This is a genomic window from Proteiniclasticum aestuarii (genome assembly GCF_017368455.1).
Taxonomy (GTDB): Bacteria; Bacillota; Clostridia; order Clostridiales; family Clostridiaceae; genus Proteiniclasticum; species Proteiniclasticum aestuarii.
Map to the genome: position 1 here is coordinate 56,869 of NZ_JAFNJU010000007.1, position 115,343 is coordinate 172,211.

At 44.3% G+C, this 115,343-nt stretch carries 112 protein-coding genes, 1 pseudogene and 2 riboswitches (2 of these 115 only partly in view); of the genes and pseudogenes, 103 read left to right on the forward strand and 10 right to left on the reverse strand.

Annotation, left to right across the window (positions count from 1 at the left end):
• The 55 genes from J3A84_RS09855 to J3A84_RS10125 all read left to right on the forward strand — a co-directional run.
• On the forward strand, nucleotides 1-1,728 hold the 3' portion of the coding sequence (locus J3A84_RS09855) for a methyl-accepting chemotaxis protein (RefSeq protein ID WP_207599857.1). It extends 255 nt beyond the left edge of the window; only the last 1,728 of its 1,983 coding nucleotides appear in the window; its start codon lies off the left edge, out of view; the stop codon is at nucleotides 1,726-1,728.
• 242 nt (nucleotides 1,729-1,970) lie between these two features.
• A riboswitch (cyclic di-GMP riboswitch) is annotated at nucleotides 1,971-2,057 on the forward strand.
• Between the two features lie 55 nt (nucleotides 2,058-2,112).
• Nucleotides 2,113-3,945, forward strand: coding sequence for a FapA family protein (locus J3A84_RS09860; protein ID WP_207599858.1), 1,833 nt, complete (start codon nucleotides 2,113-2,115; stop codon nucleotides 3,943-3,945).
• A gap of 18 nt (nucleotides 3,946-3,963) precedes the next feature.
• On the forward strand, nucleotides 3,964-5,853 hold the full coding sequence (gene phnD / locus J3A84_RS09865) for a phosphate/phosphite/phosphonate ABC transporter substrate-binding protein (protein WP_207599859.1): 1,890 nt from the start codon (nucleotides 3,964-3,966) through the stop codon (nucleotides 5,851-5,853).
• Between the two features lie 258 nt (nucleotides 5,854-6,111).
• Entirely contained in the window at nucleotides 6,112-6,582 is a 471-nt protein-coding gene (locus tag J3A84_RS09870; protein ID WP_207599860.1) for a chemotaxis protein CheW, read from the forward strand.
• Nucleotides 6,583-6,605: 23 nt separating this feature from the next.
• Complete coding sequence (locus J3A84_RS09875; protein ID WP_207599861.1) at nucleotides 6,606-7,091, forward strand: chemotaxis protein CheD; 486 nt, start codon at nucleotides 6,606-6,608, stop codon at nucleotides 7,089-7,091.
• Between the two features lie 13 nt (nucleotides 7,092-7,104).
• The gene (locus J3A84_RS09880; RefSeq protein WP_207599862.1) at nucleotides 7,105-8,154 is read left to right on the forward strand and encodes a protein-glutamate methylesterase/protein-glutamine glutaminase; all 1,050 of its coding nucleotides are present in this window, start codon (nucleotides 7,105-7,107) and stop codon (nucleotides 8,152-8,154) included.
• Entirely contained in the window at nucleotides 8,145-8,915 is a 771-nt protein-coding gene (locus J3A84_RS09885) for a CheR family methyltransferase (RefSeq protein ID WP_207599863.1), read from the forward strand. The genes J3A84_RS09880 and J3A84_RS09885 overlap by 10 nt, the downstream gene beginning before the upstream one ends.
• Nucleotides 8,916-8,929: 14 nt before the next feature.
• Entirely contained in the window at nucleotides 8,930-10,957 is a 2,028-nt protein-coding gene (locus J3A84_RS09890) for a chemotaxis protein CheA (protein WP_207599864.1), read from the forward strand.
• Complete coding sequence (locus J3A84_RS09895) at nucleotides 10,954-11,553, forward strand: chemotaxis protein CheC (RefSeq protein WP_207599865.1); 600 nt, start codon at nucleotides 10,954-10,956, stop codon at nucleotides 11,551-11,553. The genes J3A84_RS09890 and J3A84_RS09895 overlap by 4 nt, the downstream gene beginning before the upstream one ends.
• An 18-nt stretch (nucleotides 11,554-11,571) precedes the next feature.
• Complete coding sequence (locus J3A84_RS09900; protein ID WP_207599866.1) at nucleotides 11,572-11,934, forward strand: response regulator; 363 nt, start codon at nucleotides 11,572-11,574, stop codon at nucleotides 11,932-11,934.
• 2 nt (nucleotides 11,935-11,936) lie between these two features.
• Nucleotides 11,937-12,335, forward strand: coding sequence for a chemotaxis protein CheW (locus tag J3A84_RS09905; RefSeq protein ID WP_207599867.1), 399 nt, complete (start codon nucleotides 11,937-11,939; stop codon nucleotides 12,333-12,335).
• A gap of 13 nt (nucleotides 12,336-12,348) precedes the next feature.
• On the forward strand, nucleotides 12,349-13,347 hold the full coding sequence (fliM, locus tag J3A84_RS09910) for a flagellar motor switch protein FliM (RefSeq protein WP_207599868.1): 999 nt from the start codon (nucleotides 12,349-12,351) through the stop codon (nucleotides 13,345-13,347).
• Entirely contained in the window at nucleotides 13,344-14,444 is a 1,101-nt protein-coding gene (gene fliY / locus J3A84_RS09915; RefSeq protein WP_207599869.1) for a flagellar motor switch phosphatase FliY, read from the forward strand. Before fliM ends, fliY begins: the two co-directional genes overlap by 4 nt.
• Before the next feature lie 127 nt (nucleotides 14,445-14,571).
• Nucleotides 14,572-14,853 (forward strand): flagellar biosynthesis anti-sigma factor FlgM, encoded by a 282-nt coding sequence (flgM, locus tag J3A84_RS09920; RefSeq protein ID WP_207599870.1) that lies wholly within the window; start codon nucleotides 14,572-14,574, stop codon nucleotides 14,851-14,853.
• A 6-nt stretch (nucleotides 14,854-14,859) separates the two neighbouring features.
• Nucleotides 14,860-15,231: a hypothetical protein gene (locus J3A84_RS09925; protein WP_207599871.1), complete on the forward strand. Its 372-nt coding sequence runs from the start codon at nucleotides 14,860-14,862 to the stop codon at nucleotides 15,229-15,231.
• An 11-nt stretch (nucleotides 15,232-15,242) separates the two neighbouring features.
• A complete protein-coding gene (gene flgK, locus J3A84_RS09930; RefSeq protein ID WP_207599872.1) occupies nucleotides 15,243-16,820 on the forward strand; it encodes a flagellar hook-associated protein FlgK in 1,578 nt (525 codons plus the stop codon).
• A gap of 13 nt (nucleotides 16,821-16,833) precedes the next feature.
• Nucleotides 16,834-17,766 (forward strand): flagellar hook-associated protein FlgL, encoded by a 933-nt coding sequence (gene flgL, locus J3A84_RS09935; protein WP_207599873.1) that lies wholly within the window; start codon nucleotides 16,834-16,836, stop codon nucleotides 17,764-17,766.
• An 11-nt stretch (nucleotides 17,767-17,777) separates the two neighbouring features.
• Nucleotides 17,778-18,230: a flagellar assembly protein FliW gene (gene fliW, locus J3A84_RS09940; RefSeq protein WP_207599874.1), complete on the forward strand. Its 453-nt coding sequence runs from the start codon at nucleotides 17,778-17,780 to the stop codon at nucleotides 18,228-18,230.
• Nucleotides 18,217-18,441 (forward strand): carbon storage regulator CsrA, encoded by a 225-nt coding sequence (gene csrA, locus J3A84_RS09945; protein WP_207599875.1) that lies wholly within the window; start codon nucleotides 18,217-18,219, stop codon nucleotides 18,439-18,441. The genes fliW and csrA overlap by 14 nt, the downstream gene beginning before the upstream one ends.
• Nucleotides 18,442-18,606: 165 nt before the next feature.
• Nucleotides 18,607-19,083: a hypothetical protein gene (locus J3A84_RS09950; protein ID WP_207599876.1), complete on the forward strand. Its 477-nt coding sequence runs from the start codon at nucleotides 18,607-18,609 to the stop codon at nucleotides 19,081-19,083.
• Between the two features lie 112 nt (nucleotides 19,084-19,195).
• A complete protein-coding gene (locus tag J3A84_RS09955; protein ID WP_207599877.1) occupies nucleotides 19,196-19,573 on the forward strand; it encodes a flagellar protein FlaG in 378 nt (125 codons plus the stop codon).
• A 2-nt stretch (nucleotides 19,574-19,575) separates the two neighbouring features.
• Complete coding sequence (fliD, locus tag J3A84_RS09960; protein ID WP_207599878.1) at nucleotides 19,576-20,973, forward strand: flagellar filament capping protein FliD; 1,398 nt, start codon at nucleotides 19,576-19,578, stop codon at nucleotides 20,971-20,973.
• 13 nt (nucleotides 20,974-20,986) lie between these two features.
• The gene (gene fliS / locus J3A84_RS09965; RefSeq protein WP_207599879.1) at nucleotides 20,987-21,361 is read left to right on the forward strand and encodes a flagellar export chaperone FliS; all 375 of its coding nucleotides are present in this window, start codon (nucleotides 20,987-20,989) and stop codon (nucleotides 21,359-21,361) included.
• Entirely contained in the window at nucleotides 21,358-21,741 is a 384-nt protein-coding gene (locus tag J3A84_RS09970) for a hypothetical protein (RefSeq protein WP_207599880.1), read from the forward strand. The genes fliS and J3A84_RS09970 overlap by 4 nt, the downstream gene beginning before the upstream one ends.
• A 115-nt stretch (nucleotides 21,742-21,856) precedes the next feature.
• A complete protein-coding gene (locus tag J3A84_RS09975) occupies nucleotides 21,857-24,148 on the forward strand; it encodes a methyl-accepting chemotaxis protein (protein WP_207599881.1) in 2,292 nt (763 codons plus the stop codon).
• Between the two features lie 552 nt (nucleotides 24,149-24,700).
• Complete coding sequence (gene flgB / locus J3A84_RS09980) at nucleotides 24,701-25,087, forward strand: flagellar basal body rod protein FlgB (RefSeq protein ID WP_207599882.1); 387 nt, start codon at nucleotides 24,701-24,703, stop codon at nucleotides 25,085-25,087.
• A gap of 142 nt (nucleotides 25,088-25,229) precedes the next feature.
• Nucleotides 25,230-25,664 carry a flagellar basal body rod protein FlgC gene (flgC, locus tag J3A84_RS09985; RefSeq protein ID WP_242694144.1) on the forward strand — a complete coding sequence of 145 codons (435 nt, stop codon included), beginning with the start codon at nucleotides 25,230-25,232 and terminating at the stop codon, nucleotides 25,662-25,664.
• Nucleotides 25,665-25,674: 10 nt separating this feature from the next.
• Nucleotides 25,675-26,013 carry a flagellar hook-basal body complex protein FliE gene (gene fliE, locus J3A84_RS09990; RefSeq protein WP_207599883.1) on the forward strand — a complete coding sequence of 113 codons (339 nt, stop codon included), beginning with the start codon at nucleotides 25,675-25,677 and terminating at the stop codon, nucleotides 26,011-26,013.
• Between the two features lie 254 nt (nucleotides 26,014-26,267).
• Nucleotides 26,268-27,836 carry a flagellar basal-body MS-ring/collar protein FliF gene (gene fliF / locus J3A84_RS09995; protein ID WP_207599884.1) on the forward strand — a complete coding sequence of 523 codons (1,569 nt, stop codon included), beginning with the start codon at nucleotides 26,268-26,270 and terminating at the stop codon, nucleotides 27,834-27,836.
• 10 nt (nucleotides 27,837-27,846) lie between these two features.
• Nucleotides 27,847-28,854, forward strand: a complete 1,008-nt coding sequence (fliG, locus tag J3A84_RS10000) for a flagellar motor switch protein FliG (RefSeq protein WP_207599885.1) — start codon at nucleotides 27,847-27,849, stop codon at nucleotides 28,852-28,854.
• Nucleotides 28,829-29,578, forward strand: coding sequence for a FliH/SctL family protein (locus J3A84_RS15475; RefSeq protein WP_207599886.1), 750 nt, complete (start codon nucleotides 28,829-28,831; stop codon nucleotides 29,576-29,578). The genes fliG and J3A84_RS15475 overlap by 26 nt, the downstream gene beginning before the upstream one ends.
• A gap of 10 nt (nucleotides 29,579-29,588) precedes the next feature.
• Nucleotides 29,589-30,905 (forward strand): flagellar protein export ATPase FliI, encoded by a 1,317-nt coding sequence (fliI, locus tag J3A84_RS10010; protein WP_281069629.1) that lies wholly within the window; start codon nucleotides 29,589-29,591, stop codon nucleotides 30,903-30,905.
• A 32-nt stretch (nucleotides 30,906-30,937) separates the two neighbouring features.
• Complete coding sequence (fliJ, locus tag J3A84_RS10015) at nucleotides 30,938-31,354, forward strand: flagellar export protein FliJ (RefSeq protein ID WP_207599888.1); 417 nt, start codon at nucleotides 30,938-30,940, stop codon at nucleotides 31,352-31,354.
• Nucleotides 31,355-31,432: 78 nt separating this feature from the next.
• Nucleotides 31,433-32,725 carry a flagellar hook-length control protein FliK gene (locus J3A84_RS10020; protein WP_207599889.1) on the forward strand — a complete coding sequence of 431 codons (1,293 nt, stop codon included), beginning with the start codon at nucleotides 31,433-31,435 and terminating at the stop codon, nucleotides 32,723-32,725.
• A gap of 19 nt (nucleotides 32,726-32,744) precedes the next feature.
• A complete protein-coding gene (locus J3A84_RS10025) occupies nucleotides 32,745-33,158 on the forward strand; it encodes a flagellar hook assembly protein FlgD (RefSeq protein WP_207599890.1) in 414 nt (137 codons plus the stop codon).
• Nucleotides 33,159-33,160: 2 nt separating this feature from the next.
• Entirely contained in the window at nucleotides 33,161-33,532 is a 372-nt protein-coding gene (locus J3A84_RS10030; protein WP_207599891.1) for a TIGR02530 family flagellar biosynthesis protein, read from the forward strand.
• A gap of 105 nt (nucleotides 33,533-33,637) precedes the next feature.
• The gene (locus tag J3A84_RS10035) at nucleotides 33,638-34,561 is read left to right on the forward strand and encodes a flagellar hook-basal body complex protein (protein WP_207599892.1); all 924 of its coding nucleotides are present in this window, start codon (nucleotides 33,638-33,640) and stop codon (nucleotides 34,559-34,561) included.
• A 93-nt stretch (nucleotides 34,562-34,654) separates the two neighbouring features.
• The gene (locus tag J3A84_RS10040; RefSeq protein ID WP_207599893.1) at nucleotides 34,655-34,852 is read left to right on the forward strand and encodes a flagellar FlbD family protein; all 198 of its coding nucleotides are present in this window, start codon (nucleotides 34,655-34,657) and stop codon (nucleotides 34,850-34,852) included.
• 7 nt (nucleotides 34,853-34,859) lie between these two features.
• Nucleotides 34,860-35,666, forward strand: coding sequence for a motility protein A (locus J3A84_RS10045; RefSeq protein WP_207599894.1), 807 nt, complete (start codon nucleotides 34,860-34,862; stop codon nucleotides 35,664-35,666).
• Nucleotides 35,659-36,411, forward strand: a complete 753-nt coding sequence (locus tag J3A84_RS10050; protein WP_207599895.1) for a flagellar motor protein MotB — start codon at nucleotides 35,659-35,661, stop codon at nucleotides 36,409-36,411. Before J3A84_RS10045 ends, J3A84_RS10050 begins: the two co-directional genes overlap by 8 nt.
• Nucleotides 36,412-36,413: 2 nt before the next feature.
• Complete coding sequence (locus J3A84_RS10055) at nucleotides 36,414-36,881, forward strand: flagellar basal body-associated FliL family protein (RefSeq protein WP_207599896.1); 468 nt, start codon at nucleotides 36,414-36,416, stop codon at nucleotides 36,879-36,881.
• A gap of 10 nt (nucleotides 36,882-36,891) precedes the next feature.
• A complete protein-coding gene (locus tag J3A84_RS10060) occupies nucleotides 36,892-37,230 on the forward strand; it encodes a flagellar biosynthetic protein FliO (RefSeq protein WP_207599897.1) in 339 nt (112 codons plus the stop codon).
• The gene (gene fliP, locus J3A84_RS10065) at nucleotides 37,223-37,987 is read left to right on the forward strand and encodes a flagellar type III secretion system pore protein FliP (RefSeq protein WP_342590961.1); all 765 of its coding nucleotides are present in this window, start codon (nucleotides 37,223-37,225) and stop codon (nucleotides 37,985-37,987) included. Before J3A84_RS10060 ends, fliP begins: the two co-directional genes overlap by 8 nt.
• Before the next feature lie 14 nt (nucleotides 37,988-38,001).
• On the forward strand, nucleotides 38,002-38,265 hold the full coding sequence (fliQ, locus tag J3A84_RS10070; RefSeq protein WP_207599898.1) for a flagellar biosynthesis protein FliQ: 264 nt from the start codon (nucleotides 38,002-38,004) through the stop codon (nucleotides 38,263-38,265).
• Between the two features lie 9 nt (nucleotides 38,266-38,274).
• Entirely contained in the window at nucleotides 38,275-39,033 is a 759-nt protein-coding gene (gene fliR / locus J3A84_RS10075; RefSeq protein ID WP_207599899.1) for a flagellar biosynthetic protein FliR, read from the forward strand.
• A 10-nt stretch (nucleotides 39,034-39,043) separates the two neighbouring features.
• A complete protein-coding gene (flhB, locus tag J3A84_RS10080) occupies nucleotides 39,044-40,114 on the forward strand; it encodes a flagellar biosynthesis protein FlhB (protein WP_207599900.1) in 1,071 nt (356 codons plus the stop codon).
• A gap of 15 nt (nucleotides 40,115-40,129) precedes the next feature.
• Complete coding sequence (gene flhA, locus J3A84_RS10085; RefSeq protein ID WP_207599901.1) at nucleotides 40,130-42,199, forward strand: flagellar biosynthesis protein FlhA; 2,070 nt, start codon at nucleotides 40,130-40,132, stop codon at nucleotides 42,197-42,199.
• Entirely contained in the window at nucleotides 42,196-43,230 is a 1,035-nt protein-coding gene (locus tag J3A84_RS10090; protein WP_207599902.1) for a flagellar biosynthesis protein FlhF, read from the forward strand. The genes flhA and J3A84_RS10090 overlap by 4 nt, the downstream gene beginning before the upstream one ends.
• On the forward strand, nucleotides 43,223-44,266 hold the full coding sequence (locus tag J3A84_RS10095; RefSeq protein ID WP_207599903.1) for a MinD/ParA family protein: 1,044 nt from the start codon (nucleotides 43,223-43,225) through the stop codon (nucleotides 44,264-44,266). The genes J3A84_RS10090 and J3A84_RS10095 overlap by 8 nt, the downstream gene beginning before the upstream one ends.
• Before the next feature lie 13 nt (nucleotides 44,267-44,279).
• A complete protein-coding gene (locus J3A84_RS10100) occupies nucleotides 44,280-44,951 on the forward strand; it encodes a flagellar brake protein (protein ID WP_207599904.1) in 672 nt (223 codons plus the stop codon).
• A gap of 15 nt (nucleotides 44,952-44,966) precedes the next feature.
• Nucleotides 44,967-45,677, forward strand: a complete 711-nt coding sequence (locus J3A84_RS10105) for a sigma-70 family RNA polymerase sigma factor (RefSeq protein ID WP_207599905.1) — start codon at nucleotides 44,967-44,969, stop codon at nucleotides 45,675-45,677.
• Between the two features lie 20 nt (nucleotides 45,678-45,697).
• Nucleotides 45,698-46,234, forward strand: coding sequence for a hypothetical protein (locus J3A84_RS10110; protein WP_207599906.1), 537 nt, complete (start codon nucleotides 45,698-45,700; stop codon nucleotides 46,232-46,234).
• 167 nt (nucleotides 46,235-46,401) lie between these two features.
• Nucleotides 46,402-47,163 carry a flagellar hook-basal body complex protein gene (locus J3A84_RS10115; protein ID WP_207599907.1) on the forward strand — a complete coding sequence of 254 codons (762 nt, stop codon included), beginning with the start codon at nucleotides 46,402-46,404 and terminating at the stop codon, nucleotides 47,161-47,163.
• 13 nt (nucleotides 47,164-47,176) lie between these two features.
• Nucleotides 47,177-47,962, forward strand: coding sequence for a flagellar hook-basal body protein (locus J3A84_RS10120; protein WP_207599908.1), 786 nt, complete (start codon nucleotides 47,177-47,179; stop codon nucleotides 47,960-47,962).
• Nucleotides 47,963-47,988: 26 nt separating this feature from the next.
• Nucleotides 47,989-48,546 (forward strand): GNAT family N-acetyltransferase, encoded by a 558-nt coding sequence (locus tag J3A84_RS10125; RefSeq protein ID WP_207599909.1) that lies wholly within the window; start codon nucleotides 47,989-47,991, stop codon nucleotides 48,544-48,546.
• Nucleotides 48,547-48,786: 240 nt separating this feature from the next.
• Here J3A84_RS10125 and J3A84_RS10130 read toward each other — a convergent pair whose 3' ends face one another.
• The 4 genes from J3A84_RS10130 to J3A84_RS10145 all read right to left on the reverse strand — a co-directional run bounded on the left by J3A84_RS10130 (nucleotide 48,787) and on the right by J3A84_RS10145 (nucleotide 52,443).
• Nucleotides 48,787-49,242 (reverse strand): MarR family winged helix-turn-helix transcriptional regulator, encoded by a 456-nt coding sequence (locus tag J3A84_RS10130; RefSeq protein ID WP_207599910.1) that lies wholly within the window; start codon nucleotides 49,240-49,242, stop codon nucleotides 48,787-48,789.
• Nucleotides 49,243-49,421: 179 nt separating this feature from the next.
• Entirely contained in the window at nucleotides 49,422-50,336 is a 915-nt protein-coding gene (locus J3A84_RS10135; protein ID WP_207599911.1) for a VOC family protein, read from the reverse strand.
• A complete protein-coding gene (locus J3A84_RS10140; RefSeq protein ID WP_242694145.1) occupies nucleotides 50,337-50,891 on the reverse strand; it encodes an NADPH-dependent FMN reductase in 555 nt (184 codons plus the stop codon).
• 250 nt (nucleotides 50,892-51,141) lie between these two features.
• Complete coding sequence (locus J3A84_RS10145) at nucleotides 51,142-52,443, reverse strand: methyl-accepting chemotaxis protein (RefSeq protein WP_207599912.1); 1,302 nt, start codon at nucleotides 52,441-52,443, stop codon at nucleotides 51,142-51,144.
• 609 nt (nucleotides 52,444-53,052) lie between these two features.
• On the opposite strand from J3A84_RS10145, the gene J3A84_RS10150 reads away from it, so the two are divergent.
• The 4 genes from J3A84_RS10150 to J3A84_RS10165 all read left to right on the forward strand — a co-directional run bounded on the left by J3A84_RS10150 (nucleotide 53,053) and on the right by J3A84_RS10165 (nucleotide 59,203).
• Entirely contained in the window at nucleotides 53,053-54,747 is a 1,695-nt protein-coding gene (locus J3A84_RS10150) for a methyl-accepting chemotaxis protein (protein WP_207599913.1), read from the forward strand.
• Nucleotides 54,748-55,058: 311 nt separating this feature from the next.
• On the forward strand, nucleotides 55,059-57,020 hold the full coding sequence (locus tag J3A84_RS10155; protein WP_207599914.1) for a sensor histidine kinase: 1,962 nt from the start codon (nucleotides 55,059-55,061) through the stop codon (nucleotides 57,018-57,020).
• A complete protein-coding gene (locus J3A84_RS10160) occupies nucleotides 57,017-58,132 on the forward strand; it encodes a response regulator (protein ID WP_207599915.1) in 1,116 nt (371 codons plus the stop codon). Before J3A84_RS10155 ends, J3A84_RS10160 begins: the two co-directional genes overlap by 4 nt.
• A 132-nt stretch (nucleotides 58,133-58,264) precedes the next feature.
• Nucleotides 58,265-59,203, forward strand: a complete 939-nt coding sequence (locus J3A84_RS10165) for an FMN-binding protein (RefSeq protein WP_242694146.1) — start codon at nucleotides 58,265-58,267, stop codon at nucleotides 59,201-59,203.
• 157 nt (nucleotides 59,204-59,360) lie between these two features.
• Here J3A84_RS10165 and J3A84_RS10170 read toward each other — a convergent pair whose 3' ends face one another.
• Nucleotides 59,361-60,227, reverse strand: a complete 867-nt coding sequence (locus J3A84_RS10170; RefSeq protein ID WP_207599916.1) for an ROK family protein — start codon at nucleotides 60,225-60,227, stop codon at nucleotides 59,361-59,363.
• Between the two features lie 224 nt (nucleotides 60,228-60,451).
• Between J3A84_RS10170 and J3A84_RS10175 the strand changes: the two are divergent.
• The 13 genes and pseudogenes from J3A84_RS10175 to J3A84_RS10235 all read left to right on the forward strand — a co-directional run bounded on the left by J3A84_RS10175 (nucleotide 60,452) and on the right by J3A84_RS10235 (nucleotide 73,673).
• Nucleotides 60,452-60,935 (forward strand): annotated as a pseudogene (locus tag J3A84_RS10175) (MerR family transcriptional regulator).
• A complete protein-coding gene (locus tag J3A84_RS10180; RefSeq protein ID WP_207599917.1) occupies nucleotides 60,913-62,037 on the forward strand; it encodes an RNA-guided endonuclease InsQ/TnpB family protein in 1,125 nt (374 codons plus the stop codon). Before J3A84_RS10175 ends, J3A84_RS10180 begins: the two are co-directional and overlap by 23 nt.
• A 222-nt stretch (nucleotides 62,038-62,259) precedes the next feature.
• Nucleotides 62,260-63,243, forward strand: a complete 984-nt coding sequence (locus J3A84_RS10185) for a LacI family DNA-binding transcriptional regulator (RefSeq protein ID WP_207599918.1) — start codon at nucleotides 62,260-62,262, stop codon at nucleotides 63,241-63,243.
• Between the two features lie 458 nt (nucleotides 63,244-63,701).
• Nucleotides 63,702-65,084: a PTS transporter subunit EIIC gene (locus J3A84_RS10190; RefSeq protein ID WP_207599919.1), complete on the forward strand. Its 1,383-nt coding sequence runs from the start codon at nucleotides 63,702-63,704 to the stop codon at nucleotides 65,082-65,084.
• 49 nt (nucleotides 65,085-65,133) lie between these two features.
• Nucleotides 65,134-66,489, forward strand: coding sequence for a glycoside hydrolase family 32 protein (locus J3A84_RS10195; protein ID WP_207599920.1), 1,356 nt, complete (start codon nucleotides 65,134-65,136; stop codon nucleotides 66,487-66,489).
• 189 nt (nucleotides 66,490-66,678) lie between these two features.
• Nucleotides 66,679-67,170 carry a very short patch repair endonuclease gene (locus J3A84_RS10200; protein ID WP_242694147.1) on the forward strand — a complete coding sequence of 164 codons (492 nt, stop codon included), beginning with the start codon at nucleotides 66,679-66,681 and terminating at the stop codon, nucleotides 67,168-67,170.
• A gap of 176 nt (nucleotides 67,171-67,346) precedes the next feature.
• The gene (locus J3A84_RS10205; RefSeq protein ID WP_207599921.1) at nucleotides 67,347-68,402 is read left to right on the forward strand and encodes an SIS domain-containing protein; all 1,056 of its coding nucleotides are present in this window, start codon (nucleotides 67,347-67,349) and stop codon (nucleotides 68,400-68,402) included.
• 14 nt (nucleotides 68,403-68,416) lie between these two features.
• On the forward strand, nucleotides 68,417-68,836 hold the full coding sequence (locus tag J3A84_RS10210; RefSeq protein ID WP_207599922.1) for a PTS sugar transporter subunit IIA: 420 nt from the start codon (nucleotides 68,417-68,419) through the stop codon (nucleotides 68,834-68,836).
• Between the two features lie 11 nt (nucleotides 68,837-68,847).
• Nucleotides 68,848-69,333: a PTS sugar transporter subunit IIB gene (locus tag J3A84_RS10215; RefSeq protein ID WP_207599923.1), complete on the forward strand. Its 486-nt coding sequence runs from the start codon at nucleotides 68,848-68,850 to the stop codon at nucleotides 69,331-69,333.
• Between the two features lie 12 nt (nucleotides 69,334-69,345).
• Nucleotides 69,346-70,128 carry a PTS mannose/fructose/sorbose/N-acetylgalactosamine transporter subunit IIC gene (locus J3A84_RS10220; RefSeq protein ID WP_207599924.1) on the forward strand — a complete coding sequence of 261 codons (783 nt, stop codon included), beginning with the start codon at nucleotides 69,346-69,348 and terminating at the stop codon, nucleotides 70,126-70,128.
• A complete protein-coding gene (locus J3A84_RS10225) occupies nucleotides 70,121-70,939 on the forward strand; it encodes a PTS system mannose/fructose/sorbose family transporter subunit IID (RefSeq protein ID WP_207599925.1) in 819 nt (272 codons plus the stop codon). Before J3A84_RS10220 ends, J3A84_RS10225 begins: the two co-directional genes overlap by 8 nt.
• A 326-nt stretch (nucleotides 70,940-71,265) precedes the next feature.
• The gene (locus J3A84_RS10230) at nucleotides 71,266-72,918 is read left to right on the forward strand and encodes a BglG family transcription antiterminator (protein ID WP_207599926.1); all 1,653 of its coding nucleotides are present in this window, start codon (nucleotides 71,266-71,268) and stop codon (nucleotides 72,916-72,918) included.
• Nucleotides 72,919-72,938: 20 nt separating this feature from the next.
• A complete protein-coding gene (locus J3A84_RS10235; protein WP_207599927.1) occupies nucleotides 72,939-73,673 on the forward strand; it encodes a sulfite exporter TauE/SafE family protein in 735 nt (244 codons plus the stop codon).
• A gap of 118 nt (nucleotides 73,674-73,791) precedes the next feature.
• On the opposite strand, the gene J3A84_RS10240 is transcribed toward J3A84_RS10235, so the two are convergent.
• Nucleotides 73,792-74,229: a VOC family protein gene (locus J3A84_RS10240; protein ID WP_207599928.1), complete on the reverse strand. Its 438-nt coding sequence runs from the start codon at nucleotides 74,227-74,229 to the stop codon at nucleotides 73,792-73,794.
• A gap of 174 nt (nucleotides 74,230-74,403) precedes the next feature.
• Entirely contained in the window at nucleotides 74,404-76,035 is a 1,632-nt protein-coding gene (locus J3A84_RS10245) for an ADP-ribosylglycohydrolase family protein (RefSeq protein WP_207599929.1), read from the reverse strand.
• A 597-nt stretch (nucleotides 76,036-76,632) separates the two neighbouring features.
• Here J3A84_RS10245 and J3A84_RS10250 point away from each other — a divergent pair.
• The 14 genes from J3A84_RS10250 to J3A84_RS10315 all read left to right on the forward strand — a co-directional run bounded on the left by J3A84_RS10250 (nucleotide 76,633) and on the right by J3A84_RS10315 (nucleotide 92,944).
• Nucleotides 76,633-77,748: a helix-turn-helix domain-containing protein gene (locus J3A84_RS10250; RefSeq protein ID WP_207599930.1), complete on the forward strand. Its 1,116-nt coding sequence runs from the start codon at nucleotides 76,633-76,635 to the stop codon at nucleotides 77,746-77,748.
• A 1-nt stretch (nucleotide 77,749) separates the two neighbouring features.
• Nucleotides 77,750-77,953 carry a PLD nuclease N-terminal domain-containing protein gene (locus tag J3A84_RS10255; protein WP_242694148.1) on the forward strand — a complete coding sequence of 68 codons (204 nt, stop codon included), beginning with the start codon at nucleotides 77,750-77,752 and terminating at the stop codon, nucleotides 77,951-77,953.
• Nucleotides 77,953-78,870 carry an ABC transporter ATP-binding protein gene (locus tag J3A84_RS10260; RefSeq protein ID WP_207599931.1) on the forward strand — a complete coding sequence of 306 codons (918 nt, stop codon included), beginning with the start codon at nucleotides 77,953-77,955 and terminating at the stop codon, nucleotides 78,868-78,870. Before J3A84_RS10255 ends, J3A84_RS10260 begins: the two co-directional genes overlap by 1 nt.
• Nucleotides 78,867-79,628, forward strand: a complete 762-nt coding sequence (locus J3A84_RS10265; RefSeq protein WP_207599932.1) for an ABC transporter permease — start codon at nucleotides 78,867-78,869, stop codon at nucleotides 79,626-79,628. Before J3A84_RS10260 ends, J3A84_RS10265 begins: the two co-directional genes overlap by 4 nt.
• 590 nt (nucleotides 79,629-80,218) lie before the next feature.
• On the forward strand, nucleotides 80,219-81,520 hold the full coding sequence (gene ltrA / locus J3A84_RS10270) for a group II intron reverse transcriptase/maturase (RefSeq protein WP_207599933.1): 1,302 nt from the start codon (nucleotides 80,219-80,221) through the stop codon (nucleotides 81,518-81,520).
• A gap of 253 nt (nucleotides 81,521-81,773) precedes the next feature.
• Complete coding sequence (locus tag J3A84_RS10275; protein ID WP_425350749.1) at nucleotides 81,774-82,547, forward strand: SDR family oxidoreductase; 774 nt, start codon at nucleotides 81,774-81,776, stop codon at nucleotides 82,545-82,547.
• 23 nt (nucleotides 82,548-82,570) lie between these two features.
• Nucleotides 82,571-82,972, forward strand: a complete 402-nt coding sequence (locus tag J3A84_RS10280; protein WP_207599935.1) for a (deoxy)nucleoside triphosphate pyrophosphohydrolase — start codon at nucleotides 82,571-82,573, stop codon at nucleotides 82,970-82,972.
• Entirely contained in the window at nucleotides 82,973-85,894 is a 2,922-nt protein-coding gene (locus J3A84_RS10285; protein ID WP_207599936.1) for a DEAD/DEAH box helicase, read from the forward strand.
• A gap of 123 nt (nucleotides 85,895-86,017) precedes the next feature.
• Entirely contained in the window at nucleotides 86,018-86,323 is a 306-nt protein-coding gene (locus tag J3A84_RS10290) for a DUF960 family protein (RefSeq protein ID WP_207599937.1), read from the forward strand.
• A 461-nt stretch (nucleotides 86,324-86,784) separates the two neighbouring features.
• Nucleotides 86,785-87,810 (forward strand): Fe(3+) ABC transporter substrate-binding protein, encoded by a 1,026-nt coding sequence (locus J3A84_RS10295; RefSeq protein ID WP_207599938.1) that lies wholly within the window; start codon nucleotides 86,785-86,787, stop codon nucleotides 87,808-87,810.
• 198 nt (nucleotides 87,811-88,008) lie between these two features.
• Nucleotides 88,009-89,436 (forward strand): ABC transporter permease subunit, encoded by a 1,428-nt coding sequence (locus J3A84_RS10300; RefSeq protein ID WP_207599939.1) that lies wholly within the window; start codon nucleotides 88,009-88,011, stop codon nucleotides 89,434-89,436.
• The gene (locus J3A84_RS10305; RefSeq protein WP_207599940.1) at nucleotides 89,433-90,098 is read left to right on the forward strand and encodes an ABC transporter ATP-binding protein; all 666 of its coding nucleotides are present in this window, start codon (nucleotides 89,433-89,435) and stop codon (nucleotides 90,096-90,098) included. Before J3A84_RS10300 ends, J3A84_RS10305 begins: the two co-directional genes overlap by 4 nt.
• A 402-nt stretch (nucleotides 90,099-90,500) precedes the next feature.
• The gene (locus J3A84_RS10310; RefSeq protein WP_207599941.1) at nucleotides 90,501-92,189 is read left to right on the forward strand and encodes an IS1634 family transposase; all 1,689 of its coding nucleotides are present in this window, start codon (nucleotides 90,501-90,503) and stop codon (nucleotides 92,187-92,189) included.
• Between the two features lie 329 nt (nucleotides 92,190-92,518).
• The gene (locus J3A84_RS10315; RefSeq protein ID WP_207599942.1) at nucleotides 92,519-92,944 is read left to right on the forward strand and encodes a YkvA family protein; all 426 of its coding nucleotides are present in this window, start codon (nucleotides 92,519-92,521) and stop codon (nucleotides 92,942-92,944) included.
• Nucleotides 92,945-93,132: 188 nt separating this feature from the next.
• On the opposite strand, the gene J3A84_RS10320 is transcribed toward J3A84_RS10315, so the two are convergent.
• Both J3A84_RS10320 and J3A84_RS10325 read right to left on the reverse strand, forming a co-directional pair.
• The gene (locus tag J3A84_RS10320) at nucleotides 93,133-94,299 is read right to left on the reverse strand and encodes an iron-containing alcohol dehydrogenase (RefSeq protein WP_207599943.1); all 1,167 of its coding nucleotides are present in this window, start codon (nucleotides 94,297-94,299) and stop codon (nucleotides 93,133-93,135) included.
• Nucleotides 94,292-95,083 carry a DeoR family transcriptional regulator gene (locus J3A84_RS10325; RefSeq protein WP_207599944.1) on the reverse strand — a complete coding sequence of 264 codons (792 nt, stop codon included), beginning with the start codon at nucleotides 95,081-95,083 and terminating at the stop codon, nucleotides 94,292-94,294. Before J3A84_RS10325 ends, J3A84_RS10320 begins: the two co-directional genes overlap by 8 nt.
• 261 nt (nucleotides 95,084-95,344) lie before the next feature.
• Between J3A84_RS10325 and J3A84_RS10330 the strand changes: the two genes are divergently transcribed.
• From J3A84_RS10330 to J3A84_RS10355, 6 genes are all read left to right on the forward strand, one after another.
• Complete coding sequence (locus J3A84_RS10330; RefSeq protein WP_207599945.1) at nucleotides 95,345-96,679, forward strand: Na+/H+ antiporter NhaC family protein; 1,335 nt, start codon at nucleotides 95,345-95,347, stop codon at nucleotides 96,677-96,679.
• Nucleotides 96,680-96,760: 81 nt separating this feature from the next.
• Nucleotides 96,761-97,960 carry an S-methyl-5-thioribose kinase gene (gene mtnK, locus J3A84_RS10335; RefSeq protein ID WP_207599946.1) on the forward strand — a complete coding sequence of 400 codons (1,200 nt, stop codon included), beginning with the start codon at nucleotides 96,761-96,763 and terminating at the stop codon, nucleotides 97,958-97,960.
• Nucleotides 97,961-97,981: 21 nt separating this feature from the next.
• Entirely contained in the window at nucleotides 97,982-99,034 is a 1,053-nt protein-coding gene (locus J3A84_RS10340) for an S-methyl-5-thioribose-1-phosphate isomerase (protein ID WP_207599947.1), read from the forward strand.
• Nucleotides 99,035-99,045: 11 nt separating this feature from the next.
• Nucleotides 99,046-100,044: a 2-hydroxyacid dehydrogenase gene (locus tag J3A84_RS10345; protein ID WP_207599948.1), complete on the forward strand. Its 999-nt coding sequence runs from the start codon at nucleotides 99,046-99,048 to the stop codon at nucleotides 100,042-100,044.
• Complete coding sequence (locus tag J3A84_RS10350) at nucleotides 100,037-101,482, forward strand: FGGY-family carbohydrate kinase (RefSeq protein ID WP_207599949.1); 1,446 nt, start codon at nucleotides 100,037-100,039, stop codon at nucleotides 101,480-101,482. The genes J3A84_RS10345 and J3A84_RS10350 overlap by 8 nt, the downstream gene beginning before the upstream one ends.
• Nucleotides 101,483-101,500: 18 nt before the next feature.
• Entirely contained in the window at nucleotides 101,501-102,160 is a 660-nt protein-coding gene (locus J3A84_RS10355; RefSeq protein ID WP_207599950.1) for an L-fuculose-phosphate aldolase, read from the forward strand.
• Between the two features lie 179 nt (nucleotides 102,161-102,339).
• On the opposite strand, the gene J3A84_RS10360 is transcribed toward J3A84_RS10355, so the two are convergent.
• Nucleotides 102,340-103,230, reverse strand: a complete 891-nt coding sequence (locus J3A84_RS10360) for a DMT family transporter (protein WP_207599951.1) — start codon at nucleotides 103,228-103,230, stop codon at nucleotides 102,340-102,342.
• A 307-nt stretch (nucleotides 103,231-103,537) separates the two neighbouring features.
• Between J3A84_RS10360 and J3A84_RS10365 the strand changes: the two genes are divergently transcribed.
• The 11 genes from J3A84_RS10365 to J3A84_RS10415 form a co-directional block, all read left to right on the forward strand.
• Nucleotides 103,538-104,878, forward strand: a complete 1,341-nt coding sequence (locus J3A84_RS10365; protein ID WP_207599952.1) for an MATE family efflux transporter — start codon at nucleotides 103,538-103,540, stop codon at nucleotides 104,876-104,878.
• An 84-nt stretch (nucleotides 104,879-104,962) separates the two neighbouring features.
• Nucleotides 104,963-105,967 carry a 3-dehydro-L-gulonate 2-dehydrogenase gene (yiaK, locus tag J3A84_RS10370; RefSeq protein WP_207599953.1) on the forward strand — a complete coding sequence of 335 codons (1,005 nt, stop codon included), beginning with the start codon at nucleotides 104,963-104,965 and terminating at the stop codon, nucleotides 105,965-105,967.
• Nucleotides 105,968-106,405: 438 nt separating this feature from the next.
• On the forward strand, nucleotides 106,406-107,359 hold the full coding sequence (locus tag J3A84_RS10375; protein ID WP_207599954.1) for a sugar-binding transcriptional regulator: 954 nt from the start codon (nucleotides 106,406-106,408) through the stop codon (nucleotides 107,357-107,359).
• A 14-nt stretch (nucleotides 107,360-107,373) separates the two neighbouring features.
• Nucleotides 107,374-108,894, forward strand: coding sequence for an FGGY-family carbohydrate kinase (locus J3A84_RS10380; protein WP_207599955.1), 1,521 nt, complete (start codon nucleotides 107,374-107,376; stop codon nucleotides 108,892-108,894).
• Complete coding sequence (locus tag J3A84_RS10385; protein WP_207599956.1) at nucleotides 108,894-109,925, forward strand: 2-hydroxyacid dehydrogenase; 1,032 nt, start codon at nucleotides 108,894-108,896, stop codon at nucleotides 109,923-109,925. Before J3A84_RS10380 ends, J3A84_RS10385 begins: the two co-directional genes overlap by 1 nt.
• Before the next feature lie 12 nt (nucleotides 109,926-109,937).
• Nucleotides 109,938-110,792: a DUF7973 family transport facilitator gene (locus J3A84_RS10390; RefSeq protein WP_207599957.1), complete on the forward strand. Its 855-nt coding sequence runs from the start codon at nucleotides 109,938-109,940 to the stop codon at nucleotides 110,790-110,792.
• A 13-nt stretch (nucleotides 110,793-110,805) separates the two neighbouring features.
• Entirely contained in the window at nucleotides 110,806-111,453 is a 648-nt protein-coding gene (locus J3A84_RS10395) for an L-fuculose-phosphate aldolase (RefSeq protein WP_207599958.1), read from the forward strand.
• Nucleotides 111,454-111,682: 229 nt separating this feature from the next.
• Nucleotides 111,683-111,829, forward strand: a riboswitch (Lysine riboswitch).
• 82 nt (nucleotides 111,830-111,911) lie between these two features.
• Nucleotides 111,912-113,213, forward strand: a complete 1,302-nt coding sequence (lysA, locus tag J3A84_RS10400; RefSeq protein ID WP_207599959.1) for a diaminopimelate decarboxylase — start codon at nucleotides 111,912-111,914, stop codon at nucleotides 113,211-113,213.
• Nucleotides 113,214-113,216: 3 nt separating this feature from the next.
• Complete coding sequence (locus J3A84_RS10405; protein WP_207599960.1) at nucleotides 113,217-114,419, forward strand: aspartate kinase; 1,203 nt, start codon at nucleotides 113,217-113,219, stop codon at nucleotides 114,417-114,419.
• A 14-nt stretch (nucleotides 114,420-114,433) separates the two neighbouring features.
• A complete protein-coding gene (gene dapF / locus J3A84_RS10410) occupies nucleotides 114,434-115,243 on the forward strand; it encodes a diaminopimelate epimerase (RefSeq protein ID WP_207599961.1) in 810 nt (269 codons plus the stop codon).
• Nucleotides 115,236-115,343: the 5' end (the start) of an aspartate-semialdehyde dehydrogenase gene (locus J3A84_RS10415; RefSeq protein ID WP_207599962.1), read on the forward strand. Its footprint extends 876 nt past the window's final position; only the first 108 of its 984 coding nucleotides appear in the window; the start codon lies at nucleotides 115,236-115,238; its stop codon lies off the right edge, out of view. The genes dapF and J3A84_RS10415 overlap by 8 nt, the downstream gene beginning before the upstream one ends.

Genomic DNA, 115,343 nt, shown 5'->3' on the forward strand with positions numbered 1-115,343 from the left:
AGAAGACAGCTTCCGAAACTGGAATTTGACGATATTGCGGTCATCAGACCTGACAAGACACTGAACTATACCTCAGGAAATGTGGTGAAGCTTCCATCGGATGATCAGGTGCTGGAAATCTTCTCAGGTGAACAGGTGAGCTACTTTGGTATCAGTCCAGCTACAGGAGAGACGGTTCTTGTCTATGCCACGCCGATCTACATGAATACACGTGTGGTGGGCGGACTTCTTGGAAGATACAAGGGTGAAACTTTGAGTGCCCTGACCAAGGGGATTCGGTATGGAGAGACAGGATATGCTTATATCATCGATGCTGAAGGTACAGTCATTGCTCATAAGGATCTCGAAAAGGTAACCAGTCAGGCGAATCCGATTAAGCTTCAGGAAACAGATCCCGGTCAGAAATCAGCTGCGGAGCTGTTTGAAAAGATCCTGAAAACAAAAGTGGGTGCTTCAGAGTACGAGATCAATGGAGATCATTATTTTGCGGCCTATTCACCCATCGAAGGAACCCAGTGGACCCTTGTTGTGACAGCATCAGAGATGGAAGTTCTTAGTACAGCCAATACGCTGAGAAACAATATTACGTGGATATCGCTTCTGGCTCTGTTTATCGGAATCATTGTAACCTATGTTCTAGGAACAAGAATCGTAAAGCCGATTCTACCGGTGGTGGAGAAGGCTAAAGGTCTGGCGAAACTGGATCTCAGAGAGGACCTTCCGAATAAAGCTTTGTCAGGAAAAGATGAAATGGGGGATATCTCAAGAGCTCTTCAGTCCATTATTGACAGTTTCAGGGACATCATTTCAAAAGTGAGTCTTTCCTCTGATGAAGTGGCTGCTTCTTCCAGACAGCTCATGGCAAGTTCTGAGCAGTCCGCCATCACTTCTGAAGAAGTGTCACGTACCGTGGAGGAGATTGCGAGGGGGGCATCTGAGCAGGCGTCTTCCACAGAAGATGGTTCTGCCAAGGCAACCGCTCTGGGCGAAAGTATTGAAATCAACAATGAATATATGGTTCAGCTGAACGAATCGTCCCTGCAGGTTGCAGAAATCGTAGGGATGGGCATGAGCGAGATGGAGAAACTCATGGCCATCACAGGGGAAAGCACAGCTTCCGTGAAAGAGATCGCTGAGATCATTGATCTCACCAACAAGAGTGCAAAGAACATTGGACAGGCTAGTGCCATGATTTCAAGAATTGCCGACCAGACCAATCTTCTGGCACTGAATGCGGCCATCGAAGCGGCAAGAGCCGGAGAAGCAGGCAGAGGGTTTGCCGTGGTAGCCGAAGAAATCAGGAAGCTTGCAGAGCAGTCCGCCAGCTCAACCAAGGCCATCGACCAGACCGTATCAGAGCTACAGAAAAATGCTTCCAATGCGGTGAGGACAATGGAGAGAGTGCTCAGTATCAGCAGCGAACAGGCTGAAACAGTGAATAACAGCAAAGAGATGTATAGCGCCATTGAGTCCGCCACTACCTTCTCTATCGAGTACACGAAGAAACTCAATGAGTCCGGTAAGATCATGATGGAGATGAAGGAAGCCATTATGGACGCCCTACAGAATCTGACAGCCATATCGGAAGAAAACTCTGCATCCACCCAAGAAGCATCCGCTTCCATGGAGGAGCAGTCCGCTTCCATCGCTCAGATTGCAGGTTCTTCTGAAAATCTTGCGAAGCTCTCGGACGAATTAAGAACGGTCATCGGGCAATTCAGTATCTGATCATATATGAAACACTTCCCGGAAAAAGAAAAAGTTCTTTTTTCAGGGGAGTGTTTCTTGCAATCCGTTGAGAACATCAGAAAGTAAAAAAGTATCCAAGTGAAGAAAAGATAATATTCTGAGTATGATACCTTAAATGTTGAATATTACAACCGATATCATTACTAAACTGTTATATAGAGATGGATAATCAGGCAAAGGGTGTAGAAGTAGTCTGGTAATCCAGGTTAAGGAGTCTGAATTGAATGGAAAGGCAAAGCCATCTGAAAAGTGGTGACGCAAAGCCAAGAGTCTAAGTCCATACTGGATAAGATCGTCTGGCTGCCAAAAATCATGTTGGCCTTGAAGTGTCCTGAGGATACTTTCAAAGGGGAGGGAGAAACGATGATATTTGAAGCATCAACAAGAGAAGCAGCGGTTGTTATGGCAGAATCTTATTTCGGATGTTCTGCAGAAAGCCTGACGGTGAAAGTTATTGAAAAACCGCACAAGAAAATGCTGGGGCTGCGGAAAACACCTGGTCGCTATGAAATTGAAGTCAGAGTCGAAAATCAGATGTTGAAAGAAAAAGAAAATGAAAACGGAACGGTGGAAGTGAAAAATAGAAAAATTCTGGTGAGCAATCCCAGGAGCCGAGGCAGTGAGGCTTCTCTTTTCTTCAATCATCCTCAGATGACACTACTCGTCAATGGAGAGGAGAAATCAGGGAATGTGACTCTGAGGGAAGAAGACGAGATTCGTTATACCCTTACAGACATTGACCCCAAGATGCACATAGGGGTGGAACTGTCTGAAGATAATCTCGTGGCCTATGTCAAAATCGATCGCGTCAAAGGCAAACACTTTTTTCTGGAAAATCAGGAGAAGACCCATAGAGCCTCTCTAACCATAGGGGAAGAAAATCGGGACTGTGAGCCTGTTTCTGTGGAAGAAGTCCGAGGGATTCTTCTGGACACGGGAATACTGCCTGAGTTTATCATGGAGGAACCACTCAGGAAGGCATGCAAGGAGAAGAGAAGTGTGCACATTGTGGTTGCCAGGGGAAAAGCACCCATCAGAAGTGAGGCTTCGAAGATTACTTACTGCAAGGAAATCTTCGTGAAGGATATCCTGAGAGGTCTTGAGCCTGTCATCGAAAAAGGGACGCTCCTGGCGGAAAAAGAGGCTGATGCTATACAGGGCACACCTGGTCTGGATGTACGGGGCAACGAGATTCCGGTGCTGGAAGTGAAGGACAGAGACATCGAAGCCACAGAGGGTGCAGAACAGGACGGAAACAGAATCTATGCATCCAGAGACGGGAGACCCTATCTTAAGAACGGAAAGGTCGGAGTTGTGCCTCTACTCACTGTTGTGGGAGATCTGGATAAAGATACGGAGAACATCGACTTTGATGGAGATGTGGTGGTCAAAGGCAATGTCCAGGACAATATGGTCATAAAGGCTACAGGAAACATCTCCATCATAGGATCTGTCTACCACTCGGAGCTTCTGTCGGATCAGAATGTGGAAGTGCAGGGAAAAATCATTGGGGGAAGAATTCAGGCCGGGGATGAGAACAGCGCATTTCATGTGCTTCTTCCACTGGTGGAGAAGGCCATCAACATCACCAGGGAGATTTTCTCAGGTCTTCAGGGGGGTAGCAGCCAAGGGGTACACGAGATCATGGACAGCATACATCAGGGGAAAGAGAAGATGGACGGCGTGTTTCATGAGATAGACAAGGTCCGTTCACTTTTCAATGAAACGCAGATGAAGACTGTGAATGAACTCAGAAGATCCTATGTGCACTGCTTCAAGGAAATCAAGCTTCTCCATAAGGAAGGATTCATTGAGCTCAATGAGATCTATGAAAGGCTACTGGAACTGGTAGTTAAAATAAAAGAGGAGATTTCGGATGAAAGAGTGGTCAAGGTGGTTTATGCACAGAGTGCCACCATCACTTCCAGTGGAGACATCATCATCACTGGGGAAGGAAGTTACCAGGCGAAACTGAGCGCCGGAAACGAAATCCGCTTTGAAAGACCTGGTAATGTGGTCAAGGGGGGCACCCTGGTGGCTGGGAAATTCATCAGAGCCGGCATCATCGGAACACCCGGTGAAATTGAAACCTTCTGCAAGGTAATGGATGAAGAAGGAGACATTACAGGCAGGTATTATAAAGGAACCACACTGATGATTCGGGACCGGATACGGGAATATAGAGCAATAGAATAGAATATGGGAGGGTAAATCATGACCAGAAAAAAGGGGCTATACTATATCATCATCGGAGGGGTACTGATTCTGCTGCAGGGGATAAACCATATTCTTGATGCAGGATGGGCAGGTGCCATCTTAACAGCACTTCTATCTCTTCTCGCAGTTTTCGCAGCAGAGTATCTGCATAGAAAGAATGAAGAAGCAAGCGTAGAGCATCATGCAGGGCATAAGGATGGGGAGAAGGGTGCGCTGGATGAGGCGCTTTTCGGGATCGCGGAAGATATGGGGTTTGATTCCCAGCAGCTTCTGTGGCTGTCCAAGGACAATCTCAGCACATTCAGGACGCTGGCGAAAATTTCCTATGACATCGACACATTCAGCGAGCAGAATGCGGCAAGCTCGGAAGAGATCAACGCCAGCATCAATGAACTGGTGGGTACAACCACAAGTCTCAATGAAAGTGTTCTGGAGATAGAAATGCACTCGCAAAAATCCATTGAGATGTTGCACAAGAATCAGGAGACCATCAGCAGCATCAGCGTATTCATCGGTCATCTGGGGAATCTCATAAAGGATGCGGAAGAAAATAATGTAGAGCTTCAGGAATCTTCCAACAAGATCAATGAGATCGTGGACTACATCCGTAAGATTTCCAGTCAGACTAATCTATTAGCGCTGAATGCAGCCATAGAAGCTGCTCGAGCAGGAGAAGCAGGTCGTGGATTTGCTGTGGTCGCCAGTGAAATCAGAAAGCTGGCAGAGCAGACTGATGAAGCCATCACCGTCATTGAAGAAGTGATCCGTGGTATCCTTGAGAAAATTAACAGGTCCAATAATGCCATGGGAGAAATCGGAGAGAAGATGGAAGAGGCAGACCATGTGGTGAAAGAATCCTCCGCTGCCATCAAGGAAATCGGGCAGGTCCTAAGAGACGTGAAAGACAATGTGGAAGAGCTGACCAAGGTGTCGCTTACTCAGAAGAATACCACGGTGGAAATCGAAAAGGCCATCGAGGATGTGACCACAGCCGTGGAAGAGACCCATACCATCACAGCCCGATCCATTTCTCTTGTGGAGACTCAGAACAGAAAAAATGAGGAAATGCTCAGCTACTCTCAGAAGATCAGCGAGGTGGCGGAGAAGCTTCAGAAAGAAGCCGCAAGTCTCAAGAAGGAGGATGAAATCATCTTCGGCGTGAATCCTTTTATTTCTCCTCTTCAGATCAGAAAGATGTATGTGCCCATTCTGGAAAGGGTAGCCTCGTCCATGAACAGGAAAGCGAGAACCATCATCGTGAAAAACTATGAATCGTTAAGTGATGGAGTAGGAGAGGGCATGATCGATGTAGGCTGGTTCTCTCCATTTGCCTATGTCAACGCCCATGACGCCCATGATGTGGTACCTGTGGTGACCCCTAAGGTCAGCGGAAAAGCATCCTACAACGGATACATCATTGCAAGAAGAGACGGAGCAGTAAGAACCATGAATGATCTCAAAGGTAAAACCTTCGGTTATGTGGACGAAAACAGTGCATCAGGTTATCTCTATGCAAGGGACAGCATACGGCAGCATAAGATGGACCCGGACAGGATTTTCAGTCAGGTAAACTTCCTCGGTAACCATGATAATGTCATTGAAGCGGTGCTGGCAGGAGAAATCGATGCTGGGGCCACCTATAACGAGGCTATGGATACAGCGAGAATGAAAGGTCTTGACATCAGCCAGATTGACATCATCTCAAAAACGGAAGATATTCCCAAGGATGTGCTGGCTGCTAGAAAAGATCTGGACGTGGAAATCATCCGAAGGCTGAAGGATGCCTTTGTGGAGTTCGACAGTTATGAAGGTATTGAGACCAAGGTCCAGGGATTCATCGAGAGTCATGATCATCAGTATGATGTGATCCGAAGACTGAACAAATAGCTGAGTATTGCTTGCTTCATTAAGAGATCGAATAGAATGGATATGGAAAATCGATCATCTGTTTGATTAAGAAGCTCCAGAGAATTCAAGGGATTCTCTGGAGCTTCTATGCATTCATGCAGAAGAAGCAGAGCAGAAAGGATATGCATTGATGACACCTTCTGATTTATATACGGCAATTTTATTTCCCTGAAACATTAAATCATGGATAAAGTAGTCGATATAGAACATAACGAATATTTTATGGGAGTAATTAAGATGAAACAGGTAATCATATTCAGCAACAGCAATCAGAATTTTGCCCTTGAACTTGATCGGATCGAGCGGATCATAGAATACAGCGGACCAAAGAAACTACCGGAGACAGCGGATTATATTCAAGGTGTCATCAAATACAACGAGAAAGTCCTGCCGGTCATCGACCTGAAGATGAGGCTCTACGGAGTCGAAGGGGAGAAGAAGGAAAGCAGCAAGATCATTGTGGTTTTGTGGAAAAGTGCTCATCTGGGGCTTGTGGTAGATGATATTCTGGGCATCCGAACCATTGAGGACGAGGCCTTTGAAGAGTCAAGAATCGGAGAAGAAAGCATCTCCAGTGAATACATCAGAGGATTCATCAAGCTGGAGGAAGACATCATCATCCTCATGGATACGGACAAGCTGTTCAGTTTTGTCCAGGCGAAGGAAATACTGGAACTCGAAGAGTCACTAGAGGTCATGGAAGCGTAATAAAGAAGTTTGGTGGTAAATAAATGGGAGAACAGAGGAAAGTCGGTATAGCTGACTACAAGATCGGAAAAGAAGACGATACGCTGATTACGCTGGGACTGGGTTCCTGTGTGGGCATCGCTCTTTATGATAAGGTTAGGAGAATCGGCGGACTCAGCCATATCATGCTGCCGGACAGCACCGCATTCAACAGGGACATCAAGGAAGAGAAATTTGCAGACCTGGCGGTGGCGAAGATGGTGAGAGAGCTTTATGGAGGAACGCTGCAGACAAGAAATCTTGTAGCGAAAATCGCCGGTGGAGCAAGTATGTTCAAGTTTCCCGATAAGAAAATCACTTCCGACATCGGAAAAAGAAATGTGGAAGCGGTGGAAAAGGTCCTTTCTGAACTGGGCATTCCTATTATGGGAAGCCATACAGGTGGGGGCATGGGAAGAACCATGGTGGTTCATCTCGCGGATTTTTCTGTGGAAATCAAGACCGCCAGCAAGACAATAATCGTATTATAACGGAGGAAGAAGGATGCAAGTAAGACTGATGGTTGTAGATGATTCCGCATTCATGCGGAAGATCATATCGGATGCTGCATCAGAGATTGAAGGGGTCACCGTGGTGGGGACCGCCAGAAATGGACAGGATGCCATCGATAGTATAGATAGATACAGACCTACAGTGATCACCATGGACATTGAAATGCCTAAGATGAACGGCATCGATGCCTTGAAGATCATCAAGAGAAATCATCCGGACATCCAGGTGATCATGCTTAGTTCCCATTCTGTAGAGGGAAGTGCGGTGACCATGGAGGCTCTGGAAGAAGGAGCCTTTGATTTCATTGAGAAATCATCGGATAGAGGTGATATAGGTTTCATCACCAGTCAGCTGGAATCAAAGCTTCAGACAGTGAACCAGATCGACGGGAAAACAGAAAAGAAGGATAGAAACTTAGAAGTCAGAGCTGAGAAAAGCGAAGGGGCATTAAATGTCTTTGACTACCGAAAGACAAAGGCTGTAGTCATGGGAGCTTCGACAGGTGGACCCAAAGTGCTATTTCAGATTGTAAGAGCCCTCCCAAAGGAGCTTGAGATTCCTGTTTTCATTGTTCAGCATATGCCCAAGGGGTTTACGAAATCCTTTGCGGACAGGCTGGATAGTGAATGCCCCCTCAGAGTGGTTGAAGCGGAAGATGGTATGCTGATTGAAGGTAGAACAGTGTATGTGGCCCCTGGAGATTACCATATGACCATCCATGGAGCGAGAATCACTTTGGACCAGAAACCTAAGCTCCATGGCGTAAGACCTGCGGTGGACTTCCTGTTTGAATCCGCTTCGGAAAAGTACGGGAAAGATCTTCTAGCCGTTCTCTTCACGGGGATGGGCAAAGATGGAGCCGACGGTATGGAGAAAATCAAGACCCTTGGAGGCTACACCCTGGCACAGAGCAAAGACACCTGTGTGGTTTACGGTATGCCGGGATATGCTGTTACCAAGGGCGTTGTGGATGAAGTGCTGAAACCGGAAGAAATTTCCGAAGAAATCCGAAAGATTGTGAAGGTGAAGAAATGGAGCTAGATTTTGATTTTTTCAAACATTGGGTCAAAGAAAAACTGAAGATGGATTTGAGCGCTTATAAGGAGAAGCAGCTGCATAGAAGAATCACGACGGTGATGAATTCTTCCGGGTGCAGAGATCTCAGAGAATATGCAGCGCTCATAGAGAAAGACAGCCATGTGAGAAAGATCTTTCTCGATTACATCACCATCAATGTGACGGAGTTCTATCGGAATAAGGAGATCTTTGATGAGTTCGAGGAAGTGATTCAGAAAGTTCTGGTGCCAAGGTTTCAGAACCTAAAGGTCTGGAGCGCAGCCTGCTCCATTGGTGCAGAACCCTATTCCATCGCCATGATCATGGAGAAGAACAGAATCAGGAACGCTAGAATCTTAGCTACGGATATCGATGACACCATACTCTTGAGAGCGAAAGAAGGAAAGTATAAGGAAAGTGAACTGAAAAATGTCGCACCTTCGGAACTGAGTCATTATTTTAAGCAGTCAGGCAATGAGTATCAGATTCTGGATACCATAAAATCGAGAGTGCAGTTCAAGAAACATGATCTGCTACTGGACCGTTATGAGAAGAACTTCCATGCGGTGATCTGCAGAAATGTGACCATCTATTTCAAGAATGAAGCCAAAAATGAAGTATACAGAAAAATCAATGAATCACTGGAAAAGGGAGGCATCTTCTTCACAGGTGCCACGGAAGCTATCTACAATCCGGCCAGCTTCGGATTCAGAAAGCTTTCCACTTTTCTATATGAGAAAGTCTAAGGGGGATATTTTTCATGGACGATACACAAAAATACAGGGATCTGTTTTTCGAGGAAACAGATGAGTACCTGCAGAGTCTCAATGACAATCTTCTGGTTCTGGAAAAGGATACAGAGAGTCCAGGCATCATAGATGAGATTTTCCGCTCAGCCCATACGCTGAAGGGCATGGCGGCCACCATGGGGTATACCACCATGACGGAGCTGACCCATAATATGGAGAATGTGCTGGAGCAGTTCAGACAGGGGTCGCTGAAAGTCACAAGCGATGTGGTCAGTGTCATCTTCAAGTGTCTGGATAAGCTTTCAGAGATTGTGGAAGATTTGAGAGACGACCATTATCCAGACTATGACATCACAGATCTTTTGGAAGAGCTGAAAAATCTTTCGGGAAAGAAGGAAGATGGATCAAAGACAGATGAAGAGACAGGAAAGACAGAATCGGAAACCTTTGATGCAGTAAGCGATATTGACGCTTCCATCATCAGGCAGGCCATGGATAAGGGATACAGAGCCTACAGCATTATGGTGAAAGTGACAAAGAGCTGTATGCTCAAAGGAGCAAGAGCCTATCTGGTGGTGAACAAACTAGAACAGTCCGGTGAGATCCTGGAAACAAGTCCCGGGGTGGAAGACCTTGAAGAAGGGAACTATGAGGAGATCTTCAAGCTTCTTTATCTTTCCCAGAAGGGACCGGAAGCGGTGCGGGAAACCATTGAGAATGTAGCTGAAATCGAGGAAGTGGAAATGAAGGAAATCTCAGAGGAAGACCTTCAGCATGCCTATTTGATTTCCACGGAGAAAACGGAAGAAAAGAATACAGAGACCAGAGTTTCCGGAGAGCAGAAAGAGAACAGCAAAAACAGAGCAGAAGAGAAACATGGCACAGCAGCCCATGCCAGCCAGTCCATCCGAGTGGATCTTTCCAGGCTGGATAACTTCATGAATCTCGTGTCGGAGCTGGTCATCTACAGAACAAGACTGGAGGAGCTCAGCACCCAGTATAAAGCCACAGAAATCAATGAACCTCTGGAGCAGGTGGCAAGAATCACCTCTGATCTTCAGGATCTGGTCCTGAAAATCAGAATGCAGCCGGTGAATGTGGTATTCAACCGTTTCCCGAGAATGATCAGGGATCTGACCCAGGAACTGGGAAAAGACATGGATCTTGTCATCGAAGGAGAAGAAACGGAGCTGGACCGTACCGTGGTCTCCGAGCTTGGAGAACCACTGGTTCATCTCATCAGAAATGCGGCGGATCATGGCATTGAGTCCAGAGAAGAAAGAATCGCATCCGGTAAGAACCCGAAGGGGATCATCGAGCTCATTGCTTATCAGGAAGGAAACAAGGTGGTCATCAAGGTCAGTGATGACGGGAAAGGAATAGATCCTGAAAAGATCAGAGAAAGTGCGGAGAGAAAAGGCATTCCTACAGAAGGATTGGACAAGAATGAACTGATTCAGCTGATCTTCAACCAGGGCTTCTCCACCAATACGGAAGTGACAAATATATCCGGAAGAGGAGTGGGAATGGATGTGGTCCGTTCAAAGATCACATCGCTCGGTGGAAACATCGAAGTGGACAGCGTTATCGGCAAAGGCACAAGCTTTGTCATCAAGCTGCCGTTGACCCTCTCCATCATCCAGGCGCTGATGGTTCATGTGAGCCAAGAAACCTTTGCTCTTCCACTGGGGCTCATCGAAAAAGTGGTGAAGGTCAATGAAGGGGATGTCAAAGACTCTCATAACGGAGAAGTCTATATCTACAGAGAAAAAGTGATCCCGGTGATTCGGATCAATGAAAAACTGTCTCTTCCAATGGATACTTCCAATCAGCACATCATCATGGTGAACATAGGCGGAAAGCAGTATGGACTTCTGGTGGATGAGCTGATCGGTCAGCAGGAGATTGTCATCAAGAAGCTCTCAGGAAGTGTCGGTAAGATGAATGAGTATCTTGGTGCAGCCATTCTAGGAAACGGAGACATCACTTTGATTCTGGATGTGGGTAATCTCGTTTCTGGAAAGGGGGAGACGGCTTGAATAAAGAGGAATTCTCTCCCATGCAACTGGATGTCTTAAAGGAACTGGCGAACATCGGAGGAGGAAACGCCGCCACAGCCATTTCCCAGATGGTGGGGAAATTCATCAACATGAGCGTGCCCACCATCGAAATTCTGGAATATGATGAAATCTATGAGAAAATCATGGGGGAAGAGATTGAAGTGATCGCTGTATCCCTGAGAATGATGGGTGAAGCCCACGGGAATTTCCTCTTTGTATGCACCGAGGAGAATGCGAAGAAGCTTGTGAAAATGATGCTTCCTCCAGACTTTGAGATGAATGAGGAGATGGAGTATTCTGCTGTGAGCGAGCTTGTAAATATCGTGGTCACCTCTTACCTAAATGCTTTGTCCAGACTGCTGGATATTTCTCTGTTCTCCTCTGTGCCTGCCATAACGGCAGATATGTTCGGCGCCATTTTAAGTTACGCCTACATAGAGAATGAACAGTATGACGATCAGGTGATGATCATAAAGAATGAATTCATGTATGATGGAGCCAAGGTGGATTCCTCCTTGTACTTCATCCCTAGACCAGGGGTTCTAGAAAACCTCTTTCAGAAAATCGGAGTGTAAATTGAAGGGAGAATAACCATGTCAAAGAGAATTATGATTGTAGATGATGCCATATTCATGAGGATGAAACTCAAGGATATACTGGAGAAGAACGGATATGAAGTAGTGGCGGAAGCGCAGAACGGTGCCGATGCCATTGAAAAGTACAAGGCAGAAAGACCTGATATCGTGACGATGGACATCACCATGCCGGAAATGGACGGAATTGAAGCACTCAAGGGCATCAAGAAGATCGATGCTTCTGCCAGGGTCATCATGTGCAGCGCCATGGGACAGCAGGCCATGGTCATGGAGGCTATTCAGTCGGGCGCACTGGATTTCATCGTAAAGCCTTTTGAAACCGACAGAGTCATCGACTCCATCGTGAAAGCCTGTAAGTAGCCATGGAAAGACAGATCATCGTTTTTACTTTAGGTGAAAAATATTACGCAGTGAATTCCGATCAGGTGGAGGAAATCAGCAAGCTGATTCCATCCACGATTGTGCCCAATGCGCCAAGGCACATAGAAGGATTGATCAATCTACGGGGAAATGTGATTTCACTTGTAAATCTGGCAAAGCTTTTGCGCCTAGGGGAAGACCAGTGCTATAATAATATCGTTATACTTGACCGCCAGGACGAAAAACTTGGTATACTGGTTACTGAAGTGAAGGAAGTTCTGAAAATCGAGGAAAAGGATATTGAAAAAGTGTCCGCAGAGACGAAAAGCGGTGTAGTGGGTATACTGCAGCTGGAACAGGATCTTGTAAACTACATCGATTTGGATCGCATTATTTCGTAAATGAGGGGATAACTTGAAACAGGTACTATCACAACAGGAAATCGATTCGCTGCTTAATGCACTGAATACCGGAGAGATCAATCCGGAGGAGATTAAAGAGGAAGAGGAAAAGAATAAAGTCAGAGCCTATGATTTCAGAAGACCCATAAAGCTTTCCAAAGAGTATGTGAACACGCTCTATATGATCTTTGAAAGCTTTGCTAAAAGCGCCTCCAATGTTCTTTCCACCATGGTCAGGAACAATGTGAATATGACTCTTGGTGCAGTGGAACAGATCAGCTTTGATGAATTTGTTCATTCTATTCCCAATCCGACCATCATGGGTGTATTCCACAGTGAACCACTGAGTGGAAATCAGATTATGGAAATCAATCCGCAGTTTGGCACCCAGGTTGTCGAGCTTCTGTGTGGTGGGGCCAAAGCCAAGGAAAAGAAAGGACCCAAGAAGGAGAAGTTCACAGACATCGAGCTGGGCATAGTAGATGATGTCATTCGAAATCTGTTGAAGGTGTTCAAGAGCGCCTGGGGCGAAATCATGGAGCTGGAACCGATGCTTGATAATCTGGAGACCAATCCTCAGCTGGTCCAGTCCATGTCACCTAATGAACCGGTAATACTCATCAGTTTCGTGGTGGAGATTTTCGAAACCAAAAGTTTCATCAATATATGCATTCCCTATGTGTCCTTCGAGAACATCACGGACAAGCTCAGCATCAGAAGCTGGTTTGATATGGGGAAGACTTTTGAAGACAACAGATTCAGGGATCAGATCGCAGAGCGTCTGGTGACCACTGATGTGGAACTGAAGGTGGAGATGGGCAAGACCATTCTCACCGTGGATGATTTTCTGCATCTTGAGACAGGGGACATTGTTCAGCTGGATATGAAGACAGACCATCCCATGAAGCTCTATGTGGAAGATAAGGTCCACTACCTGGTGCAGCCAGGTCTACACAAGGACAAGATGGCAGTACAGGTATTGCAATACGTGGAAGAGGATGTTGAGATATGAAAGAAAACTTTTTATCACAGGCAGAAGTAGACGCGCTGCTGAAGAAAAAAGCGTCTGCCGAGGAAACCGGCCTGAAAGATACGGATAAGGATGTCATAGGGGAAGTAGGAAACATCACCATGTCCACTGCTGCCACCACTTTGTCATCCATCATAAGCAGGAGAGTATCCATCACCACACCAAGGGTGAGTTATATAAGATTCGAAGAGATCATTGACGAATGTGAGGTTCCAAAGATCGTTTCCAGAATCGCATTCAAGGAAGGACTCAAAGGCAATAACCTTCTCATGATGAATGTGGAGGATTCGGCCATCATTGCGGATCTGATGATGGGCGGAGACGGAACCAATGCCAACAAGGAACTTACAGAACTTGAGCTGTCTGCGGTTTCCGAAGCCATGAACCAGATGATCGGGTCGGCTTCCACATCCATGGCCCAGATGCTGGGGAAGGGCATAGACATAAATCCGCCTATCGTGGAAGTGTGGGATCATAAGGATTCTATCGATTACAGAAAGTTTGTCAATGAAGAATACATCTGCAAGATTTCTTTCCACCTTTCAGTGGAAGGACTCATTGAAAGTGACATCATGCAGCTCTATACGCTGGATACTGTGAAGGAGATTGTAGGCATTATGATGGGGGAACCTGTGGCTGAAAAGAAAGAACCCGGCAGGAATGAACCAGCAAGAAAAGCGTCTGTGGAAGAAACCTATACTGCTCAAAGACAAGAGAAAAGTGAAGAATCTGTAAAAGAGAGAGAGACTTTTGAGGAGGAAGTGGAAGTGCAGAAACCTGTTTTCGCACCGTTAAAAGATACCTCAGAACCTTCTCAGAAGAGAAATCTGGATCTCATCATGGATGTACCTCTGGAGTTCTCCGTGGTGCTGGGTAAGACCAAGAAGTCCATTCAGGATGTACTGGCACTGGGTGCGGGAAGCGTTGTGGAGCTCAATAAACTGGCGGATGAGCCGCTTGAAGTATACGTGAACGGAAAGCTTATTGCCCATGGTGAAGTAGTGGTCATCAATGAAAACTTCGGTATCAGAATCACTCATATCATGAGCAAGGAAGCCAGAGTCAAAGGGCTGAAGTAGTTTCGTCCCAATAGAATACTGATTCACAGGAAAAAGAGGAGTTTCGCCTCTTTTTTTCTTTTGGGGTTAACAAAACGAATGAATCTACGATACTATAGAATAAGAGTAATAAAGGCAGGTGAATTCCATGAAAATAGATCAGTTTCATACAGGTTACGTGAAAAGCACATACAAGACCAGTGATGAGAGAAAAAATGGTCATGTGGATGGGAAGACAATAGGGAAAAGCACTGTTGAAATCTCCACTCAGGCAAAAGCCCTGGTGAAGAAGATCAATGAGTCCGAGGATAGTCATTTCAGTGAAAAGGTGGAAAGCATCCGAAGAAGTATCCAGGAAGGAAGCTACAAAGTGGATACTGAAAAGATAGCAGATAAGATACTTGAAAAGATAGACGAGCAGAGAGGATAAAAACAGATGAACGATACTAGAAGGCTTCAGGATGCACTCAGAGAGCTGATCAAGGTTCTTAACGAGGAAAAGAGTGTGCTTCTTCGAAACGATGCGGTTTCACTTGAAATGATTGTAGAAAAAAAGAATGCGATTATACCGGTGATTCTTGAAGAACAGAAGAAAGGCGTTGTCGCGGATGAATCTGTAAAAGTTTATGCACTTGAAATCGAGAAGCTCCAGGAAGTGAATCAACTGCTCACAAGGCAGGCTTTGAGTTTCCAGGAGGAAATTTATAAAGCGCTTTCAAAAAACACTTCAGCTAAATACAAGACCTATTCTAAAGCCGGTGGCATGAATAATGCCAAAGAAGTCAGTATCATTGATCAGTCAGTATAGAGGAGTAGATTATGTCAGGATTATTTGGAAGTTTTAATGTTGCAGTCAAGGGTCTTAATGCGAGCCAGACCGCCTTACATACCACAGGCCACAATATTTCAAATGCGGGGACAGAGGGGTTTAACCGCCAGCGCGTTGAAATAAAAGCGGATACACCTTATAATCTTGCTGGCGTTGGGCAGCTAGGTACCGGTGTGAGAATTCAGTCTGTAGTACGTGTGGTGGATGAATTTGTGGATCTTCAGATCAGAAATGAGAACAGTATTTTTTCTCAGTTTGAAGCGCAGTATGATACCATCGGACAAATTGAGATGGTATTCAATGAACCGTCAGACACTGGGCTGAATTTCGCCATGGGAGAAATGTTTAATGCGTGGCAGGAGCTTTCCAAGAATCCGGAGAGTCTGAATGCAAAAAGCATCGTTGTTGAAAAATCGAAGGCTTTTGCGGATAGCTTAAACCACATGGCATCCAGAGCAGATCAGCTCAAGGGAGATGTTGTAGGTAATATCGGAAAGAATGTATTTGATGTGAATTCTTTGGTAACGCAGCTTAATGGTGTCAACGAACAGATTGCAAATATTCAGATTAAAGGGCAGAGTCCCAATGATCTTATGGACACCAGAGATCAGATTTTAAAGGATCTTTCCGGTGCAGCTGATATTGAAACCACTTTTGATAAATGGGGGCGAGCTTCTGTAAGTATTGCAGGACAGCAGGTTACAAGAATCAATGGGGAAGGTATGAGTGGGCAGGACAATACTACCATCCTAAGCAATGTTTCAGCTGTAGAAAAGAACGGCGATGTTTATACTGTCGAGGTTCAGATTGGTGGAAATACGTCCAAAGTGGAAAAGATCACCATGACAAAAGATGAAGTGCAGAACTTTCAGCCGGGAACACCGGTTTTTGTCAAAATGCCTACTGATGATTCAGCCCCAGTTCTATCCGATCTTTCAGCAGCAAACATCACTTCCGGAGCCATTGGCGGACACGTCAATTCCATCAAGGAAATTGAAGATAGAATAGAAGATCTTTCAAAGTTTGCAACCGGTGTGAAGTATGCTTTTAACAGCATTCATGCTGCTGGTGCATCAGGAGAGGCGTTTTTCACTGGAGACAGTGCTCTGGACTTTTCTGTGAATGAAAAACTCATAGAAGATGAAGGTCTTGTCAACACCGGCAAGGGAATAGAATCACCTGATGGTGATGGGAGTAGAGCTTTGGCATTGGCGAACTTGAGAAATGTGAAACTGAATCTAAGTGAAGAGAATCTCGCTGGCAACAATATCTATGACGATGAGACGATGTCTTTTAATTCAAAAGGTACAACAACGACCATGGAAGATGCATATGGTGACATCGTCATCAAAGTGGGTGTGAAGACAGAACAGGCGTCCAATATGATGGACAATCAGACAGCGGTACTGTCACAGCTGAATAACAGACGTGAATCTGTATCTGGTGTTTCCATTGATGAGGAAGTGACGAATCTATTAAAGTTCCAGAGAAGCTACGAAGCAAATTCCAGAGTCATCAATACCATAAATGAGATGCTGGATACACTCATCAACAGAACTGGTGTATAGGAGGACAGGATAAATGAGAATTACCAATAATACCCTCACCGGGAATTATTTAAGAAACCTCAACAGAAATCTGAAGCAGATGCAGAAGTATCAGAATCAGCTCTCTTCGGGAAAAGAAGTATCCAGACCTTCTGACAATCCTATGCTTGTAGCTAGAGTGATGCAGCTGGATGGAAATGTAAGAATGAATGAACAGTATGAGAAGAACATTAATGATGCGCTTGGATGGACCGATACGGCTGATGGCGCCATGAATGAAGTAACCAGTACTCTCCAGCGTGCTAGAGAGCTCATTATCTATGGAGCGAACGGGACCTTATCTGATACAGACAGAGCAGCATTAAAGGATGAAATGGATACGCTTCAGGGACAGCTTCAGCAGGTGCTGAACTCAAACTATGATGGAAGATATATCTTTGGAAGTCTTAAAACCACGGAGCCTCCATTTACAATCAACGATTTAGGTGCACTTGAATATAAAGGATACAATCCAGCGGGGGGAGAACCGGGTCATATTGGTCTTGACAGAGAGATTGCAAAGGGTGTCACAATCACCATTCCTGCCAATGGATATAATATTGTTCATGTTGAAGGTGCGAGTGGTGACAATAACGATATTGGAAACCTTTTTGTGAACATTTCCAAAGCGCTGGAAGATGGAAAAACGGAAGCCTTATCAGGGGACCTTCTTGGAGATATAGATAAACATCTAGATAATTCTATTCGCTTCAGGTCTAAAATGGGCGCTGTATATAATCGGTTGGAGTCTGCAAAAGAAAGAAATGCAGCAGAGAATCTTAGTATGACGGAGCTGCTCAGTAAGAGCGAAGATACCGACCTGGCTGAGAAAATGATGGAGTTCTCCACCATGAGAACGGTATACCAGGCATCACTTCAGACAGGAGCTCAGATTCTTCAGCCTAGTCTATTAGATTATATAAGGTAGGATGAAATAAGATGATTATAAAAACTAAATTTCTTGGCGAAGTGGATATAAGAGAAGAAGATATTCTTGTCTTCCCAGATGGAATCCTAGGGTTTGAGGAAAGTAGAAAATTCATTCTCCTTCCTATTCCCGAGAACGAATTCTTCACTATATTGCAGGATGTGGAGCGAGAATATGTTTCCTTCATTGTCACGGATCCATGGAAATTCAAAGCGGATTATGAGATGGAAGTACCGGATAATGAGCTTCTGAAGATAAATATCAGAAAGAAAGAACAGATTGCCATGCTGAACATCGTCACCTTGTCTGACGTGTTTGAAAATAGCACCATGAATCTTCTGGCTCCTGTTATTCTGAATACGGAAAATCGTATAGGAAAGCAGTATGTGCTAAACAATGTGCGCTACAGCAGCAAACATCCATTATTTGAGAAGAATGGAGAATCAGAAAATGTTGATTCTTAACAGAAAAACAGGAGAAAGCATCATTATCGATGACAGGATCGAAGTGAAGGTGCTGGAAACTTCAGATGGAAAGATCAAGCTGGGTATTGAAGCGCCAAAAGATGTGATCGTGCACAGAAAAGAAGTCTATGATGAAATCAGAGATGAGAATATGAAAGCATCCGATATATCCTTGGAGAGCTTCAGTAAACTGAAAAGACCGCTGAAATAGCGGTCTTTTTGTTGGCATAATGAAGAAGTACATCAGCCTCTTCTTAAACATTAGAATGTCTTCTAAAGGGCTTGGATTCACTTCCATAGCCTATTTTCAAGCATTGATTTATATTTCTTCCAGAGTGACCGATATAGATACCAAGAAAAGTAATGGGGGTGAATCATGAAAGTCAATGGAACGGATCCTTTAGCCAAGTTGCTGATGGAACTTAATAAACAGAGTAATGAGACCTCTGCAGCTACTGAGAAGGTGAATGTGGAAAGCTTGTCGAAGAAAGTAGAGGAGATTCTTGCTGGGAGAGATGAAGTTCACATAAAAGCAGATACTCAGCTGAAGCCAGAAGTCCACTTCACCCGTAGGCTTCATGAGACACCGGAAGTCTACTTTCAGAGAATCTCTTCTGAAATGATGAAAACCAAGGAAGTGGATAGCAATGGGAATGCAATGAATAATCAGGCGTTACATCTGGGAACAGATCTGGTGGAAAAAGCTGCAAGAGCAGGTCTTATGAAAGAGCTCATTGATCAGCAGAAGAAGGAGCAGACAGCTGCTTCGGATACAAAAGAAAATAGATGGCTCCTCATATTCTCAGCTGTATTTGTCTTGGTTCTTCTTATCTATCTTCTATTTCTTTCGTAAGAAAAGTTTTATAAGCTCTTAAATCCGATATGATATAGCCGACATAGATACTAATAGGCAAATTATCCTGAAACAGGATAAGAGGCTAATCATAAATAAGGATGTGAACACTTTGATTCAGATTTCAGGAATAACCGATACCAATGTTAAGCCAGTGCCGAAGATTGAAGCTTTAAAAGTAGAAAAGATCAGCCATAATCTTAAAGAAGAACAAGCGATAGAGTATAGAAAATTTCCAGACAATGAAGATGAGAAGGAATTCACTAAAGAAGAAGTGGAGAGGGCGGTCACTAGCACCAACAGACTCCTTAATGATGAACATAAGACGCAGTACAAGTTCGAAGTCCATGAAGGAACCGGTAGAGTCATGGTCAATCTGATTGATACAAAAACAAAGGAAGTAATCAAGGAGATTCCCCCGGAAAAGATTCTTGACCTGGTTGCAAACATATGGGAGAGAATTGGAATACTTGTTGATGAAAGGGGATAACAATGTCAATTAATTTTTTAGGATCCTATTCTGGGATCGACCAGAGTACCATAGATCAGCTCATGGCTGTGGAAAAAAGACCGCTGATTCAGCTGTCTGAAAAGAAAACCAATACTGAAACTCAAATGAGTGCCTGGAATGATGTAAGAACAAGATTGACCAATCTTTTCGATAAGATCAAAGCATTGCAGAACACTGAAACCTTCAGCTCAAAGAAAACCAGCGGAGGAGAATCAGCAACTCTTACGGTAAGTAAGAACACACCAGAAGGCACCTATGATATTTCCGTATCTCAACTCGCAACTAGAGGGTCTGTGGTTGGTGGTGCCATTACTGCCATGACTTCTGTATCAGGAGACAGCAGTACAGAGCTTGGGCTCACAGGGAAGTTTTCCATCAATGCAGCAGAAGATGGGTCAGGAAATGTCATAGAGGTGACAGCCACAGATACGGTCAGGACTATTTCCGATAAGATCAATGCCATCAGTAAAGAGAGTGGAGTAAGATCTGCAATCATCGATAACCGCCTGGTTTTAACCAATGTGGAAACAGGAAATGCGGAAATCAAACTTGCCGATCTTGAGGGTGGAACCATGCGTTCAGATTTGGGACTGGATACTTCTACAGGTGGAGCGGAGATCATTCCTGGAAAAAATGCGAAGTTCACTGTAAACGGAGTAGATGTGGAAAGAACCAGCAACAGTGTAAATGATGTCATAGAATATACTACGATCAATCTGACAAAGATGCATGCAGAAGGGCAGTCTGACTCCATCGTTGTATCCAAGGATACCTCTAAAGTGGAAGAAGCGGTAAAGGGATTTGTGGATCAGTATAACTCAACCATGAATTTCATCACAGATAAGCTGAAGGCGGGAACACCTGGAGAAACAGCTTCCAGGGGAACACTTGCTGGTGACAGCAGTCTTATAAGGCTCCAGTCCACCCTTCGCTCCATGGTCACTTCTTCCATCGCCAATGAAAACACAAGCATCGGTGACATCTCTCAACTAGGTGTCAGTACAGTTGATAAATTCGGGCAGCTGTCTTTTGACGCCTCAAAACTTAATGATGCATTGAATGAAGATCCACTTATTGTGCAGAACTTCTTTAACAGCAAGAATGCGGAAGGGAACGAAATCGGATTCGTGTCCAGAATCAATGGATACATCGACAGTTTTTCCTCGACTACAGGCATCATCAAAGGAAAGACAGACAGTTTTGACAGAACACTGAAAGATATCAATAAGCAGGTGGAAAGCTTCAACATAAGGATGGAAAGAAAAGAAGCTTATTATGTCAATATGTTCGCAAAGCTGGATACCGCCATGATGCAAGCGGAATCCCAGATGGGCTGGCTCACCAGTCAGATTTCATCTATGACACCAACCAAGAAGTAGGAGGATATAGTACATGTACGCAGGAAATGCCTATGCCAGTGCTGGAAATGCATATAAGAGCAATGAAGTCATGACAGCACCAAAGAAAAAACTTGTTATCATGCTGTACGATGGAGCCATCAAGAACCTGAAGATCGCAAAACTTGCCATGGCAGACCAGGACATTGAAAAAACCAATAATGCCATCATCAAAGCCCAGAACATTCTTGCAGAATTCATGAGTACTCTGAATTTTGATGAAGGTGGAGAAATAGCCCAGAATCTAATGAATCTCTATCAGTATATGTATGACAGAACCATTAGAGCAAATATAGATAAAAATCCGGACATAGCAGATGAAGTCATCGCGCTTCTTGAGGAATTAAGAAACACATGGAGTCAGATATGACGTATCTGGTACTCCTAGAAGAAAAGATGAAGATTCTCAGCGAAGCTCTGGCGGAAACGGAAGTCGACAGAACGGATGTGGAAGAGTGCATTCGTGTCATCGGAAAGAATGAGAGAAGATTTGAAGCGCTGAAAGCCCTTCAGGTAAAGCTTTCTCTTACAATGAGCGGTGAAACCGCAGTAGAAAGAAAGATGGAAAGTGAAGCGCTGACTATTCTGAAGAAGCTCTCGGAAAATACGATGAAGCTTCAGGAGAGAATCATGAAAGAGAGAAACAGTTCCGTTCAGTCCATGAATGATTTCAGCAATCTGAAGAAAATCTCAAAAAGCTACGTGAAGGCGGAGCAGGGACCTGTTTTTGTGGACAAGGATTTCAGATAACAGACAGGAGTGTTTTTAATAGTACAAAGTTGAAAAATAAATCGGCTGTCCAGGTCAATCAGCTGATAGGGGTATAAAGGGGAATAGGGTAGTGAATGCTTTTTGGGAAAAACTAATGACAGCAAAGAAGAAAGCGCCAAGAGTTCAGAAAAAAAAGAGATTTGAGGTGAAATCCCTTCTGAAAGCAGGGAAAGACAAGAAAGAAAATAAGAGTAAAAAAGCGAAATCAGAATCAAAAGGAAGAATAAGCTCGCTTTTCAGAAAGAATGCTGTAAAGAAGGATTCAGAAAACAACAATGCAGTAGTGGAGGCGAAAAGCAGAAAGAGCATCGGTAAGAAGATGGTTGTCATGACACTTCTTATGGTTACCATACCACTTCTCGTATCAAACATCGCAAGTCTTACATACATGAACCAGAACTATGTAAAAGAAATGGAAGCTAACAACGATGTGTTGGCAGAGGCTATTGCAGACCAGGTTTCCGCCTTCATCGAAAGAGGGTTCAATGTCACAGAGCAGCTTGCGGTGAACAATGATGTGAGAGAATACAATGGCCTTGCACAGTCCAGTGTGCTTTCCAGCACCGCAAGAGACCATGACTACTTCGATCTGATCTTTGTCGTGGATGAAGACGGGATGCAGACGGCCAGAAGCAAAGGAAGGCTGGGTAACAGCTCCGATCGATTCTGGTATACCAAGACCCGAGACGAAAAGGTTAAATGGGTCAGTGATTCCTACTATTCTCAGAATGGAGGAATACCAGTTACCACCATAGCGATGCCGGTTTACAATCAGAACCTGACTTTTCTGGGTGTCATTGGATCGGATATCAAGCTCACAGCGCTTCAGGATCTCATCGCAGAACACAGCGAAGGAAGCAAGCTGGCTTTCATCATCGACGGACAAGGTACAGTCATTGCCCATAAGAACTATAATATGGTCAAGGAAATGTTCAACTATGTCTCTATGACCAAGCAGGTGCTGAGAAAAGACGCGTACGGAAAACCGGTTCTGGATGAATCCGGTGTTCAGATTGTCAATGAAGTACCCGTAAATGCTCCAGTAGAGCTCAATGAAATGGCGAAAAAGGCACTTGCGGGAGAAAGTGGTTTTGAGAGCTATACAGACCTGGATGGAGTGGAAGTAGTCAGTGCTTACAGACCCATTGCACTGCCTGGTGAGTCCGTCTCCTGGGCGGTCATCACCGTCGAGAGCAAGGATGAAGCCATGGCCTTCATCAATAACACGATATATTTTAGTCTTGTCATTGCAGTAGTTGCGCTTATCGCGGCAGTGGTCATCGCATCGCTGTTTGCAAGAAGCATATCCAGACCCATCAAGACCTCTTCACAGTATTTGAGCAGAATTGCACATGGGGATTTCACTGTGGATGTAGATCAGAGACTTTTGAAAAGGCAGGATGAGATCGGTACAATATCCAATGGAATTCATGAGATGAAGAATTCCTTACGGAACCTGGTGGGGAAAATCACGGAAACCTCCAATGGAATCAGTGCTCAGGTAGAGACTTCCATGAACAGCATCGTAGAACTAAACACGAATCTTGAGAGCGTATCTGCAACCACAGAAGAGCTTGCTGCTGGTAATGAGGAAACAGCGGCATCTACGGAAGAAATGGCAGCTGCGTCCTCCGAAATTGAAAAGGCTGTTCATTCTATCGCAGAGCGTTCCCAACACGGGGCTGTTGCCGCAAGAGAAACAGCTGAACGAGCGGACATTACTCAGAAGAAGGTGAGGGAGGCCCAGAAGAAGTCCGAAGAGATCTTCATTGAGACGAAAGGAGATCTAGAAAGGGCCATCGAGGGGGCCAAGGTAGTGGATCAGATCAGAGTGCTCTCTGATGCCATTCTTCAGATCACAGCCCAGACCAACCTTCTGGCGCTCAATGCGGCCATCGAGGCTGCAAGAGCTGGTGAAGCTGGAAGAGGATTCTCTGTGGTTGCAGATGAAATCAGAAAACTAGCTGAACAGTCTAAAGATGCAGCAACCAAGATTCAGGAAGTGACATCGAAAGTCACATCCTCAGTGGAACACCTTTCTGGAAGTTCCAATCAGCTTCTGAGCTATGTGGAAAAGGATGTGAAGAGTGACTATCAGAGCATGCTGGAAGTGGCGGCCAAGTACAATGAAGATGCAAGATATTTTGATGATCTGGTTACGGAGTTTAGTGCCACATCAGAAGAACTGCTAGCTTCGATAGAAAGTGTAACAGCAGCCATCGACGGAGTTGCTTCCGCAGCCAACGAAAGTGCCAGCGGAACTTCCGATATCGCCGAAAAGATTTCTGAGTCCACCATGAAATCCAGTCAGGTAATGGATGAGATGGAAAAGACAAAAGATCAATCTCAGAATCTGAGAGAAGAAACAAGGAAGTTCAGACTATAGAGCATAATGTGATTCATCGTGAATAGAAATTCATAATAGAAAGGATAATGGTGGAGGAAGGAGTAGTCTAACCCCACCTTATTTTATTTGATAAATTAAATCATACAGAAATGATACAAAGAAATCCTTTTCGTTGCACAAATGCGTATTATAGATAAAGCATATAAAATTGGAAAAAGTATTTTCAAACAAATGCCAACATATCGTTTGAACGGATTTATTACGAAGATTTAAACAAATAAATAACAATATTCACGATATGTACATAATATTACAGGATGCGAAACGGAGAAATCCGATTGTCGAATCGGTTTGCTTGAAAATCGAATTATATTCATTTAATTAAATATTCTAAAAATATAACAAACATCAATTTAGCAAGAATAATGCATAATTAACACTCTTAGAATAATATATTGTTGATTTTACCGTATATAACTTGTAAAATGTTAAGAGTGATTGAATAAGCACTATTTATTACATAAGATGATGTCTTCATCATCAATGAATCTATTATGCAGTGGAAAAATAATATCCGTTGGAGGGGTTGTTTTGAAGGACTTGACATATCAGATACTGAAAAATGGACTAGATGCATCATCTGCCAGACAGAAAGCCGTTTCTTCAAATATAGCCAATGTGAACACACCAGGATATAAAGCCAGTAAGATTTCCTTTGAAAATGAGCTTGCAAAAGCCTTGAATAGAAGTGGTTCAGCCATGGTGAAGACCCATGAGAATCATCTGGGAGGGGCCATTGCTTCTGAAGTCAAGGGCGAAGTCAAGGTCATGGATGGAACCAGTATGGATGAGACAGGAAACAATGTGGATATCGACAAGGAAATGGTGGATCTCGCAGCCAATGAAATCTATTATTCCGCGCTGATTGAGCAAGTGAACAGAAAGCTCAGCAATATGAGCTATATCATCAACAGATAAGAGTATAAATAACAATCCGGCTTCTCGTGGCTAGTCGGAGTGGGTTGATTAAGAAAATCCGCATATATATTCAATATATATGTTGCGTGCTACAGAAATGATATATAAATAATTCATATTCTCATATCTTAGGAGGTCGATTATGTCTGTATTCAATTCCATGAAAATCAATGCATCAGGTTTAACGTTGGAAAGACTTAAACTTGATACCATCTCCTCCAATATTGCCAATGTGAACACCACAAGAACAGCAGAAGGCGGCCCATACTATAGAAAAGAGGTCATCTTTGAAGAAATGGTAGAGAGAGCCCAAAGCAGACTCACAGGTCAGTTCGAAAAAAGAACGGCAGGAGTAAAAGTCACAGAAGTCTATGAAGATCAGGAGAACCTGAGAAGAGTATTTGATCCGGAACATGTGGATGCCGATGAAGAAGGTTATGTACTGATGCCCAATGTGAACTTGCTGGATGAGATGGTAAGACTCATCGAAGCTCAGAGGTCCTATGAGGCCAATGCCACCGCGCTGAAAGCCAGCAAGGCTATGTTGAATAAAGCTCTGGATATTTCCAAAGGATAGGAGAAGCTAAATGACACAGTTTATAAGTTCTTACAGTACAATTCTAGATCGTTACAATAACCTCATCGATCAGGGGAATGGCCCTGCAAGAAAGGCCGATGAAAAGGAAATGGAAAGTCTCGGGCTTGGTGTGAGCTTCGGAGACATGTTTACCAGCCAGCTGGATAAACTCAACACCAGTCAGATACAGGCCGATGAACTGGCCATGGATTTTGCTTCAGGCAATACAGAGGATCTTCATGAGGTCATGATTGCAGCAGAAGAAGCGAGAATCAGCATGGAACTGGCCGTGCAGGTGCGAAACAAGATTATTGAAGCTTATAAAGAACTAAGCAGTATGCAGCTATAGGATGGTCACAGAAAACGAGCGTAAGTAACAAGAGGAACATGCTTTTCCTTGATTGACCGATATGGAGAACTTCAATCTGAACATAAGGAAAAACAGACTGCTTGTATGAAGCGTGACTCCCTATAACTAGAAGGTTTATTGACGGGATTTTCGGGAGCGAAATACAAGCAGTTTTTTGCTGCAGAAATCATGAATACAGGCAGCAATCAAGAGGAAAATGAGGGTTACACCTACCAGTAAGGAGCAATGCATTTATGGAAATGACTAAGGGGATCACCCAGAAAATCAAGGGCGGATGGGAAAAAATCGATCAGGGAAAAAGGAACGCGCTGATTCTGGCAGGAACTGCCGTAACCATGTTTGTGGTTCTTTTTTCTATATATAGCAATCAGGTGACCTATGCTGCTCTTTTTACAGGCCTTGAACTTTCCGATGCGGCAGCTATTACGGAGGATCTGGATACCAGAGGTAACATAAGTTATCGTCTCGAAAACGGTGGAACGGATATCTATGTGGATGAGAAACATGTGGATAAGTACAGACTGGAACTGGCCATGAATGGTATGATGCCGGAAAACTCCACAGGCTTCGAGATTTTTGACGACATGGGTATGATGGTCACAGACGAGGACCGTAAGATCATGTATCAGAGGGCTTTAGAAGGAGAACTTCAGCGCTCCGTCATGTCACTGGATGAGATTGACAGTGCTAGAATTCATCTCGTCATGAGTGAAGAAAGCATATTTAATACAGAACGAAGAGAAGCTTCCGCATCGGTCATCTTAAGCCTGAAGACTGGGGCGAAGCTTTCTGATGCATCAGTCAGTGGTATCATCGCTCTGATCACAGGGGCAGTGGACAACCTGCCTGAAGAGAAGGTCAGAGTCATCGACGCCCAGGGAAACCTTATCAGTCTTGGCCTTGCACCAGGTGGTGAGATGTCAGGTATCGGGCTTCTGGATCAGCAAAGAGAAATCAAGAAGACCTTTGAAGAGGAAATCGAAAACAGCATACTCAGCCTATTGGGACCAGCACTTGGACCGGATAAACTGAAGGTGGCTGTCTATGCGGATCTGGATTTCGATGCGGAAGAAAAGACCGTCATAAGCTATGAGAATCCGGTGGTTCGAAGCGAACAGGTCAGTGTCACCGGACCAGATCTGAACCAGGAAGAGATCATGGACAATCCGGCTGGAGACAATACTCAGAATGTGCTGGATGGAGAAGAAGACAGCATGAGCACTTTCGACAGCATCATCAACTACGAGCTGACGGAATCAAGAACCAGTACCATCAAGGCACCAGGAAAAGTCACAAAGCTCTCCACTTCACTTCTCTTTGACGGGAACCTGTCTGAAGGGCAGCGTGAAAGCATAAGAAACCTCATCTCCACTGCCACAGGCTATGACATGGAAAGGGGAGACGTCATCAGCATCGAAGGCGTGGTCTTTGACAAGAGCTATCAGGAAGACCTGGAAAAGAAACTGGAAGAGCAGAGGCTTCTGGATGAAGCCAACAGAACATTCATGGACAGATACTCCGATTATATTTATCTGGGCCTCTTCAGTCTCATTGGCCTTGTCTTCGTCCTTTCCTTCATGAAGATTCTCTTCGGCAAGAAGAAGAGAAAAGAAGAGGACGAATATACCCTTCTTCCACCACCTCTGGAGCAGGCTGAAGAAGGGAAGCCGGTGGACATCATCGAAGAGGTGTACCAGAAATTCACAGTGAAGGAAAATCAGAAAGAGAAGCAGATCAAGGAATATGCCGAAGAGCATCCTGAGATCGCAGCGGATCTTATCAAGGCTTGGATGAAAGAATGAGGATGAAGGCATGCAGATGAAGGAAAACGGCATAAAAAAAGCAGCGATTCTGCTAATTTCACTGGGACCGGAGGTGTCCTCTCAGATTCTGAAGCTCCTTCCGGATGAGATGATCCAGAAGGTGACTTATGAAATCGCCAATATTGAATATGTGGAGCCCCAGGACAGGGAAAAGGTCATTGAGGATTTTATGGATATGGCTTCCGCCAGGGAATATATCGTCGATGGTGGCATCGATTACGCAAGGAATCTGCTGAATAAAGCTCTAGGTAGCGTCAGAGCCAAGGAAATCATGGAAGTGCTGACTCAGATTCAGCAAAGAGAAAAACCCTTTGCCATCCTGAGAAAAGCGGATACCCATCAGCTGGCCAACATGCTGGCCAATGAGCATCCACAGACCATTGCGCTGATCATGTGCTACATTCAGCCTGATAAAGCAGCCAATGTGCTGGCTCTCTTTCCCAACGAGCTTCAGACTGAAGTGGCGGAAAGAATTGGAGTCATCAACAGGACTTCGCCAGCGGTGATCAAAAAGATTGAAAGCGTGGTACAGAACAAGTTCTCCAACATTATTGAGAGCGACGCGGAGAACATCGGTGGCGTGAAGACTCTGGTGGAGATCCTAAACTCTGTGGACAGAACCACAGAGAAGAACATCATCAGCGATCTGGAGAAGACCCAGCCGGAACTGGCCGAAGTGATAAAAGCGAATCTCTTCGTATTCGAAGACATCGTCACTCTGGACAAGAGCTCCATACAGAGGGTGCTCAGAGAAGTGGACAACGAGCAGCTGGTCCTGGCACTCAAGGGTGCATCGGAGGAAGTTTCCACCGTGGTCTATGCAAACCTTTCCAAGAGAGCGGCGGATACCGTACGGGAAGATATCGAGTTCATGGGACCGGTACGACTCTCCACAGTGGAAGAAGCGCAGCATAAGATTGTGGGCGTCATAAGAAAGCTGGAAGAAGCAGGAGAAATCGTCATAGGAAGGGGTGATTCCGATAGCATTATCGTATAGAATCATCAAAAACAAGAACGCCTATGCCCAGGAGGAAAGAAAACTGGAAACCCTGGACATTGAGCTTTATCGGGAGAAGAAAGAGATCCAGTCCCAGTATGATGCGGTGTCTGAAGGAGAGGATCCGGAAGAATCCCTCCGCGAAGAAATCCGAAAGGAGCTTCTCCTTTCCATAGAAGAAGATAGAAAAGTGCTTCTTGAAAAAGCAAAGGAAGAACTGGAGAAAGAAAGGGAAGAGGTTCTGGCGCAAGCCAGGAACCAGGGCTTTGAGGAAGGGTACATGGCAGGGAAGGAAGAAGGCTACGAGGAAACCCTGGCCTTCCGCAAGAACGCCATCACCATGTTAGAGGAAGCTGAGGTTCTTTCAAAGGAATATCTGGATGAAAATGAAGAGAAGATCATACAGCTCTCCGCAAGGATTGCTGAAAGGATTGTGGGAGAAACCCTGGAGACACAGGAAGATAGTCTGATGCTTCTGGCAAGACCCATTCTTCAGGAATACGGAAAGACGGAGAATGTCATCGTGACCTGCCATCCGGATAAAGTGGCCTTCATGAAGTGCCAGATTCCTGAAATCAAAGCCATGTGTCCCAAAGCCCATGTGCTGATCCTGCAGGATAGAAACCTGGAGGAGAACGACATTCTCATCGAGAATGAAAATCAGATTACAGACCTTTCCATCAGAAAGCAGATCGCCAGATTCATCGAACTGGCAACCGAGTAAGAGGAGGACGATGGCCATGACCGAAGTATCCTTTGACAGGCTTTACGAAAAACTGGATAAAAGTACTCTGGCCTTAAAGATGGGAAAGGTCAAGAAAGTCATTGGTCTCATCATCCATGCGGTGGGTCTGAAGGTCTTCGTAGGAGAAGTGTGTCACATACTTATCGGAGAAAACATTAGAATCAGCGCGGAGGTGGTGGGGTTTCAGGATGAAAATGTCCTCCTCATGCCCCTTGGCGATGTACAGGGGATCGGACCAGGATGCCTGGTGCTTCCCACAGGAAACGCGCTGAAGGTGAAGGTGGGGGATGCGCTGCTCGGCTCCACGCTGGATGGTCTAGGCAATCCCATGGACGAGATAAAGAGAAAGCTCACAGGTTATGGAGATATCAACAATGTGCCACCCAATCCCTTCCAGAGAAAAAAGATCGAGAAGGTCATGAGTACCGGGGTGAAGGCCATCGATGGCGTGCTCACCTGCGGTGAGGGACAGCGTATCGGTATCTTTGCCGGCAGCGGTGTGGGCAAGAGTACCCTTCTTGGCATGATCGCCAGATACTCCGATGCGGATGTCAATGTCATTGGACTCATTGGAGAAAGAGGCCGAGAGGTGCTGGAGTTCATCGAAAGAGACCTGGGGGAAGAAGGCTACAAGAAGTCCGTGATCATCTGCGCCACATCCGACCAACCGCCACTGGTGCGTCTGAAAGGCGCCTATGTAGCCACAGCCATAGCGGAATATTTCAGAGATCAGGGCAAGAAAGTCATGTTCATGATGGATTCGGTCACAAGATTCGCCATGGCCCAGAGAGAAATCGGTCTTGCCATCGGAGAGCCACCCACCACAAGAGGGTATACGCCTTCGGTGTTTGCCACTCTGCCGAAGCTTCTGGAGCGGAGCGGTATGTCTAAAGATGGCTCCATTACAGCCTTCTATACGGTTCTTGTGGAAGGGGATGACATGAATGAGCCCATTGCTGATGCGGTGCGGGGAATTCTTGACGGACATATCGTGCTGTCGAGAAAGCTTGCAGGGAAGAACCATTTTCCATCCATCGATGTGCAGCAGAGCGTATCCAGAGTCATGAAGGAAGTGGTTTCCAAGGAGCATTACGATTATGCCGGAAAACTCAAGGAAAACATGGCCAGATATCAGGAGTCGGAGGACCTCATCAATGTGGGAGCCTATGCCAAGGGAAGAAATCCGGAACTGGATAGGGCTGTGGAACTGAAAATGTCCATTGACGGGTTCCTGAAGCAGGAGACCGATGATTCCAGACACTATGAAGATACGATCAGAGAACTGGAAAACATATTCAGAAAGTAATCGGATAAAGACAGAAATGGAGGCTTCAGAAGATGAACTACAAGTACAAAATGGAGAAGGTGCTGGACTACAGAAGCAATGTGGAAAAGCATAAGGTAGAGGATTTCGCCAGAATCACCCAGAAACTGGACCAGGAGAAAAAACATCTGGATATTCTGGAAGAAAAGCTGGACCAGAAAAAGAAGGAAGTGGCCACGGATGTGAATGCCATGAAGATGTCCTTTCTCTATAAGGAGAAACTGAAGGCTGAACTTACGCATCAGAAAAAGAAAGTGGACGACATTTTCCACAAAGCCAATGATGCAAGGGAAGTACTCATAGAAGCCAGAAAAGACCGTAAAATCATGGAACTGCTGAAGGAAAAGGACAAGGACAAATTTCAGCAGGAAATGCTCCTTAAGGAACAGAAGGAACTGGACGATTTCACCATCATGAGATTCGCCAAGTGACTTTTATTCATAGATAGCAATCTGTTTCAATCAGAAAAGAAATGCCTGAAGGGCTTTCTTTGAAAGGAGGTGAGAAAAATGACAATAGTAACCATGGGGACCAGAAATGTGGTGAATGTCCATCAACCGGAAGCAAAAGAGGAATGCATGGACAAGAGCACTTTCAGAGAAATTCTTTCCACAGCCATGGATAAAACTTCCAGTGAGAAGAAAGAGGCGAAAAGTGAAAAACCTGAAGGTGAAAAGGACATGGAAGTGATTAAAGAAACATCCGAGAACGGTGAAGAAGCGTCTTTACTGAACCTATTTCCGCACACGAAGCCTGAGATGAAGGAAACTGCTCTGGATCCCCATAAACTTATGAATGCTCAGATTGTGGAAGAAGCGGAAAATACTGTGGATCAATCTCAGCCTGAGAAAAATCTTCTGAATGAACTTCTCCGAGGAAAACAAGGTGAAAGGATTTCACTGAAAGAGCATGCTGGTGAAAGAGACCCAAGACTCATCGATATTCCAAAAGATCAGCGAAAAACAGGAATACAGGACGATACTGTTCTCAAAGAGACAGTTGAAAAACCGGATGTCTTTGCAGGGACTCTGAAGAAGATCCATCCGCACGAGAAATCGGAAATGCTACCTGGCTATAAGCCTTCAGAAGTTACAGATGAAATCGGAAAACCTGAATACGACTCTGAAAAAACAGCAGTGGCAGTAAAACCTCTAAGAGAGATGAAAACTTCAGGGGAAGGACAGGGGCTGAATGTCAAGCTGGATGAAACCAGGGAGCTTGAGAAAGGATCCATGAATCTGGAAGGAATGGAGCCGCTGAAAGAAGTAGTCACTTCTTCGGAAGACTCTGGTAAAGGCACAGAAACCGTGAATCCGATGCATGAAATTAAGCTCAGAGATTTCCAGGAGGTTTCTCAGACGAAGAGACCTGAATCCATCAATTTTGAGAAGACCTTCGAAAATGCGGCAGAAGAGATCATGAAGAACGTTGAAACCATCCGAGACGGTGATAGGACCACCATGAAGGTGAACCTCCATCCGGAAGAGATGGGCAAGATGGAAATTACACTGACCATGGAAGATGGAAAGCTTTCAGGAAAGATTCTTCTGGAGAATCGCGAAATCAGACAGATCTTCACCGAAAGACTGGAGGAGCTTTCAAACAGCCTGAAGCAGAACATTCAGATTGGTAAATTCGAAGTGAGTGTGGGAGACAGAGGGGAAGGAAGTCAGGAGAGACATCAGGGGCAAAGACAGATGCAGAATCCTTTCAGAGGCTACCAGATCAGAAAAGCAGAAACTCCGGACTATGAAAGGAATGTTCCTGAGAGAAATCTTGTGGAAATCAATCTTCTCGCCTAAGAGAAGGAAAGGAGAATATATGAGAATCAATGGAATCGGAATCCCAAATGAAGCGATGAATACAGAAAAAGCGGCAAAAGCCAATGATGCCATGGGTGTGGACGACTTTCTCAAAATCATGACCGCGCAGCTTCAGAATCTGGATCCCATGGGCGGAAACAGTGCAGATACAGGAGAATATATTGCCCAGATGGCTCAGTTCACCATGCTAGAACAGCTCAGCGCATTATCGGAAAGCATGGAAACCATGAACACCCTATCCCAGCAGCAGCTGTCCTTTTCACTGGTGGGCAAGAAAGTATCCGTATTTGACGGAGAAAACACCATTGAAGGCGTTGTGGAAAAAATCAGATACAGAGAAGGACTTGCTTATCCTGTCATAGGAGGAAGCGAGTATCCCATGTACATGGTGCAGGAAGTGGGAGGTGAATAGTCATGTCATTTGAGATTCAGAACGGTCAGATCATCTCATCTCAGGGGAACCAGGGAAGAGTGGAGAGAAAACCCCGTGGTGATTTTGAAAGACTCTATCTGGAATCACTGCAAAAGGCGAAGGAAACCGTAAAGCTTTCTGCCCATGCACAGGAAAGGATGGAGAAAAGGCAGATCACACTCTCAGAAGAGGATATGGTGAAGATCAATGATGCGGTGGATACCCTGGAAAAAAAGGGTGCCCGGGAAAGTCTTCTTCTCTATAAGGATGCGGCCTTCATTGCCAGCATCAGAAACAAGACCATCATCACAGCCATGAAAAACGAGGAAATGGAGACCATAACAAACATTGACAGTGCAGTAAGCATAAGATAAGAATGGCCGGACCTCTTGAGGAAGCCATAAAAAACTCGTTGAACGACGGATACGGGTACAAGAAAAAATCAGAATAAAGTAGAAATCCTAGGAGGGAAAATACATATGTTAAGATCACTTTACTCAGGCGTAAGCGGAATGAGAAGCAACCAGACCAAAATGGACGTTTTAGGTAACAATATCGCCAATGTCAACACCACGGGATTCAAATCCGGAAGAGTGCGTTTCCAGGACATGCTGAGCCAGACACTGGCCAATGCGCAGGGGCCTACAGACGAGAACCTGGGCGGTATCAATGCCCAGCAGGTGGGTCTTGGTGTGAAGGTGGGCGCCATCGATACCATTATGACCGACGGAGCTCTTCAGCCTACCAACAGAGATCTGGACCTGGCTGTGGAAGGCACGGGATTCTTCATGGTGTCACAGGATACGGATGCTCAGATGAAATATTATACAAGAGATGGAGCCTTCTATAGAGACTATGATGGCAATCTGGTCAATGCCGGAGGATATCGCGTACTAGGCTATACAGATGAAAGTCCGGATGTGCCGACACCTCTTAAAATACTCAATACCATCGATGCGGTGGATGCCGAAGGGAATCCCATACCTGCACTGAACGAAGATGGAGATGCCATTTTAGATGAACTTGGCAATCCAACGTATGTACAGGTCGATCTTCAGACTTTCTCCATCGATGGAAGCGGAATCATTTCAGGTGTCTACAGCGACGGTAAGGTCTATACCATGGGTAGACTGGCTGTGGCGAAGTTTGACAACAGTGCGGGACTGGAAAAAGTGGGCAACAACAACTACAGAGCATCCAATAACTCCGGAACACCTGTGGTGGGCTCTGCCAACACAGACGGATTCGGAATCATAAGACAGGGTGTCCTTGAAATGTCCAATGTGGATCTGGCCAACGAGTTCACAGAGCTCATCGTCACCTCAAGATCCTACCAGGCTAATTCAAGAACCATCACCACATCTGATGAAATGCTCCAGGAGCTGCTTAGCCTGAAGAGATAATTTGAAGTCTGGATTTTCACTTTTCTTATCTGGAAAGAGAATCGCGTGAGCGTTTTTCTTTCCAGAGGAAAGTGGAAGCGAAAGGGAGGCCATATGATACTTCTGACAACTTTAAGTGGAACGGAATTTTATCTGAACACAGACCTTGTGGTGAAAATTGAAGCGCTTCCTGATACGGTCATAACGCTGACTGACGGGAAAACCATGAGAGTCACAGAAAGACCTGAAATCATCATTGAAAGAATCATAGCCTACAAGAGAAAGATCTATGCAGGAAATCTGGAGGTATAGAAAGTAAATGAAAAAAAGTTATACAGCAATCATAGGACTGGTTTCCGGATTTGCCATTCTCGTGATTTCCATCATGACCAGTGGAGACATTCGTAGTTTCATCAGTTTCTCATCCCTAGCCGTGACAGCTGGGGGATCCTTTGCAGCCCTTCTCATCAGTTTCCCTTCTAAGGATCTGATGAAGGTGCCAAAGATTCTAAAGCTACTCATCGAAAAGCCGGAACAGGACAGGGTAAGGCTCATCACCACCTTCTCGGAGCTTGCAAGAAAAGCGAGAAGAGATGGCCTGCTGGCACTGGAGGATGATCTGGCCAATATGGAAGATGAATTCATGATCACAGGATTGCAGATGGTGGTGGATGGCATCGAGCCTGACATTATCAGAGAAATCCTGACCCTTAAAATGGAAACCACAGAAAGAAGACATCGCATGGGACAGAATATATTCAGCAAATGGGGAGAACTCGCTCCTGCCTTCGGTATGCTTGGAACGCTCATCGGGCTTATCGTTATGCTGGCCAATCTGCAGGATGCGGCAGCCATCGGTTCTGGTATGGCCGTAGCCCTCATCACCACATTCTACGGTTCGCTTCTGGCGAATCTGGTGTTCATTCCCATAGCCAGTAATTTAAGTGTACAGACCAATGAGGAAATGCTTTCCAAGGAAATGGCCATCGAAGGCATCATCGAAATCCAGGCGGGAACCAATCCCAGAATCCTGGAAGAGAAACTTGTGACCTATCTCTCACCGGAAGAGCAGACCATGATGAAGGAAGAGAAGGTATCCACGCAAGAGGCCTTATCTTATGAGTAGAGAACGAAAGAAGAGAAAGACGACAGAAACACCAGCCACCGGTGCACCGGCATGGATGGCCACCTTTTCGGATATGATGACGCTTCTGCTCACCTTCTTCATTCTCCTCTATTCCATCTCCAGCATCGATGCCATCAAGTTCAAGTCAATCAGCGAGTCCCTGCAGTCGGTTCTCTCCGGAGAGACCAGCTCCAGCATCATCGAGGAGGATGGTCCCAATGATGACATTCCTCTGGATAATCCGCAGTATGAGCAGCAGGAAGACCCGGAGGATCCGAAAATCAAGGAAAGCACACTGGAGATGTACAATCAGGTGAAGGACTATGTGGAGGAGGAAGGTCTGGAAGCCGATGTTTCCGTGAGCCTCAACCGGAACGGTGTCTTTGTGAATATCAAGGAAGCCATACTCTTTGAACCAGGAGAAGCAGATATCAAAGAAGGTGGACAGGAGATTCTTGGCAATCTGGAAGGACTGTTTCTGCAGTTCGACAATGAAATCGTCATTGAAGGCCATACGGACAACATTCCTCAGCAGTCCTTCAAATTCCCCACCAACTGGGAACTGTCTTCCGGCAGAGCAACAGCAGTGGTCCGGTATCTGTGCGAGGTGAAGGATATTCCTGAGAATAGGCTATCAGCCATCGGATACGGGGAGTTCAGACCCATTGCAGACAATGATACGCCCCAGAACCGGGCGTTGAACAGAAGAGTTAATCTCTTAATAATTATGGAAGGTGAGGATTAGTTTTGGCACAGCAGTTAGAAGACGTGAAAGAAAAGAAGAAACCAAATAAGCTCATCATCATTATCATCATCATGAGTTTTATTATCCTCATAGGGGCCATATCCATGGTATTCATCGCTACTGACATCACTCTTTCAGATGTGATCTCGAAGTTTCAGAAGCATGAAGAGTATGTGATACCGCTAGATAGTTTTGTGGTGAATCTGGATACGGAAGGAAAGGGATCCACTTATCTGAAGACCCAGATGTCCCTGCTCTATACGGAAGAGGATTACGGGAAGGTTCTGGAAAACAAGACCAGCCAGATTCGGGATCTCATCATCAAGGATCTCATGGATTATAAACCCGATGATCTGCTTGTAGAAGGTGGCCTGGCGGCTGCCAAGGTGAAAATCAGGACCAGCATCAACGTGGCCCTGGGAGAAGACATGGTGAAGGAAATCTTTTTTACAGACTTTCTGATCCAGTAAGGAGAACCAGATGGATTTAAAACTGATATTTTCTCTGATACAGACCTTTCTGGCCCTGGCTTTCGTGTTGGGACTTGCCTATGTGGTGCTCCGTTTCGGGAAGAAAGTCACAAATGGAAACACGACCTATGTAAGAATCATTGAGAAGACCATGCTCACAAACCAGTCCTTTCTGGCGGTGATCAAGGTCGGCGAGGACTATCACCTGGCCAGCGTCACTTCCGGTGAAGTGAAGATCTTAAAAGATCTCAACAAGGAAGAGATTGAAGAAGTATTAGAGGAAAAACAGAGAAAGCTTGAGGAGAATCCCCTGGCGAATTTATGGAAAATGAGGAAAGACAGTGAATAAGAAACGTATATGGATACTCATCGCCTTTTTCATGGGATGGATGCTTCTTGCTGGAAAGGCAGAAACGGTCCATGCCGTGAATCTGGGTGATTTCGGCATCAATTTCAGTAATTCGGACAACTCCCCCCAGGCCACAGTGGATACGGTAAGGATCTTTCTTCTACTGACCGTCCTGACTCTGGTTCCGGCATTTGTGATCCTGACCACCTGCTTCACGCGAGTGGTGGTGGTCTTATCCTTTCTCAGAAATGCCATGGGTTCCCAGCAGACACCGCCCAATCAGGTACTCATGGGACTGGCCCTTTTCATCACCCTTTTTGTCATGACACCGGTCTACAACCAGGTCATGGATCAGGCGGTGACCCCGTTTCTGGAAGAGACCCTGACCCAGGAGGAAGCTCTGGATGCAGGCGCTGTTCCCATCAAACGGTTCATGCTGGAGCAGACCCGGGAAAAGGATCTGGCTCTGTTCATGAGGGCGGGGAATCTTGAAAACATCGAAGATCCCATGGACCTTTCTCTGACAGTGATCATTCCGGCATTTACCATCAGTGAGCTTAGAATGGCCTTTTCCATCGGATTCATACTGTTTCTGCCGTTTCTTGTTCTGGACATCGTAGTCTCTTCGATACTCATGTCCATGGGTATGTTCATGCTGCCACCGGCCATGATCTCACTGCCGTTCAAGATTCTTCTGTTCATTCTGGTGGACGGATGGTATCTGGTGGTGGAATCACTGCTGCGCGGATTCAGTTAAGGAGGAATGTAGTAATGAATCAGATTATGGCACTGGATCTTTTACGAAGTGCCTTTATGACGACCATCAAGGCTGCGACGCCGATTCTTATCATTGCCATGGTGGTGGGACTGATCATCAGTATTCTTCAGGCCACAACGCAGGTTCAGGAACAGACGCTGACCTTTGTCCCCAAGATGATTGCAGTCCTTTTCTCGCTGATTCTTCTGGGCGCCTTCATGATGAATACCCTGATTGCATTCATGAATCAGTCCTTCGATCTCATCGACAAGCTGTAGGGAGGCGCTATGTTTACACTTCAGGTGCAGGCCTTTCTCTATATCATGGCCAGAATCACATCCTTCATTGTGGTGGTGCCGGGGTTTTCCCACAAGAGCGTGCCAGGGACAGTGAAAGTCTTTCTTTCCCTCATCCTGAGCTTTCTGGTCTATACCAGAAGTTCTGAGATTCAGGTCTATGAAGAACTTCTTCTGTTTATGCTGGCGGTGGTGAGAGAAGTCATCATCGGGCTGACCATGGGCTTTGCAGCAAAACTCATTTTTTCCGCGGTGGAGATGGCAGGTCAGTTCATCGACTTTCAGGTGGGCTACTCCATGGGGGCGGTCTATGATCCGGCCAGCGGAGCCACTTCCTCCTATTATGGAAGACTTTTCTACTGGATGAGTATCATGGTGTTCTTCATGCTGAATCTTCACCACACAATGCTTCTTTCTCTCATGGACTCCTTTCAGGTGGCTCTGCCGGGGCAGGTGGGATTTTCGGGCATCAGTCTGGAAGGGATTCTCTTTCTCTTTTCCCTATCCTTCAAGATCGCCTTCAGTATCGCGGCGCCCATGCTGGTGGTGCTTCTGGTGACGGATATCGTCATGGGCCTCATCAATCGGTCTGTGCCTCAGATCAATGTGTTCATGCTGGGGATGCCGCTGAAGTCCCTCCTGGGGATGGTCCTCTTTCTCTTTCTTGCCTCTTCGATCATGAATCATGCAGGAAAGACACTTTTCATGATGAGCGAATATGTTACAAAGGCCGTAGAGATGTTCAGATAAGGGAGCGCATATGCAGCAGGATAAACATTCGAAAACCGAAGAAGCCACCCCCAAACGGCTCCGGGACAGCAGAAAGAAAGGACAGGTCAGCAAGAGCCAGGATCTGGTCTCTTCCGTATCCTTTCTGGCCTTTGCACTGCTTCTGGGGTCTCTGGGCAACTATCTTCTGGAAAATTCGGTGCAGTTTATGAATCTCTCACTGACCTATGATGTGGGTGAGGGGCTTTCACCCAGCTTTGCAGGGAATCTTCTCAGTGAATATGTCATGAAGATTCTTCTGATCTTTTTTCCATTCGGACTCATTGCGGTCTTTGTGGGGGTGGTGGTCAATGTGATTCAGGTAGGGTTCCTTTTCACGGTGCAGCCCCTGAAGCCGGATTTCAAGAGACTCAATCCCATTGAAGGAATGAAGAATATCTTCTCTAAGAAGGCGCTTTTCAATCTCTTTAAAAGTCTCATGAAACTCCTCATCGTGGGGTATCTCACCTATACAGGTCTTCAGAAGGTTATGGTGCCCATCATGAATCTGGGTGGGGTAGGGGTGGAGAAGATCTTCACGTTCTTTATGGATACGGTGCGCACCTTAAGCATCAGCATCGCTTCTCTCATGATCATCCTGGGGATATTGGATTTCATTTTCCAGAAGAAGGAATACAAGAAGAATCTCATGATGACCAAACAGGAAATCAAAGATGAGTACAAGCAGATGGAAGGAGATCCCAAAATAAAATCCAAGCGACAGCAAAGGCAACGTGAAATGTCGATGGCACGTACCATGCAGGGGGTGGAAGCCTCCACAGTGATCATCACGAATCCGACCCATATCGCTATCGCCATCCGCTATGAACAAGGAGTGGATGAAGCACCAGTAGTCATGGCCAAGGGTCTGGACTATATGGCCATGAAGATCAGAGAAAAAGCAAAAGAGATGGATATTCCCATCATCGAGAACAAGCCATTGGCAAGAGGCATGTACTACAAGGTGGAACCTGGTAGCTCGGTACCGCTGGAAATGTATCAGGCCATTGCGGAAATCCTTGCCCTGGTATTTACCATGAATAGAAAAAAGAAACTGTACTAGATAGGAGAAAAAAGCATGCAGAGCGTACGCGCATCCCTGAGTAGTCTTAGTAAATATACGGAGATCCTGGTGGCTTTTGCGGTGGTGGGCATCATTGCCATCATCATTCTGCCCATGCCGGCATTTCTTCTGGACCTTCTTCTGACGGTGAATCTGACCATCTCCATCATGATTCTGGTCCTGACCCTGTTCACCAAGACTGTCCTCGAGTTCTCCATCTTTCCCAGCATGCTGCTGGTCATGACCATGTTCCGTCTGGGTCTGAACATCTCCTCCACGAGGCTGATCCTTTCTGAAGGCAAGGCAGGAGAAGTCATCAATGCCTTCGCCACCTTCGTCACAGGCAACAACTATGTGGTGGGTGCGGTGATCTTCATCATCATCACCATCGTACAGATGGTTGTGGTGACCAACGGTGCAGGACGAGTATCCGAAGTGGGTGCAAGATTCACTCTGGATGCCATGCCCGGAAAACAGATGGCCATCGATGCGGATCTCAATTCCGGCCTCATCAACGAGGAAACAGCAAAAAAGAGAAGACAGGATCTTCAGAGAGAAGCGGATTTCTACGGCTCCATGGATGGTGCCTCCAAGTTCGTCAAAGGGGATGCCATCGCGGGCATCATCATCACCATAATCAATCTTCTGGGCGGAATCATCATCTTTTCCCTTCAGGGGGGCATGACCATCATGGAATCCATCGGTCATTTCGGCAGGCTCACCATCGGTGACGGCCTGGTGAGTCAGATTCCTTCCCTTCTCATCTCCGTGGCTTCCGGTATGATCGTCACCCGTTCCGGCAATGACAAAAGCTTCGGTTCCACCTTCAGAGATGAACTCTTCTCCGGATGGAAAGTCATGGGCATCGGTGCTGTGGTGATTCTTGCCATCGGACTCGTACCTGCCTTTCCTACGATGCCTTTTGCAGGCATGGCTGCCCTTCTGGGCGTTTCCGCTTACCTCATCTATGAGAACGACAAGGATGAGGCGAAGAGGAAAGTGAAGATGGAGGAGAAGAAGAAAGCATCCAGCTTTAAGGAAACGGAAGAATCCGTTACATCTTATCAGGTGGAACCCATCTCTCTTGAAATCGGGTATGGACTGATTCCTCTGGTGGATGAGGGCTCCGATACGAATCTTGTGGAGCACATTACCTCCATCCGGAAACAGTGCGCCAGGGAAATGGGGATTCTCATCAGTCCCATCCGCATACGGGACAACCTGCAGCTGGACCCTCATGAGTATGTAATCAAGATCAAGGGGAATCAGATCGCGAAAGGCGAAATCTATGTGAATAAATATCTGGTCATCGACCCGGGTACTCAGGACTTCGACCTCACAGGTATCGAAACAGTGGAGCCTGCCTTCGGTCTTGCGGCCCTCTGGATCGATGAAAAGGACAAGGAAAGGGCAGACCTTTCTGGCTATACCATTGTAGAACCAGCGACGGTTCTTGTGACCCACCTGAAAGAGCTGGTGAGAAAGCATTCCTATGAGCTTCTGGGCAGACAGGAAACCAAGCTTCTAGTGGATGAAATCAGAGAGAAATACGGTGTTATTGTGGAAGAGCTCATCCCTGGCATTCTGAGCCTTGGTGAAGTGCAGAAGGTGCTGCAGAATCTTCTCCGGGAGAATGTGCCCATCATCGATCTTGTGACCATTCTTGAAACTCTGGCGGACCACGGTGTCTCCATCAAGGATACGGAGATTCTGACAGAACATGTACGTCATGCTCTGCAGAGAACCATCGTGAAAGACCATCTGGACCAGGAGGGGGAGCTGAAAGTTGTGACCATCGATCCTCAGCTGGAGGATCTCATCGGATCCAATATCCACAAGTCCATGAACGGATCCATACCGGTGCTGGAACCGGAGATGATCACCAGGATCTTCGGAAGCATCCGAAGCACCTATGATGAAGCGATGATGAAGGGATACCAGACGGTGATTCTCGCATCACCGAAGATCAGAACAGCACTGAAGAATCTCATTGCCATGACATTTCCGGATTTCACGGTGCTGTCACTCAATGAAGTACCCAATGATATACCCATAGAAGTAGTAGGGATGGTGGAATTCAGATGATCATAAAAAAATATGTGGTAAACGACATGAAGGAAGCCATGGTTCGAGCAAAATACGAGCTGGGCAGTGAGGCCATCATCATCAGTCAGAAAATGGTAAGACCAGGGAAATGGTATAGAGTGTTCCGTAAGAGAATGCTGGAGGTCACTGTGGCACTGGAAGAGAATGTCCATGAAAAGAACACGAGAGAGAAGGAAAAGTTCACTCAGATTCTTCAGGATAGAGAAAAGAAGAAGGTAGAGGAGAAGGCACTGAAGGAAAAGGAGACAGCCAGGCTGTTGCGGATCTTCGGCAAGGACGAGAAGGTTCTGGAGCGCTGGGAGAACCATGTGAGAAATGAGGCGCTGGACGGGGAGGAAATCACCCTTAAGAGCATCAGAACATTCATCACCAAGACCTATGTGGATCATGCCTACGACAAGGAGTTGCCCTTCGGGCGGATCAATGTGCTGGTGGGACCTACGGGCGTAGGTAAGACCACCACCATCGCCAAGATCGCCTCCAGAGAGCTTCTGGAGAAGGATCAGAAAGTAGGGCTTCTCACCATTGATACTTACAGAATCGCCGCTGTGGAGCAGCTGAGAAAGTATGCGAAGATTCTCGGGATCAAATGCGTCACTGTAAACCAGCCTAAGGACATCAGGAAGAAACTGAACCTGCTAAAGGACTGCGACATCATTCTGGTGGATACCATTGGTGCCAGTCCCAAGGATGAGGACCGCATTGACGAGATCCGTTCCTATCTGGATGAACTGCCTGAAGACAGGCACACTTATCTCGCCATCAGCATGTCTTCCCAGGTGGATACCAACAACCGAATTATGAAGAAGTACAAGGAGCTCTCCTACAATTCCATCATTCTCACTAAATTCGATGAAGTGGAGAACTACAACAATTTCTGGAACATGATGGAGAATAATGTGCTGCCTGTTCAGTATTTCTGTCATGGTCAGGTGGTACCGGAGGACATCATGGAAGCATCTCTGGAGAATGTCCTATCCTATCTGTGGAGGGAGCTTCAGTATGAATGATCAGGCGGAATCTTTAAGAAAGAGAATGATGGCATCAAAGCTTTATAAAAGAAATAAAGCGGAAGAAGTGCTCCCTGCTCCTGTTGCAGTTGAAAAGATGAAGGATATTCTGAAAGAACAGCAAGAGAAGCAGAAGGGAAGCGTGGAACAGGTTGAAGCGAAGGAGAATGTGGTCACTCTGGAAGTGCTGAGAGAACCTACGGAAGAAAAGGAGGAGCCCAAGGCAGAGGGGCTGGTGAAGATCTATGCGGTGGTCAGTGGAAAAGGAGGCGTGGGGAAGACCAATGTCTCTGTGAATCTCTCCATCGCCATGGCAGAGAAAGGAAGGAAAGTGCTTCTCATGGATGCGGATATCGGGATGACCAACGCGGACATCATCATGGGCATTCATTACGAGCATGACCTCTTCGACTATCTGGAAGGACGAGTTGAGCTTTCTGAAATCATCTATGACGGACCAAAAGGGATCAAGGTGATTTCCGGAGGTGCAGGGCTTCTTGAAATGAACCTGCTAGATGAGACGGCTCAGAAGACCCTCATTGGCGATCTCATTAAGCTGGGCGGGTTTGAGGTGATGGTCATTGACAACGGAGCAGGCATCAGCAGAGAAACTCTAAGTTTCATCACCTTCGCTCATGAGGTGATACTGGTCACAACACCGGAACCAACAGCCATTACGGATGCCTATCGGGTGCTGAAGACCATCAGTCATTATAAGCTGAAGTCCACGGTGAAGCTCATCGTGAACAAGGTCTCCTCCAAAGAACATGCCCTGGAGGCTTTTGAAAAGCTGGAGTCCACCTGCAAGGCTTTTCTTTCTCTGGAGCTGGAAAACTGTGGATATATATTCGATGACGCTCGAGTAGAGAAAGCAATCATGAAGCAGGAACCTGTGATACTTTCGTACCCTAATGCATTATCCAGTGGTAATATACATGATATAACTGGTATAATATTGGATGAAACTGTATTCATAAGCAATATTTCAACGATCAAGCAGCTTGGAAATCGCTTCATGAAAATATTTGGAACGTAATAGGGGTATAAAGATGGAATGGATTGATATCAGAGAAAAAGTACATATCACATGCGATGACGGAAGCGCTCTGGAGGGAATGATCACGGACAGAACCGAGGATACCATCAGTTTTTCCATCCCTGCGGATGACAAAAGGTTCAAGCTCTTTCATCCTGGAGAAAAGGTCACGGGTGTAGTATTCAAGAAAAATAAAGGGGTCCGCTTTCATGGGATCATCGGGAGCAGAGTCAGTGCAGAAGCACCCACTTACACCATTTCCAAGATTTCTGGCTGGAAAAGCGTCCAGAGAAGAAATTACGTGAGAGTGGATTGTACAGATCCGCTGACTTATACAGCAGACCGGTATCTTATAGAATCCGTAGCATTTACGAGGGATCTTTCCAGAGTGAACGATGAGCTGGAGCAGCACATGAAAGACGGCATGATGCTGGATATCAGTGCAGGAGGGCTGAAGCTCTTCTGCGAGGAAGACATCAGTGAAGGGCAGAAAATCATTCTGAAGTTTCCGATCCGAAATGAGGAATACATACTAAGAGGGACTGTGATGCATAAGCAGATGATCGTGAATCCTTCAGGAATCCGCTATTTCTACGGAATCAGATTTGACGATATTCTAGAAAAGACCCAGGAAATGATTGTGAACCATGTTTTTCAGATCATGAGAAAAATGGGCAGGAAATAGTACGGGAGGTGACCCATGGGTTATCCAGATGCCAAGCCGGATTATAATGACCTGATAATAAAATACATCCCACTGGTGAAGAGAATCGTGGGGAGAATTGACCCTGGAGAGGGAGACCTGGATAAGGACGATCTGTTCTCCATTGGTGTCATTGGTCTCATCGATGCACTGAAGAAGTTTGATCCCCGTAAAGCGGTGCCTTTCGAGGCCTATGCGACACTGAGGATCAAAGGAAACATCATAGATGAGATGAGAAGGACCGGGCGCGTATCACGCGATCGGATCGCAAAGCTCAATGATTACTATGGCGCCAAGGAGAGACTGGAGCAGGAGCTGAAGAGAAGTCCTGATGAGCATCAGATCTGCGAGGAGCTGGGCATCAGCGAAAAAGAGCTCTCAAAGCTTCATGAGACGGTGCATTATCTCTCCAAGGTGTCTTTTGAGACGACGCTTTTTCACCGGGAAGGGAAATCGGTGGAACTTTCGGATCTCATCCGGGATCAGAACACGGAAACACCGGAAGAGGAGTATCTTTTGAAGGAGAGAAGACATCTTCTTCGAGAAGCAGTGAAAAAGCTCAGTGAAAGGGAACAGATCATACTGGATCTTTACTATGTGCAGGAGCTGACATTGAAGGAAATCGCTTATACTTTGGAAATCTCCATTCCCAGAGTATCCCAGATCCATGGAAAGATCATTCTGAAATTAAGAGAACTCATGGCCTAGCCATGCAGGAAGGAATCATCATGTTTTATTTTTTACTATTTACAGGTACAGCACTTATTCTATACGGATTCATGGGCATCAGAAGAGAAAGAAACCAATCCATGCAGCTGTTTTTAAAACTGCAGGATGCAATAGATGAACCAGCATCTAGAGAGGAATCAGTCGAAAAAGACCAGGAAAAGATAAGAGATCTCACGGACCGCATGGCGGAGATGGAGAAAAGTCTCTTCGACCATCTTCTGAAATGGCAGATGGAAAAGAAAGAGCTTCTGGAGAAGATGGACACAGGAAATGCAGTCATGGAAAAGCCCTCCACAGAAGCGGATTATTCGGATTTCACAGGGATAGAAGAGAAAATGGTCCTTGTAGAGTCCATTGAAGAACCGGTGGAAGAGGAAGCTGAGTTGGCGAAGAAGAAACCCATGCCAGAGAACATCAGAAAGATTCTTGACTATGAAGAGGAAGGCCTTAGTGTTCAGCAGATCGCCAATGTCACCCGTATGAAGAAAGGGGAGGTTTTACTATTAAAAAACTTATCGAAACACTACAGAAAGTAAAATCAGAAGTCTATGTGGCCCTAGGGGCTGGACTCTTAATCGGAGCGATTCTTATGAATCTGTCCAGTGTTCTGACCATGGACAGAGGCATTGAAGAGAAAGCAAGGGACCTTGGTATGGTCTATCCGCAAGAAGTACGTGTGAACCTGGAAGAGGAGAATGAGTAAATGATTATCAGAAGTCTATACAATGTGACGAGACAGATGAATGTACTGCAGAAGAGACAGGAGAACAACTCCGCTAATGCGGCCAATGTGAATACACCAGGATACAAGATGCAGGACCTGATCCAGAGAACCATGGAGGAACATGAACTCTACAATCATGCTGGAGGAAGAGACAACAACCAGAGAGTGCATCTTGGCAGTCTCAATATGGGTACGGAAGTGGATGGAGCCGTGACAAGCTTCTCGCAGGGTTCTCTGAAGGAAACAGGCAGTGCAACAGATCTTGCCCTTAATGGACGAGGTTTCTTCACCTTGGCGCTTGAGAACGGAGAAACGGGATTCACAAGAAACGGTAATTTCAGAATCAGTGAGGACCAGAGACTGGTGACTCAGGAAGGCTACCCTGTCATGGGCCTGAACGGGCAGGGAAATCCGACGGAAATCTATGTGACCGGAGATGAGCTCACAGTAAGTCAGAGAGGATACATAAACGGCACGGATGTGAGGCTTCTTGTATCGGATTTTGAGGATACGGCTGCCTTTGAGATGCGGGGAGAAAGCATCTACATGACTGGTGGCGCAAATCCCATGGAGAGCGATGCGGAAGTCAGCCAGGGGTATCTTGAAAGCGCCAATGTGAATATCATGGATGAGATGGTGAAGATGATGGAAGTATCCAGAGAATTCCAGTCCAACCAGAGGGTTCTTTCGGTGCTCAATGATACGCTTCAGAAAACCGTCAATGAAATCGGAAGAAACTAGGGGGAACAGATAGATGTTTAATGGTCTTAAAATCGGAACCAGCGGCATGAGAACAGCCCAGAAGGTCATGGATAATGTGGCGGATCAGATCGCCAATGCGGATACCAATGGATACAAGAAGAAAGAAGTGAACTTCAGTGAACTTCTCCGAAACCAGATGGGAGAGAATCAGGTGCAGCTGTCTGAGAATGCACAGAATGCATCCATAAGCATCGGATCAAGAGCAATCTATGCCAAGACGAATCATACCCAGGGAACCGTTGTGGGGTCTGAAAGTCCTTTCCATCTGGCACTAGAAGGGAGGGGCTACTTTGGAGTGGTGGATCCTGAGGGAAACCTGATGCTCACGAGAAATGGTGCTTTCCAGAAGAACGGAGATTCTTCCATTACAGATGAGGAAGGGAATCTTCTTAGCATGGAAACCTATCTTCCGCAGAGTCAGTGGGGAGAAGAAAGCAGCATCAGCGTCAGTGAAAACGGGCTGATCAGTGGAAGAAGTCAAAATGGTGAGACACTTACACTGGGAAGAATCATCCTTTACACACCTGGTTCCAGTGATCAGCTGATTTCTCTGGGAGAAGGGAAATATATTCCAGGTAATGAGACCCCGCTTCTGAACTCACTGGATAATCCGGAAGGTGCCTATGCTTCCGTGCGGCAGAAGGCCCTTGAAAAGTCCAATGTGGATCTTGTGGGCAGCATGACGGATATGATTCTCACGCAGAGAGCCTACCAGGTCAATGCCAAGAGCGTGACGACAGCAGACGAGATGCTGGAAGTCATCAATACCATACTCTAGAATTTCAAGGCTGCAGGTGAATGAAGATGATGGAAGTAAGGCCCATTACATCCGAGGAGCTTTCCTCAGCCATAGACCTTAAAGTCCGATGCTGGCAGGAAGAGCTGGCTGGAATTATGGACCATGAATTAAGCTTTGCGCAAGAGCTCAGTTTTTTTGCTGAATGGGCGGAAAGTGAAAAGGAATATGAGGATCGCAGAATCCTTCTCGGAGCATTTCAAAATGGGAAGCTTCTTGGAGCAGCCTTCGGTTCATTTGCTGAACTGGAGGATGCGGAAAATGCCATGGAACTGAACGGTCTCTGGGTCGAGGAAGAATATCGGGGGAAGGGAATCTCGCTAAGCCTTCTTAAAGCCCTCATACGAGAGTATCTGGACTTGGGTAGAGACAAGATGGTGGTCTATAGCCATCACTTCGCACCGTCCAATCAGTATTACAGGAAGCTCCATGGAGAAATGATTCGTCAGGAGAAGCAGCTGGATGGGCAGCTGCTTGTGGATGTGTTTCTCCATCCGCTGAACCTACTTGATAGGAAGCTCAGCGAAATGGTTCTGAAACATGGAGAAGAGATTGATGAACCATAGATTCCGACCATAAGTGATGAATAGGCACATAATTGAAGAGGGACCCTCCTATACCGATAGGAGGGTCCCTCTGTTTCACTGAAAGGATGATGGACGGATGGGGGAGAACTTCGTCTTTCATTCCGACAGTGCTGTTGTCTGGTGGGATGATCTGGCCTCGAATACTTGAAGCCGAAAGAAAAGCGTTCCATGCGAACGCTTTTCTGGTTTTATGGAATGCAAAGAGGCGCAGATCTTAGATCAGGTGCCGCTACTGCTCCGTTTTTTCTCATTGCTTTCAGGAGAAAGAACTTCCAGGAGGTCATCCAGTGATTTCAGAATCACAGCCACATCATACTGGGGATTGTCGAGGTCTCTGAAGGTACTAAGGAGCGTGCTTTCTTTGCAGAGTTCATGGCAGCTGCTCTCAATGCCTGTAAGGGAAACCTTTCTCTGGTCGGTCTCACAGATATGGCTTTCGATATAGCCAAACTCGATGAGTTTCCGGATGGCTTTGGATGCCATGCTTTTCTTCATGCCGAGTCTGTCACAGACGCTCTGAAGATCGGTATGGGGATTGTTCTTCACATCCAACACGATCATGAGTTCAGAAGGGTTCAGGTCTTCTTCTCTGGCGATGTCTGCAAGTCTTTCGCCCATAAGATGATTGATTTTCAGAAGCTTTGTGTAAAGTGCATCCATGATTTTAAAATCCATGGTTCCATCCTCCTTTTCAGATGCTGCCTGGGGATACGGATCAGCAGGATCCGTATTTCTGCGCAGACAAGCTTTGAAGCCATCCGGCATTCAAAGCTTGCTGCATTATCATGATGTTATTATATAGCCGATCTGTCAACTTTTCAACTAAAAGCCTGAGAGAGGGAGCTCCGATTCTCTTATCCCTCGGTATCCACTTCCAGTCGGATCTTGATGTGAGAAGGGTCATAGAGATACTCTCCGCCCTCTTCCATGAAGGTATCCACCTGGGCGTTTTCCAGTCTCCTCTTCAGGGAAAGATATTCCTCTCTGCCGGAAAGGACCAGAGTGTAGTAGTCCAGACCTGCCGCATCTTCCGGAGCAGAAAGATCTGTCTGCCTCCAGGAGTTGAATGCGACCACATGATACTGCTCTTCTTCAAGACCCACATCACCCATGAAGAAATTCTTCATCATAAGCCCCTCGGCGAAGCCGATGACATCTCTGTAGAAGGCCAGCATGTCGGATAGGTCTGTTCCGTACAGGTGGATGTGGCCCATCTCCATGTCTGCCAGCGGGGTCTCCAGTGCTTCATTCTCCGGCAGGGTTTTGTAGAGCTCTTCAAGATCTAGAGGGTCTCTTCCGTCTGTCAGGGTGCCATCGGTATAGAGAAACTTCAGATCTCCGTCGACGGTCACATAGTTTCCTCTTTCTCCGGTTCGCACATAAAGCTCAATGTCATTGCCTTCCAGGTCCTTCAGATAGGTGGTCTTCGACATGCCATGGTCTGTGGGAGCGTTGGGATAGTCCAAGGAAAAGAGCCAGGCGATGGCTTTGGCCAGCTCTTTTTCACTTGGATACAGTAGAGCGAAGTGATACATTCCGGTCGTGTTCTGATATCTTTTCAGGTTCTCTACCCGCTTAAGATGGAGCAGAGGCTTTCGGGTATCCCCCAGCACGGCATGGTCTTCACTTTCTTCATGAACCGTCATCTTCAGCACTTCGCGATAGAACGCAACCTGCTCTTTCAGATGCTTCACTTTGAGATGGACCAGCCCCAGACGGGTTTTATTCGACAGTGCGGCCTTGCCGGTGGTGTAGGGTATTTGCTTCAATCAGCTCACCTTCCTGATGGTTTTGAATGCCTTGGACCATAGAATGACTTCATCCAGCATGGCATTGGCGTTCACTTCGTGATAAGGAGCTGGCTTGAATACGGAGAAGTCTTCAAAGTCTGTCATGAGGGAGAAGGAGACCATGGTTCTTACGGAAGCCAGAGAACGCTCCGCGTTGATGCCCCTCAGTGACTGAATGGCAAAGGAACCGCCCAGTCCGCCGTATCCCACATATCCTACAGCCTTGTTTCTGATTTCTCCATCCAGATAATCCAGCGCATTCTTGAATGCACCACCTACTGAGCGGTTGTATTCAGGAGCGACAAATACGTATCCGTCGAAGGAAGCGATCTTTCCAAGCCATGCGCCGACGGCGGCCATCTGCTCTTCTGTAGCGGGTCCTCCTAGGAAGGGAAGGTTATAGTCTTTCAGATCCACCAGTTCATACTCCACGTCTTCCTCTTTTCTGCTGATGGCAAAGTCATACATCCACTTTCCTACGGCCGATCCATTTCTGCCTTCTCTAACGCTACCTACTATAATTCCTATTTTCATGATGTTCCTCCATAAGTTTTATTTTTATTAATTAGTCCACTTTTCAACTAACTTGAATTCATCATACAACAGATTAGTCCACTTTTCAACTATTTTTCAAAAAATACTGCAGAAATATTTCTGAAATCATAGAAAATGCCGCTGCAGTACCATTTTTCATGGTGCTGCAGCGGCATATCTCTACAATTCGTGTTCTGAAGTAGATCAGGCTCTTAGGGAATTATGATTTATTCTATTTGAATGAACGGAATCAGATGATTTTCTTCAGTTCGGAAAGGTGATTCACCACAAGGGAGGAGTTTATTTCGATATCCTTGAGAAGCCTCTCAGCCGCTTCGATGTTTCCGGATTCATACGCTTCGATGGCTTTCTTTGCACCTTTGTGAATATCGATGTGAGGTTTCTCAATACCCACTACAAGGCTCTTCACGTTATGCACACTTAGATCAAGGGTTGCGATCCATTTACCGAGTCTGCAGGAAGAATGATCTCCTACAGTGCTTGTATCAAGGGTCACATATCCGAGAATCATGTTATAGATTCTCCATTTCCACATGAGATGGTCTGTGATGGCCAGATCTATAAGAGTTTTCGGATCTTTTGTACTGGCATAGGCCAAAGCGTTGAGTCGGACTTCATCGATTCTCTGAGAAATGTCATAGAAAGACTGACCGGTATGATGAGCCTTCTCCTTCAGGACTGCAGATTTTTCATTGATTTCCATGATGTTGGCTGCAATTTCCTGAGTGGTGGCCGTCTGTTCTTCCACATTGGCGGAAATGGAAGTGAAGCTTGATTCTACGGTGCTCATGATACCGCTGATCTGGAAGATGCCACTGGTGGCTTCATTGATGGAATCTCTGGAATCAGCGAAACTATTGACCACACGATCGATTTCGCTGGAAGCGCGTTCGATTTTCTCGTTCAGTCCATCGACGATCTTTCTTATGATGTCTACCTGCTCTTTGGTGCTTTCTGCCAGTTTCTTGATCTCATTGGCCACTACGGCAAAACCGCGTCCGTTTTCACCAGCCCTTGCGGCTTCAATGGAAGCGTTCAGAGAGAGAAGATTGGTCTGGTCCGCCACGGATTTGATGACGTTGACCAGTTCGTTGATCTTCACTGTTTCTTCTGTGACTTCAGCCATGATTCCTTTGACACCGTCAATCTCGCTGATGTTTTCTTCCACACCGGAGAAGGTCTTCTCCACCTTGTCCAGTGCCGCATCGGTCTCGCGGCTAGCTGCTCTCATGTTGTCACTGGACTTCTGGACAAAGTTTGAGATATCCTCTGTGGCCGCCGCCATTTCTTCGCTGCTGGCAGCAACGGTCTGGATCATTTCCGCCTGGGCGTTGGCATCCATAATCATCTCTCTGACATAATCAAGACTGGTCATATACTGCAGAAGATCATTGACCACACTCATGGTCGATACAATGCACTTCTCCTTGTCTTCGAGAATATCCTGATGTCTGTTCTGATCAGAATTATTCTGCGCAGCCGCCTGCAGCTGACCTTCTGTTTCTTTTGTGGCTCTCTTTTTCTTGAACATCGTTTCCTCCATGATGAGTCATCTATTTCGTTGCATGTGAACAAAGAAGCATTTTCGTTTCCTTTGCTTCAAGAATTCCTGTCACATGTCTTCTCTACCTTATTACTATCGGCTGATTTTCGGAGAATGTAAGATTATTTGGGAGATTTTTTAGAATTGAGCAGGGGGCATACCACGACTAGTGCGTGAGATGCCTTATAATGAGCAAATGAGGTTTTTTGATCTGTTTCTTGTTAAATGATTGATCAAAAGCGTGTTTCTCCTTGAAGTTTCAGGAAGTGTTATCTTGAGCAGGTGCTTCTTTGAGTGGATGATTTCTTATCGAGGGTAACAGAACATGATTAGTTGATACACTATAAGGGCCATGCTGAATTCTTCCACTAATCATAGTCATACTTCGAACGGAACCGGTGTACTACTTCAGCGAGAGACTATGGGCGTGCAGAAGGCATAAGAAGAGATGATAGATATCACTATGTGATTTCATGATAAATACTTCCCACCTGAACTTAAAGAATGGATAACACCGTCGATATAGTAAAGAGTAATGATAATGAATTATGAGCAATAATTCGAGAACATACAAAAGATGTAAGGTGGGACAACGCTATGAAAATCAAATGGAAAATCGCATTAACCTCATTCACGCTGATTCTGATCCTGACAGTATCCATTCTCTGGACGACCCAGGGGCGGATGGGGGATCTCTTCAGTCAGGAAACCAGAAAAGAGCTGGAAAACTATTCCAAAATCGGCGCTACTCAGTTGGACTCCTACTATCCAGGTCAGTGGTCGCTGAAAGATGGCGTGCTCTATAAGGGAAATGCGAAAATCAATGAGAACTACGACTTTGTAGATGATTTTACCAATGGCACCCAGATTCTGGCGACACTTTTTGCAGTGGATACCAGAGTGTCCACAAGCATCAGAGGAGAAGACACTAAAAGAGTAGTGGGAACAAAGGCTTCAGAAGAAGTGGTCCAGAAGGTCCTTGTGGAGGGGGAAGTCTACTCCGGTCATGCGGACATTTTAGGAACTTCTTCTCAGACCTATTATGTACCCATCCGAAATGGAGCCAACGAAGTCATCGGCATGTGGTTTGTAGGAGTCTATACGGATGTGAAGAATGAAGCGTTGACAACCATCATGTACTTTATCTTAGGACTTGCTCTTCTGTTTCTTGTGCTGGGTTTTGTCTTTTCCTATATGCTCGGAAAGAATATCGCCAGAGGAGTAGGCTACAGCCAGAATCATCTGAAAGAAATGGAACAAGGAAACTTTAGGTTCGATATTCCTGAAAATCTCCTGAAGAAGAAAGATGAAGTAGGAGACATGGCCAGATCCTCCAGCCATATGAAGGAGAAGATTGCGGGTATCATCAAAGGCATTCAGAAAGAATCCAAAGCGTTGAAAGGAATCGGCGTGCAGTCAGCGGAGCGAACGGAGATGATCCACTATAATATTCAGGATATTTCTGCAACTACGGAGGAGCTATCCGCCAGCATGGAGGAAACCTCCGCTGCATCGGAAGAAATGACGGCTTCCGCCGATGAAGTGATGAACCTGGTGGAGAACATGCAGGATAAGACCGTAAGGGGCAGTGCGTTCTCAGAAGATATCAAAAGCCGTGCGGAAAAACTGAGGGAAGCTGCTGTTTCCTCCCAGAAGAATGCAAAGGACATCTATGAGGAGACCAATCAGAACCTTCGGGAATCCATCCGTAAAACCAGTGCCATCAATGAAATCAAGGAGCTCTCCCAGACTATTCTTGCCATCACTTCCCAGACGAACCTTCTTGCACTGAATGCATCCATAGAAGCTGCACGCGCCGGGGAAGCGGGAAGAGGCTTTGCGGTAGTTGCAGATGAAATCCGTGTGCTGGCAGAAAACTCCAAGGAAGCGGTTTCAAAGATCAACGACATCACCTACAATGTCTCCGATGCAGTGAGTGGTGTAGTGAGGGATGCGGAAAGGCTTCTTGCGTTCATGGACAACAATGTGATCGGAGACTATGAGATGCTGGTGACTACCAGTGAGCAGTATAATGAGGATGCCAACAAGGTCAAAAATATGGTTCATGAAATCAGCGAAATAGCGGATATTCTTCTTGGCTCCATGGAGCAGATCAGAAGTGCCATCATGGATGTTACTAGAGCTGCTTCCGAAGGGGCAGAAGGCTCTTCACAGATTGCCCAGAAGATTTCTGATATTGCCATCCAGACCAACGATATTGTAAGTCTTTCTCTTGAGAGCAGAGGCAGTGCGGAAAAGATGGATGAAAGTATTGGCTTTTTTCAGATTTAGAGAATTGTAGAAATCTGAATCAGAAGTGAAAAAATGAAGCATAGAGGATCCCGGATCAGGACTGAAAAGCAGTTCCGATTCGGGATTCTTGCGATAAGGTGAATAATACGTATAATATTTCGACATCAGCAATGAGTAGTGTAAGAACCTTCACCGAACTTGCCATAAGCAAGACTATAAAGCCCTAATAAATTCGCGGAATATCATACCATTATGTATTATAATAATCCGATTTCAAGGTACGCTGTGAAAAACTATGATAGAATATAAACGAAGTTTTACTTGTAGATAATAAAGAAAGGTGATGAGAGATGACGTATAGGATCAGTGAGCAAGAGACTGAAATGATTTCCAGAAGATATAAAATCATCCTTTCCATCCTGGCAGGGCTTATAGGCGTTGCGGGTCTTTTTTTATCCATCCGCCTGGATTTCGGCGGGTCTAGACTGAATTTCGTGTGGAGCATCGGGATGCCTCTTCTTGTGAGCCTTTCCTGGGGACCCTGGTATGGCCTGCTCAGCGCAGTGGCTGGAGGCACTTTTCTCTATCCTTTCATTCTGGGGTTTTCCAACGGATGGGCCTCCATTGTACCGTCTCTGTCCTTTCTTATATGGATCGTTCTCCATGGAAAAGGAGCCCAGTGGAGGAACCGCGGGAAAAGTTTCCGGAATAATCTTTATGTACTCCAGATGGTGTATGCCCTGATCCGGTGGCTGCTTTACATGACTTTATTTCCACTGCTTCTTCAATGGAATCCTCCTGTCTGGAATCCGGAGGCGTTGACGCAGATCAGCCAAAGCATTCTGATGCTTTTCGCGGTGCGAGGCATCATCATGGAATCGGTGCTTCTGGCAGTGTGTGAGGCCATGCTCCTGCTTCCACCAGTCCGAAGGGTCTTCAGAGGGAAGAGCGGCTCTTCCAGCAGATACAGCATGAGAATCATGGGTGGCATGGTTGCCTTCGGGCTTCTGTTCATCCTGTTCATTCTTTTCATACAGAATGCCATCATCGAAGGGAAAACCCTGGCCCAGTGGTTTTATCCTCCGGATGATAAAACCGGACTGACACTCTTTCTCTCTGTGATTCTGTTCATCATCATGGGAGGCATAGCCGTCCGCTATTTTCAGCAGGCGCTTGAAAATCAGGCGTCTCTCAGGAAGAGCGAGAAAAAGTATATGACGATTTTCGAGAGCATCCATGACCTGTATTTTGAAACCACAGGAAAAGGAGAAATTCTCATTGTCTCTCCCTCTGTGAAGGGGATTCTCGGATATGAGGCAGAAGAGCTTCTGACTATGAATATCCATGAACTCTATATGGATCCTTCTGTGCGGGAAGAGCTTCTTTCCCTTCTTGAGAAAGAGAGGGAAGTCAATAATTTTGAAGTGGTGATGCTCGGAAAGGATGGAGAAAAACATTATCTGTGGCTCCATGCAAGACTGGAGAGGCAGCAGGAAAGCGAGAAGATCATCTCTGTGGGGAGAGATGTCACAAACTATCAGCATGCCATGATGGAAGTGCAGAAGCTGAATCGTGAACTGAGCCAGAGAGTAGAGGAGAGGACTAAGGAGCTGCAGAAAGCAGTCTCGGAGCTGGAAGGGTTTTCCTACACCATTTCCCATGATCTGAAATCCCCGCTGAAAGCCATTGACGCATACACGATGATGATGCAGGAGGAACTGAGTGAAGCGCTTTCGGGAGAATCTCTGGATATGATGAATCAGATCCGGAAAACAACCAGTGAGATGGTCGAGCTCATCAATCAGCTGCTTCAGTATGCCCTGGTGGCGAAGAAGGAACTGACGATGGAAAAGCTGTCTGTGGCGGAGGAGATGCTTTCGGTATATGAGGAGCAGCTGGCAGGAAACAGCCACCGTAACATCCTCCTGAAGATGGAGAAGTCCCTGCCACACCTATGGGCGGATCGGATACTCTTTCGGCAGGTTCTGCGCAATGTGCTTTCCAATGCAGTGAAATTCACATCCACAAGAGAGCAGGCGATAATAGAGGTATGGGCGGAAGTGATGGATACACACTACACGCTATTCATCCGTGATAATGGGGTGGGCTTTGATATGAATCACGCAGGAAAGCTCTTCGAGGTGCTGCAGCGCATGCACTCTAAAGAAGAGTTTGAAGGCACTGGAATCGGACTGGCCACGGTGAAAAAGATCATGCAGAAGCATGGCGGAGAGGTGTTTATGGAAGGGCAAGTCGATGGGGGTGCAGTGGTGCAGCTGATATTTCCGAGAAAGGGGAGCGAAGAGACATGATGAGAAGCTTTAAAGTCATGATTGCAGACGACATGGAGGTGTTTCGAAGACAGATCCGGCGTCTGCCCTTCTGGAAGGAAGAGACGCCCTTTGAACTGGTGGCAGAGGCCTCTGATGGGGTGGAAGCCTTGAAGTTTCTTCAGAAGACGCCCGTGGATCTGCTCATCACAGACATAAAAATGCCCAGAATGGATGGCCTGGCTCTATTAAAAGAAGTACGGTCTCAGAACCTTGCAGCATGTGTGGTGTTCCTCAGTGATTATGCGGAGTTTTCCATTGCCAAAGAAGCCATTCAGTACGGCATCTTTGATTATCTTGTGAAGCCGGTGAAGGAAGAGGAGATGAGCGCGCTTCTTGAGAAAGTGCAGGCTTATCTGGAGAAGGCGGAGCAGGAAGCGCTGGAGAAAAGAAAGCTCAAAGAGAGGATTCTGGAGAGTGTTTCCCTTTACTATCCCACAGCAGGCACAGCAGAGATCATCCGAATCATACTGAAAGGCAACGGAGATCTCAAAGCAGAAGTGCATGACCTTATTCAGACCACTTTTGAGGCCTTAGGGAAGGATCTGGTGAGAACCGGGCTGGTTCTGGATCAGGTTCTTGTGGAAGTTCTGGAAAGGATGGAGGAAGAAGTGCTTTGGATTCAGACTCTTTATCCACTGACCTCTTTCTACAGAAGAAAGCCTTCCAGAACGGCCGATATGGACTCTATGGAGAGAGAGCTTCAGGAAGTTTTTGGCAGGATTTCGGGAAAGATTCGTTATCTTGTGTCACCAGAGGATGAAAATTCGCTGATTTCGGACCTTCAGCAGTTTATTCTTCTTCATGTCGAAGAGCGCCTGACCCTGGACCGGCTGGCAGAAGAATTCTTTCTCACGAAGAACCATCTGGGAGAGGTGTTTAAAGAAAAGACGGGCATGACCCTTGGAGCGTATATGCTGCGGGCGAAGATCCAGCGGGCCAAAGTGCTGCTTCAGGAGGATCTGAGAGCCTATGAGATTGCAGAGCGGCTTGGATACCAGAGTGCGGAATATTTTGCGAAGCAGTTCAAGAAAGCCACGGGAGAAACTCCTTCAGAATACAGAAGAAGAATAGACGAAAAAGGCGAAGATTGATTGTGAAATAACAATCCTGTTTTTATAGGGGTTCCATCCTTGTTTTGTCCATGTTGCCCGGAAGATAATCCGAGTATGATAAATATGTAGCAAGAACAGGAAAAATGCAAAAGCAGATAAGGAGAACCGCATATGAAAATCAGAATGAACATTCTTAAAGGTATAGCAAGCCTCAGTGTACTGGCGCTGGTCACAGGATGCGCGGCAAAGGAAGCCCCACCTGCAGAAACCCCTACTGCAGAAGAGAAGCCTCAGGCTGAAGTGGCTGAGTCCGCGGACTGGAGTATCCAGCCAAAACTGGGACTGGTCAAAGGCGACTACTTCCGTGTGGAAGAGCGTTTCAGACAGGGCCATCTGGGTATACTGGAAGTGGTGAAAAGCGGCGAGGAAATCGTTCACGTGGAGTTCAATGAAATGACACGTCCCAATTATTACAACCGTTTCTACCAGAACGTGCCTAAGCGTATGTCCGAGTACAACTTTGACATGAAGGATAAGAAAGGCGCTGCCTGGATCGAGAGTGTTCTTCTGGTGGAGAAGCAGATGATGGAAGAGCAGAGACTCACCGGAGAGTTTGATGTGGTATCTGGTGCATCCAACAGCATCAATCAGTCCATGCTTCCTCTGGCTGAAAAGCTCACTGCTCTGATGGAAGAGCCTGCTTCAGAGCAGTATTATGCCATCTCCGAGAAACTGGAGGGCGGACTTACGGGACGGCTGCAGGTGACGCTCAAGGACAAGAAGATCACGTCAGTGAGATATGATGAGATCTTTGCGGATGCGGCGGCGGATATAGAGTCAGCAGCGCAGAAGAAGTATTTCGGTCTGTCCAAATATGATTCCGTCAGATATGATGAACCGTCAAGAATCGGATTCAATGTGCAGATGGATGCGCTGAACGCGAAAGTGATAGAGACCCAGGATCTTCTGGATCTCAGTGAACTTCCTGCCATTGATGAGAGCGGAAATTATGCTTCCAGCGGATTCACTGTGAGAAACGGTGCCTGGGACAATTATCTCAAGCTTGCAGGTACGCTTCTGGAAGAAATGAAAGCAGATGGCAATTTCTAAACAATTGATATAGATTAACTACGCAAAAATGCACTGAAGCAGTTCAGTGCATTTTTTGCGCCTAAATGAATGTTTCAAGAGACCATGGATAAAAGAATCCCGAATCAGCACTGGATCACCAGTTCCGATTCGGGATTCGTGTTTATTGAATGGGGAACTACTTCGCCATGAGGGCCAGTGCCAGAGCACCTTTGATGCCGGACTCTGCGCCCAGGGACGGTGTGACGATGTAGCTGTCAAGACTGCTCAGCTGATCGGTCTTGATGTATCCATTCAGCTTCTTCTCAAGGATCTGCCTGATTTCAGGCAGCATATGGGTTCTTGCCATGACGCCTCCGCCCAGAACGATCTTTGTGGGGGATAGGACCAGAATATAGCTCATAAGGGCTTCTGCCATGTATTCGGCGATGAAGTGGAAGGATTCATGATCGTCTGGGATGTCGATGCCTTTCATGCCGGTTCTTCCTTCGTTGGCCGGTCCTGCCGCAAGGCCTTCCAGGCAGTTCTCATGATAAGGGCAGGCGCCATTGTAAGTATCTCTTGGGTTCTTCGTGACAAGAACATGGCCCATTTCCGGATGAAGCATGCCGTTGTGGATTTTTCCGCCAATGACATATCCCCCACCGATGCCTGTACCCACAGTGATATAGAGCAGGGTGTTTTCCTTCTCGTAGGCGCCGAAGGTGACTTCTCCAAGGGCAGCGCCGCTGACATCTGTGGAGATCTCCACTGGAACCTTCAGGTTCTTCTTCAGATTGCCTAGGATATCATAATCCGACCAGGCAAGCTTGGGGGTGGAGGTGATGTAGCCGTACTTCTCTTTCTCCTTATTCAGTTCCAGAGGACCGAAACATCCTATGCCAAGGGCTTCAATGTTCTTGTCTCTGAAGAATGCATAGATCTCCGGCATGGTTTCCTCCGGAGTTCTGGTGGGGATGGATAGTTTCTCTTTGAGTTCGCCTTTTTCGTTGCCGACTGCCAGAACGAATTTGGTTCCGCCTGCTTCAATTGCACCTAAAATCATTTTTTATTACCTCCTGATGGTTTGTTTTACGATCTGTTACAGTTCACGTTCTTTTTCATCTTCTTATTACTATAGTCTTTCAAGTTGCCGACTCTGTCAATGAGATACTGTGAGATTTCTTTCGCTGGGGGCAAAATAACAGTGACTATAACATTACAAGTGTTTATATAAATATATTTAATTACTTCAATGTTTAGGTTATGCTAGAAGAAAGAGGTGATTATATGAAGTATTATACGATTGGTGAATTTGCAGAGCTAATAGGTAAAAATGCTCAAACATTAAGAGAGTGGGATAAAAAGACTTGTGTAAAGCACACCATATATCTCCAACTGGCTACAGATACTATTCTCAGGAACAGCTAAATCATTTCTTAGGCATAAGAGGTGTTGAAGTTAAAAATAGAAGGATAATAGGATACTGAATGAGCTAATAGATTTGATCACTGATACAGAGGTTGAGAAAATAGTCATTCTATACAAGGATAGGTTATTAAGATTTGGGTTTGAGTTGGTAGAGAATTTATGTGAAAAGTAGGGTACTACTATTGAAATAATAGACAACACCGAAAAAACTGAGGAGGAGCTAGTTGAGGATCTAATTCAAATTGTGACTGTATTCAGCTGTAGGCTTCAGGGAAAGAGAGCAAATAAGGCAAAGAAGATGATTAAGGAGTTGTTAGAGAATGATTTTGGGGAGGAAAGTTAGGCTATTTCCTAGTGAAGAGCAGGAGAAGGCCTTATGGAGATCTGCTGGCACTGCTAGGTTTGTGTATAATTGGACTTTAGCGAGACAAGAAGAAAACTATAACAATGGAAATAAATTCATTTCTGACAATGATTTGAGGAAAGAGATTACTCAGGTGAAGAAGGAAGATGAGTACAGGTGGTTAAGTGAGGTTTCAAACAATGTAGCAAAGCAGGCAGTAAAAGATGCCTGTGCTGCTTACAAGAGGTACTTTAAGAAGGTGTCTGAAAAACCGAAGTTTAAGAGTAGAAAAAGGTCAAAGCCTTCATTTTACAATGACAATATGAAAATTAAATTCAGGGAGAGCAGTGTATTATTAGAGAAGGTTGGTTGGGTAAGTATAGAGAAAAATCAGATTCCATTAGGGAAGAAGTACAGTAACCCCAGAGTTTCCTATGATGGGAAATACTGGTATATAGCTGTTGGAGTAGAAATGGAAAAGCCTGAGTTAGAATTGACTGGTGAGAGCTTAGGTATTGATGTTGGGATTAAAGACCTGGCAGTATGTTCTAATGGGAAGGTATATAAGAATATAAACAAAAGTAAAGGGATGAGGAAGAAGGAGAAGAAGCTACGTAGGTTACAGCGTCAGGTGTCCAGGAAATATGAGATGAATAAGAGCGGAGAAAAGTTCGTAAAAACCAGTAACATAGTGAAACTGGAGAAGCAAATTAAGTTGGTTCATAGGAAAATTAGTAATAAAAGAAATAACTATTTGCACCAGACGACAAGTGAGATCGTGAAAACCAAACCATCTCGAGTTGTTATGGAGACTCTTAATATTAGAGGTATGATGAGTAATAGACACTTAGCAAAGGCTATTGGTAAGCAAGGCTTATACGAGTTCAGAAGGCAGCTGAAGTATAAGTGTGAGTTTAATGGGATAGAATTTGTAGAGGCTGATACCTGGTATCCATCATCCAAGACCTGTAGTGAGTGTGGGCATGTAAAAACAAGACTGTCACTATCAGAAAGGACTTATATCTGTGAGGAATGTGGCTGTGTTATAGACAGGGATTATAACGCTAGCATAAATCTTTCGAGATATGGATTAGCAGCATAATCACCTGAAAGATAGCTGTTAATATGTACCATGCGTTGTATGGGAATTTACGCCCTTGGAGTGTTATATCAAACGAAAGTAGCCTAGGCGAAATCGGACACGATGAATGGGGAATTAAACAAAACTATAGAGTTCTATAATGTTTTGGCAACGGTTATTGGTGGGATACATGCTTTGTGGTATGATTATTCTAAATACAATAGGCAAAGGGGGTGTAGGGAAATGGTTACAATCAATGATATCGCGAAGCTTGCCGGGGTTGCCAAGAGCACGGTGTCCAGGTACCTCAATGGAGGGTCAGTGAGCCGGAAAACCAAGGAAACACTGGACCGGATCATCGCGGAGACGGATTATGTGCCCAACACTTTTGCCCAGAGCCTGAAGATCAAAAAATCCAATCTGGTGGGCACCATCATTCCAAGACTCAATTCCTATGCCACCAACGAAATTCTGGGCAGTGTGGACCGGGCGCTGAAGGAGAAGAACTATCAGCTGCTCATCACCAATACGGACCAGGATGTGGACCGGGAGGTGGAGAACCTCTATGCGCTGTCCAGGCAGAAAGTGGCCGGCATCATCCTTCTTGCCACGGTAGTGACCAAAGCCCATCGGGAAGCCATCAGTAAGATCGGTATTCCTGTGATCCTTCTGGGCCAGAGAAGCGATGCCACCTACGCCATCGTCCATGATGAGCTGGATGCGGGATATCATATCGGAAAGCATGCAGTGGAGCTGGGTCATAAGGAGGTGCTCTATGTGGGAGTCACGGAAACCGATGAAGCCGTAGGCAGACTTCGTAAAAAGGGTGTACTGGATGGACTTTCCCTATCCGATGATGTCCATGTGGAGGAAGTCGTGGTGGATTTCAACTACGACAAAGCCTTCCAGTTTCTGAAGGATTATCTCAAGGGCTCCAAGGCCACCTACATCATCTGCGCCACAGACAACATTGCCATAGCCGCCTACAAGGCTTCGGTGTCTTTAGGGAAGAGCGTGCCTGAGGATGTATCTGTTTCAGGCTTCGGCGGGTATTCCATCACAGATCTCATTTCTCCTTCCATCACCACGGTGAAGTATGCCTACAAGGAGATGGGAAAGATTGCGGTGGAGAATCTTCTGCGCATCATAGAGGGAGAGGAGATTCCAAGAAGAATCACCTTAGGATGCGAGTTTCTGCCCAAGGAATCCACCATCGCAAGAAAATAGTGAATTTGAGGATCTGAAGTGAGTTGCTTCAGGTCTTTTTTTCATGCCTTTCTTAGAACGAATGGGAATCCTGAAGCGGAGTCGTTCTTAAAATGGAAATCTGCTGAAACCGGTCCTCGATATGGAAGATGGAGTGTGAATCTGTTAATTTTTCCTGATACCCTTTACAAACGGAAAAGTATCCGCTACAATAATATCAATTAGAACCGGTTCCAATAATCAGAAAATAACACAAACGGAGGAGCATTGCAATAGGGTCCAGGAAATCCTTTACAAAACAGACAGAATACCATGTTGCAAGAGTTGTATCTCATTCATTAGGAGTGAGATACAGCAAGAACATAAGAGCTAGACAGACGAAATCATATATACAGATATTTTAATGGAACCGGTACGAATATCAAGAGCAATCTTGAGGAAGCTGCTGCTACTTATACCAATCATTAGGAGGAAAGAAAATGAAACATGAAAAGTCGATTCAAGACATCCTTGCTGCAGTGGGTGGAGAAGACAACATCAAGAACTTCGAGCATTGCGCCACCAGACTGAGAATCATTCTGAAGGACAACAGCAAACTGGACAAGGATAAAGCGGAGAACGTCACTGGAAGCAAGGGCTATTTCTTCAATACCGGACAGCATCAGTTCATCTTCGGTACGGGAAAGGTCAATGAGATTCATGCGGAGTTTACGCAGATGACGGATAAGGACACCAGCACAACCTTCAAGGAAGATGTCTACTCCAATATGAATACCGGGCAGAAGATCGTAAGAACCCTGGCGGATATTCTGATTCCTCTGATTCCGGCTCTGGTCACCACGGGACTGCTCATGGGTCTTCGAGGACTGCTTCTGGAACTGGGTGTGAATTTCACGCCGACCATGCTGAGTCTGTTCCAGATGCTGACTGATACAGCCTTTGCCTTCCTGCCTGTACTGATTGCTTACAGCGCCACCAAGAAGTTCGGAGGAAATCCCATCATCGGTATCGTTGTAGGTCTTATGATGGTTGCACCTCAGCTTCCTAATGCCTGGGCAGTGGCTGGCGGCAACGCAGAGCCTCTGGCATTCAGCCTCTTTGGTATCGATATTCCTCTGGTGGGTTATCAGGGGTCCATCATTCCGGCCATCGTGGCAGGACTGCTGGTTGCGAAGATCGAGAAGAAGCTAAGAACTTTCGTGCCTCAGATGATTGACCTGGTGGTGACACCGTTTCTGACCCTGACCATCACCATCTTCCTGATGCTCTTCATCTTAGGGCCCATTACTCATACCATGGAGATCTGGGTCACAGACTTCATCGTCATGCTGATTCAAGCGCCACTAGGCATCGGATACATCATCTATGCAGGCCTTCAGCAGGTGCTGGTCATCACAGGACTGCATCATTCTCTGTCCATCATCGAGCTTCAGCTGCTGGCTGATACGGGCACCAACGTTCTGAATCCGCTGGGTACCGCCAGCATGGCCGGACAGTTCGGTGCAGCCATCAGTGCGGCGCTGATCATGAAGGACAAACTGAAGAAGTCCAATGCACTCTCTTCCACCACCTCCACCTTGTTTGGAATCACGGAGCCTCTTCTCTTTGGTGTGAACCTGAGAAGTCTTAGAATCTTCATTTCCGGAATCGTCGGTGGAGCAGTGGGTGGACTGGTCACCTACATCTTCGGACTTACTGCTACAGGCATGGGCATCACATTCATCCCTGGACTTCTCCTATACACCAATTCAGCGGCATCCATGATCCAGTATCTTCTGGTCATTGCAGCAGCCTTTGGTACAGGATTCCTGGTTGTAAGACTTCAGAGTAAGAGAATTTCAAAGGATCTCAACGTTGCGTGAGAAGGATAAAGCAGTGCACTCTTCAGTGGATATAGAGGAGAAGGGAAACATGAACAAAAGAAACAATATAAGTGGAGCCATGGACTTTCATGTGCTCCCCCCGAAAGGGCTTCTCAATGACCCAAACGGGCTCGTTCACTACAAGGGAACCACCCATATCTTCTTTCAGTGGAATCCCCATGAGACAGACCACAGCTATAAGTGCTGGGGGCATGCCACCACGGAAGATCTCATCCGCTATACCTATCATGAGGCGGCGCTTCTGCCGGAAGAATGGTATGAGAAGAACGGATGCTACTCCGGTAGCGGTCTGGTTCATGAAGACAGGCTTTATCTTTTCTATACGGGAAATGTAAAGAATGAGAAGGACGAGCGGGAAAGCTACCAGTGCGTGGCGGTATCGGAGGACGGATTTCACTTTGAAAAGCTGGGACCGGTGATCCGGGACATTGAAGGATATACGGCTCATGTGAGAGACCCCAAGGTCTTCCAGCATGAGGATGGACTGTTCTACATGGTGCTGGGTGCCCAGAGAGAGGACCTCACTGGGGACACCATCATTTTCCGGTCAGAGGATCTTCTGAAGTGGGATTTTCTGGGCTCGCTTTTGGAGGAAAAGGAAGATCTCGGCTACATGTGGGAGTGTCCGGATCTCATAAATCTTAAAAATAAGAGTGTATTCATCTTTTCTCCCCAGGGGCTGGAGCCTGAAGGGGAGAAATACAGGAATATTTTCCAGACAGGATACTATACGGGCACCTTTCAGAATGGCGTCTTCAGAAAAGACGATCACGACTTTACCGAAATGGACCGGGGCTTTGAGTATTACGCACCCCAGAGCTTTGACTACCCGGATGGAAGGATTCTTTCCATGGGCTGGATGGGTACCATGGAGAAGGAGAAGGAAGAGGCACTGCCTACGGTGAAGGGCGGATGGGTGCATCATTTATCCATCCTCAGAGAGCTGAGCCTGTCTTCTGATGGAAGACTCCTCCAGAAACCTGTAAGAGAGCTTGAAAGCGCTCGGGAGAGGGTCTTAGAGGAGAAGAGAGACAGCATTAGGGTAGAGATTGAAACCCCCTTTGAGGTGAACCTGAAGGCATCAGATAAAATGAAAAGACTGGAACTACGCTATGGAGGAGATCTGAAGCTAAACTTAGACGGTTCTAGTTTCAGAGTGGAGCGCAGAGACTGGCTTACTGGTGAAAGAGAGTATCGCAGTGTGGAGCTTACAGAAGGCCTTACAGCGCTTCAGATGCTCGTGGACCACACCAGTGCGGAGATTTTCATAAATGGTGGAGAAGAAGTGTTTTCTCTTCGGTTCTTCAAAGAGGAGGAGAATCATGAGCTTCTGATCACTGGGGATGAGGACATGGAGATAGGGCTGTACAGACTGGTGTTCTAAAAATTTGAAGAAAGCGCTGCGTAGTGTAGTGCTTTTTTCCTATTGGGAGAAATCATTGAAGTCATAAGAACTTTTCTGTGTAGGAGAAGCTGCATGTATGATGAGACTTCGAATGTGATATACTTCAGGAAAAGAGCGATTTCTTAAGCGACAAGAATAAACAGGTTCGTATAACCTGAGAAATGGATTTTGAGTAGAGAAGTGATGAAAGCCATGGATAAGATCAGTCCGGAAGCAAGAAGCAGGAATATGTCTAAAATCAGAGGAAAGAATACGGAGCCTGAAAAATACATACGAAGGCTTCTTTATCATGCCGGGTTCCGGTACAGAATTCACTACAGGGACCTTCCAGGGAAGCCGGATGTGTACTTCAGTAAATACAGGACAGCCCTATTCATCAACGGGTGCTTCTGGCACAGGCATCTGGGCTGCCGGTTTGCTACCACTCCGAAGTCGAACAAGGAATTCTGGGAGAGTAAATTCGCTAGAAATGTGGAAAGAGACAAGGCTGTCGATGAGAAACTGTTAACGGAAGGATATAAGGTTATTGTCATCTGGGAATGCACCGTCAGACAGATGATGAGGGATCATGATTATGAGAAAGAAATTCTTGCTGTATTGATTCGTGAAATAAGAAAGGAACCTTCAGGCCATAAAAAGCACCAGCCCGTTCATCTATAGAAGGATGAGGCTGGTTTTTTACGTTGAGGATTCTACTGAAGTATAATGATAAAGGAACACAGGACATGCTTTAAAACTTGCACCCTTTAGAGTGCAAAATGCGAAATTGAACGGATATTTGAAAACGATATAATCAAATTATGTCAATCAACAAATATTCAGAACAAGGAGAATGTATGGGAACTTTATTAAATTGTATTGAGATGATTCCTGAAAAGCTTGAAAAGATCGTCAAGCATCATGAACATCTTTTTGAGCAGCTGGAGTCTTATATTGATAAAAAAGAGATCAGCAGAATATCCGTTGTTGCATCAGGAACATCCTATAATGCTGCGATGACATCCAAACGATTCGGAGAGCATACCCTGAATCTTCCGATTGAGGTCATATATCCAAATACTTTTATGCACTATTACAATGAACATTTTATGCAAGAAGATGTGTTGTATGTTTTCATTTCACAGACTGGCACAACGAAGCTGGTTCATGAAGCGGTGAAGAGGGCTCGTGATCGAGGATTAATGAATATTGCCATTACAGAAAATGACCAGTCGCCCATAGCTCAGGCGGCATCTCTTTCGATCAATATGGGTACAGATATGGAAGAGTATGTATATCGAACAATCGGGTACTCTGCGACATATACAACCATGATATTAATATACCTTTATCTGAAATCACTGGAAGGAGATTCTATCAACTCTCATATAAGTGATCTGGAAAATGCTGTTGATCACATCACTGGTATTGTCGATGAAACTCATCTTTGGTATGATGCCCATGCGGGTGCGATTGCTCAGTTTGATAAGTTTATATTTGCGGGAGCATCAGATCTTTTGCCCGTGGCGATGGAAGCGGATATAAAGTTCATGGAGATGGTTCCGGTTTTCACTAATACCTTTGAAATGGAAGAACTGATTCATGGCCCCCAAAATGCATTTGATCAGAGCATAGGCTATTTCCTTCTATCAAAAAAGGCAATAGATGCTGATAAAGCTTCCAATATAGCAGAGTTCATTCTGAAGGAAATCGGCCCCAATGCCATGATGGTTGGTGATGCCGAACAAGGAGGAATGAACATGAATCTGTCATTTCGCAGCAGGAACTTCTACCCGCTGGAAATAATCACTGTGTTTCAGGTTCTGGCTTATCGGATAGCTGTGGACAGAGGAAGAGATCTGAAGCAACGCATCAATGGCTCAGTAACGAAATATATTCAAAAATCTTTATAGAGACAGGAGGAACAATGCTTAAAATATTATTGGTCAGTCATGGTGGTTTTGCGGAAGGAATTGCAAATGCTGCAGAAATCATTATGGGGAAACAAGAACAACTTAGTTATATTAATGCATACACAAGCGACATCACTTATGAAGAACAATTTGATGAGTACATGTCTTCAGTAGATCTTGAGAAAGACAAACTGATCATCGTAGCGGATCTTTTCGGTGGCAGCGTCAATCAGAAGACGATGAAAGGCATAGATATGAAGAAAGTAATCTTAATCACTGGATTATGTCTGCCTATGCTCCTTGAATTGCTGATGCTGGATGAAGCTTCGGCCAATCTGGATGAGGTCAGAAGAATTACAGAGATGTCCAAATCTGGGCTGCTTGTTGTAAATGACCTGTCTGAAGAGACTTCAGGAGATGACTTTGATTTTTAGGGGGTATTAAAATGATTATAAAAATGAGAATTGATGACCGCTTGCTGCATGGTCAGATTGCATACAGCTGGAGAGGAGAGCTGAATTATGAAGCCATCGTCATCGCAAGTGATGAAGCAGCCAATGATGAAATAAGGAAAGCAGCCATGAAGATGTCAACACCGGATGGTGTAAGGCTTGCAATCAGGAGCGTTGAGGAAGCTGCGAAGCTTGTGATGAATCCGAAACTTGAGAAAATGAAAGTGTTTCTGATCGTAGCAAATCCAAAGGATGCCTATCGGTTATATGAAATCATTAAGGAACGTCCTTCTTTGAATGTCGGTGGTATGGCAAAAGCGGAAGGGAAAGTCTCGTTTTCTCCAGCAGTTTTCACATCAAAAGAAGACCTCTCATATCTTGATAAGATCGAAGCTATGGGGATAGAGATTGAAGTACGTCAAGTGCCTTCAGAGACAGTAAAGAAATATCAGACTTTAAGAAAAAAAATCAGCGATTAGGAGGAGTAAAGTATGGGAGCAGCAGTAGCAGTAGGATTGACTTTGGCCGTCATATGGTTTATTGAAAAAATGACGGGGACTTCCATGGTTGCAAGGCCAATAGTAGTTTCGTCGGTTATCGGCATACTATTAGGCGATGTGACCACGGGTGTTATTATTGGGGCATCATTAGAACTGATTTTCATGGGAGCCATTCAGATAGGAGGCGCAGTTCCTCCAGATCCATTATTCGGATCTGCATTGGGTACTGCTTTCGCCATTCTGACCGGCGAAGGAATTGAGGTTGCCTTGGCTTTAGCACTGCCTATAGCCATTCTGGCACAGTCACTTAAGGTCGTTGTATTTATTGTACGTAGCTGGTTTATGAGCTATGCAGTGAAAATGGCGGAAAAGGCCAATATCAGAGGCCTTATCGCATTAAACATTGGTGGTCTGCTGATGCAGTGTGCATTGTATTTTGTGGTAGGATTTACTGCCATCAGTTTCGGTTCAGCAGCAGTACAGGTTTTTGTAGATAATATTCCTGAGGTGCTGATGAACGGGTTGAAGGTATCAGGAGGATTACTTCCAGCAGTAGGATTTGCACTTTTATTAAAGCCGATGATGAACAAAAGCAATTTTCTTTATTTTCTTATGGGCTTCATTCTCGTGTCCTATCTGCAATTACCTATGCTCGCCATTACAATTATCGGAGTAGTATTATCGTTTATTGTGGTGTTTGAAAGAGCGGATATGCAGCCGGCAACGGTACAGGCTTCAGCGGATGATGAATTGGAGGGACTATTTGATGAATAATGAGCTACTTTCACCAAAAGAAGAAAAGAAGATGCTTCGTGAACTGTTTTTAAGTTCATTTGTTCTGGAAGCATCCTACAACTATGAACGTCAGCAAAGTTTAGGTTTTGCTGTAGGGATGTGGCCTGCAATCAAGCGTTTCTATAAGACAAAAGAAAAGCAGGCGGAAGCATTGCAGCGTCACCTGGCGATTTTCAATATCACGCCTCATCTAGCACCGACAGTTACAGGAGTGGCAACAGCCATGGAGGCAAAAGCCAGTCAGGATGAAGAATTCGATGCGAGTTCCATCAACAGCATAAAAGTTGGCCTCATGGGACCCTTGTCTGGGATAGGTGATTCCATATTCTGGGGAACCCTTAGGGTAATAACCGTAGGTATCGGGGTTTCGCTGGCCAAGGATGGGAATATCCTAGGACCGATTCTGTTCCTGCTGCTCTTCAACGTGCCTCACCTGCTGGTTCGATATTTCGGCCTTATCTTTGGCTATCGATTTGGAACCAACCTGATCAGCAGCGCAAGTGAGTCAGGCATCATTACGAAGATGTCCAAAGCGGCTACCATTGTAGGTTTGACAGTAATCGGCGCCATGAGTGCTTCTATGGTGAAGATGAAGACAGCTTTGGCGGGTAATATCGGTGGAGTAGAGTTTGAAATGCAGTCCTATCTGGATCAGATCTTCCCATTATTACTGCCGCTGCTTTACACCTTGTTCATGTTCTGGATGCTGAAGAAAAATCAGAAGCCCACTACATTGCTTCTTACTTCTATAGCGATAGGTATCATAGGAGTACTCCTTCAGATTCTGTAATATTTTCATTGTGATATAATGGTGATTGCTACATGTAGCATTCCATTATGGAGGTCATGAAAATGGAGAAATACGGATTATCAGGGAGACAGATTCTCATTATCAATAATTTATATCTGAAAGGGACACTACGGGCTCAGGATTTATCCTTGCTGATCAATGTGTCCCTTCGGACTGTTAAGTATGAGATCAAGGAAATCAAGAGAAAGCTGAATGATGAAAGGGTGCAGTTAATCAGTTCGCCAAAAGGATATGCAATCTGTATCCACAGTGCGGAGTTTAAGGGATATCTGGAAGAACTGAACACATCAAGAAAAATCAAAGTCATGGACACCCTGCAGGTACACTACTATGATCGGGTATTCTATATATTGAGGAAGATGCTCTCTGAAGAAGGATATGTGAAGTTTGAAGATCTTGCTCAGGAAATCTATGTGAGCCTTTCGACTTTGAATCATGATATCAAAGAGGTCAAAAGAATTCTGGCGAAATTCGATCTGGAAATCCTGTCTCGTCCACATTATGGGGCACATCTCAAAGGCTTGGAGCAGAATAAGAGACTCTGTATATCCGAGTATATTTTCTACAATGAGAATATTTTTGTGGAGCAGTATCTAGAAAAGGCAAGGGATAGCATTTCTGTTGAGATTAATGATATCGTCGAGGTGGAGGACATCCTAAGGACATGGGCTGCAACAAATGAGGTCGTACTATCGGATACATCAGTTCATGATATCTCTATTCAAATCATCATAGCTATGATCAGAAATAAACAGGGATATGTTATTGATGTAGAAGATGAATATATCAATAAAATTCAAGAAGAACCTCTCTATGATGAAATGAAGTGCTTGGTGGAGGCTATAGAAAGCTTCCTCGAGTATAAGTTCGATCTGCAGGAAAGAGGGTATTTTTTCATGAATATTGACAGCAAGAGAGTGATTGCGTCAAGCAATGGAGATGACTTTCTACGGGATGCCTGTATGGATAATGTCTTGGATGCTGTGTTTGCTGAGATTTATAACAACTTTGACATCGATATTTCCAAGGATACCATGCTTAGAAGATTTCTTGCCCTGCATATACTCCAAATGATAAAAAGAATTCGGAATAACCTTACGGCAAGAAATCCTATGGTTCATGAAAGTCTGAAGAAATATCTCTATGCAACAAAAGTGACGATCTCTGCCGTTTCGGTAATAGAGGAGCATTACTCGGTTAAGATTCCTCTTGATGAATTTGGTTATCTGCTTTTTTATTTCAACATGGCATTGTTGAATCTCAAGAAAGAAAGAAGTTTTTCGATCGGTTTTATCAGCTCTCGTGGAAGAGCTGAATCCATGATGTATGAGAATGAGCTGAAATCAAGCTTTTCCAATGCGAGCATTTTTCGTTTTTCCAGTCTCGAAGAGGCCGAGGCTCATCATCATATGATTGATCTCGCAGTTTCTGTGAGTCCCATTAAGTCAAATATATTGTCTCGAATAGTGTCAGTGGAAGATGGGAATCACCTGATGAGAATTCAAGAAACGCTGGAACGACTAGATTTGTATACTCTTGAGGTGCAGAAGTATTTTAAACCTGAATTCTTTCTTAGAAATATTACGGGGAGTTCTAGAACTGAAGTGCTCACCAATATTTATGAAAAACTGAAAGGCCTTGGTGTTATTGAGGAGAATTATCCCCGGAAGCTTCCTTTTGTTTCTCATGAAGTGGGAAATAGAGCGGTTCATATTCAGGACTTGTATAAGTACCTTCGAAAAGAAGTGTGTCTGGTAGCGGTGCTGGAAAAACCGATCTACTGGGAAAGAAGTGTTGTTGAGGTGCTGTTTCTTATTAAGACAAAAAAAGATGGAGATAAAGATCTGTTTATCCTATGCGACTTGTTTTCTGCGTTTTTTTCTGACAAGAGTAGGGTCAACCGTTTGATCAGCGAAGGAGACTATAAGGAGTTTATGGAAGACTATCTTCAATATTAGATAGAAGGAGAAGGATACGGTTGGTTATTATTGCTTTGGGAGCCATTGTCCTCATGGCTCATTTTTTAGAAGGTGTAACGGGATTTGGTTGCACGGTCATTGCTTTGCCCTTTGCAATCGCATTGATTGGCGTGAAGACAGCTGTTCCCGTTCTAACCATTCTCAGCTGGATCCTGGCTTTATATATTGTCGTCACAGACAGAAAAGCCATAGTGGCCAGTGAATATTTCAGGATTCTAGCACGGGTGATGCTGGGATTACCTGTGGGTGTTCTGCTTTTCGCCTCCCTCCCGGAGGAACCTCTAAAGGTCATACTCGGTGTTTTTATGATTGTAATCGCAGCTGGTGGACTTTACAAAGCTTATTCAAGAAGAGCAAACAGCTTTGATGTGGATAGCAAGATTGGAAAAAGATTGATGAACACAATGCTCATACTGGGTGGAGTGATTCATGGTGCATTCAGTTCAGGAGGCCCCTTTATTGTTGTATATGCAACGCAGAAGCTGACTGAGAAGAGTGCTTTCAGGGCAACTTTGAGTGCAATCTGGTTGACATTGAACAGCATCATCATTGCTACAAATATGTTAAACAGAAGCTATGATGCGGAAGCGGTCCAAACTCTTCTATTCATGATTCCCTTTCTTTTGGTGGGTGTCCTGTTTGGGAACATTGCACATAAAAAGATAAAAGAAAGCGCATTTTCGAAATTGGTTTATAGTGTACTACTGGTATCAGGAGTATTTATGTTTGCTTGAGCACATTGTATATTAAGAGTAAATGAATTAAGTGATAAACTTCAAGTAACAAAGAACACCAGCCCATACATCTTTAGGATGATTGGGCTGGTGTTTTCAGTTTATCTGGTTCATCCTATCACCCATCGGTTTCACTGTCATACACCATGATTTCCCAGTAGATGCCGAATTTGTCGCAGACTCTTCCGTAAAGCGGACTCCAGAATGTTTCTTCAAGGTCGGAAATGACAGTACCACCATTTTTCAGCTGGTCAAACAGGTTTCTGATGACTTCTTCCTTGGGATCGGAAATAAGCAGGGACACATTATTGCCCTTGTGGAAAGAACGCATACCTGAGCCGGGGTATACATCCGAAAACATCACCGTCGTACCGCGAATCAGAAGACTTGTATTCATAACCAGATTCTCTGCGTTTTCAGGAGAAGGCATATTGGAGTCATCGGGCATCTCAGCATAGGTGGAAATGTGTTCTTTTGGGGTTTTAAAAACATCAGAGTAGAATTCTACTGCTTCTCGAGCGTCACCGTCAAAATATAGATATACTTCTAAAGCCATGCTTTTCACTCCTTTCATGTATCGAATCTATCATAAGGGTTCAACATGAATGGGGTATTTCCATTTCTTTGCTATTTATTGACAATTTCATGAAGTCTCCATATGGGAGGGGAGCTGATATCCTTGGATGGAATACCAGGCCTTCCTTCTGAATCAGCCTGGTATTCCATGAAATTATTCTTCGATATTCTCTTCTTTGGGCTGTTCTGCTGTGAAAAAAGCAACCAGGCTCTCCCAGTTGGGTGGGAAGGCGTTTCGTCCACTCCAGATAGTCCCACGATGTCCCGTGTATCTAACGGACAGTGTCCAGCTAGTTCCATCCACAATCCATGGATCCGTGTATTCATGATTCCAGTGCTCTACATGAAGGGCTTTGAACTGCTTCAACAGTTCTTGGGAAGCTTCCTCGGATAATTTTCTCGACACTTTCGAACCATCCCTTTTTGAAGAAGTTACAAGGATGGCACCTTCTTCTAAGAATTCCAGGTGATATCGGGTATCACCTTCAAAGAAACCACCGAATTCAAAGATGATCTCTTCCGGGTTGGTCAGATATTCTGGAGCTTCGATGGATTTGAGCTTTTTCAGAAGGGTAAGGAGGGAGCCATCCTGGAGAATAATGAACAGCTGCTCTTTGTCCACCCTGTGAATTCGAAGCATATCCATGAGAATGGAGAGAATCTGATTTTCAGTCAAGGAGTCTGCAGGAGCATATCGGAAGGCGTCGTGCTCCCAGGGAATCATTGTGCTGATGGACAGAGAATCTGAACAGGTGAGGGTATACGCCAGGCGATTTTCAAGAAACTGGAGAAATTCTTCTGCGAACTGATCAGCCAGCTCGTTGAAAGTCGGTATTGGTCTTCGGTATGTTTTTTCTGGGGGATCCTTCTTCTCTGGATGCAGTTCTCCCATGGACTGGAGTTCCATGATCTTTCCAATGTATTTTGTCAGAAGATGAAATCTGCAAATTTCCCGATCCCGTCCCATGAAGGTCTGCCATTCATCATAGAGATCATAGAGCCTCTCATCCAGATAAGTCAAAGCTTTCTCTATGATCCAGGAGGGAACGCCATAGTAGGCTTCTGCAATGGAACCAGTGATGGCAGCGAGGGTATCGCTGTCTCCCCCTATAGAGATAGCGGTTCTGATGGCATCTTCGAAGGAGGTGGACTCCAGGAAAGCCGTTATGGCCTGGGGTACAGTATCCTGACATGTTTCATTGAACTCGTAGGTGTCCCTGATTTCATCGATGGTGAAATCAAGCGTGTAATAATCATGTTCGATTCTTCCTCTGATTTCATACTTCGTATAGCCTTTACGGGCCATGAAGATGCATAGGGCAGTGGCTTCTGCACCCTTGAAGCCTTCTTCATGATCATGTGAGACCGAAGTGATGGCTTCAGAAAGAGCTGTGACTTCTGCTTCTGTTTTACACGCAAACCCCACAGGGCTGATGCGCATGGCTGCCCCGTTTCCATAGCTGTGATAGGGTTTCGGGGCATGACTGAAGACCCAGTCGTGGAATCTGCCTCCATACCCGCAGTGAGGATAATTCCGTCCGATTTTCTGCATGTACTTCACTGTATTTTCCTGAAGCAGAGACAGATATTCATAATCAGAACCGATCAGCTCTAAAGATGATGTCTTCGTTTTTTCCGTTTCCATGATGGCTTTTGCTGCAGCAAGGGTCATGATGCTGTCGTCCGTGACGAAGCAGTCCTCTGCAAAAAGCTCGAAGTCCTTACTCCGATGATTATGGAATTCAAATCGTGAACCAACGATATCTCCTATGATGGCTCCTATCATGATTGGCACCTCCAAACATATTTTCGAGTCTGAAACAGGAATACTTAGTTTCAGCATACTCTTTATGATTTCACTATACGTTTTCATGTGTACTGAAAGAAGGACAATGGATAGAATAAAATAATAATAACAATATAGACTGGAAGAGAAAGGAGAGCTTCTTCTCAGGGCAGGAGGTGTACGAAAGCGATGGTGTTTAGCTTCAGTTGAAAGGAGTGGAATATGAGCGGATGTCTGACTGGTCTGTTATGGATTGTATTTTTCCCCATCATGGTCATTTATGATCTGGTCAGGAGACAGAAATGACGCAACGTATCTCTGGCGTCATGAAACATAAGTGATACATGAAGAGTAGTGGTGTCGGAAAACCCAGGCATTTGGATTCAGTAAATGTGGATCCGAATGCCTGGGTTTTTATGCGGTTTTCTTATTCTCATACAAGTAATTGATCTCTTTGAAACACAAGTATCGCATAAGTTGATTTAATCAACTAAAATATCATCAGAATCCATTGTAAGCTGCATCTTAATGGAACATAATGAAACCATAGAAAAGACCCAGAGGAAATGATGCGAGGGTTTAGAGGAGGACAGAGATATGAAAGAAATCAACATAGCAAAAGTCATCACTCGGAAGAGAAAGGAAAAAGGGATCACCCAGGATGCACTGGCAGAGTATATCGGCGTGACCAAAGCTTCTGTTTCAAAATGGGAGACGGGTCAGAGCTATCCGGATATTACGCTTCTGCCAAGGCTTGCCACCTTCTTCAACATTTCCATAGATCATCTCATCGGCTATCTTCCTCAGATGGAAAAGGAGGAGATCCGAAGAACCTACAGAAGTTTTGCGGAAGACTTCGGAAAGAAACCTTTCTCTAAAGTCTATGAAGAAGTGAACGATGTCATTGACAAGTACTATGCCTGTTTCCCGCTGCTTCTCCAGATGAGCATCCTGCTTCTGAATCATTATATGCTGGCTGAGAAGGAGGAGCTTAAAAGCGAAGTGCTTGAGAAGATCCTTCACCTTTGCAGAAGAGTGAAGGAGGAAAGCGAGGATGTATGGCTCTCCAAGCAGGCCAATTCCATAGAAGCCATGACCCAGATGATCCGAGGAGAGTCTCTGGAAGTGCTGGAGCTTCTGGAAGGAACCATAAGGCCTATGGCCAGCGATGAAGTGACCCTGGCAGGTGCCTATCAGAGCCGAGGTGAAGTGGAAAAGGCCAAATCGGTGCTGCAGATCAGTATGTATCAGCATATCCTAAGCTTCATCTCCCTTGGCGCCTCCTATCTGACGCTGAACCTGGATCGGACTGAGACCTTTGAGGACGTCTTGCAGAGACTGCTTCCGGTGTCGGATACCATGAACCTCATGAACCTGAATCCCAATGTCATGGCCCAGGTCTATTACTGCGGAGCCTATGGATATGCCGTCATGGGAAAGCTGGATGATAGCCTGAACATGCTACGAGGTTATGTCCGCACATGCAGAAACATCTCTTTCCCCTATGAACTGAAAGGAGACTCGTTCTTCTCTCTGGTGGATCCGTGGCTGAATGACCTGGATCTGGGAAGCGGTCCTCCTCGAGGAGAAAAGGTTGTGAAAGAGGGCATGCTGCAGGCGGTATCGATGAATCCGGCCTTCGCCTTGCTTCATGACCATCCGGGCTACAAGATTATAATAAGTGAACTCACTGAAATCATAGGAGGGAAATAATATGTCACTGGAAAATCTGAGAGAATATCTACCCATTCTGATTCCCATTATTATACTGCAGCTTGGACTGACCATTGCGACCATCATCCATGTTCTAAGACACGATACTTACAAGTTCGGCACTAGACCCATGTGGATCCTCGTTGCCTTTATTCAGACCATCGGCCCCCTTGTCTATTTCTTCTTTGGAAGAGGTGAGGATTAATGGAAGTATTAAAGATTGAAAGTCTCTCGAAGAGATTCGGCAGCCAGAAGGTGCTGGACGACATCAGTTTTTCCGTCAGGGAAGGGTCCATCTTCGGATTCATCGGACAGAACGGAGCAGGAAAAACCACCACCATGAAGATGATTCTGGGTCTTCTGAAAAAGGATGCAGGGGAAATCTTTGTGGCTGGAGAAAAAGTGCATTTCGGCGAAACAAAGACCAACAGGCACATCGGATATCTGCCTGATGTACCTGAGTTCTACGGATATATGAGTGCAAAGGAGTATATGGCGCTCTGTGGAGAGATCACAGGGATGCCAAAAGAAAAAATCAGGGAAAGGACGGAGGAGCTTCTTCGCCTGGTGGGACTTGAAAACAGCAGGAAGAAGATCCGTTCCTATTCCAGAGGGATGAAGCAGAGACTGGGCATTGCCCAGGCGCTACTCAATGAACCGAAGCTTCTCATCTGCGATGAGCCCACCTCTGCACTGGACCCTAAGGGAAGAAAGGAAATTCTGGATATCCTTTATAAGGTCAAGGGAAAATCCACGGTTATTTTCTCGACGCATATCTTATCAGATGTGGAGAGAATCTGTGATGAAGTGGCTGTGCTTCATGGTGGAAAGATCGTTCTGGAGGGAACCCTCAGTGAACTGAGATCCAGACACAGAAAGGAAGGACTTGTGCTGGAGTTCATGAATGGACAGGAGAAGGAAACTTTCCTGAAGCACGAGAAGATGGCAGGTTACCGAAATGAGGCTAAGGAAAACGGTACAGGTGTAGTGCTTTATGGACCGGACCTTGCTACATTGCAGCTGGATGTATATGAGGTACTTGTGGGGCTGAAAATGACTGCGGTGAAGATTGAAGTCATGGAACCTACTATGGAGAATCTGTTTCTGGAGGTGGTACAATGAGAAGCTTTTTAGCCTTTACGAAAAAGGAACTGATGGAGAGCACCAGAACCTATAAGTTATTTGTTCTTCTGACCGTATTCGTGATTTTCGGATTCATGAATCCCATCATGGCAAAGGTGATGCCGGAGCTTCTGAATGAGTTTCTTCCGGAGAGTATCACCATTACACTGGAAGAACCCAAAGCACTGGATTCCTGGATGCAGTTTTTCAAGAACGTATCCCAGACAGGAATGATCGTCATGGTCATCGTCTTCAGTGGCATCATGGCCAATGAGATCAGCAAAGGTACCCTGACCATCATGCTGACCAAGGGGCTACAGAGAAAAGCGGTGATCTTATCTAAGTTCACAGCAGGTGTCATGCAGTGGACGCTGGCCTATGTACTATGTTTTCTCATCACCTATTTTTACACCAGCTATTTCTGGACTGAACATAACATCAGTAATCTGGGGCTGGCAGCAATTTCCCTATGGGTGTTTGGTGTCCTACTGGTCGCACTGACGATTTTTGGCGGTCTGCTCTTTAAGAATACCTACGGGGCACTGCTGCTTACAGGTGGTGTAGTGCTGATATGCACCATGCTCAGTATATTCCCGAGAATCAGGCCATTTAATCCTATGACGCTCATATCAGAGAGCGTCCCGCTTCTTATGAATGATTTTCTACCCAAGGATATGATTTCAGCTATGGTGGTCACTATAGGGCTTACCATAGTGGTCCTGATTGGTGCTCTAGTGGATTGGATCAGACTGAATTAAGTTTATAGCAGAAGTATTGAAACGCATGATAACCGCTGGAAGGCGGTTATTTTGCGTTTTAGAATTGTAAGCGTGCCCAGTAAGCCGTTAATTGCTAACTGGTGAAAGTCCAGTCTGAGTAAATACCAAGATGCTCAGTAGCTATCAGGCAACTGGTGGAGAGATCCTAAGGTTGAAGCCCTGTGATAAAGTACCGACTTCACGTCGGGCGAGCAAACCAGCAGGTTGTAACATCAAGTGAATTCTGCAGCTTCGTCAAAAATCACCGCGAATGCGGACAAGGAGAAGCCGAACCTCTTTGCATTGGGTGAAGGCCACGGACGGTGCCATGAACTTGGAAGTCAGCACCAAAGAATCTCCCGGAGTACAGGAAGCGACATGCTGGGAAAGTAATTAAAGGAACTGGGGAGACCCTCCCCGTCACGACCGCACGGTCGTAGAATGGAACCCTATAAGGCGAAGCCGAAATGGGAACCTGACGGAAGGGAGTCAGAGGGGAACATAGTACCTATGAACATCCGGACAACATAACCGGATGGAGGGAAGGTTCCCTGCTATACATCAAGAGTTGGAAAGGAGCGAACTAACACATGAATGTCCGAAATATGACTAATGCCGTGTTGAAACAAAGAGCGGAACGCTTCTCGACAACGCTATATCATTGTGCCAAGGCGAACCCTAAGCGGAAATTCCATGCCTTGTACGACAAAATCTACCGGCCTGACATCCTGAAGACCGCATGGCTCAGAGTGAAGAGCAACAACGGAAGTGCCGGAATCGATGGAATCACCATCGATAAAATAGTGAATGAAATCGGTGAAAGACAGTTCCTGAACGGACTGTACAGAAAACTGAAGATGCAGACCTACAGACCACTGCCAGTCAGAAGAGTCTGGATTCCCAAGGCGAACTCTGAAAAGATGAGACCTTTAGGGATCCCGACTGTAGAAGACAGAGTGGTGCAGCAGGCTGTAAAGTTTGTTATTGAACCCATATTCGAGACCACATTCAAGGACTCATCCTATGGATTCAGACCGAAAAGAAGTGCCCATCAGGCCATGAAGGCCATCCGGAAAGCCAGTCAGAAAAACTACTGGGTGGTGGATGTGGACATCAAAGGGTATTTCGACAACATCAACCACAGAAAGCTCATGCTTCTGGTGGAGCAGAAGATTTCCGACAAGCGGATTCTGGCGCTGATCAGGAACTGGCTTAAAGCAGGTGTGATGATTGATGGGAGTCTTGAGCTCCCAGAACTCGGGTCACCACAAGGAGGGGTTATTTCTCCACTTCTGGCGAACATCTACCTCAATGTACTGGACCAACTCTGGGAAAAGAGATTCAAGCATCTCGGCACATTGGTGCGCTACGCTGATGACCTGGTCGTGATGACCAGGTCAAAGCGGGACGCCATGGAGACCTGGAGCATACTCAAAGGGATATTCCATAAGCTGGAAATCGAGATGAATGAGGAAAAGAGCAGAATGGTGAATATCTGGGATGACAAGGATGGGTTTGATTTTCTGGGTTTCCATAACCGAAAATTCCCGAGGATGAAGAAAGGAGGTAAAATATTCTACTTCATGGAACATATTCCTAAAAAGGCAGCCATGAAGAAAATGAGAAGCAAGTTCAGGGAGTATATCTCTCCTCGGAACAGGCTTCATTGGGATACGCTGGATTTCATTGAGGGACTGAACCGAAAAATCAGAGGTTTCAAAAATTACTATAAAATCTCGGTTATGGCCATAAGATGGCTGACGAGAATCGACTGGTACATAAGGAAGCTTCTGATTCATCACTATAACAAACGTCGTAACAACAGGAACAAAATGAGCAACTGGAAAACAGTCGCAAGACTGCTTGAAGGTAGGCTCCTGAAACTCGCTTAGACAGTAACTGTAATGCAAATGATGAAGAGTATAGGAAAGCCGTATGAGGGAAAACCTCACGTACGGTTTGATGAGGGGATGCTGAAAGTAAATAGGTGACCCTGTGAAGGGTCACCCATTAAAATCAGTATTCTACTCTATAGTGAATGAGTAGAACACTAAATTCGGTATGCTTATGTAAAAGGCAGGAAACTGAGGTATAGATCATGTATAATATTGTTAAAGTTATAATGGGACAAGAAATATGATTGAGGTGAGATCTTTGTTTGAGAACAAGGTATGTATTATTACAGGTGCTGCAAATGGAATCGGAAAAGCTATAGCGAAGTCTTTTCATAAAGAAGGCGCGTCTATTGCATTCATAGACAAGGACAAGGACAATGGGTATGTGCTTCTAGATGAGATTGATGATGAAAAAAGCAGACACTATTTTTATCACGGGAATGTGGGAAAAGAAGAAGACCTCAGAGATTTTACCGATGTAGTTATCAAGAGATATGGGAAAGTGGACTACTTAGTGAACAATGCCTGTTACAGCAATAAGGGTCTGCTGAGTGGTTGCACTTTCGAAGAATTTAATGAAGTGCTTCGTGTTGGCGTTACTGCACCGTATTATCTGGCGATGCTTTTAAAAGATCATTTTCATGAAGGGGCATCGATTGTAAACATCTCCTCCACCAGAGCAAATATGAGCCAGAAGGATACGGAGAGCTATAGTGCAGCAAAAGGTGGCATTTCTTCTCTTACTCATGCCATGGCGATGAGTTTATCAGGAACAGCCAGAGTGAACAGCATCAGTCCCGGATGGATTGATACGACAAATGCTGAGAACTTCAGTGAATCTGATAGACTTCAGCATCCATCTCAGAGAGTAGGAATCCCGGAAGATATTGCCAGAGTGGTGCTCTTCTTATGTGATCAGAAATCTGATTTCATCAATGGTGAGAACATAACTGTAGATGGAGGAATGTCTAAGAAGATGATCTACGACGGAGATGAGAATTGGCATTATGCCGAAGACAAATAGAGAATAATTAAAGCAGGTGACATATGAAGACATTGGAAGTTGTAGCGGCAATTATAGTGAAGAATAGAGAATTTCTCTGTATGCAGAGAAATAAAAGCAAATTCTCGTACATCTCAGAGAAATTTGAGTTTCCAGGCGGAAAGATCGAGAAGAACGAATTGAAACATGAAGCACTCATGAGAGAATTAAAAGAGGAAATGGACATCGATATTATCATAGGTGAAAATGACTACTTCATGACAGTCGATCATCTATATCCTGATTTCCGAATTGTTATGTACAGTTATTTATGTCAGGTGAACAGTTTAGAATTCAAACTCAATGATCATATGGGGTATAAATGGCTGCCTAGAGAAGAGTTATCTAGTCTTGATTGGGCTCCGGCAGACCTGCCAATTGTAGAAAAACTTATCAAGGAGGAATAAATGAACGCTAGAAGTAATCAGTTGCACGAAGGGCTTATTCATGGATTTATTGATAGTACAAATATCGCATTAGAAGAATACAAACCTAAACTGATCATTAATGATCCTGAAAGAGGAGAAAAAGTGCTGGCCAGTATCATTGGTGAACTTCGCAGATGTGATGAGTTCTTCTTTTCAGTTGCATTTGTTACGACTAGTGGTGTTACGGTGCTTCTGAATACGCTTTTGGAATTGGAAGAAAAGGGAGTAAAAGGGAAAGTATTAGCTTCACAATATCAGAATTTTTCAGAACCCAAAGCATTGGAAAAATTATTGTCCATGAAAAATATAGAACTCAGAATAATTACGGAAGATGTTGCTAAAATGCATACGAAAGGGTACATATTTAAAAATCAGGATGAATACTCAATTATCGTCGGCAGCAGTAATCTCACCCAATATGCATTATGTGAAAATAAAGAATGGAATCTTAAAGTATCCTCATCCCAGAATGGGGCATTAGTTGAAAGTACGATCAGAGAGTTTAACTATATGTTTGACCATGCAACAGAAGTCAATCTTGAGTGGTTACAGGAATATCAATCCATCTATAATTTTGAGCGTGCAATCAGACATGAAGCTCAGAGAACTGCTGCAAAAGGTGAACCAGGAAAAGTTTTGAAGCTGAAACGTATTACACCGAATCAGATGCAGGTTAAAGCGTTAAGAAAACTGGAAGAGACTCGAAATGAACAAAATACGAAAGCACTTATAATATCAGCAACTGGTACAGGGAAAACATACTTGTCTGCATTTGATGTTCAGAAATTTAATCCGAAAAGATTTCTGTTTGTAGTTCATAGAGAACAGATTGCGAAGGCTGCACTGAATAGTTTCAAAAGAGTCATGGGATACGAGAAGACCATGTCGGTTCTCAGCGGAAATCATCGTGATTTTACTTCGGATTATTTATTCAGTACCATTCAGACCATATCCAAAGAAGATGTTTATAAACGATTCAGACCAGACGAGTTTGATTATATCGTTATTGATGAAGTTCATCGAGCAGGAGCGGATTCCTATCAGAAAATCATAAATTATTTCAGGCCTCAGTTTCTTATGGGGATGTCAGCAACACCGGAGAGGACTGATGGGTTTGATATATATGATTTGTTTGATCATAATGTCCCATTTGAAATTCGTCTCAATTATGCGATGAAAGCAGGAATGATTTGTCCATTCCATTATTTTGGCGTGAGTGAGCTGACTATTAATGGACAGCTAATTGATGACAAAGCCACATTTAATAATCTTACATCAGATGAACGTGTACAATACATAAAAGAAAAGGTTGAGTTTTATGGATACTCTGGCGATAGAGTCAAGGGTCTGGTTTTTTGCAGTAGAAATGAGGAGGCAAAGGCATTATCAGAAAAATTCAATGCACTAGGTTATAGAACAATAGCTTTAAGTGGAGCTAATTCTCAAGAAGAAAGGATAGAAGCTGTCAATAGGCTTGGGCAAGATGAGCAATACGGAGCATTGGATTACATTTTCACAGTGGATATTTTCAACGAGGGTATTGATATTCCTGAAGTGAATCAGGTTGTGATGTTAAGACCAACCAAATCAGCAATCATATTTGTTCAGCAGTTAGGAAGAGGATTAAGAAAGATTATTGATAAAGAATTTGTAGTGGTCCTTGATTTCATTGGTAATTATGATAATAACTATTTAATTCCAATCGCATTATCGGATGATCACTCCTACAACAAGGACAATATAAGAAAATACATTGCAGAAAGCAACAGGATCATCTATGGGTGTTCTACGATAAATTTCGATAAAATTACAAGAGATAGAATCTACAAGGCAATCGATCGAGCTGACTTCAATGATTTGAAGATTATCAGAGAATCCTATCTGACTCTTAAGCAGAGGCTGGGAAGAATTCCCAGGTTAAAGGAATTCAGGGACAATGGTGCGATTGATATTGAAAGAATAATTGCTAAAACAAAGTCTTATCATAATTTCCTGAAGAAGTATGAGAAGGATTATGATGTAAAATTTTCGGGTATTCAAGAGAAGTTCATAGAATATATTGCACAGAAGTATGTGAATGGAAAAAGACCTCATGAACTGGAGCTTCTCAGAATCATCATTGAAGAGAAGAATGATGTGATTCCTAAAATCGAGAGGCTTCTTAGGACTAAATACGCAATTACAGCAGATAAGAATACCAGAATCAATCTGATCAACCAGATGACACAGAATTTCATCACTGGTTCAGCAAGGAAATCCTATATTGATGCTGTTTTCATTGAAGAGAGAAATGGTGTCTACAATATTTCTCAGGTTTTTGAAAATTGTCTAAGAGATATGAGTTTTCTCGATATAGTAAATGAGATGATTGAAATTGGTTTGGAGATCAATAATGAGAGATACAGTGAAAGATACAACGGGACAAATTTCGTGCTTTACGAAAAATACACTTATGATGATGTCTGCAGACTATTAGATTGGAGTAAAAGTGCTGTAGCATTGAATATCGGAGGATATAAATTTGATAAGGCGACGAAGACGTATCCGGTATTTGTTAATTACAACAAGTCCGATGATATTAGTCATTCCATTCAATATCATGATCGATTCCTTACCCCTTCAGATTTTATTGCTATTTCAAAATCAAAGAGAACTATCAATTCTGATGATGTGAAGCAGTTTTATAATGCGGACAAGGATGGTGTAGAGGTTAGTTTATTTGTTAGAAAAGACAAGGAAGATAAAATTTCAAAAGAATTCTATTATCTGGGCCCAATACATACTTATGGGAAGCCTAACCAGTTCATCATGAACAATACAACTCTATCAGCGGTAGAAATTCAGCATAAAATAGAAGTTCCTGTGAGGGAAGATCTATATGACTTTCTTATCGGGGATTGATGTCAATATGAATCAACCGAAATCACTTTGAATACTCTTAGTCCTTTAAAAAGGTTCTAAGCTCTGAATATTAATCTTCTTTTCCTCTCATAATACTGGTATCAAAGCCAGGAGGGAAAGAAGATGAAAGAAAGAAAATTTCAGGGAGCTCGCTATGTCACAAGAGGAATCAGTTGTTCACTGACCTATGAGCTGCAGCTTCTCATATGGGATCTCATCGATCAGCTGGAAGTGGAGCAGGATTATCTGCAGGTATTCAAGCTGGAAGATAAAATGGGAGAAGTGAAACTGACACACAGACAGGAAGAACCTGATTATAGTAAAGACTACATATTGAAAGCCAAGGAATTTTCCATTGAATCAGACAATAAGATCTTTGTGATTGATGATGGTGAATATTCCACCATGATGTTCGCTTCAGAATACTAAGCCTATATCAAAGATAGTCCAGTAAAGGGACCCTTCTAACCTCATTTTTCTCATAAAGTGATGGTGAAGGGTCCTTTCACGTAATCGCTCATGTATATAGACCGGGCGTGATTGCTGAGGGGTCTGGTCTGAATCTACAGAATAATAATAATTCACACCCGCTTATCACGAAATGTTAAGAGCTGTATGTGAGAGAATACTGTAGTCGAGGAGGGGGATTCGAAGTAAATCTTTTTTCGGAGAAGGATGCAGAAGAGTTGAAGGATATGGATTTGGAACAATGATCACGACAGATGATGGGGAAGAGACCTTCTAGTAAGAGAGCAGGTTCTGGCGAAAGAAGAACTTTGGTTTCAGCAGCTCATAGTACATAAGGGTGCCTGTTGACATGAGAGGAGTGTACCATTATAATCTTCTGGTGAGAATGATTATCGATATCGATAAGATGTGCGGAGGAAAAAATGAAAAAATTACTATCAATTATCATCGTCGGGGTACTGGTGTTGGGTATTATGGGTTGTGAAGCAAAAGAAGAGAATGTGGTTAATATCTATACAGATAGACACTACGACACGGATCAGGCTCTATACGACCAGTTTACGGAAAAGACAGGTATTACCGTTAATGTAGTGAAAGCCGGCTCAGATGAGCTGCTTGAAAGATTAAGCGCTGAAGGTGAAGATACAGAAGCCGATCTTCTTGTAACCTCAGATGTAGGCAGATTATATAGAGCAGGAGAGAGGGGAATCATTAAGGCATTTGACTCAGATGTCGTGGAATCGAATGTGCCTGAGAACTTAAGGGGAGCCGAGAATCTCTGGACAGCCTTAACTGTCAGAGCCAGGGTGATCACCTATGTGCTGGATAAAGTTGATCCAGGTTCACTCTCAACATATGAAGCGTTAACTGAGCCTGAATGGGAAGGGAGAGTTTTAGTAAGATCATCTGATAATATCTACAATCAATCCCTGCTGGCATCATTTATCGCATTAAACGGTGAAGAAGCAGCCAAAGAATGGGCAGAAGGCATAGTGGCCAATATGGCAAGAACACCTCAGGGAAATGATAGAGACCAGATGAAAGCGATTGTTGCTGGAGAAGGTGATGTTGCTATTGTCAATACATACTACTTGGGGAAATTACTTCATTCATCAGATGAGGTGGAAGTTGAAGTTGGTCAGAAGATAGGCGTTTTCTTCCCCAATCAGGATACGAATGGAACACATATAAATATCAGCGGGGCAGCACTCACAAAATTCGGCAAGAACAGTGAAGCGGCGACGCAGTTGCTGGAGTACTTAACCGGGGAAGAAGCACAAAATAACTATGCAAGTGCAAACTATGAATACCCTGTCAATCAAGCGGTGGAGCCATCGGACTTCCTGAAAAGTTTTGGGGAATTTAAAACTCAGGACATTGATTTGTCATTGTTAGGTGAATACAATGATAAAGCTGTGAAAATATTCAATGAAGTGGGTTGGCAGTAATTGTTCAAAAGGCTTAAAGTGAGGGGACCTAGTCCCCTTTTTGTCATTGTCACGATAATTATTGCTGCCATAGTATTACCAACTGTATTTATTTTCATACGGCTGTTTCACCCAGTCACAGAATCATGGATCCATATCAAAGAGCATGTTCTATCAAGTTATATCAGCAACTCTTTGATTCTGGTCTCTGGAGTCAGTGTGATAACAGGGATACTTGGCACATATTTCGCGTGGTCGTTATCAAAGTACAAATGGCGCTACGGATTATTAATAGAGAGTTTGCTGTTCCTACCGATGGCAATACCGCCATACATCGCAGGTTATGTTTATGGGGGCATTTTCACGCCCTTTGGAACTTTAGATAGGATTCTAAGCAAAGTTGGACTAGAACCTTTCAGAGTGGACATCTTGTCCAAAGGAGGTGCAGTATTTGTTTTCAGTTTGTTCCTGATGCCATATGTGTTCCTCGTGACAAAAGGTTTTTTTGAAAAATTGCCCAGTACTATTGAAGAGTCCTCAAAACTGTTAGGAAGAAATCAGATATCAACATTCTTCAGAGTGATTCTACCTATGGCAAGGGGCTCGTTGGTTGGTGGGATTGTTCTTGTAATGCTAGAAGTCTTGAATGATTATGGTTTAGTTCGCTATTTCGGAGTTCCAACATTCAGCACAGCAATCTATCAAACCTGGTTCGGCATGAGTGATGTGGATGGAGCGGTCAGGTTGGCTGCCAGTCTCATGAGTATTATTTTTATAATTTCTATGGTGGAGCAGTTTCTCAGAGGGAGAGGAAGGTTAAGTCAGGCTCGAGCGGTATCAACTTATGGGAGAAAGAAGCCTGCTTCGAAAAAGTATAAAGTCGTTTTCTACGTAATCACATTTGTTTATCTGTTATTCTCGTTGATTATACCAATTAGCCAATTGGTTTCCTGGAGTTTCATAGCTAAGCAAACCGATGCGATGATGCGCTTTGGTTCGATAATTTTCAACACGATCAGTGTAAGTGTCATCGTTACGCTCTTTGTGGTTATATGTGGTATTCTTATTGGAAACTTCAATCGGCTGAGGCCAGGAATATTGTCAAAAACATATTCAAGAATTGTGATTCTAGGGTACTCTATTTCGGCATCGATTATTGCAATTGGCGTCCTTGTTACCTTCATAAGCATTGATCGCAGTTTAGCGGGGGTATATGATGTTCTGAATTTAAAGGCTTTGTTTCTATCCAGCGGTAAGTTTATTCTTATTTTCGCTTTAACCATACGATTCATGGCCATTGGGTTCAACAGCATAGAATCAGGATTCACAAAGATGGGAAAGAAGTATTATGAAGCAAGCAAGCTGTTGGGACGTAATGAGTGGTATACCTTCAAACATGTTGATTTCCCGATATTAAAACCAGCTATTTTAAGTGCGGCTATTCTTACGTTCGTGGATGTGTTAAAGGAGTTGCCATTAACGCTGATACTAAGACCATTCAATTTTGACACATTGGCTACAAGAGTGTACACCTATGCTGGAGATGAGATGATTCATGAAGCCAGTGTGTATTCCCTGATGATTGTCGGTGTCAGTATTATCGCACTGATTATGCTCAGTGTTATGAAAAGAGGGGGCAGAAAATGATAAAATTGAGTAATGTTTCCTATCAGTATGATAACTCGAAAACCGAAACATTGAAGGATATCAATCTGGAACTTGAAAGAGGGGAAGTGCTTGCTATTGTCGGACCAAGCGGTGGTGGCAAGTCTACTTTACTTAGAGTGATTGCAGGTCTTGAGAAGCCTAAAGCCGGCGAAATGTTTCTGGGGAGCGAGTGTATATATGGAAATGGGGTATTCGTTAAACCTGAAGATCGAGGTATTGGCATGCTGTTTCAGGATTATGCACTGTTTCCGCATATGACCGTAGCTAAAAACATAGAATACGGTCTGATAGGAATGAAATCCCGTGAGAGAAAGAAACGAATGAAAGAAGTTCTGGAATTGGTTAACTTGGCAGAATATGAAAGACGATATCCTCATGAATTGAGCGGTGGTCAGCAGCAAAGAATCGCATTGGCCAGAGCCATAGCACCCATGCCGAAGATATTGTTGCTTGATGAACCATTTAGTAACTTAGATACATTTCTGCTTCAGAGTGTTCGTGAAGAACTATTCGGGATTATTCGTGCGATTGGGATAACAGCGATCATGGTTACACACAACCCGGAAGATGCTAAAACTCAAGCGGATCGAGTGATTCAGATTATTGATGGCATAGCGTCTGAAAGCAGGTATGAACAATAAATACTCAGTATTCACACAGCTACACGATAGTATCTTGATTAACCGGATATGGATAGATGATTTCTTGTGAAGAATAAGAATAATGGAAGTGAAACTGACTCGTAGGCAGAAGGAGCCAGATAATATGCACTTGAAGGCCAAGAGGTTCCGTCGATCAGAAGTCAGGATTTTGCGATAATGAAGAGTGGTTCACCATGATGGTCATTTCAGAAGACGGAGTGCACATACAGCAGTATTCATCCTGAGCCTTGTTTTTCATTATATTCTTTGACCTATGGTATAATCCCGACTTTGACAGTTGAAACAACCCATATTCAATGATAAGCCTTGCAAACAAAGAAATTTGCGAGGTTTTTATTGATTTCATCTTGTTGTATACGGTTGTATGTGATATAATAAGGTATGTTTGTAAAAGTAACGAAAAACCGTGAAGGCACACAATATGTTTCAATTGTGGAAGGCTATCGCGACAAAGACAAGGTGAAACACAGGACCATCAAATCTTTGGGAAAGCTGAAGGATCTGGAAGCCGGAAATCCGAATTATCTCACGGAACTCAAGGAGGACGTCAAGGCAGGAAAGTATCAACCGGAACCAGAAACCCTTTCACTGACCCTCGATCTGAAGAAAAAGATCTCGAACCCACTCCAGAACTATGGCTGGCTGCTGGTAGATGAAATCTACCGAAGCCTGGGAATCGACAATGTTCTCAGTCGCCATCGAAAAGGAACAAAATCTAAAATCGACTTCAACGAAGCCTTGCGGCTTCTGACGGCGATGAGAATTCTGGATCCTCAAAGCAAATGGAGAAGTGTGCAGTCGCAAGGCGTACTGTTCGGCGACTTCAACCTCACCCCAAAAGACGTCTACCGCTCTCTGGATACGTTCAGCCTACTCAGTGAGGAGATTCAGCTGCAGATACACCACTCCGTCACCAGCAGTGTCGGACGAACGGGTGCATTAGTGTTCTATGATGTGACGAACTACTATTTTGAGACGGACCTGGATGATGAGCCCCTCGAAATGGACGGGGAGTCAATCCCCGCATTTCGAAAACGCGGACCCAGCAAGGAAAAGCGTCCCAATCCTATTATCCAGATGGGGCTCTTCATGGACACCAATGGAATTCCTATCGCCTACCGGTTGTTCCCTGGAAACTGTGTTGACGTTAAAACATATCTCCCTGCTGTAGAGCAGATCAAGAAGCAGTTCGGCATCGAGAGAATCGTTGTCGTAGCGGATAAGAGGATGAACAGCAAGAACAACATATCAGAGACACTCCAAAAGAACGACGGTTACCTTTTCAGCCAGAAAGTCCGCGGTACCCGCGGTGCCCCTAAAGATATCCAGGAATTCGCTCTAGACCCTGAAGGCTGGATCGCAAATGAGCAAGAAACCTTCGCAAAAAAGTCTATGATTCGAAAAAGAATTCTAAACAAGAAAGAGATCACTGAGAAGATACTCGTAACTTGGAATCAGAAGTACGACTTTCGCGAGAAAGTCCGTCGCAAGAAGTCGGTGGAATATGCGGAGAAACTGACTGCAGGAGAGAGGTTCCGGATGACAATGAAAAAAGGTGGAAAACGGTACTTAGAGGTGGAGAGTTTAGACAAAGAAACTGGAGAAATCAAGAGGCTCACGCCTCATATCTCCATCGATGAGGACCAGATTGCATTTGACGAGCAGTTTGACGGCATCAGCGTCCTGATTACCAGCGAAACAGAAATGAGTGATGAGGAGATGCTGACCAGCTACCGCTCACTGAGCCGTATTGAAGACTGTTTCAAAGTTATGAAGACAACCTTTGATGCCCGTCCAATATATGTCTGGACACGACCTCATATTGATGCACACTTTCTGGTATGCTTCATCTCCTTAACAATCATGCGCTTGCTGGAACAGAGACTGAATGGACAATTCAGCCCTGAAAGAATTCAGGCGGCACTGCAAAGTGCGCAGTGCCGCCCGATGGAACAAGGATATTGGGAGGTCTTCGGAAACGATGACTTACTGGAAATCAATGAAATCCTTGAGAAAAAGTGGAACCGCCAATATGTCCCATTGGAAGCTCTGAAAAAATATGGAAAGTAATATGTGTGTACAACAAGAATAAAATGCAATAAAACAGCTAGAACCCTTGTGTTAAGGTGTTTCTAGCTGTTTATTCTTCTTACAACTGTCAAAGTCGGGAGTGAAACTGACTCGTAGGCAGAAGGAGCCAGATAATATGCACTTGAAGGCCAAGAGGTTCCGTCGATCAGAAGTCAGGATTTTGCGATAATGAAGAGTGGTTCACCATGATGGTCATTTCAGAAGACGGAGTGCACATACAGCAGTATTCATCCTGAGCCTTGTTTTTCATTATATTCTTTGACCTATGGTATAATGATTTCAAAAGGATAGTATGAGGAGCGATGAATATGGAATTCGATAGCAAAGAACTGAAGGAACGCAAATATACAGAAGCTTATTCTGAACCCAAGCTTTTCGATAAGATCAAGAAGTTTGCGAAAAAAGCCGGTATCAAGGTGATCTACCTGGCACTGCTGCTGTTCTATACTTTGCAGCAGCCTGAAACACCCAGGAAGGCGAAATCTGTCATCATCGGAGCCTTAGGATATTTCATATTCCCCATGGATCTGATACCGGATTTCATACCCATTGCAGGATTTTCCGATGATCTCACTGCATTAGCCGGAGCGCTCGTCATGGTGGCCATGCATGTCAATGAAGACACCAAGAGAAAAGCGAAAGAGAGACTGCGCATCTGGTTCGGGGACTATGATCAGTCAGAACTGGACACCATCGATGAGAAGATGAACAAGGATGAAATAATAGAAGAGTAAATGAGTAAAGGGATTTCTGAAAGCAGAAATCCCTATAACATATGCTAATTATGATATAATTTGGGTGCAATAATTTATAAGATTAAGTGGGTCTCATAGAACGTGACTTTCAATAAATCAAAATATGATACTCCATCACCATAGTCAGGTGATGGAGTATTGAAGTTTCAGAATATAAAATTTACAGCTTAAAGTGCTAATTTAAGAATTTCAACGATTCTCTTGTTATCTAATGGAATATAGTGGCCTACTGTTTGAGTATCATTGCTTGTAGCCCTATTAGCCATTAATTCAAAATGTTCGTCAGCGATTTCCATTTCTCCTAAGGTCGTTTTCAGTCCCAGGGATCTGAAGAAATCTTTTAGCTTATCTGCCAGAGTCAGAGCCATTTCGTGTACTGTATAGTTATGATAGTCTATTCCATATAGTCTATTAGCGAGTTGTGCTAACTTTTCGGGTTTTTCGTTTGCCATGTATTTGCACCAGGCAACAAAAACGACAGCCATCCCTTCTCCATGAGTGATACCATATTGTGCACTGATTTCGTGTTCAATTCGGTGTGAGCCCCAATCGGAAACTCTTCCAGTATCGAGAATTCCGTTGTGAGCTATAGAAGCGAGCCATTGTATTTCTGACCTAGCATCGATATTTGTGGGATTTGTCATGAGCCTCTGAGAGTTTAACATTACTGCCTTGATTGCACCTTCAATCATATAATCTGTAGTATCAACATGAAGGGTTTCCGTAAAATATCTTTCCAGCAAGTGAGATAAAATGTCTGCGCATCCACAAGAGGTCTGGTATTTTGGGAGAGTAAGGGTGAATTTTGGGTTCATGATAGCAAACTTAGGTATAATCATGTCATCTTCAAAACCTAATTTGCTCAAACCATTTGAAATGATTGCAGCGTTTGATGTTTCTGAACCGCTGGAAGGAAGGGTCGTGATAACGCCGACTGGGATGCTAGTTTCCGGGATGGAGTTTCCATCAAAAAAATCCCAAGGATCTCTTTCATAAGGAATGCCTAACGATACGGCTTTAGCTGTATCAATTGCGCTACCACCACCAACTGCAAGGATAAAATCTACGTTATGTTGTTTACCGATATCCACCAGTTCTCTTACGAGTTCTATTTTTGGGTTAGGCACTACGTCAGCGGATTCGTTAAAAGTGATATTCAGTTTTTTACAAGCCTGCGTCACTGTATCCCATATACCAAGTTCTTTGATGAAATCACCACTGTATACCAGCAGCAATGAACTTACACGATACTCTTTCAAGAGGTTTTCTATCTCCTTTTCTGAGTCCTGTCCGAAGATTATTTTTGATGGGTTATTGTACTGGAAATTAATCATTTGAGCTCTCCTTTATGATGTAATCTAATTTAATGTTTTTGTTATTTAAAACGTCCAGCCATTCGGCAGAAAGTTTTTTATCTGTAACAATTGTTTCGATGTTGTTTAAGTCCGCGATAACAAATTCTGCTGAGTCAAAGAATTTGGTGTGGTCTGCAATCAGTATATGCTGTTTGGCCTGGTCGAGCATAGTTTTTCTAACTCGGCTTTCTTTGAAGTTATTATCAAGAAGTCCTAGTTTCAGATCTATTGCAGGCGAACTTATGAATGCTTTATCTGCGAAGTAGTAGAGAAGAGAGTCTGTTGCCTGGTATCCTACAAACGAGTTTGAACGATGTCTGAATTCACCACCAATAACAATAAGTTTAACTTGAGTAGACTGCTTCGTGAACAAGTGTGATATTCTATGTGAGTTTGTGATTATTGTTACTTTCATGTTTGTATTAAAGATCAATTGAGCTAACTTCAAACAGGTAGTGCTACAATCCAGGATAATTGTGTCAGATTCTTTGATATAATTTTTTAATACAAAAGAAGAAAGGGCCTCTTTTTCTTTGGAGAAAATTGTCTCTCTGATTTCTACTGGTGCTCCTTTGTCGTCTTTTTCAGGTAAAAATGCACCACCGTGAATTCTTTTCAGAATCCCGCTACTTTCCAGTTCTTTTAAGTCTCTACGAATAGTCTCCTCGCTGACGGATAACTGAGTGCTTAAATCTGAAATTAGGATGCTTCCGTATTTATTAAGTTCTCCTATTATAAATTTATGTCTATCTATTTTGAGCACGATTATTTACCTTCCAATCAATTTATTATGTAATTAGAGTACCACAAAAAACCACAAATAACAACATAGAGAGAGTGGTTTTTTATAACGATATTTGGTTTATACCTTTACATTTGTTGAAAAACCACAAATTATCACAAATATTATGTTGACTTTTATTATAACGTGTTGTATTTTGTGTATATGGGAACGTTTTACAAAGGAGGTGTGAGTTAGATATTTAAACGTTAACAGGACTACACATATATTAGGGGGTAAATAATGAAAAGTAAAAATCAAGGTAGCTTCATGGGGCTTATGCCACTGGTAATTTTCTTAATCTTATATTTTTCCATGGGTATCATAACTGGGGACTTCAATAATATGCCGCTTATGATAGGGATTTTTATTGCTTCTGCAATATCCTTGTTTATCAAGAGCCCAGTAGCTGAAAAAAAGACCTTTGTTGAAAAGGTTGAAATTTTCACTAAAGGTGGAGGCGAAAGCACATTAATTCTTATGGTAATTATCTATATGCTTGCAGGAGCTTTTTATAAAGTTGCAGGAGCTATGCATGCAACTGAAACAGTTACCAATATTGGTATTTCAATACTTCCTGCAAATATGATTCTACCAGGTCTTTTTGTAATCGGATGTGTTCTTAGCTTCTCAATGGGTACATCAATGGGAACTGTCGCTGCATTAATGCCTATTGCCATAGACATCGCAAGTAAAACTGGCGTAAGCTTGGCTTTAGTAAGTGGTGTAGTTGTAGGCGGAGCGATGTTCGGAGATAATCTATCATTTATTTCGGATACCACCATTGCGGCGACTACAACACAGGGAATCGCAATGAAAGAAAAATTCAAAGCGAACTTTCTAATGGTACTTCCTGCTGTGATCATAACTATTGTAGCATTAGCATTCTGGCCAATGGATAAAGCAAATATCATGACACCTGGTGCAATCAATTTAGTCAACTTGATTCCTTATGTCTTAATCATCGGCCTTTCACTAGGGGGAATGCATGTTATTCCAGCTATGACAATTTCAGTTCTAAGTGGTGTTGCAGTAGGTCTGTTCCACGGTGATTTCACCTTTGTTGAATCATTTGGGGTGGTACATGAAGGAATGACTTGGATGCAGGACATGGCTGTAATTGCTGTCTTTGTTGGTGGACTGGTTGCTATGATGAAGCATTTAGGCGGAATTGATTGGTTACTTGCTAAACTGTCCAAGAACACGAAAACCAAAAAGGGTGCAGAATTCAGCATGGCTGCACTGGTAAGTCTGGTAGATGTAGCAACAACTAACAATACTATCGCAATTATCGCTGTTGGTCCTATTGCTAAAGATATCTCTGAAGAATACGATATCACGCCGCAAAGAACAGCAAGTATCCTTGATTTGTTTTCTTCAGCATTTAATGGTTTAACACCATATGCAGGTCAGCTATTGACCGCTGGCGCATTGGCTGGCATCTCACCAGTTTCGATTATGCCCTTTGTTTGGTATTCGATCCTCATGGTGGTATTCGGAGTAATATCTATACTAGTTGGATGGCCATATGGTACAGCAAAGAAGGTAGAAGAGAAAATTGAAAATAAACTAGCTTAATACCAGATATTTAGGAGAAGAGAAATGTAAATTAAGCATTCCTCTTCTCTGAAAATTTATAGAAAAGATAGGTGCAATACATTGAATAAATATAATAAGCATTTTTTGCTTGATACTCATACTGTTATAGAATATGTCCTGGATCAACTGGAATACTTCGGATCTCAAGAGAAAGTTGAAGCAATGGAAATCGGTGATGGGAATATCAACTATGTATTTAAAGTCTGGAATCCGGAAAGTGGAAAATCCATTATAATTAAACAGGCGGATACTCTCTTGAGATCATCAGGGAGACCATTGGATATGTATCGAAACAGAATTGAAGCTGAAATTCTGAAAATTCAAGGGGAACTGTCACCTGAATCAGTTCCCGAGATTTACCATTATGATGAGAAAATGTACATTCTCGCGATGGAGGATATATCGGTTTATAAAAATTTAAGAACAGAAATGCTAGATGGAAAAACATTCAGTCATTTTTCTGAGAACATAACTACATTTCTTACTGATACGCTGATCCCCACAACTGATTTGTTTATTACTAGGGCAGAGAAGAAAGAAAATGTGAAGAAATTCATGAATCCAGAGCTTTGCGATATTAGTGAAGATCTGGTGTTTACTGAACCGTATTGGGATTATAAGAAAAGAAATATCATTTTGGAAGAAAACATGAACTTTGCTGAAGAGTATTTATATAAAGATAAAATGCTACACCTGGAAGTTGCAAAATTAAGAGACAGATATATGAATTATCCTCAAGCACTGATTCATGGAGACTTGCATTCTGGATCGATTTTCGCAAACGAAATTGGAATAAAAGTTATAGATCCGGAGTTTGCCTTTTATGGACCTATAGGCTATGACAGTGGTAATGTCATTGGGAATCTCTGCCTATCATGGTTGAATAAAGAGTTTGAAGAGACACCTGACCATGAGTTCATTGAATGGATAAGAAAGGCTATTTCGGATATTATTCTAAAGCTAGATGAGAAAATCACTTCCAAACTGAATGAATGCAGAGATGATGAATTATATACTAATGAGTTCAAAAAGTATTATGTGGATAGCATCATTGAAGACACCTATGGTTATGCAGGAACAGAAATTATCAGACGAGTTGTAGGAGATTCAAAAGTTAAGGAAGTTTCAGATGTGAAAAATCTTTCAATAAGAGTTCCCATGGAAAGAGCTATGATTAAGATTGGAATACATCTCATCAAGAACAGATATGAGAAGATTGATGTTGATGATTTGCAGAGAATTATTGATTCTGAAAAATAAGTTAGAAAAGAGGTCCGAGAAATGGATAGATATGATCATGATTTAGCATTTATGCTGCAGTATGAAAATATTGCGTGGTATGAGAACGGAAAAGTAAGGATTTTAGATAGAAGAATCTATCCTAGAGAAGTGCAGTTTGTGGAATGCAGTTCTTACCTTGAAGTCAAACAAGCCATTGCAGATATGGTTACTCAAAGTGCTGGACCCTATACAGCTGCAGGTATGGGCATGGCGTTGGCTGCCTACGAAACACGAGGTAAATCATCTGAAGAACAAGTTGATTTTATGGAGAACGCTGCCTATGAGATAGCTCATGCAAGACCGACGACTGCGAATCGTATGGGTAAGATAACAGCTGGTTGTTTGCAAGTATTTAAAGAAGCTTTGGATGCTGGGAATGACCCGATCGAAGCGGTATTTCTCCATACAGTGGAGTCTTTAAATAGAAGGTATTCCATTATGGAGAAAGTAGGTGTCAATTTAGCGAAGCGATTTCCGCAAAATGGAAGCATATTGACACAGTGTTTTGGAGAAACCATTATTGGAATGATGCTAAGAGCTGCTCAAAATAATAATAATGACATCAAAATATATAATGCGGAAACCAGACCATATCTTCAAGGTGCGAGATTGACATCTACATGCTGCGCACAAATGGGCTTTGACACCACAGTCTTAACAGACAATATGATAGCCTATGCTATGGAGAATAAGGGCATCGACATGTTCACCTCAGCAGCCGATTCAATTGCTCGAGATGGTCATATTGCAAATAAGATTGGAACGTATCAGATAGCGATTTTATCGAAGCATTTTGGTATACCCTACTACGTTACAGGAATTCCTGATGTGGATAAGCTCACAAGAGATGACATCAAAATTGAAGAGAGGGACCCTAAACAAGTACTCAGTTGTAATGGATTAAGAAATACCATAGATGAGGTGAAGGCTATCTATCCTTCCTTCGACATCACCCCCCCCCATTTGATCACAGGAATTGTCACGGATAAGGGAATATATGTACCTGATTGTATCAATGATTACTTTGAATCAGAGACAAAAGCTTTTTATTAGGAGGATTAGCATTGAAATTATATATACGTGCCCCATTTACCAATGAAAAAATAGAAGAATTACGAGAGTTGTTCAATGAAATTATATATGAGCCATGGACAGAAACAGGAGAGCGGTACTATGAGGATGAAATGATCGAAGCACTTCAGCTTCACCAACCGGATGTACTGATTACTGAGCTGGATAAGGTGACAGAAAAAGTGCTGAATAATTACAGTGGGCTGAAACTTGTAGGAGACTGTCGTGCGGTTCCAGCTAATATTGAAGTAGATGCGTGTTCCCAAAAAGGAATTCCAGTGGTGTGCACACCAGGTAGAAATGCTCAAGCTGTGGCAGAGATGCTTGTAGGTCTTCTTCTAACCTACATGAGAAACATCATACCATCTGTAGAATGGGTGAAAGAAAAGAAATGGGTTCAAGGGACTACACCGTACTATACATGGATGGGGAATGAGCTAAATAGAAAGACCATCGGATTTGTAGGATTCGGTGCTGTAGGTCAGGCTTCTGCAAGAATTTTAGAAGCTTTCGGTTGTCACATCGCATATTACGATCCTTTTGTAAACATAGAGAATAATAACTATGAAAAGAAAGAATTATCAGAGCTGTTTAAGTCTTCGGATATCATTTCTCTCCATTTACCATCTATACCAGATACAGACAAGATGATTAATCTAGATCTGTTGAAATCAATGAAGAAAAGTTCCATATTAATTAACACTGCAAGAAGTTCAGTTATTGATATGGAAGCGCTGGAAAGTGTAATCAAAAATAAGGAAATAAGTGGCGCTATACTGGATGTTCTCGACAACGAACCTCCTTCTGATGAAGATTTAAGACTCCTTGAGTATGACAATGTTCTCATCACTCCACATATATGTGGTGCTACTTTTGAAGTGACTGATCATCAGTCTGCAATCATGACTGAGAGATTGAAGAATTACTTCCAGAAAGGATTGAAGGAAGGCGTACTCTATAATTATAAAAATCTTGGAGAGAGAAATGAATAATAAGAATTACCTAGTGGTTGATTCGGGGACTGGAAACTGTAAAATTGTCTTAATCGAGGCGACTGGACATATTGTGGATGTCTTATCCTTTGAAAATAAGTATTATAAAGATTATGAGTATACGGATGCACAATATTTCATACCACAAGAATGGGAAGAAAAAATCCTTTCCGCTTGTAAGGAACTGGTAAATAGAAACAGGAACACGAAAATTGATGCCGTGATATCCACCAGCGCGCGTCAAAGTGTAGTTCTCTATGATGAAAAAGGGAATGCGTATTATGGTCTGCCTAATATCGATAATCGTGGAAAGGATTGGATGGATGAAATTACAGATCGAGGAGAAATCTATGATAAAACTGGTCGATGGGTCACAGAGGATTTCCCTGCTGCTAAAATATTTGGCTTATCTAAAAAGAAACCGGATCTTTTCAGGAAGATGCACAAGTTTACAAGCGTAAGTGAATGGGTGGGTAGTATATTTACAGGAGAAATATGTATCGAGCCTTCTCAGGCTTGTGAAACACAACTGTATAACATCAACATCGGAGACTGGGATGAGGCTTTATGCAAAAGCTACAAGATACCTGTGACAGTTTTACCTGAACTGAAGGATGCGGGTCAGAAACTTGGTGATGTAAAAGAGAGTGTGTTGACTTATCTAGGTCTAGAGTATGGAGTGATATTTATCGTAGGTGGTGCCGATACACAAATGGCATTAAAAGGGATTAATATCAAGTCTAATGAGTTCGGTATTATATCCGGAACCACTTCTCCTGTACTGACACTAAATAATGAAAAAATCTATGATCCAGAAGAAAAGTGTTGGGTCAATGTAGATTTAGCTTCCAATCACTATGTTATTGAAACTAATCCAGGTGTAACGGGATTGAATTATCAGAGATTGAAGAATCTTATTGCACCAGCTATTTCTTATGAAGAAATAGAATCCATGTATGACAAGATGGAATCTTACAAGTGTACAGTATCTTTGACATCACTTGATTTTGCTAAGAAGCGATCACTGGGACCTGGTGGAATTATCTTGACATCTCCTTTAAACACGATGGAGAGCATTCATGATATCTTGTGGTCTGCCATGGCAGATATTGCCTGCTCCATTTACACTCAGTATCTTAACCTAAATAGTATGACATCGAACATGAAGGATTATATCAAGTGTGGTGGTGGTGGATTCCGATCTCGCACTCTATGCCAGATGTTGGCAGATATGACAGATAGAAAAATTCTTCTTTATAACAAGTTTGAACAAGCCACTACCATTGGCACCATAGTTTTAGTAAACCGCTATTTCGGAGAAGAAGAAAACCTTGAGCTTAGTGTTTTGAGAGAATATACCCCTAGAAAAGACAGCTTAGTACTACAATATTATAAAGATTGGAAGAAAAATCGAAAGTTAATTAGTGAAAGAAATTAAAAATATGGAGGAATAAAAATGTTATTAGAAAACGAAAGAAATTTAATTGTAGAGTATGGGAAAATGATGAGTGCATCAGGGTTAACCTCTGGAACAAGTGGTAATATCAGTATTTATGTTCCAGAAAAAGGGATGATGGCAATCAGTCCATCAGGTATTGGATATTTCGATACCAAACCTGAAGATGTGGTTATTATGGACCTGGATTCTAATATTATAGATGGAATCAGAAAGCCTTCTAGTGAATGGGCACTTCACTCAGAAATGTATAAGAGAAAACCGGACTGTAGATCTGTAGTACATACACACTCCATGTACTGTACTGTTTTTGCATCACTGAATCAGCCTCTTAGCGCTGTGCACTATGTGCTTGCGGATGCTGGAGTAGCTTCAGTACCCTGTGCACCATATAGAACGTTTGGAACTGTTGAGCTGGCTCAGGTGGCAGGTGAATACATTGGCGAAGGGAATGCGGTTCTGCTTGCAAATCATGGTATGTTGGCATGTGGTGGTTCCATTAAGAGTGCATACGGCCTAGCCAATGGTCTTGAATACTGCGCAGAGTTAGAATATCGAACAAGAGCTATTGGAAAGCCTGTAGTGCTAGATGATGAAGAGATGGCTAATATTATTGAAAGATTTAAAACTTATGGACAAGTAAGTAGAACTGAAGGATAGAAAATCCGATTATGTGTTATTACAGAAATGTTAATATCACTATCAATATATAAAGTAAAAAGCAATCCAGATGGCAGCCTGAGTGCTCCCTTCTGGATTGTTTTCATAAACCTGATAATTAAGCTTTCAATTCTGTTTGCTTACTCTAATTGAGTGTATTAATTATTGGGAAAGGTTTACTATCCCATGAAGATGACAGCAACACCCAGCACGCCTATAAGCGCACCCATGACTTCATTGACCTTGACCTTTTCCTTGAAGAAAATAATGCTCACAGGAATGATCAGGATGGGCACGATGGCCATGAGGGTAGAAGCAATGGCTGTGGATGTGTACTTCACCGCCATGAGAGACAGGGATACACCCACCACAGGACCGAAGATGGACCCGATGGTGATACCTGTCATGACATTCCGGTTCTTGAAGGTGCCGAAGAATCCGGACCACTTCTTTGTGACGGTGATGATCAGGATGAATCCCAGGATTCCAGCAAAGATTCTGATCTCTGTGGCAACGAAGGGGTTCAGCTCCGCCACACCCACTTTGGAGAGGATTAGCCCAAGAGCCTGCCCTACAGCACCTAGAAATGCGAAGGTGATTCCTTTGATGGGGTGCCTTACGACAATCTTATGACTTCCCTTGTCTTTTCCCATGACCACAATGGCGATTCCGATGAATGTCAGCATCATACCTGCAATCTGGATAAAACCGAGTTTTTCACCCAGGATGAAATAACTCATCACTGCCGTGATGGGCGGTGCCAGGGCCATGATCAGCATGGACACTCGCGCGCCGATTTCAACAAATGCCTGAAACAGGAACATATCACCCAGAACAAAACCTACAAGGCCTGAAAAGAGCAGTGCCTGGAACGCTTCAGGGGTGACATTCAGATTCCTGAAGCCGCTGGTGATAAAGAAATTGATGATGGTGATAATGACCAGTGAGACCACAAGTCTCATGAGATTCAGAACCAGTGATCCGACTTTCTTGCCTGCGTATTCAAAGGATACGGAAGATCCGACCCAGCAGAAGGCGGTAAGTATTGCAGCGATTTCGCCAATAAACATCTAACATCCATCCTGTCCTATTTTATTTTTCATTTCACTATCTTAACACAGCATCAATGGTTTTCATAGAATTATTGAAGTGTCTGGAGTTGTTGCAAATTCTGAAAAAAGTGCGAAAACAGGACAGTATGACATCGGGAAAAATGAGCCGTAAATAGAATGATAATATTCCACAGGGAGAAATGGATAAATGGCAAATTTCATGCTTTGACGAAAAAGTGGAAATTGGGTATAGTATGATGAGCTGAAGCGCTGAAATACCGGAAATGCGGTAGCGAAGTGCTTCACCTGAATGATCGGAGGACCTATGAACACAAAGTCTAAAGAAAGAAAACAGTTATATAAGACATTTTTTAAATATGTATCCCTGAACGTCATCAGCATGATCGGATTTTCCGCCTTCATCCTGGCGGACACCTTCTTCATCGCCAACGGCATCGGCAAGGATGGCCTGGTCTCTTTGAACCTTGTGATTCCCGCCTATACCGTGGTCTATGCCATGAGTCTTCTGCTGGGAACAGGAGTGGGAACCGTCTACTCCATTTACCGCGGGGAGAAGAAACCGAAAAGAGGAAATGAAGTGTTCACCCAGATGATGATTCTGGGCGTTTTCATCGGGCTTCTCTTCACCATCATTGGGCTTCTGTTTCCGGATGAAATCGTGATGCTTCTAGGAGCAGAAGATCATCTTGTTGAGATGTCCAGAGACTATACCTACACGGTCTTCAACTTCTCCATAGCCTTCATGGTGAACAGTATTCTGGTGAGTATGGTGCGAAATGACGGCCATCCAAGGCTTGCCATGATCGCTATGATGACAGGAAGTCTCAGTAACATCCTTCTGGACTACATCTTCATCTATCCCCTGGGGATGGGTATGTTCGGTGCAGCCCTGGCCACAGGCATCGCGCCGATTCTAAGTATCCTTGTGATGATGCCCTTCTTCCTAAGAAAGAAGCATCACTTCAGGTTTGTGAAGACCCGGCTCAGACCGCTGGAAATTAGAAAGGTGGTTTCCATCGGTATTCCCACCTTCATCACAGAGCTCTCCTCGGGGCTTGTGATTCTTCTCTTTAACCTGGTGATCCTTCACTACATCGGAGAAATCGGTGTGGCAGCCTATGGCATCATCGCCAATCTGGCGCTGATCCTCATTGCCATCTTCTCTGGCGTGGGCCAGGGGATTCAGCCCATCATCAGTTTCAATCATGGTCAGAAGAATCAGGAGAATGTACGCAGAACCCTGAATCTTGGGATTCTTTTCTCAGCAGCACTGGCGCTCTTTCTCTACGGCATCTTCATCGGCAATTCCGATGGAATCATCAGAGCGTTCAACTCGGAGAACAACCTGGAGCTTCATCGCCTGGCCAAGGAAGGCATGCGGATCTATTTCTCCTCCTTCCTCTTCGCAGGGATAAATATCACCATCATCTCCTACTTTTCCGCCAAGGCGAAACCAAGACCCTCCTTTATCGTGTCACTCCTTCGAGGAATACTCCTCATACCACCGGTCCTGCTTTTCCTGGCAGGTGCCATGGGCATCACCGGGGTATGGATCACCATTCCTCTGGTGGAGCTTCTGACACTTCTCATCTCCCTGACACTTCTTCATATGGAAAGACGAAAAAAAGTGCAGCTGCCTTCCTAGAGCGCTGCACTTTTTTTGTGGTTCAGAAGCTCTCTAATCGTGATAAGATGGAAATAGAACAAATAAAAACTGGGGGAAAAGTAAATGAGAATACCATATGAGACCATGCTGAATGAATTCAAGAGAATCCTCACCGACCGCGGCGTCTCGGAAGACATCGCTTTGGAAGCGGCAATGAACTTCGCCAAAACAAGCCTTGACGGAGTCTACTCTCACGGCGTAAACAGATTTCCAAGAATCGTCGGCTATATTGATCGAGGAATCATAGATCCGAAAGCCCTGCCCGAGTGTGAGATGCGTTTCGGCGCCATGGAAAGATGGAACGGAAATCTGGGCCTTGGAAACATAAACGCCAAGCGCGCCATGAATAGAGCCTGTGAACTGGCTGAGGAAAACGGCATAGGGATCGTGGCGCTCCGAAACACCAATCATTGGCTTCGAGGCGGAGCCTACGGATGGCAGGCAGCCGAAGAAGGGTACATCGGCATATGCTGGACCAACACCATGCCCAATATGCCGGCCTATGGGGGGAAAGACCATAAGATCGGGAATAATCCCTTCATCATGGCGGTACCAAGAACCAGCGGAGAACATGTGGTGCTGGATATGGCCATGTCCCAGTTCTCCTATGGAAAGCTGGAAGACTACAGGATGAAAGGGAAGAAGCTTCCTATTCCTGGTGGATATGATAAAGAAGGGAAACTGAGTACAGATCCTGGAGCCATCGAAGAGAGCGGAAGAGTGCTGCCCATAGGGTTCTGGAAAGGCAGCGGACTTTCTATCGTTCTTGACATGATTGCCACGGTCCTTGCTGGCGGTAATGCCACCTGTGACATCGAAAAGGATTCCGAGAATGAATCGGGACTCTCCCAGGTGCTTCTGGCCATCGATCCCAAGAAGTTCAGCACAGCAGCCCAAATCGACGAGATGATTACGCGAATAGTGGAGGATCTGAAGACATCTGAAATGGATGAAGAAATCGGAGGGGTTTCCTATCCGGGGCAGTCCACCATCAGGAGAAGAAAAGAGAATCTGGAGAAGGGTATTCCCGTACAGGAAGAGGTCTGGAATAGAATCCTTGCCCTGTAAGCTGACGAATCACAAACAGAATAGAAAACAAATTGTTTAGATTGCTTTTATAAGTGGTCTAAACTTTTTTATCAATAAAATGATTGAAATTCAGCAAGAAAACACCTGATTTTGATAGTTAATATTTTATCAAAAACGATTTCGTGCAATGAAATGATTAAATGATATTCGTTTACAAAAGTAACTGGTAAACTAGGAATCATGAGTTGATAGTTACATATGTAATAATTATAAGCGTTAATAATCTCACAAATTTTTCCTTGAAATAACAAAACAGTAATATTATTAGAAAATTAGTCAATATTTTATATTATTTACTTGTATTATTATGAAATTAATAACAGTGGGTGTTATTGACTATGTTCAAATGTAATACTATAATAAAACTCGTAAACGTTTCAAAAACAAATCATCTATAGCGCTATAGGAGAAATTAAAATGAAAGATTCGCATCAGGAACTGATACAAGTTGCATATTACTACTACAAACTAAACCTCACACAGCAGAATATCGCTGAGAAGCTAGGGATATCCAGACAAAAAGTCAACCGATTGATTCAGAGAGCGATTCAGGAGCGAATCGTTGAAATCAAGATTAATGGGTATGAGAATTTTGATATCGATCTAGAGTACAGACTTGAAAAAAAGTATAATCTGCAAAAGGCGATTGTTGTAAAAGAGAATATTGATGAGAAACCAATTGGTATTGCAGCGTCTAAGTTTATCAATCAGTTCATTAAGAGAATATTAGAGAAACAGCAAAAGTGTGACATTGGTATATCTTGGGGCAATTCACTAAGTACCCTCACGAGTAACTATATCGTTGAAGATGATATGGATGGTGAGGTGTCTGTAATTCAGCTCTGTGGGGGAATCAACACTTCAAAGACAGCCATCAAGCCTGAAGAGGTAACCAATGTGTTGGCTATGACATTGGGAGGGCAGTCCTATAACCTGTATGCGCCTGCAAAGATGGAGAATAAGGAACTGGTAAAGTTACTGAAAAGAGAAAAATACTATCACAATATTCTTGAACGATATAATTCAATAGATGTATCTGTAGTAGGCATAGGGAACCTTGATGAAGATGGTACTCTGATCAAATATAACTATCTAGACGAGAGTACTTTTGAAGAACTAAGCAGAATGGGTGCTGTTGGGGATGTCTGTTTCAGGATGTTTGATCGACAAGGTAAATTAGTTGAATCTGATTATAACGAGCTGATCATGGGAATCGCATTTGATAATTATATGGACATACCTACAAGGATAGGAATCGCTTATGGACGAGAAAAAGTAAAAGCTGTGACTGGCGCATTATGTGGAAGTGTGATAAACGTTCTGGTTACTGACTATGAAACAGCCAGAGATATCATGGACTACGATGGATGAAATGGAGGATGAAAATGGGATATTTAATTGGGATTGATGCTGGAACTTCAAGGGTGAAAGCGGTATTGTTTGATTTGGACGGATATGAAGTGAAATCAGCTTATAGAGACAATGAACCAGTACTTGTAGCAAATGGTGGCGTAGAACAGGATATGAATGTTTTATGGGAAAAAGTACTGGACTGTCTTGTGGAAGTAACTGCGAATCTGGAAGCTGAAGATGTTTTGGGAATCAGCATCACAGGACAGGGTGAAGGAATATGGCTGATAGATGAAGATGGAGAACCGGTTTCCAATGCCTATTTATGGAATGACGGCAGAAGCAAGGATGTAGTTGATGATCTGATTCAGAGCAAGAATGATCTGTATGACAAAGCATACAAGTTTACAGGCACACAACCTTTTCCAGGAACTGCTCTGTCTCATCTTATGTGGGCAAAAAAGCACAGACCTGAAGTTCTTGAAAAGGCGAAGAACCTTCTGTTTTGTAAAGATTGGATCAGATTTAAGCTTACCGGTGAAGTGGCTATGGAGTATTCTGATTCAGCAACTTCTCTCATGGACATCAATAACCTTGAGTTCTCCAGAAAATTCTTTGCAGAGTTAGGTATTGAAGAAGTAGCGGATTTGATGTCTGAAGTAAAAAAATCCTATGAGATTGCAGGAACAGTGACCAAGGAAATTGCTCATAAGCTGGGAATCTCTGAGAACACACCAGTGGGGGTAGGGGCTATCGATGTTATCGCTTCTTCTGTGGGGGTAGGAGCAATCAATAGCGGAGACACATCAACCATTCTTGGTACGACCTGTGCTACGGTCATCGTAACAGATACCATCAATCCAGGGCATGGTACCAGCAGGTTTGAAGTTCACGGCAGAGATGGATTGTATGTGAACTTGCAGCCTACTATGTCAGGAACACCTAATATTGACTGGGTTTTAAACAATATTTCAAACATAAAATCCTATAAGGAAATCGATGCAGAACTGGCGAAAATGCCGCCAGTGCCCAAAGGAGTCATTTACCATCCTTATATCAGCACATCCGGTGAAAGATCTCCTTTCTACTGCCCCAATGCCAGAGCAAACTTCTTTGGATTAAACAACTATGTGTCTAGGATGGAAATGGTTAAAGCTGTTTACGAAGGCATTGCATTCTCAATAAAGGACTGCCTAGAAGGTTCATTGACGACCGAAGAGGGTACAATTTACCTAGCCGGCGGTGGAGCGGATAGTCCAGTATGGGCTCAGATCATCTCCGATGTAACAGGCAGAAATGTTGAGGTCTCAGAAGGGAATGAGTTTGCAGCCAAGGGCGTTGCTATGATGCTGGGGGTGACACTGGGGATATATGATAGTTTTGAGGATGCAAAAAACAGAACCTGCAGATCGAAGGCATCATATAAGCCGATAGCAGAAAATACTGAGCAATATGCTAAGTATTTTGAGTTGTACCACGAGGCACGTGTGAATTTTGAAAATTTATGGAACAAAAGAAGTTCAATTTTGAATCAGATTGGAAAAGAGGTATATTAATGAAAATATTATTTACAGCAGAGTATGATGATCAGTATCTGGAACAGATCAAATCGCTTGGTGATGTTGATATAAAAGGCTGGGCGCTTGGATTGCCTAAGCTGACTGAAAGTGAACTTATAGAGTATGGAAAAGACAAGGAAATCATCATCACAAGCTATGATGATATTACTAAGAATGTAATCGATGGTTGCAGGAATCTGAAACTTGTGGCTTGTACAAGAGCAACCCCTGTGAACGTAGATACTGCATATGCAAAATCTAAAGGGATAAAAGTGCTATATACTCCAGGAAGAAACTCAGATTCTACTGCAGAACATACGATAGCTTTGATGCTGTCCGTTGCAAGAAACATTCCTCAGGCTCATATGGCTTTGAAAAACGGTGAGTTTACGGGGGAAGCACCAGAAAAGGAATCTGCAAAGAAAGGACTCAGAGATGATGTGATCTGGGGGATGGATGAACATAGCCCATATGTTGTATTCAAGGGAATGGAGCTGAAGGACAAGACGCTTGGCATCATCGGATATGGAAGTATAGGCCGAAGAGTTGGCGAAATCGCCCATGCTTTTGGTATGAATCTGCTCATCTACGATCCTTATGTTTCAGATGTGGATGTCAACAGATTGGGAAGAACGAAAGTCTCACTTGACGAGCTGCTCAGAAAATCTGATATGGTGACGGTGCATCTGAAGGTAACAGAAGACACCAGAAATCTCATCAATGAAGAAGCTTTTGCGAAAATGAAGAAGAGTGCCTATTTCATCAACTGTGCCCGTGCTGCGGTTGTGGATGAGGAAGCCCTTATTGAAGCGCTGAGGAATAAGGAAATCGCAGGAGCAGCACTTGATGTGTATGCGAAAGAACCAATCTATAAGAACCATCCATTTATTACAGAGTTGAGCAATGTAGTAATTACGCCTCATATTGCAGGAGCAACCTATGACATCTTAGGCAATCACACAAAAATGATCATAGCTGATATTAAAAGATACATGAATAATGAACACTTGATTTATGAGTATAGGTAGGAGGATAAGATTATGGAACTAGCATTAATACTGGCGGCGTTTGGTGGTGGTCTGTTTGGCGCAGCCATTGGAGGTACCATTTCATTTATTTTCACAGGGCTTATGGCGCTTGTGGGAATTGCAATCAATTTATCAATCGGCGATGCTTCCTTTCTAAATACAGTGGCCTTCGGTCCCTTCTTTGGACCACATATTGCATTTGTTGGTGGCGTTGCGGCAGCAGCTTATGCGGGGCTCAAGAAATGTGAAGGTGCTGAGCTGAATGAGTATACTATTGATGGTGCAGATTGTGCCACACCGCTTTTTGCCATTAAAGACCCTATGATTCTTTTAGTAGGTGGTATATTCGGTGTATTGGGACTTCTGATTAATAATATGCTTATCAATACAGGGATTGCCATCGATACCATTGCTACAACTGTAGTAATTATGGGAATAGCTTCAAGGTTATTAATCGGAAAACAAGGTTTATTTGGAGCATACCCTTCTGGAGAGAAAAAGTTTGATTTTTCTCCAAGGTATATTGTTTATACGGCATTATGGGGCTTCGGACTGGCGGCGGTAACTTCTTACGCTGCATTGGCAATTAATGTGAATAGCATTGGCTGGGCTATCAGTGCTGTGTCTCTCCTGTTTCTGTTTACAAAAGCCAATAACTTTGTGGTATCTCATCATGTTACGATGGTAGCGGGGTATATTGCTTTTGCCACAGGAAGTGTTCTGATTGGAGCAGTTTCCGGAGCGGTATCTTCAATGGCTGGAGAATATATCAACAGATGGACCAATACTCATGTTAAATCCCATTTGGACATGCCTGCTATTGTGATTGCATTAGGTAGCTTTGTAGCTTTAACTCTTTTGAACTAGGAGGAAATGATAGATGTTAATGGAAAGAGAACGTAAAGAAATTGTAGAATATGGCAAAAAACTGATAACAAGTGGTCTTACTAAAGGAACTGGTGGAAATATCAGTATCTTTAATCGCGAGGAAAATCTCATGGCGATTAGCCCATCGGGTATTGATTATTTTGAAACAAACCCCGAAGATGTTGTAATTATGGATCTTGATGGCAAAGTCGTAGATGGAGATAAAAAGCCGTCAAGTGAATATGCCATGCACAGCATTTTCTACAAGAAAAGAGATGATATCGATGCGGTGGTCCATACTCATTCTGTATATTCAACAGTGCTGGCTACCTTAAGAACAGGTCTGCCTGCTTCGAGCTATCTAGTTGCATTCTCAGGTCTGGATGTACGTTGTGCGGAATATGCATCGTTTGGAACCAAAGAACTTGCCGAAAATGCATTCAAGGCAATGGAAGACAGATACGCGGTATTCCTGGCTAATCATGGACTTCTGACGGGAGCTCAGGATTTGGCCAATGCATTCAATAAAGCTGAAGAGATTGAACACTGCGCAGAAGTGTACTATAGAGCAAAATCTATAGGAGATCCAGTGATCCTCGATGAAGAAGAAATGTATAGAATGATTGAAAAGTTCAATACATATGGTCAGGTGAAAAAGTAAACATTTTTTTGTGAAAACAATCAAAGAATAAAGCAGGAGTGAAGAAAGTCTGATCAGAGACCTATTTCCTCCTGCTTTTATAATTTCAAAAAATAGTTTTCTGCTTAAAAGGATTACATCCTGTGACAATGGGAAACAAATTAAGGAATGCATAATTATTCAATTATTATGAGGGATTTGTTTGACAATAAAACAAATTAATTGTAAGATAGCAATAATTTAATACAGCCGTGTGAAAAGAGGTCGCGTCAAGTCAAGAGTACCGTGAAAGGGAAAGGGGCTGACGCCGAAGTACATTGTACTGGGCCCTGACTGAATAAGCCAGGGACTATTTCCAGATCGTTGCCCAATGGTCTGGAAGTGCGCTTTAACATGGCAGGGCGACTGCAAGGTGTATTTTTATGACCGTGAGCATTCGCTCACGGTCATATTTTTTATATCTGCAGGAGGATAAACCCATGAGACTATATGGTACACAGAACATCGTAAACAACCAGCTGCATATCGGTGGGGTCAGCGCCAGGGAACTGGCCGCGACCTATGGAACCCCTCTCTACATCATGGATGAGGAGGAAATGAGATCTAGAGCTAGGCTCTTTGGAGAAAACTTCACCCATGAGAAAATCGAGACGGAAGTGATTTATGCCTCCAAGGCATTCATGACAAAAGCCATGGCAAAGCTCATAGGAGAAGAAGGACTTTCTGTGGATGTGGTATCGGGAGGAGAGCTCTTCACAGCTCTTTCAGTGGGCTTTCCAGCGGAGAAGATCTTCTTTCACGGAAACAACAAATCACTGGAGGAACTTTTCTATGCCGTATCGAGCGGTGTTGGAACCATCATCCTGGACAATGAAGACGAGGCGGAAAGACTGAGTAGGATTCTGAAAGAAAACACAAAGCATCAGAAAGTGATGCTCCGGGTGAATCCCGGCATTGAAGCCCATACTCATGAATACATCAGCACAACGAAAAATGACTCGAAATTCGGTCTCAGTATCTTCAGTGAGGACACTAAAGATCTCATCAGTTCCCTTGATAGAAATCCGCTCTTGGACTTTCAAGGCATCCACTGTCACATCGGATCCCAGATCTTTGAAGAAGAATCCTACTTCAAGGCTGTGGAGGAGATGATGGGTTATGTAGCCAGCCTGAAGGAGAAGGGGATAGGGATCAGGGCGCTGAATCTGGGCGGAGGCTTTGGGGTCTCTTATGAGGAAAAGGATGCGCCCATGGCCTATAGGAGCTTCCTGAAAAATCTGTTGGAACATGCAGCGGGGATTGCAGAACAAGCGGGGCTTCTTCCGCTGAAACTGCTCATAGAGCCAGGGCGGGCCATCGTGGCCAATGCGGGCACCACGCTTTATGAAGTGGGCGGCACCAAAACCACCTATGGCGGAAAGAAATATGTCTTTGTGGATGGAAGCATGGCGGATCATATCCGCACAGTCCTATACGATGCAGCCTATACAGCGTGCCTGGCGGACAGGATGGAGGACCCTCTGGAGGAAGTCTATACGGTGACAGGAAAGGCCTGCGAGTCTGGAGATATTCTGGTGAGAGAAGCACATCTTCCGGTACCGGAAAAAGGAAACCTTCTGGCAGTGCTTTCCACAGGGGCCTACCATTACTCCATGGCATCCAACTACAACCGGCTGAGAAAACCGCCAGTGATCTTCGTCAGAAACGGAAAGTCAAAGGTAGTGGTTGCGAGGGAGACCTATGAGGACCTCGTGAGAAATGATCGGATGGAGGAGTATTAAAGGATGAGAACAGTACTGAAATTCGGCGGCTCCTCAGTGGCGGACCTTGACAGAATGAAGCGCATCGCAGAGAAGCTTAAAAGAAGACGGAAAGAAGGAGAAGAGATTGTGGTGGTGGTCTCCGCCATGGGAAAGACCACCAATCAGCTTCTGTCCATGGCCAGGGAAGCATCGGAGAATCCGTCCAAAAGAGAAGTGGACATGATGCTGGCTACGGGGGAGCAGGTCTCCATCGCTCTTCTCACCATGATTCTTCAGGAGAAGGGACTACAAGCCGTATCCCTCACAGGCTACCAGGCGGGGATCCTAACTGAAGGCATGCATACGAAGAATAAGATCCGAGACATTGACCCGAAAAACATCGAAAAATATCTCTCCGAAGGATACATCGTGGTGGTTGCAGGATTCCAGGGATATAACGAAAACGGAGAAATCACGACCCTCGGCAGAGGAGGATCCGACACCACAGCAGTGGCTCTGGCAGCGAAGCTTCATTGCCACTGCGAGATCTATACGGATGTGGATGGTATCTACGGCGTGGATCCAAGGCTATATCCCAAGGCAAGGCACATGGACAGCATCACCTATGAGGAGATGAAGGAAATGGCATTTCTGGGGGCCAAGGTCATGGAACCCCGATCCGTGGACATTGCCCAGAACTACGGCGTCGTCATCTATGTGGGATCGGCCCATGAAGACAGAAGAGGAACCTATATACAGGAAGGAGAAAGAAACGTGGAAGAGAGAAGCATCACCGGTCTGTCGGTACTGGAAAACATCATGATGGTCACCATCAGCCGTCTGCCAGAGGCAGGCACCCATACGGCGGATATCTTCAGGAAACTGGCGGAGGAGGAGATTATTGTGGACATGATCAGCCAGACGCCCATGCCGGATGGATCCGTAACCCTTTCCTTCACGGCATCCGCTGAAGACAGAAAGCTCATGGAATCGGTACTCCATGATGTGGTGGATCAGCTTTCTGGAGCGGCGCTGACCACCACCACCGAGATGCTGAAGGTTTCCGTGGTGGGCTCCGGCATGAGAACCCAGAGCGGTGTAGCCGCAAGGATCTTTACGCTTTTTGCGGAAAACGGCATCACCTTCAAGCAGGTGAGCACATCGGAGATCTCCATCTCCTATACCATGGAGAAAGCGCATAAGGAGAAGGCGGTAGCACTCATTGCCGATGCCTTTTCCCTGTAAGGAGGGCGGAAAACATGAAATTCACAAAATACCACGGCACCGGCAATGACTTCATCCTCCTGAGAGAAGAGGATCTGGAGGGAAGAGAAGAAAGTGAAACGGCTAAAGCCCTCTGTCACAGAAACTTCGGCATCGGCGCGGATGGGCTGCTCATCGTGAAGGCCTCTTCCGTGGCGGATCTTATGATGGCCTACTACAATCAGGACGGCAGTGTTGCACCTATGTGCGGAAACGGGCTGAGATGCTTTGCACGGTTCGCCCATGAAGATGATCTGGTCGAAACTGACCGGTTCCAGGTGGAAACCCTGGCGGGAATTCTGCCGGTGGATGTGTCTTCCGGGTATGACAGCATCCGCATCGGGCTCATGAAGCCATCTTTTCATCTCACTGCACCGCATGTGAGAAGGGAGGTTTATGAGGGGGAAATCCTGAGCCTTACGGTGAACGGAAGAAGCTATGATCTTCATGTGCTCTTTATCGGGACCCTTCATGGGGTGGTCTTCACAGAGGAGGAGGTGCCCTATGAGGATGCCGATGGCCTCTGTCACCATGAATTCTTTCCGGAGCACATCAACGTGAACTTCGTGAAAGTGGAAAGTGAGGATGACATAAGACTTGTAACCTTTGAACGCGGAGTGGGCTACACGCTGGCCTGCGGCACAGGGGCCGCATCCGCTCAGGTGATCGCTCATAAGCTGGGCTTCACAAAGCCACAGGCCAAGGTTCATGTGGATGGAGGAACTCTTGAGGTCACTGTGGGAGACCAGGTGGTTCTGGAAGGACCTGCAGTATGCATTGCGAAAGGAGAGATGGAAATTGGATAAACTGAATCTGGCCATTGTGGGGGCCACCGGTATGGTGGGCAGAACCTTTCTGACGGTGCTGGAAGAGATGAATCTTCCGCTGGGAAACCTGGTGCTGCTG

What these genes read in the sequence shown, in the direction of transcription:
- J3A84_RS09860 (WP_207599858.1), top strand. Translation starts at nt 2,113, where the DNA reads ATGATATTTGAAGCATCAACAAGAGAAGCAGCGGTTGTTATGGCAGAA.
- phnD (WP_207599859.1), top strand. Translation starts at nt 3,964, where the DNA reads ATGACCAGAAAAAAGGGGCTATACTATATCATCATCGGAGGGGTACTG.
- J3A84_RS09870 (WP_207599860.1), top strand. Translation starts at nt 6,112, where the DNA reads ATGAAACAGGTAATCATATTCAGCAACAGCAATCAGAATTTTGCCCTT.
- J3A84_RS09875 (WP_207599861.1), top strand. Translation starts at nt 6,606, where the DNA reads ATGGGAGAACAGAGGAAAGTCGGTATAGCTGACTACAAGATCGGAAAA.
- J3A84_RS09880 (WP_207599862.1), top strand. Translation starts at nt 7,105, where the DNA reads ATGCAAGTAAGACTGATGGTTGTAGATGATTCCGCATTCATGCGGAAG.
- J3A84_RS09885 (WP_207599863.1), top strand. Translation starts at nt 8,145, where the DNA reads ATGGAGCTAGATTTTGATTTTTTCAAACATTGGGTCAAAGAAAAACTG.
- J3A84_RS09890 (WP_207599864.1), top strand. Translation starts at nt 8,930, where the DNA reads ATGGACGATACACAAAAATACAGGGATCTGTTTTTCGAGGAAACAGAT.
- J3A84_RS09900 (WP_207599866.1), top strand. Translation starts at nt 11,572, where the DNA reads ATGTCAAAGAGAATTATGATTGTAGATGATGCCATATTCATGAGGATG.
- J3A84_RS09905 (WP_207599867.1), top strand. Translation starts at nt 11,937, where the DNA reads ATGGAAAGACAGATCATCGTTTTTACTTTAGGTGAAAAATATTACGCA.
- fliY (WP_207599869.1), top strand. Translation starts at nt 13,344, where the DNA reads ATGAAAGAAAACTTTTTATCACAGGCAGAAGTAGACGCGCTGCTGAAG.
- flgM (WP_207599870.1), top strand. Translation starts at nt 14,572, where the DNA reads ATGAAAATAGATCAGTTTCATACAGGTTACGTGAAAAGCACATACAAG.
- J3A84_RS09925 (WP_207599871.1), top strand. Translation starts at nt 14,860, where the DNA reads ATGAACGATACTAGAAGGCTTCAGGATGCACTCAGAGAGCTGATCAAG.
- flgK (WP_207599872.1), top strand. Translation starts at nt 15,243, where the DNA reads ATGTCAGGATTATTTGGAAGTTTTAATGTTGCAGTCAAGGGTCTTAAT.
- flgL (WP_207599873.1), top strand. Translation starts at nt 16,834, where the DNA reads ATGAGAATTACCAATAATACCCTCACCGGGAATTATTTAAGAAACCTC.
- fliW (WP_207599874.1), top strand. Translation starts at nt 17,778, where the DNA reads ATGATTATAAAAACTAAATTTCTTGGCGAAGTGGATATAAGAGAAGAA.
- csrA (WP_207599875.1), top strand. Translation starts at nt 18,217, where the DNA reads ATGTTGATTCTTAACAGAAAAACAGGAGAAAGCATCATTATCGATGAC.
- J3A84_RS09950 (WP_207599876.1), top strand. Translation starts at nt 18,607, where the DNA reads ATGAAAGTCAATGGAACGGATCCTTTAGCCAAGTTGCTGATGGAACTT.
- fliD (WP_207599878.1), top strand. Translation starts at nt 19,576, where the DNA reads ATGTCAATTAATTTTTTAGGATCCTATTCTGGGATCGACCAGAGTACC.
- fliS (WP_207599879.1), top strand. Translation starts at nt 20,987, where the DNA reads ATGTACGCAGGAAATGCCTATGCCAGTGCTGGAAATGCATATAAGAGC.
- J3A84_RS09970 (WP_207599880.1), top strand. Translation starts at nt 21,358, where the DNA reads ATGACGTATCTGGTACTCCTAGAAGAAAAGATGAAGATTCTCAGCGAA.
- J3A84_RS09975 (WP_207599881.1), top strand. Translation starts at nt 21,857, where the DNA reads ATGACAGCAAAGAAGAAAGCGCCAAGAGTTCAGAAAAAAAAGAGATTT.
- flgC (WP_242694144.1), top strand. Translation starts at nt 25,230, where the DNA reads ATGTCTGTATTCAATTCCATGAAAATCAATGCATCAGGTTTAACGTTG.
- fliE (WP_207599883.1), top strand. Translation starts at nt 25,675, where the DNA reads ATGACACAGTTTATAAGTTCTTACAGTACAATTCTAGATCGTTACAAT.
- fliF (WP_207599884.1), top strand. Translation starts at nt 26,268, where the DNA reads ATGGAAATGACTAAGGGGATCACCCAGAAAATCAAGGGCGGATGGGAA.
- fliG (WP_207599885.1), top strand. Translation starts at nt 27,847, where the DNA reads ATGCAGATGAAGGAAAACGGCATAAAAAAAGCAGCGATTCTGCTAATT.
- fliI (WP_281069629.1), top strand. Translation starts at nt 29,589, where the DNA reads ATGGCCATGACCGAAGTATCCTTTGACAGGCTTTACGAAAAACTGGAT.
- fliJ (WP_207599888.1), top strand. Translation starts at nt 30,938, where the DNA reads ATGAACTACAAGTACAAAATGGAGAAGGTGCTGGACTACAGAAGCAAT.
- J3A84_RS10020 (WP_207599889.1), top strand. Translation starts at nt 31,433, where the DNA reads ATGACAATAGTAACCATGGGGACCAGAAATGTGGTGAATGTCCATCAA.
- J3A84_RS10025 (WP_207599890.1), top strand. Translation starts at nt 32,745, where the DNA reads ATGAGAATCAATGGAATCGGAATCCCAAATGAAGCGATGAATACAGAA.
- J3A84_RS10030 (WP_207599891.1), top strand. Translation starts at nt 33,161, where the DNA reads ATGTCATTTGAGATTCAGAACGGTCAGATCATCTCATCTCAGGGGAAC.
- J3A84_RS10035 (WP_207599892.1), top strand. Translation starts at nt 33,638, where the DNA reads ATGTTAAGATCACTTTACTCAGGCGTAAGCGGAATGAGAAGCAACCAG.
- J3A84_RS10040 (WP_207599893.1), top strand. Translation starts at nt 34,655, where the DNA reads ATGATACTTCTGACAACTTTAAGTGGAACGGAATTTTATCTGAACACA.
- J3A84_RS10045 (WP_207599894.1), top strand. Translation starts at nt 34,860, where the DNA reads ATGAAAAAAAGTTATACAGCAATCATAGGACTGGTTTCCGGATTTGCC.
- J3A84_RS10050 (WP_207599895.1), top strand. Translation starts at nt 35,659, where the DNA reads ATGAGTAGAGAACGAAAGAAGAGAAAGACGACAGAAACACCAGCCACC.
- J3A84_RS10060 (WP_207599897.1), top strand. Translation starts at nt 36,892, where the DNA reads ATGGATTTAAAACTGATATTTTCTCTGATACAGACCTTTCTGGCCCTG.
- fliQ (WP_207599898.1), top strand. Translation starts at nt 38,002, where the DNA reads ATGAATCAGATTATGGCACTGGATCTTTTACGAAGTGCCTTTATGACG.
- fliR (WP_207599899.1), top strand. Translation starts at nt 38,275, where the DNA reads ATGTTTACACTTCAGGTGCAGGCCTTTCTCTATATCATGGCCAGAATC.
- flhB (WP_207599900.1), top strand. Translation starts at nt 39,044, where the DNA reads ATGCAGCAGGATAAACATTCGAAAACCGAAGAAGCCACCCCCAAACGG.
- flhA (WP_207599901.1), top strand. Translation starts at nt 40,130, where the DNA reads ATGCAGAGCGTACGCGCATCCCTGAGTAGTCTTAGTAAATATACGGAG.
- J3A84_RS10090 (WP_207599902.1), top strand. Translation starts at nt 42,196, where the DNA reads ATGATCATAAAAAAATATGTGGTAAACGACATGAAGGAAGCCATGGTT.
- J3A84_RS10095 (WP_207599903.1), top strand. Translation starts at nt 43,223, where the DNA reads ATGAATGATCAGGCGGAATCTTTAAGAAAGAGAATGATGGCATCAAAG.
- J3A84_RS10100 (WP_207599904.1), top strand. Translation starts at nt 44,280, where the DNA reads ATGGAATGGATTGATATCAGAGAAAAAGTACATATCACATGCGATGAC.
- J3A84_RS10105 (WP_207599905.1), top strand. Translation starts at nt 44,967, where the DNA reads ATGGGTTATCCAGATGCCAAGCCGGATTATAATGACCTGATAATAAAA.
- J3A84_RS10110 (WP_207599906.1), top strand. Translation starts at nt 45,698, where the DNA reads ATGTTTTATTTTTTACTATTTACAGGTACAGCACTTATTCTATACGGA.
- J3A84_RS10115 (WP_207599907.1), top strand. Translation starts at nt 46,402, where the DNA reads ATGATTATCAGAAGTCTATACAATGTGACGAGACAGATGAATGTACTG.
- J3A84_RS10120 (WP_207599908.1), top strand. Translation starts at nt 47,177, where the DNA reads ATGTTTAATGGTCTTAAAATCGGAACCAGCGGCATGAGAACAGCCCAG.
- J3A84_RS10125 (WP_207599909.1), top strand. Translation starts at nt 47,989, where the DNA reads ATGATGGAAGTAAGGCCCATTACATCCGAGGAGCTTTCCTCAGCCATA.
- J3A84_RS10130 (WP_207599910.1), bottom strand. Translation starts at nt 49,242, where the DNA reads ATGGATTTTAAAATCATGGATGCACTTTACACAAAGCTTCTGAAAATC.
- J3A84_RS10140 (WP_242694145.1), bottom strand. Translation starts at nt 50,891, where the DNA reads ATGAAAATAGGAATTATAGTAGGTAGCGTTAGAGAAGGCAGAAATGGA.
- J3A84_RS10145 (WP_207599912.1), bottom strand. Translation starts at nt 52,443, where the DNA reads ATGTTCAAGAAAAAGAGAGCCACAAAAGAAACAGAAGGTCAGCTGCAG.
- J3A84_RS10150 (WP_207599913.1), top strand. Translation starts at nt 53,053, where the DNA reads ATGAAAATCAAATGGAAAATCGCATTAACCTCATTCACGCTGATTCTG.
- J3A84_RS10155 (WP_207599914.1), top strand. Translation starts at nt 55,059, where the DNA reads ATGACGTATAGGATCAGTGAGCAAGAGACTGAAATGATTTCCAGAAGA.
- J3A84_RS10160 (WP_207599915.1), top strand. Translation starts at nt 57,017, where the DNA reads ATGATGAGAAGCTTTAAAGTCATGATTGCAGACGACATGGAGGTGTTT.
- J3A84_RS10165 (WP_242694146.1), top strand. Translation starts at nt 58,265, where the DNA reads ATGAAAATCAGAATGAACATTCTTAAAGGTATAGCAAGCCTCAGTGTA.
- J3A84_RS10170 (WP_207599916.1), bottom strand. Translation starts at nt 60,227, where the DNA reads ATGATTTTAGGTGCAATTGAAGCAGGCGGAACCAAATTCGTTCTGGCA.
- J3A84_RS10180 (WP_207599917.1), top strand. Translation starts at nt 60,913, where the DNA reads ATGATTTTGGGGAGGAAAGTTAGGCTATTTCCTAGTGAAGAGCAGGAG.
- J3A84_RS10185 (WP_207599918.1), top strand. Translation starts at nt 62,260, where the DNA reads ATGGTTACAATCAATGATATCGCGAAGCTTGCCGGGGTTGCCAAGAGC.
- J3A84_RS10190 (WP_207599919.1), top strand. Translation starts at nt 63,702, where the DNA reads ATGAAACATGAAAAGTCGATTCAAGACATCCTTGCTGCAGTGGGTGGA.
- J3A84_RS10195 (WP_207599920.1), top strand. Translation starts at nt 65,134, where the DNA reads ATGAACAAAAGAAACAATATAAGTGGAGCCATGGACTTTCATGTGCTC.
- J3A84_RS10205 (WP_207599921.1), top strand. Translation starts at nt 67,347, where the DNA reads ATGGGAACTTTATTAAATTGTATTGAGATGATTCCTGAAAAGCTTGAA.
- J3A84_RS10210 (WP_207599922.1), top strand. Translation starts at nt 68,417, where the DNA reads ATGCTTAAAATATTATTGGTCAGTCATGGTGGTTTTGCGGAAGGAATT.
- J3A84_RS10215 (WP_207599923.1), top strand. Translation starts at nt 68,848, where the DNA reads ATGATTATAAAAATGAGAATTGATGACCGCTTGCTGCATGGTCAGATT.
- J3A84_RS10220 (WP_207599924.1), top strand. Translation starts at nt 69,346, where the DNA reads ATGGGAGCAGCAGTAGCAGTAGGATTGACTTTGGCCGTCATATGGTTT.
- J3A84_RS10225 (WP_207599925.1), top strand. Translation starts at nt 70,121, where the DNA reads ATGAATAATGAGCTACTTTCACCAAAAGAAGAAAAGAAGATGCTTCGT.
- J3A84_RS10230 (WP_207599926.1), top strand. Translation starts at nt 71,266, where the DNA reads ATGGACACCCTGCAGGTACACTACTATGATCGGGTATTCTATATATTG.
- J3A84_RS10240 (WP_207599928.1), bottom strand. Translation starts at nt 74,229, where the DNA reads ATGGCTTTAGAAGTATATCTATATTTTGACGGTGACGCTCGAGAAGCA.
- J3A84_RS10245 (WP_207599929.1), bottom strand. Translation starts at nt 76,035, where the DNA reads ATGATAGGAGCCATCATAGGAGATATCGTTGGTTCACGATTTGAATTC.
- J3A84_RS10250 (WP_207599930.1), top strand. Translation starts at nt 76,633, where the DNA reads ATGAAAGAAATCAACATAGCAAAAGTCATCACTCGGAAGAGAAAGGAA.
- J3A84_RS10255 (WP_242694148.1), top strand. Translation starts at nt 77,750, where the DNA reads ATGTCACTGGAAAATCTGAGAGAATATCTACCCATTCTGATTCCCATT.
- J3A84_RS10260 (WP_207599931.1), top strand. Translation starts at nt 77,953, where the DNA reads ATGGAAGTATTAAAGATTGAAAGTCTCTCGAAGAGATTCGGCAGCCAG.
- J3A84_RS10265 (WP_207599932.1), top strand. Translation starts at nt 78,867, where the DNA reads ATGAGAAGCTTTTTAGCCTTTACGAAAAAGGAACTGATGGAGAGCACC.
- ltrA (WP_207599933.1), top strand. Translation starts at nt 80,219, where the DNA reads ATGAATGTCCGAAATATGACTAATGCCGTGTTGAAACAAAGAGCGGAA.
- J3A84_RS10280 (WP_207599935.1), top strand. Translation starts at nt 82,571, where the DNA reads ATGAAGACATTGGAAGTTGTAGCGGCAATTATAGTGAAGAATAGAGAA.
- J3A84_RS10285 (WP_207599936.1), top strand. Translation starts at nt 82,973, where the DNA reads ATGAACGCTAGAAGTAATCAGTTGCACGAAGGGCTTATTCATGGATTT.
- J3A84_RS10290 (WP_207599937.1), top strand. Translation starts at nt 86,018, where the DNA reads ATGAAAGAAAGAAAATTTCAGGGAGCTCGCTATGTCACAAGAGGAATC.
- J3A84_RS10295 (WP_207599938.1), top strand. Translation starts at nt 86,785, where the DNA reads ATGAAAAAATTACTATCAATTATCATCGTCGGGGTACTGGTGTTGGGT.
- J3A84_RS10305 (WP_207599940.1), top strand. Translation starts at nt 89,433, where the DNA reads ATGATAAAATTGAGTAATGTTTCCTATCAGTATGATAACTCGAAAACC.
- J3A84_RS10310 (WP_207599941.1), top strand. Translation starts at nt 90,501, where the DNA reads ATGTTTGTAAAAGTAACGAAAAACCGTGAAGGCACACAATATGTTTCA.
- J3A84_RS10315 (WP_207599942.1), top strand. Translation starts at nt 92,519, where the DNA reads ATGGAATTCGATAGCAAAGAACTGAAGGAACGCAAATATACAGAAGCT.
- J3A84_RS10320 (WP_207599943.1), bottom strand. Translation starts at nt 94,299, where the DNA reads ATGATTAATTTCCAGTACAATAACCCATCAAAAATAATCTTCGGACAG.
- J3A84_RS10330 (WP_207599945.1), top strand. Translation starts at nt 95,345, where the DNA reads ATGAAAAGTAAAAATCAAGGTAGCTTCATGGGGCTTATGCCACTGGTA.
- J3A84_RS10340 (WP_207599947.1), top strand. Translation starts at nt 97,982, where the DNA reads ATGGATAGATATGATCATGATTTAGCATTTATGCTGCAGTATGAAAAT.
- J3A84_RS10350 (WP_207599949.1), top strand. Translation starts at nt 100,037, where the DNA reads ATGAATAATAAGAATTACCTAGTGGTTGATTCGGGGACTGGAAACTGT.
- J3A84_RS10355 (WP_207599950.1), top strand. Translation starts at nt 101,501, where the DNA reads ATGTTATTAGAAAACGAAAGAAATTTAATTGTAGAGTATGGGAAAATG.
- J3A84_RS10360 (WP_207599951.1), bottom strand. Translation starts at nt 103,230, where the DNA reads ATGTTTATTGGCGAAATCGCTGCAATACTTACCGCCTTCTGCTGGGTC.
- J3A84_RS10365 (WP_207599952.1), top strand. Translation starts at nt 103,538, where the DNA reads ATGAACACAAAGTCTAAAGAAAGAAAACAGTTATATAAGACATTTTTT.
- yiaK (WP_207599953.1), top strand. Translation starts at nt 104,963, where the DNA reads ATGAGAATACCATATGAGACCATGCTGAATGAATTCAAGAGAATCCTC.
- J3A84_RS10375 (WP_207599954.1), top strand. Translation starts at nt 106,406, where the DNA reads ATGAAAGATTCGCATCAGGAACTGATACAAGTTGCATATTACTACTAC.
- J3A84_RS10380 (WP_207599955.1), top strand. Translation starts at nt 107,374, where the DNA reads ATGGGATATTTAATTGGGATTGATGCTGGAACTTCAAGGGTGAAAGCG.
- J3A84_RS10385 (WP_207599956.1), top strand. Translation starts at nt 108,894, where the DNA reads ATGAAAATATTATTTACAGCAGAGTATGATGATCAGTATCTGGAACAG.
- J3A84_RS10390 (WP_207599957.1), top strand. Translation starts at nt 109,938, where the DNA reads ATGGAACTAGCATTAATACTGGCGGCGTTTGGTGGTGGTCTGTTTGGC.
- J3A84_RS10395 (WP_207599958.1), top strand. Translation starts at nt 110,806, where the DNA reads ATGTTAATGGAAAGAGAACGTAAAGAAATTGTAGAATATGGCAAAAAA.
- lysA (WP_207599959.1), top strand. Translation starts at nt 111,912, where the DNA reads ATGAGACTATATGGTACACAGAACATCGTAAACAACCAGCTGCATATC.
- J3A84_RS10405 (WP_207599960.1), top strand. Translation starts at nt 113,217, where the DNA reads ATGAGAACAGTACTGAAATTCGGCGGCTCCTCAGTGGCGGACCTTGAC.
- dapF (WP_207599961.1), top strand. Translation starts at nt 114,434, where the DNA reads ATGAAATTCACAAAATACCACGGCACCGGCAATGACTTCATCCTCCTG.